Here is a 115343-nt window from a genome sequence, read left to right as displayed (position 1 = left end):
GTGCTCTTTCTTCTGGTGCTAAATCGGCTAGATCTTCTCCGTCAAGAAAAACTTCTCCTTGTGTTACTTCGTAGTTTTCATTTCCTGCAATTACTGCAGAAAGTGTACTTTTTCCAGAACCGTTTGGTCCCATGATGGCATGTACTTCACCAGCTTTAACTTCTATGTTTATTCCTTTAAGAATTTCTTTGTCGCCAATTGAGGCATGAAGGTTTTTTATACTTAACATGTTATTTTTGTTTAAAGTTTAAAGTTCAAGTTCTTTAGTTTTATTAAGGAACGGTTGCTTTAAATTTTTTCTTGTTTAAACTATTTATTTTCAATTTAGGTTTTTGTGAAAAGTTTCTTTTTAAGTTTAAAGTGTGTTTTGCAAACTTTAGACCTGAAACTTTAAACGTATTAACCCACAGAACCTTCCAAAGAAATTTCTAATAATTTTTGTGCTTCTACAGCAAACTCCATTGGCAATTTATTTAAAACGTCTTTGCTAAAACCATTTACGATTAATGCAATTGCTTTTTCAGTTGGAATACCACGTTGATTACAATAGAATACTTGGTCTTCACCAATTTTACTTGTTGTTGCTTCGTGTTCTATTTTTGCAGAAGGATTTTTGCTCTCGATATATGGAAAAGTATGTGCGCCACAATTGTTACCCATTAAAAGAGAGTCACATTGCGAAAAGTTTCTTGCATTATCTGCTCGAGCACTTATTTGCACTAATCCACGGTAGCTATTTTGTGATTTTCCAGCTGAGATACCTTTAGAGATGATTGTTGATTTAGTGTTTTTACCTAAATGAATCATTTTTGTTCCAGTATCTGCTTGTTGGAAATTATTGGTAACGGCAATTGAATAAAATTCACCTACCGAATTGTCTCCTTTTAAAACGCAAGATGGGTATTTCCATGTTACAGCTGAACCAGTTTCTACCTGTGTCCATGAGATTTTTGCATTCGTTTCGCATAAACCTCTTTTGGTTACGAAATTAAATACACCACCTTTTCCTTCTTTGTTTCCTGGATACCAGTTTTGAACGGTTGAGTATTTGATTTCTGCATCATCTAGAGCAATTAGCTCTACTACAGCAGCATGCAGTTGGTTTTCGTCACGACTTGGTGCTGTACATCCTTCTAGGTACGATACATAGCTTCCTTCGTCGGCAATAACCAATGTTCTTTCAAATTGCCCTGTTCCTGCTTGATTGATTCGGAAATAAGTAGAAAGTTCCATTGGACAACGAACGCCTTTTGGAATATAACAGAATGAACCATCTGAGAAAACAGCTGAATTTAATGCTGCATAAAAATTGTCTTTTTGTGGTACAACTGTTCCTAGGTATTTACGAACTAATTCAGGATGCTCTTTTATCGCTTCAGAAATAGGACAGAAAATAATCCCTTTTTCTCCCAATGTTTTTTTGAAAGTTGTAGCAACAGAAACAGAATCGACTACAATATCCATAGCGACATTGTTCATCATTTTTTGTTCGTCGACAGAGATTCCTAACTTTTTGTACATTTCTAAAAGTTCCGGATCTACATCGTCTAATGTTTTATTAGGATCTACTTGTTTAGGAGCAGAGTAATATGAGATTGCTTGGAAATCGGGTTTTTGATAATGCACATTTGCCCATTCTGGCTCGATCATTTCTTGCCATGCACGAAAAGCTTCAATGCGCCAATCGGTCATCCATTGTGGTTCTTCTTTTTTTAGAGAAATGGCACGAACAATATCTTCGTTTAGCCCAATAGGAAACGTTTCTGATTCTATATTGGTATAAAATCCGTATTCGTATTCTTTAGTTTCGAGTTCGATTTTTAAATCGTCTTCAGTGTATTTGCTCATTGTTTCAATATGGTCTTATAAGTTTGAATGTCTTAAGATCCGAAGTATGTGTAGCTCCGTTTGATTTTATGACTTTCGACGTTGGCTAAAGTGAAAAACTTTCGCCACAACCACAAGTTCTACTTGCGTTTGGATTATTAAATACAAATCCTTTTCCGTTTAATCCACCTGAAAATTCTAATATTGTTCCAGCTAAATATAGAAATGATTTTTTTTCGACAGCAATAGTTATATCGTTGTCTATGAATATTTTATCGTCGTCTCCTTTGGTTTTGTCAAATTTTAAATCATATGATAAACCGGAGCACCCACCACTTTTCACCCCTACTCTTACGTAGTCATGTGCGGCATCAAAACCATCGTCTTTCATCAAGTCGATAATTTTCTTTTTGGCAGAATCAGAAACCTTTATCATTGTTATGTAGATTATTGTCTAAATTATTTGCAAAGATACTATATAAAAATCTTTTTCCACAACGGTTCACATTATTATAACAAATGTTAAAATAGATAAAGTCTATTTGATTTCCTTTAAAGCAAAAGGATTTTATTAAATTGCATGATTAATCAAACAAAAGATCATTGAATCTTAATTTTTGTAACATTTGAATTTTTAAATAATTAAATAATGAAGCTTTACCCAATAGAATCAGGAAATTTTAAATTAGACGGTGGTGCCATGTTTGGTGTTGTGCCTAAAACAATTTGGAATAAAACCAATCCTGCCGATGAAAACAATTTGATAGATATTGCCGCTAGATGCTTGCTTATTGAAGATGGTAGCCGACTTATTTTGATCGATACTGGAATGGGGAACAAACAATCGGATAAGTTTTTTGGATATTATTCGCTTTGGGGAAATCATTCGATAGATAAATCGTTGGCAAAATATGGTTTTCATAGAGATGATATCACGGATGTTTTTATGACGCATCTGCATTTTGATCATTGTGGTGGAAGTGTGCAATGGAATGCTGGCAAAACGGGTTATGAACCAGCTTTTAAAAATGCTAAATATTGGAGTAATGAAAATCATTGGGAATGGGCTACCAAACCTAATGCTCGAGAAAAGGCTTCTTTTTTGTCTGAAAATATTCTGCCAATGCAAGAAAGTGGGCAATTAAATTTTATTAAGCGTCCAGAATCTGATTTTGGTTTTTCAGAAGAAATAAATTTTGGAATTTATTATGTCGATGGCCATACCGAAAAACAAATGATTCCACATATTCAGTATCAGGATAAAACGATTGTTTTTTGTGCAGATCTATTGGCTACAGCTGGACATATTCCGTTGCCATACGTTATGGGATATGATACAAGACCATTATTGACAATGCCTGAGAAGTCAAAGTTTCTTAGTGCGGCTGCAGATAATAATTACTATTTGTTTCTGGAGCATGATGCACATAATCAAATTATAACGGTTGAACATACAGAAAAAGGAGTAAGGCTTAAAGATGTTTTTACTTGTGAAGAGATTCTTTAACTGTAATTAAAATTTAAAAAAAATCCCGTTTTCATAGTTTTGAAAACGGGATTTTTTAGTTTAGCTAATTGATGTTTTAGTTGGTTTTGAATTTCCAAACTTGACCAGCGGTTTCTCCTCCTTTGTTGTCTTTCACAATAACTCTCCAGAAATATTCTTTTGCAGGTTCTAAAGTTACATCAAGTGCATTTGTAGCTTTGTTCTCGCTTATTTTTTTGTTAGGTGGGTTAGTAGTTCCAAAATAGACATCATAAGTTAGAACATCTGTAGCATCAACATCTGTTGCTTTCCATTTTAAAGTTGCAGTTGTGGTGCTTAATGTCGTATTTATATCAGGTTGTACTAATTCTGGAGAAAAAGGCAAATGATTCACCACAGCTTCGCCAGTAGTATAAAGTTTGTAAGTAGAGGAATAAGCACTAGATAGACCTTTACTATCTGTAGCTTTTACTCTCCAGTAATACGCTGTGTTTTTATCTAAATTTATCAATGAATTATCAGAGTTAACTTCATTTGTTTTTATAACTTGAGCAAATGTATTATCTTTTGCTACCTGAATTTGATAAGTGATAACGTCTTTGTTGCTATCTGTAGAAGGTTTCCATTGAAAAGAAACAGTATTATCTACACATAGTTTATTGTCTGCCGGAGAAACCAATTCCGGTACTGTTGGTGCTACATTAGCTTCGGAAGTTGGATCTGAATCATCGCTACCGCCACCGCAAGCTGTAAATAATAAACTAATGATTAATAGGTATATAGAGTTCTTCATCTTTATTTTTTTATAATTTTAATGTATTCTGGAGTATCTAAATAGATTTTAGTGATATAAATTCCTGAAGCTTGGTTTTCAAGATTTAATTGTGCTTTTCCACTTTCGATAGGATATGTTTTAGCTGAAACTAATTGACCTCCTAAATTGTAAATTTCTATTTTGATTTCTTTTTTGTTTGAAGTGATTTCGATTTCAAAACTTCCTGAAGTTGGGTTAGGATAAGAAGATAAACTACTGGATTCAAAATCTGAAACAGAAACCTTTTTAGCGAAAATGCCTTCACAAGCTTTTGCAGTGGCTACTTCTACTAAAGCATTTCTAGTAACATCTACAGAAAAAGCACTATCATTGGTTTGAAACTGCTCTGTCCCGTCAACAAAAACGGTATAAGGAGCTGTTCCTTCTGTAATTTCAACATCAACTTTTCTAGCTGTTATATTAGATTTTCCAGAAATGGTTGCTCCTTTAGCGATAGTAACATTAAAGTTTTGTTCAAAAATTTGTCCAGGGATTGTGATTTTAATTTTGTAAACGCCTGGAGTTAAATTAGCCACTTTTAGAATGTTGTTAGTAAAAGAATACGATTTGCTATTAATAGTTGCAGTATAAGCAAATGATGTTTTTGCTACTATATTAATTTCTCCATTGTTTTCTCCTAAACAAGATTCAGCTTTAGTTTCTACAGCAAAATTGTTTGCTGGCAAAATCAATTCTCCAGTACATTCGGTATTATAAGTTGCAATAGCATCTTTGTTATACGGCCAATTTGTGTTGGCATAGGTTACATCATCAACAAGAATACAGTATAATTTTGGGTTTGACGTAAACGAGACATAGTTATTATTCAGTAAAGTGTTTTTGCCATTTTTAAGATTTAAACTCGTCAATTGATTTGAATTTACCGTCAAGGTAGTCAATAAAGGATTTTGAGAGACATCTATTGTCTCAATTTTATTTTCAGAAACTTCCAATCCGTATAAAGCTTTGTTTTTAGAAACATCAATAGCTGTTAATTGACAATTTTTAACATTTAAGTAAGTCAACGCTTTATTTTGAGAAACATCTACATCTTTTAGTTCCGTTAAAAAAGCTGTTAAAGCGATTAAATCTGGATTTTTAGAGGTATTCACTGCTTTTATTTTATTTCCATAGATACTGAGTTTCTTTAATGCTAGATTGGTAGTTACATCAATAGTTATAAGCTGATTTGAACCGACCTCTAAATCCTCTAATGTAGGGTTTTGAGAAACATCTACATTTGTAATTTGATTGTTATTGATATGAAGTGATTTTAAAGCCTTATTGTTTGATACATTTAATTCTGTTAAATTGTTAAAACCACAATTTACTGTTTCTAAAGCAGTGTTTTTAGATAAATCTAAAATACTAACTTTATTATTGTTTATATCTAAAAGTTTTAATTTTTGATTTTTAGAGAGGTTAAGTTTTATAATTGCCTGTTTATAGCAGTAAAGTGACTCTAAAGAAACAAAATCTTCAATACCAGTTAAATCGGTAATTTTATCTGGACTTCCAAAAGCAGATAAAGATGTTATATTTTTTACATTTGAGGTTAAAACCTTTCCATCAACTGTACCAGAATCAATACCTAGGGAGATTAAGTGTTTTTCAAAGTTGGGATCAGGAATTAAAGTATATTGTATGTTTTCTGCACAAGCTTCAGAAGAGTAGCTTGCGGTTGCATCTTTTGCAATCCAGTTTTGATTTGAGAATGCAGCATCATCAACTAGAATACAAAGTAGATTTGGATTTTGAGTAAAATTACCAAAAATAACCCTTTGCATGTTTACATTGTTTCCGTTTTTTAAATTCAGGTTGAACAAATTATTTCCAGCACAATCAATTTCTTTTAGTTTCGTGTTTTTTGAAACATTCAAATTTTCCAATTGATTAAAACTAGCACTTAATGTAACAAGTTCAGTGTTTTTTGACAACTCTAGCTCAAGGATAGTGTTTGTGCTACAGTTTAAATTGTTTAATGAAATATTATTAGCAATAGATAATTCACTCAATTGATTGTTAGAACAATTTAAAGATGTGAGGGAAACAAAATCTTCAATTCCTTTTAGATTTTTGATTTCAGAATTTGAAACGTTCAGTGATTTTATGGTAACAATACTCGCAGTTGCTACTTTTCCGTTTTTTCCATCTTTGTCTATTCCTAGAGCGATTAATTTATCTTCAAAATTAGAATCTGGAATTAAAGTGTAAGCAGAGCAATCTGTATTAAAACTTGCTTTTACGTCTTTCCTATCTCCCCAATTTGTATTTGAATAATTTTCATCATCTACTTGAATGCACTTTAATAAAGGGTTTTGTGTAAAGTCAAGGGTTAAGTAGTTGTTTGTGATGGATTTATTGTTTCCATTCTTTAAGTTTAAAGTAGAAAGATTATTATTTTCACAGTTTATTTCGCTCAGCCCAGTGTTTTGAGAAAGGTCCAGATTTGTTAATTGATTTGAAGAACAGCTTAATTTACTTAGTTTTTTATTGTTTGAAACATTGAGAGCCGTTAATTGATTTGAACCGCAAAATAAGTATGTCAGATTAATATTCTTTGAGATATTAATGCTTGTTAGTTTGTTACTACTGATGTTTAGTTCTGTTAAAGCAAGATTATTCGAAGTATCAAGAGTAGTAAGTTTATTAGTATTAGCATGTAACTCAGTCAAGGCGATGTTTTTAGAAATGTCGATTGCAGTCACTTGATTATTCTGAAAGTTTAATTGTGTCAATGCCGTAAAATCCTGGATTCCCGTTAAATCAGAAATAGAACTTCCATTTAAATTTAGATAAGTTATAAAATTGATTTTCGATGTTGCAATTTTGCCGTCCGGAATTCCAGAATCAATTTTTAAGGCAATTAATTTATTCTCAAAATTAATATCAGGAATTAAAGTGTACAGTATGTCACAATTTTCATAAAAAGATACATATGCATCTTTTAAATTTGACCAATTTGCATTTGAATAATTTTCATCATCTACGCTAATACAAGTTAGAGTATTGTTTGTGAAATTAGAATCAGTCAGATCAAAATTTTTGTTATTCCCATTTTTCAAATTTAAATACCGCAAATTATTATATTGACAATCAAATTTATTTAAAATAACATTTTTAGTTACATCTAAAAAAGCTAGTTTATTATTATTACAAATAAAAGTCGCTAAGGCCAAATTTTTAGTCACCTCTAAATTTTCTAGTTTATTATTATTGCAAATAAAAGTCACCAAGGCCGAGTTTTTATCAACATTTAGAGTTCTCAGTATATTGTTACTACAGTTAAAAGTGGTTAAAGCTAGATTTCTAGTTATGTCTAAAGTCGTCAATTTATTGTAGGAACAATTTAAATTTGTTAAGGCATTATTATAAAATAGATTTAGGTTAGAAAGAGAATTATTACTTACATTTAAATAAGTTAGGGCTGTAAGGTAATATACATTGAGTCCTTTTAATCGATTTGTGTTGCAATCTAAATAAGTCAAGAATGTATTTTTGTAAAGATTCAAACCTTCCAGATCATTTTTGGGACAAAACAAAGTAGTTAAAACAGTATTTTGCGTTAAATCAAGATTGGAGATTTTATTTGAACCGCAATCTAAGTAAGTTAAAGATGTAAAATCTTCAATTCCTGTTAAATTTGTAATATTGCTGGAAGACACATCTAATGATTTTAGTGAAGCTATATTGGTTGTAATTACTTTTCCATTTTTACCATCAGTATCAACTCCTATATCTATCAATTTTTGCTCAAAAGCGGGATCAGGGATAAGAGTATAAGGAATATTTTCACCACTGCAGTTTGAGTTGTAAAAAGCTTTTGGATCTTTACTAGGACCCCAACTCGAAGTGCTATAAGAGTCAACATTAATGCATGTCAAGTTTGGATTGTCGATAAAACTACGTTTACTCAATTTAAGGTTATTGCCATTTTTTACATTTAGGTTAAACAGATTGTTAGAGTTGCAATAAAAAGTAATTAGAGAACCATTATTTGAAACATCAAGATTCGTTAACTTATTATTGGAGCAATCAAAGTAAGTCAAATTAGTATTCTTCGAAACATCTATCTGTGCCAATCGATTATTAGAACAATCAAGATAATTAAAATCAGGATTATGAGGAATTTCTAAATTAGTCAAAGCATTATAACTACAGTTTAGAAGAGTCAGCTTTAAATTATTTTTTAGGTTTAAATCTCTTATTTTTAGGCTATGGCAACTTAGGATTTTTAAATTAATATTCTTAGAAACATCAAGAAAATCTATTGTATAATTATATGAACAATTTAATGTCGTTAAAGCAATATTTTTTGAAATATCTATTGAAGATAACTTGTTTTTACTACAATCTAAGGAAGTTAATTCAGTAAAATCCTCAATTCCTGTAAGATCTGTGATGTTTTTAGAAGATAAATCAAGAGTTTTCAGGGAAGAAATGTTTGCTGTTAGCACTTTTCCAGAAAAATTACCTGAATCTAGTCCGAGATTTATTAGTTCTAGATGAAATCTTGGATCAGGAATAGCGGTGTACCGCCCATCACAAGCTAAGGCATAAGTAGCCCCAGATTCTTTGTTTCCCGTCCAATTTTTATTTGAATAGACTATGTCATCTACAGTGATACATTTCAAATCTTTATTTCCAGAAAAACTTAAATGATAAATAGAATTCCAGTAAAAAGCTTTATTGTTTCCATTTTTTACATTTACATTTGTTAGGGGGTTGTCTGTACAATATAAAGATGTCAAAGCTATGTTTTTTGAAGCATCCAGACTTGTTAGTAAATTCGTTGAACAATCTAAAGTGACTAAAGCGATGAGTTTTGAAATATCCAGACTTGTTAGTGAGTTCTTGTCGCAAAGTAGCGTGATTAAGGCAGTATTTTTTAAAACATCCAGACTTATTAATTTATTAGATGTACATTGTAAATTGGTCAAGGCTAATTTTTCAGAAACATCAAGATTTGTTAGTTTATTATTATTGCAAATAATAGTAGTTAAAGAGGAGTTTTTAGAAATATTCAAGTTTGTCAGTAAGTTGTTTTGGCAATTTAAAGTAGCTAAAGCAGTATTTTTAGTCAGATCTAAAGTTGTCAATTGTTGGCCTTCACAATTTAGTAATGTTAATGCTGTGAAATCTTGGATTCCCGTCAAATCTTTAACTAAACCAACCCCATTACTATTAGCAGTAATGTTTAAAGAAGTTAATGTAGAAATATTAGCTGTTAGCACTTTTCCATCTGTTGGGCCAGAGTCGTGACCAAGAGCAATCAATTTTTTTTCAAAATTCAAATCTGGAATAAGGGTATATTGTTCGGTTCCTTTAGCATAAATCTGAACATAATCAATATTTGCGTTAAATCCGATGTTATCAAGAGTATTTAGAGAAATATTTAAATCATAGGATAAATTTTGATCTGGTGTAAAAGTAGTTTCAACTGTTGCCCAGTTATTATCTGTAGCAAAAAAACTCTTAGAAAGTGTTGTCGAACTTCCGTTTTTACTAATGTTTAATACAATTGGATGAGAGCTGTTATAATTGCTGCTTAAATATTTGTATTTAAACTTAACTACATAAGTAACTCCTGCATTTAAAGGAACTTGCGTTGTAATTTTTGGAATCAAAGTACTGCTTGCAAAAGATAACTTTATGCTGTTGAATCCTTCCCAATACTCTGCAGTATTTTGCGCAACATTGTTTAGAGTTGTCCAACTAGGGAGTGTTGTGTTATCTGTCCAGTTTTCGAATCCTCCATTAGGGACTAAGTTCGTCTGAGCATAAATAGAGAAATTTGTTAGTAAGAGTAATAAAAGTAATTTTGTTTTCATAAATAGGTTTTGAAATTAAATTAGGTAGTGCAATAATACAAATTAGAAACGATTTATTGTTAAGTTTTTTTGTATTAAAACAGCTAAGTTTTTGATTTAACAATATTAATTTTAGAGTTTTAAAAATAGAGTTAAATCAAAAAATCCCGTTTTCATAGTTTTGAAAGCGGGATTTTTTAGTAGAATGAGAGTATTTATTCTATTATGACTTTCTTAGCAGAAGCGCTATCTTGATTGATTAAATACACATAATAAATTCCTTTTGGCAGGCCAGATAAGTTTATTGCATTGTTAATATCGTTTGAATTAAGTGTAAATGTTTTTACTAATTGTCCTAAAGAATTATAAACGGTTGCTTTATCGAGAAATACATTATTAATGTGTAATTCTCCTTTTGTTGGGTTTGGATAAACAGTAGCTTTATCAAATACTGCTTCTTCAAGACCTAAAGTGTTGCAGGTTGTTGAGTATGTAGCTGTCACATCTTTCTTGGTTGACCAGTTTGTATTGGAGTAAGTAATATCATCTACTTGTATACAACTAAGATTAGGGTTATTGATAAAGTTAGAATAGGGAAGCTCTAGAATAACATTGTTACCATTTTTTAAATTCAAATAAGTTAGTTGATTGTTTTCACAAGCTAATTCTGTTATTTTAGGGTTTTTAGATATGTCAATACTTGTAATCTGATTGTTTAAACAATCGAACATCTCTAATTCGGGGTTATTTGAAACGTCAATGGCAGTAAGATTATTAAAATGACACATTAACTGTACAAGGAGTTTGTTATTAGAAACATTTAAACTTGTTATTTGGTTGGTATTACAGGCCAAAACAGTTAAAAGTGTATTGGTTGATATATTTAGGCTAGTTAATAGATTGTTTCCACAGTTTATTTCTGTTAATAAAGTATTGTTATTGATGTTTAAGGAGGTTAATTTATTAGAAGAACTTGTGAGGGCATCTAAAACTAAATTGTTTGTTAAGTCGAGTGAACTTAATTGGTTAACCATAACATTTAAATCTGTCAATTTAGTGTTTTCAGAAACATTTAAATCTGTTAGCATGTTTCTTTGGCAATCTAATTTAGTAAGTAAAGTGTTTGTTTTAATGTCTAAATCTGTTAATTTATTTTCGGAAACATTTAAGTCGGTTAGTTTAGTATTTTTTGATAAATTAATGCTAGTTAATTTATTTTTTCGAGCATTTAAGTTGGTTAAAGAGGTAAAATCCTCAATGCCTGTTAAGTCTGAAATAGAAGAGTTGTATAAGTTTAAATGAGCAATTCCGGTGATGCTTGAAGTTAATACTTTCCCATCTGACACTCCTGAATCTATATTCAAGGCGATTAATTTATTTTCGAAATTAATATCAGGAATTGGGGTGTATTGTTGTGCATAAATAGAAAAAGTTGCTAATAAAAGCAATAAGAGTAATTTTGTTTTCATAGATTTTGTTTACGATTAGAATTTACAATGATACAAATTACAAGTAATTTTTATATTATAATTCTTGTTTTTGTATTTAGATATATATAGCAGATCTTAAGTGTTTTAATGTAAAAACCCATTTTCATTCTCTTGAAAATGGGTTTTTAGGTTATTTTATATATGTTTTTAATTGGATTTAAATTTCCATATCTGACCAACAGTTTCTCCTCCTTTGTTGTCTTTCACAACAACTCTCCAGAAATATTCTTTTGCAGGTTCTAAAGTTACATCAAGTGCATTTGTAGCTTTGTTCTCGCTTATTTTTTTGTTAGGAGGGTTAGTAGTTCCAAAATAGACATCATAAGTTAGAACATCTGTAGTATCAACATCTGTTGCTTCCCATTTTAGAGAGGCAGTTACTGTGCTTAATGTACTGTTTAGAATTGGATGCAGTAAACTTGGTGCAAAAGGTAGATGATTTACAAGAGCATCTCCCGCAGTGTAAAATTTGTAAACGATAGAATAAGCACTTGCTAACCCTTTATTATCTGTTGCCTTTATCCTCCAATAATAGGCCATGTTTTTGTCTAATACAAGAGAGGTATTATTATCAGCTCCTTCAAAATTTTTATCAATTTGAGTAAAGGTATTGTCTTTTGAAATTTGAATTTGATAAGTTATAGCGTCATTGTTAGTGTCTGTAGCTTTGTCCCATTTAAAAGAAACGGTATTGTCTACGCATAATTTATTATCAGCAGGACTAACTAATATCGGTACTGTAGGTGCTACGTTTGGAACTCCTGGAGTTACAGGATCGTCGCCACCGCCACCGCAAGAAATAAACAAAATACTGATTATTGATAGGTATAAAAAATTCTTCATTTTTATTTTTTTATGATTTTAATGTATTCTGGAGTGTCTAAATAGATTTTAACAGCATAAATACCAGAAGCTTGGTTTTCGATATTTAAATATGCTTTCCCATCTTCTACGTTATAATTTTTAGTAGAAACTAATTGACCTCCGAAGTTGTAAACTTCTATTTTGATTTCCTTTTTGTTAGATGGTATGTCGATTTCAAAATTTCCCGATGTTGGGTTAGGATGAGCTACTAAACTTTTTATAACATCTAATGAAGGTATTTTTTTAGAAAAAATACCTTCGCAAGCTTTAGCAGTTGCTACTTCTAATAAACCGCCCTTGTTTAAATCTAAAGAAAAATTAGAATCGGTTGTTTGAAACTGCGCTTGGCCATCAACAAAAACGGTATAAGGAGCTGTTCCTTCTGTAATTTCAACATCAACTTTTCTAGCTGTTATATTAGATTTTCCAGAAATGGTTGCTCCCTTAGCAATAGTGATATTAAATTTTTGTTCAAAAATTTGTCCAGGGATTGTAATCGAAATAGGATAATTTCCAGGAGTTAAGCCAATAACTTTTAGTAAATTATTGGTAAAAACGGTTGTTTTTCCATTTATAGTAGCTGTGTATGCAAATGTTTGTTTAGCAGAAATACTTATCTCCCCATTGTTTTCACCAAGACAAGATTCTCCTTTTGTTTCAACTATAAAGTTGTTTGTTGGTAAAGCCAGTTCTTCATTACATTCTGTGTTGTAAGTTGCACTTTTATCTTTAATTTTTGACCAGTTTGCATTTGAATAAGCAACATCATCTACTTTTATGCAGCTAAGTTTTGTGTTGTTTAAAAAACTAGTTAATACTTCAACTTCAGTATTTTTTTTAGAGGTGTTAGGTACTTTAAAGTTTTTGTTATTGCCATTTTGTATATTTAATGACGTTAGAGGGTTAAATTCAATAAAGACAACTTTTAAAAGAGGATTATTGGATAGGTCTAAAGTTGTTAATTGATTATTGCTAACATTTAGATGTGTTAAAAGAGGGTTTTTACTAACATTTAATGTTGTTAAGTTTGCATTGTTAAAATATAACATTTCCAATTTTGGATTTGCAGTGACATCAATCTCTGAAATGTTGGTATAAGTACAATTTAGATTTATTAGATTTGGTAGATTTGAAACATTTAGTGTTGTAAGATTAACATTACCACAATATAATGATTCTATTTCAGGATTTGCAGAAAGATCAATAGTATTTAACTTATTTCTATCTGCCGCTAGAGAATGAATTTCTGTATTCTGAGATAAATCAATTGTTGAAATCTGATTCATGCTAAATGTTAAGTTATATAATTCTTTGTTTGCAGAAACATCTAATTTGGTTAGTTTGTTGTCATGTAATGATAACTTGGTTAGTAATTTGTTTTGACTAACATCAATAGATTGAAGATTGTTGGAATTGCAATCTAAATAGGTTAAGGCTGTGAAATTTTGAATTCCAGCCAGACTAGTTATGTTGCTATTCGAAAGGTCTAGGTAAGTGATGGTGTTGAGTTTTGAATTGGAAATTTTTCCGTTTAGACCATCTGTATCAATTCCTAAATCTATTAATTTTTGCTCAAAATTTTGATCTGGAATCAGGGCAAAATCAGATGTACAATTAGTATTATAACTTGCTATTGCATCTTTTTGAGTTGCCCAATTTGCATTAGAATAAGCTACATCGTCTACTTGAATACAGACTAGATTTGGGTTGTCTGTGAAATTTAAATTAGGAATGTAAAATTTAGTGTTATTTCCATTTTTGATATTCAATGTCACAAGGTTGTTCATAGAAGTGTCTAAGGAATCTAAAAGAGTATTCTTAGATAAATCCAAATCTACTAATTGATTGTTTGATGACTTTAGGCCTCTAAGTGAAATAAAACCACTTATTCCGGTTAAATCTTTTATAGCACTAGAGTTAACATTTAAATAAGTTATTTGCGAAATACTGCTATCTAGTACCATTCCATTCTTTCCATCTTTATCAATTCCTAAATCTATTAATTTTTGTTCGAAGTTTTGATCTGGAATCTGAACAAAATTTAATATACAATTACTGCTATAACTTGCCGTTGTATCTTTTTGAGTTGTCCAATTTGTATTAGAATAAGCCTCATCATCAACTTGTATGCAGGTTAAATATGGATTGCCAGTGAAATTTAAATTTGGGATGTACAATTTAGTGTTATTTCCATTTTTGATATTCAATGTTACAAGATTGTTCATAGAAGTATCTAAAGAGTCCAAAAGAGTATTCTTAGATAAATCCAAGTTTATTAATTGATTGTTTGATGACTTTAGACCTCTAAGTGAAATAAAACCACTTATTCCAGTTAAATCTTTTATAGCGCTAGAATTAACATCTAAATGAGTTATTTGTGAAATGCTACTATCTAGTACCATTCCATTCTTTCCATCTGTATCAATTCCTAAATCTATTAATTTTTGCTCAAAATTTTGATCTGGAATCTGGACAAAATTTGATGTGCAGTTAGTATCATAGCTTGCTGATACATCTTTTTGAGTTGACCAATTTGCATTAGAATTAGCTATATCATCAACTTGTATGCATGTTAAATTTGGATTTTGTGTAAAATCCACATCGGTAAGTAGTGAATTTGATCCATTTTTAATGTTTAAGTAAATTAGTTGGTTATTCTGGCAGTATAAATGGGTTAGTGCCTTATTTTTGGAAACATTTAAATTTGTGAGTTGTCCATTTCCACAATATAATTCTTCAAGAGCTGTGTTTTTAGAGAGATCAAGAGTTGGAACATTGATGTTTTCACATAGTAAAGATTTTAGTTTGATATTTTTAGAAACGTCTAGGTTGCTCAATTGATTTGAGGAACAAGCTAAATCCGTTAACTCAGTAAGCATAGAAACATCTAATGAAGTGAGTTTATTGTAATAACAATTTAAATAAGATAAATCTTTGTTACTAGTAATATCTAGTGATGACAGTTGATTAAATCCGCAGTCTAAAAAACGCAAATTTTTGTTTTTTGAAACATTCAAAGTTGTTAGTTTATTGCCATTACAACCAAACCAGTTCAAAACTAAATTATTAGTCACATCTAAATGGGTAATTTGATTAGAATTACACAATAATGATTCAAGATGCTCCGCTTTGGATACGTCAAGGTTAGTAATCTGATTATAAATACAATCTAATGAAGTTAAATTTATATTTGCTGATAATTCTAAAGCGGTTAAATTATTATATCTGCAATTTAATTCTTTCAGGAGTTTGTTATTTGAAATGTCAAGGGTCAAAAGTTTGTTGTTTTCACAATTCAATATATTTAATGAAGTGAAATCTTGAATTCCTGTTAAATCTGAAATTAAACTTGATGAAACATCTAATGAAGTAAGTGATGAGACATTTGAAGTTAGTACTTTTCCATCTGGAGTACCAGAATCAATTCCTAAATCTATTAATTTTTTTTCAAAGTTTTCATCAGGGATTAATGTGTAAGAATTGGCTGTGTTTTCAGACTCATACAAAGCGATGATTTCTGTTTGAGTTAAGACACGATTCCAAATTCCAATATCGTCTATTTTTCCTTTAAAGCTTTCATCGGTAGTGTCTCCAGAGATTCTTTGGCCTATTTTTAAAGTGTTTCCTGTAGTGTTTAGGCTTATGATATTTTCGGATACAAATTCACCATTAATAAATATTGAAGCTTTACTTCCATCATAGGTAAGGGTATAGAAATACCAGTCATTGTTTGAATAATCAAAGTTGTTTATATAGAATGAGTTATCAGAAAAAACAGGGCCATTTACTACATTGAAATATCCCTTTGAGTAAACAGAAAGAGAAAGTCTTTGTGTTTTTTCTAAAATACCATAGTTAAAAATACAAATTTCATATTTGTTTGGAGATGCAAACGCATCGTCTGTCTTGAACCACCCCGAGATTGTTCTAGGAGAATTGTATTTAGGAATATTATATATTAGAGCTTCAATATTACTACTTGTTCCATTAAAAGAGTAAGCGGTATTGGGCACTCCCAATCTATCAGATGTTAGAGTGATGTCAGTTGGAGTTCCATTAGATGCATTGCCACTTTGATCATTTGCATTTCCGTTAAAAGGATAATAGGCTATCAAACCATCTGTAGGAACGTAGCTAGGGACATTTGGTGTCTGGGAGTAACTTAAAAAGTTTGCTAGTAATAGCAATAAGAGTAGTTTTTTATTCATAGTTTTTGTTGGGTTTGATTAGGACCTACAATGATACAAAATAGAATGATTTCTTGTTAAACTTTTATTTGTCAGATAGTAAATAAATTCCTTTTTAATGATTTCTAAAGAATGATTATATTTGAACCGTTTCTAGTTTGATGAAAAAAGATTGAGTAAGATTCCTAACAGTGTGTTAATCTGTCTTTTTTTTGTAACAAAAAACCATAAATTAGACCCATATTTTAACTTTTATTAAATTTATTATAAATGAATAGTATCAAGCCTATTTACATATCTGCTTTTGCGTTAATGGTTTTAGCAGGTTGTGGCGCTACAAAACAAGCATCAATTACAACTCTTCCAGTTGTTGAAATTGCTCCTGCAATTATTAAAAAAAATGCTCCCGTTACAGAAAATGATTTAAAGAGATGGAGTCATCTGGATTTAGTAAAAGATACTATTCCTGGTATGAGTGTTGACAAGGCATATGCCGAATTACTGAAGAATAAAAAAGGAGTAAAGGTTATTGTGGGAATTGTTGATTCTGGTGTTGATATCGAACATGAGGATTTACAAGGGAAAATTTGGACCAATACAAAAGAGATTGCTGGTAACGGAATCGATGATGATAATAATGGTTTTATAGATGACGTTCATGGTTGGAATTTTCTTGGTGATGCTGTAAATGAGAATTTAGAACTGACTCGTATTGTAAAGAAAGGTGATGATGGATCTGCTCAATACAAAAATGCATTGGCTATGTACAATGAAAAGTACGAAAAGGCATTAGAAGATAAGCAACAAGTAGATTTTTTACTTGAAGTTCATTCGACTGTAAAAAAAGAATTGAATAAAGACAATTACAAGCTTGAAGATTTAAATGCTATTACTTCTACAGATCCAAAAGTAGCTAGAAGTAAAATGATCATGACTCAAATTTTCACTAATGCTGGGGATACTTTTAATCCTGAAGTAGATTTTGAAGAGTATAGAGAGCAAGTTTACGATCAATTAAATTTTAATTTGAATAAAGAATTTGATGGTCGAAAAATTGTAGGAGATAATCCAGAAGATATTAAAGATACTCGTTATGGTAATAATAACGTTATTGGACCAGTTAAAGATAAAGCATTACACGGAACTCACGTAGCGGGTATTGTTGCACAGTTGCGTCACAATAATTTAGGTGGAGATGGTGTTGCTAACAACGTTGAAATTATGGCAGTGAGAGCTGTTCCAGATGGAGATGAGTATGATAAGGATATTGCATTGGCAATACGTTATGCTGTAGACAATGGAGCAAAAGTAATTAATGGAAGTTTTGGAAAGAGCTTTTCTCCTCATAAACAATGGGTTTATGATGCTATAAAATATGCCGCTAAAAAAGATGTGTTAATCGTACATGCTGCTGGGAATGATGGATACAATATTGATATTGAAAAGAATATTAATTATCCAAATGACTCAGAAGATAACATCAAAGAATTTGCAGACAACTTAATTACAATTGGTGCGATCAATAAAGTATATGGAGAAAAGGTTGTAGCTGGTTTTTCTAATTTTGGAAAAATAAACGTTGATGTTTTTGCTCCAGGAGAAGAGATATATGCTACAGTTCCAAATAATAAATACAAATATTTGCAAGGAACTTCAATGGCTGCACCAAATGCAGCTGGAGTTGCAGCACTAATTCGTTCATATTATCCTAAGCTAACTGCTCCACAGGTAAAACATATTTTAATGAATTCTGGTGTTTTACTTCCAGCAATGGTGATTTTGGGTGAGAATCCAAATCCAGAGGAAAAACCAGTAGCTGTTTCATCGACTGAATCATCAAAAACAGGGAGAATGGTGAATGCTTATAATGCGTTATTGATGGCAGAAAAAATGTCAAAAAAATAAATTGTAAAGAATATTAATCCGATGGGAGGGTGGCAACCCTTCCATTTTTTATTATATAGCCCATGCGAAAAATTATATTACTTTCTTTTTTGAGCCTTAGTTTTGGTTCTCTGGTTGCTCAAAATGCTCCTTATTGGCAACAACATGTTGATTATAAAATGGATGTATCCATGGATGTGAAAAACTATTTGTACAAAGGAAAGCAAGAATTGGTTTATACCAATAATTCACCAGATACTTTACGAAAAGTATTTTATCATTTGTTTTTTAATGCGTTTCAACCAGGAAGTGAGATGGACGCTAGAGTCCAAACTATTAAAGATCCTGATGGAAGAATGATAAACAAGATTAAAGTTGACGGTAAAGATGTTAAGGAAAGCCGTATGAAAACTTTAAAACCTAATGAAATAGGTTTTCTTAATATCACCAATTTTAAGCAAGATGGGGTAACAGCAGTAACTAGAACTTCGGGGACAATTATGGAGGTTACTTTGGCTAAACCAATTTTACCAAACTCAAAAACTACTTTTACATTAGAGTTTGACGGACAGGTTCCTGTACAAATTCGTCGTGCAGGAAGAAATAGTACAGAAGGTGTTGCTCTGTCAATGTCTCAATGGTATCCTAAATTGGCCGAATTTGATTTCGAAGGTTGGCATGCAGATCCATACATCGCAAGAGAGTTTCATGGTGTTTGGGGTAATTTTGATGTGAAGATTACAATTGATAAGGATTATACAATAGGAGGTTCTGGTTATTTACAGAACAAAAATGAAATAGGTCACGGATACCAAGATGCAGGTGTTACTGTTGTTTATCCTAAAAAAACAAAAACACTTACATGGCATTTTGTAGCGCCTATGGTACATGATTTTACTTGGGCAGCAGATAATGAATATATTCATGATGTGGTAAAAGGGCCAAATGATGTTGATTTGCATTTCTTTTACAAAAACAATCCGAAAATCATTGAAAACTGGAAAAATCTACAGCCATTAATGGTTAAGGTAATGGATTTTTATAATAATAAAATAGGTCCATACCCATACAAACAATATTCATTTATTCAAGGTGGAGATGGTGGAATGGAGTACGCAATGTGTACTTTGATGTTGGGTAATGGAACTTTACAAGGAATGTTAGGTACAGCAACACATGAGTTAGGACATGCTTGGTTTCAACATGTTTTAGCATCAAATGAGTCTAAGCACCCATGGATGGATGAAGGTTTTACTACTTACGTTGAAGATATGGCTTTGAATGAATTAGCTGGGGATAAAAAGGAAGCAAACCCATTTAAAGGGAATTATACAGCTTATTATAATTTAGTTGCTTCTGGTAAAGAGCAACCACAATCTACGCATGGTGATCGTTATGATGAGAACAGACCTTATAGTATTTCATCTTATGTAAAAGGAAGTATCTTTCTTTCGCAGTTAGCTTATGTAATTGGTCAGGATAATCTTGATGCTACATTAAAGAGATATTATAATGATTTTAAATTTAAACACCCATCACCAAATGATATCAAAAGAACTGCTGAACGCGTTTCTGGAGCTGAATTGGATTGGTATTTAATAGATTGGACGCAAACTACCAATACAATTGATTATGGTATCAAAGAAGTGAGTGATAGTGGTAATAAAACAGTTGTAACTCTTGAAAGAATTGGAAGAATGCCAATGCCTATTGATTTAATTGTAGAATATACTGATGGAACTAAAGAGAGTTTTTATATTCCGTTACGAATGATGAACTTTATAAAAGAGAATCCTAATCCTTCGGTAAAAAGGACAGTTTTAAATGATTGGGCTTGGGCAATGCCAACTTATAACTTTACAATTGATAAAAGCAAAAGCGCTATCAAGAAAATCACCATCGATCCAAGCGGATTAATGGCTGATGTAAAAGCTACAAATAATATATATGAAGTAAAATAAACTTCCTTTTTTATAATGAAAAAGCCCTTAAAGACAACTGTTTTTAAGGGCTTTTTATATGATTATTTTTAATGATAAATTGTTACTTGGCTATTTGTGTATTGGTTTCTATCGGAATATTATTTTCTGTTGGTTTTTTAAAAGGGAACAACTCTCTATAGCTAGCAGATCTCCAAAGCCATTCTATTGGACCGTAATTGTATTTTGAAAGCCACCACTTGCTGATAAATAATTGAATAATAAAAACAAAAACAGCTAATGAAAAGTAAAACCAATAAGGCATTGTGTTTCCTATTCCTAAACCAATCCCGGAGAAAATAAAGGCGCCTAATATATTCTGAAAGATATAATTAGTTAATGTCATTTTGCCACAGGCACTAAAATAGGTAAAAATTGTTTTTAGTTTTCCGTTAATATATAGTAGGCAAATTCCAGTTGCAATAGGGAGCATTGTGCTTATAATAAACCAAAAATAGGGATGGAAGAATTTAATAAATCCGATTTTATTATTGACAGCGAAGTAAAAGCTGAGACCTAGAAGGACAAGAAAAGGAATGCTGAATATAAGTACATATTTTAAATTTTTTTTCATTTCGTTTAAACGATTGAAAAAATCTATTTTTTGAAGAAGAACGCCGAAAAGCATGCAAGCCAGCATTACAATATGTGCGGTAATGGCGTAACCAGGAACAATAATTTGCTCATAAAAAGAAGCTGTTAGATTAAATTTAAAAAAATCAAGCCAGTTTCCAGAATGATATAATTTTAAATATTCTGGATTTGTGAGAACTGATATTTTTTCGGGACTAAATCCTTTGACATAAACCATTATGAAGGGAACAGCAAGAATAAGGATAGCAGAAATATAACCTAATGTTTTTGCTGAACTTCTTGAAAAGAATAACAATATCAGTCCTAGAAAGGCATAGTCTCTTAAGATGTCACCAAACCAAAATAAGGAATTAATAAAGGCAAAGACAAAAAGCAGTAACATTCGCCAACTAAAAAAAAGAACAGGGTTTCTGCCTTTTGATTTAACATTATTAATTAAAATCGCAAAACCATAGCCAAATAGAATGGTTAATAGAGTCCATGATTTTCCAGCTAAAAAAAATTGATCAAAATTATGTAGTACCTCAGATAAAATACTATTCTTGGTTTTGTTAGGTATTCCAATGTGTTGAAATCCTGAATAATTGCCTACTGCTACCCCAAAAAGGGCCCAGCCTCTTAGTATGTCAATTATTGCTGTTCTTTTTGATTGATTGATTGGTTGATGATGATTTGTCATATAATTAACTTAATTTTTTGGTTTTTAGTTTTTTTGGTTTTTTGTATTTGTTAAAAACGCACTAAAAGTAATAAAATTATGTAGTAATTAATTATTAAAAGACAAATAATAAAAGCGAATAAATAGGTTTATTATGTAAATGATAAAAGTCCGTTTTTTTTAAAGGTATTGCTTTAAAAAAAACGGACTTTTAGAATGTAAACAGATTGCTTATTTTTTGTCACCCAAATGTTCCAACATATCTTTCGTCATTGTCTCAAGATCAAAAGTATGTTTCCAATCCCAATCTTCTCTCGCAGAACTATCGTCGATACTTGCAGGCCAGCTATCAGCGATTTTCTGACGGAAATCTGGATTGTAAGTAATCTCAAATTCAGGAATATGTTTTTTAATTTCGTTTGCAATTTCTGTTGGTGTGAAACTCATTGCAGCTAAATTGTATGAAGAATGAATTTTTATTTGCTCAACAGGTGCTTTCATAATATTAATGGTTGCATCGATTGCATCATCCATATACATCATTGGCATTTTGGTTTCAGATGATAAAAAGCATTCGTATTTTTTATCAGCAATAGCCTTGTAGAAAATATCAACAGCATAATCAGTTGTTCCACCACCAGGAGGAGTTGACCAACTAATTAGACCTGGATAACGTATGCTTCGAACATCTACGCCATAAATATTATGGTAGTATTCGCACCATCTTTCACCAGCTTGTTTACTAATTCCATAAACAGTTGAAGGTTCCATTACAGTATATTGTGGTGTGTTTTCTTTTGGAGTAGTTGGTCCAAAAACAGCAATACTTGATGGCCAGAAAATCTTTTTTATTTTTTTTGCTTTCGCTAAGTTCAAAACGTGAAACAATGAGTTCATGTTCAGATCCCAGGCAAATGCAGGGTTTTTTTCAGCTGTAGCAGATAGTAAAGCTGCCATTAAATAAATATCAGTTATTTTATGAACTTCTACAAGGTGTTCGATTTGATTGAAATCTAAGGCATTCACAACTTCAAAAGGACCAGAATTAACAACATCTGTATTTAATTTACGAATGTCTGAAGCGATTACATTTTCAGTTCCGTATAACTTGCGTAGTTTTTGCGTAAGCTCCGTTCCAATTTGGCCGCATGCACCAATGATTAATATTTTAGGATTCATGTTAAGTTTGTTTAGTCTAGCAAAGGTAACGATTTCGCAATTATATTTTAATTGACTATCGATTATTTAAAGACTTCTCAAAAAGAGTGTTTGTTTCTCACGATAGTTTACGAATGGCTATTTTAGTAAATGGATTAAAAACAGAACAATAAAATCATAACTTCTTCTTAAATGGGAATTCATAATTGTAAATTTACTTTGTAACTTTGTAGCCTAACGTTTGAACCAATGAAATATAGAATATCTCTTTTCCTTCTTTTAGTTTTTCTTTTAAATTCTTGTCAAAATCAGGATGAAAAGCGACTTGCCGAAAATAAAAAAGAAGCTAAAAAGAAAGAACTAATTTTTAATAATATTAATAAAGGCTGGGTTTTTTATGATACTCCAATCAATACAGTTTCAGAAGAAAGTATAAAAAGCTGGAACGAATGGCGCCAGTTTCTTGAGGAATTAAAAGGTAAACCTAAAAAAACAATTGGTGCTTTTCAAAAAAAATCGAGTGCTATTGCCCAAAAAGCAATCGCATTAAATAATAATATCCCAGAACAATTTAATAAGCAACAAATAAAAAGTAGGATTTCTGTCTTAATTACTAAGATAAAAATGATGGATTTGTATATTCATCTAGATAAAATTCCTGATGAAAAAGTTGTTTTCTTGATAGGAGATATTAATAAGGAGTTGGTTTCTTTAGAAAGACAAATGGATAAAATAGTCGAAAAGAATAAAATTCCATTAGAAGAAGGAGAATCAGAATTAATGAAAATGATAAAGGATACTGCGAGAGCAATTCCCAGTACGCCTATAGATCCAAATATTCCAAGAGTTGAGTAAAAGTGCTTTATATACTACGTATGATAATTTGCCTAAAATACAGCAAGTTGCCAATCAATTATTAGAAAATAATGAAGTAAAACTGCATCTAAACGGTTTGTTAGGATCTGCAGTTTCATTCGTAATTCGTTCTTTGTTTAAAAAAGCAGAATTACCTTTTCTTATTATTTTGGATAATAAGGAAGAAGCTGCTTATTATCTGAATGATTTAGAACAAATGATTGGTGAGCAAGATGTGTTGTTTTATCCAGGATCATACCGCAGGCCGTATCAGATTGAGGATACAGACAATGCCAATGTTTTACTTCGGGCAGAAGTTCTAAACCGAATTAATTCGCGTAAAAAACCTGCAATAATTGTTACCTATCCCGAAGCATTATTTGAAAAAGTAGTGACTCGAAAAGAGTTGGATAAGAATACTTTAAAAGTTTCCGTTGGAGATAAAATTTCAATTGATTTTATTAATGAAGTGTTATTCGAATACGAATTCAAAAGAGTTGATTTTATTACTGAGCCAGGAGAGTTCTCTGTTCGTGGAGGAATCGTGGATGTGTTTTCTTTTTCGAATGATAATCCGTATCGAATTGAGTTTTTTGGAAATGAAGTTGATAGTATTCGAAGCTTTGATGTTGGGACACAATTATCTGTAGAAACACATAAAAAAATTACGATAATCCCAAATGTTGAGAACAAAGTTTTTCAGGAAAATAGAGAAAGCTTTTTGGATTATATTTCTGAAAAAACGGTACTTTTTATTCAAAACACAGATGGTTTTTTAAGTCAGCTAGATAAGCAATTTGCAAGAGCCGAAGAAGCTTACGAGAAATTATCGAAAGAAATTAAAAGAGCAAGCCCTGATCAGTTATTCTTAAATCAGAAGTCGTTTATAAAAAAGGCATTGGATTTTTCGATTGTAGAATTAGCTAGTAAGCCAATTTTTAAAACGATAAAGAAATACGATTTTCACATTCAGCCACAACCATCATTCAATAAACAATTTGACTTATTGCTGAATAATTTAAGTGATAATCATTTTAATGGATATAAGAATTATCTATTCTGCTCAAATGATGCTCAGGCAAAACGATTTCATGATATTTTTGAAACGTTGGACGAAGCCAATTCTGAGAATATCCGTAAGCAATACCATACTGTAGTCTTACCATTATATCAAGGTTTTATTGATGACGAAAATCAGATTACATGTTATACTGACCATCAGATTTTTGAGCGATATCATAAATTTAATATTAAAAATGGATATTCTAAAAAACAGAATATCACGCTTAAGGAACTTACCACTTTATCAGTTGGGGATTATGTTACGCATATCGATCATGGAATCGGGCGATTTGGAGGTTTGCAAAAAATTCAAGTTGAAGGAAAAACGCAAGAAGCCATCAAATTGGTTTATGCCGATAATGATATAGTGTATGTGAGTATCCACTCGCTTCATAAAATCTCAAAATACAACGGGAAAGACGGAACGCCTCCTAAAATTTATAAGTTAGGCTCTAACGCTTGGAAGATTTTAAAGCAAAAAACTAAAGCGCGTGTCAAGCATATTGCTTTCAATCTGATTCAGTTATATGCAAAAAGAAGATTAGAAAAAGGATTTCAGTTTGCTCCAGATAGCTATCTGCAAAACGAGTTAGAAAGTTCGTTTATATATGAAGATACTCCAGATCAAATTAAATCGACACAGGAAGTAAAAGCTGATATGGAAAGCGACCGACCAATGGATCGTTTGGTTTGTGGTGATGTTGGATTTGGAAAAACAGAGGTTGCAATTCGTGCCGCTTTTAAAGCAGTAGATAATAGTAAGCAAGTTGCAGTTTTAGTACCAACTACAATTCTTGCCTACCAACATTATCGTACTTTTTCGGAACGATTAAAAGAAATGCCAGTTACTGTTGGGTATTTAAACCGATTTAGAACAGCAAAACAAAAAGCACAAACTTTAAAAGATCTAGCCGAAGGAAAGCTGGATATTGTAATTGGAACCCATCAATTGGTAAATAAAAATGTAGTTTTTAAAGATTTAGGATTATTAATTGTCGACGAAGAACAAAAGTTTGGAGTTAACGTAAAAGATAAATTGAAGACCATCGCTGCCAATGTTGATACGTTGACATTAACAGCAACGCCAATTCCGAGAACATTACAATTCTCTTTAATGGCTGCACGAGATTTATCTGTAATTACAACGCCACCACCCAATCGTTATCCTATAGAGACCAATGTGGTTGGCTTTAATGAAGAATTGATTCGTGATGCAATTTCATATGAAATTCAGCGTAACGGACAGGTTTTCTTTATCAATAACCGAATAGAAAATATAAAAGAAGTTGCCGGAATGATTCAGCGGTTGGTTCCAAATGCTAGGGTAGGAATCGGACACGGACAAATGGAAGGTGCCAAACTTGAAGAGTTAATGTTGGCCTTTATGAATGGTGATTTTGATGTTCTAGTAGCTACGACGATTATCGAGAGCGGTCTGGATGTTCCAAATGCCAATACTATCTTCATCAATAATGCTAATAATTTCGGATTGTCGGATTTACATCAAATGCGTGGTCGAGTAGGACGAAGTAACAAGAAAGCATTCTGTTATTTTATCTGTCCACCATATTCTTCTATGACTGAAGATGCCCGTAAACGAATTCAGGCTTTGGAACAATTCAGCGAATTAGGAAGTGGTTTTAATATCGCGATGAAAGATCTTGAAATTCGTGGAGCAGGAGATTTATTAGGAGGTGAACAAAGTGGTTTTATCAATGAAATTGGTTTTGACACTTACCAAAAAATCATGAATGAAGCCATCGAAGAATTAAAAGAAAATGAGTTCAAGGATTTATATCCAGAAGAAAATAATATCGATACTAAGGAGTACGTTAAAGACCTGCAAATCGATACTGATTTTGAGCTGTTATTCCCAGATGAATATATCAACAACGTTTCAGAACGATTGGTTTTGTATAATGAACTTGGTGCTGTAAAAGACGAAGCTGGATTGAAAGAATTTGAGAGAAAGCTAATTGACCGTTTTGGGCCATTACCTAGACAAGCTATTTCGTTGCTTAACAGTATTCGAATAAAATGGATTGCTACAAATGTTGGTATCGAAAGACTGATAATGAAACAAGGTAAAATGATTGGATATTTCGTGTCTGATCAACAATCGGATTATTATCAATCTTCAAAGTTTAGAAAGGTTTTGCAATTTGTGCAAAAACACAGTACGCTTTGCAAAATGAAAGAAAAACAAACCGTTAACGGCTTACGTCTATTATTGACTTTTGACAACGTAAAATCGATTAAAAAAGCGTTAGAGCTTATGGAATTGTTTGAGGAGTAGATACTGAAAAATAAAAACTTAAAATGGCGTATGATATTTTCATACGCCATTTTTTTATCTCTAAGATTTGAAGATAAAATATTTCTTTATTGAATGTGAATCTCTTTTAAAGCCTCTTCAAGAAACTGAACCATTTCATCTGCATTTTGTTTGTTGAATGGCATTGGTGGTTTTATTTTTAAAACATTATGCAAAGGGCCATCTGTACTTAATAGGTATCCTTTTTCTTTCATTTTTTCTACTACAATATCAATTTCTGGAATTGCAGGTTCCATGGTGGTTCTGTCTTTTACCATTTCGGCACCAATGAATAAACCATGTCCGCGAACATCACTAATAATTGGGAATTTAGCCATTAATCCTTTGAGTAAATCCATAAGGTAATTACCTACTTCTAGAGCATGTTGTTGCATTTTCTCATCTTGAATTACTTCTAGAACAGCCAGTCCAGCCGACATTGATACTGGATTACCTCCAAAAGTATTGAAGTATTCCATTCCGTTGTTAAAAGCATCGGCTATTTCATTTGTTACAATCACGGCCGCCAGCGGATGTCCGTTACCAATAGGTTTTCCTAGTACAACAATATCAGGGACGACATCTTGTAATTCGAATCCCCAGAATTTATCACCAACTCTTCCAAATCCTACCTGAACTTCATCGGCAATACAAACCCCTCCCGAAGCTCTTACGTAATCATATACAGTTTTTAAATAATTTTCTGGTAGTGGGATTTGACCTCCAACACCCAATAGAGTTTCACAAATAAATACTGCGGGAGATTTATCTTCTTTCTTTAAATCTTTGATAATTCGTTGTACATCGGCAGCATATTTTTCGCCCGCCTTTGTATCGCCATATTTATATGGACCTCGGTATAAATCGGGATTAATTGCCTTGTGAATCCAAGGCATTTGGCCAAAACCTCCTTTGCTATCAAATTTATACGGACTCATTTCCATTGCTACAGTTGAGGTTCCGTGATAAGCATGGTCCAATACGATGATGTCTTTTTGTTTGGTGAAATGACGGCTCATTCGAATGGCTAAATCATTAGCTTCACTTCCTGAGTTTACAAAATAGCAAACGCTTAAAGAAGGAGGTAATGTTGCTGTAAGTTTTTCGGCATATTCTAATATGGTATCGTTAAGGTATCTTGTATTGGTATTTAGGGTAGCAATTTGTTTTTGCATTTTCTTTACTACGACAGGGTGGCAATGTCCAACATGTGAAGGATTATTAACACAATCAACAAAGGTTCTTCCTTTGTCATCGTATAAATATTGTAACGCTCCTTTTACAATTTTTAATTTGTCATTATATCCTATACTTAGATTTCGACCTACATTTTTTTGACGCGCTTGTAATAAATCTGAATAGTCGGAATCGTTTATTACTCCATCAAATCCACATACTTTTCTAAAAGTATCTTGAGCTTTTATAGGGTTAATTTTGATGAGTTTATGTAGTAATTCCCAAGCTGGTTTTTCAGTAATAAAATGGTGTATATTATCACTGTTTAACGATGTATTGTATGCGGATTGTGTTACGCTAATGCAAAGTCTTCCTGCAATTAAGTAATATAATAAATCGAGTTCTTCTGTTTTAAGCGGATATGCTTCGTGATATCCTTTTACAATAAATGAAGCTGCTGTTAATGGATCATCATATTCCAGAATTGCATAGGTACAAGTTATTGCGAGGTTATTGATTAAAGCAGAATAAACCATATCGCCAAAATCAATTAATCCCGTTGTTTGTTCTTCTCGAGCCATTACATTACAATCATTGGCGTCATTATGAATGTATGCATGCCGTAACGGCTGTATTTGTGGAAGCACTTCGGTATCAAACTGCAAAAGGAAATAACCTGCAATTCGTCTGCGCTCGTGATTAGTGATGTATTTCAGTTTTTCATTGGCATCACTCGCTCTGCTAATATCCCAAGTATAATTTCTATGCATTGCAGGATGCGAAAAATCCTGAAGTGCTTTGTCCATATTCCCCATAAATGCTCCTAAATTATAAAGGGCAGTATCTGATTTTTTTGGCTGTTCGTACCAAAAAGAACCTTCTAGAAAACTTAGAATTCGTATGTAATACGTTTTGTTGTCTTTGATAATTTGGGTTAATGCTTCTCCATTTTTATTGATTGAAAATTGTTGAAAGCTATCGGCTAAAGGACTCTTTCTTAAATGCTGAATAATTTTCACTTGTGCTTCCAAAAAAGGATACGGCTGATTTTCATCAGAAAGCTTTAATATATACTTCTGATTTTTTTCATCAGTTAAGATAAAGTTCAATTCATCATAACCGTCTAATGCTTTTACGGTAGCGGATAATCCATAATGTTCTATCGCTAATTGCTGAATGTCTGTCTCTGAAAAAATCATTGGTATTGTTTATTAAGTTGTTTTTTATCTGTTAAGGCCATTGGTGTTAAATGGAGCTATAAATTAAAAGTATATTTCTCCTATTTCCAAATAATAGCCTGGGCTGGTTGTAAAGGGTTTTGTCCCACAAGGATTTTGCTTCCTTGAGGTATAGATAAGTTTATAGGCTCATTTGTATAGTTTACACCTACATAAAAACCATCTCTCCATTCTATAAAAACTCCTTTTGGCAAATCTTCGATAGCTACTTTTGCACGCTCGTAAATAGTACGAACTACTTGTCTTTCTAAATTTCCATCTTTACTTTCTGCACCAATATAAGTAACAGTTCCTTTGCCTAGTTTTCTTGTAATAACCGCTGCTTTACCTTTGTAAAATTGATCTGCATAGGTTGCTAAAACTTCTGTTCCTTGTTTCGGACTCAAGACATCAGCCCAAGTATTCCATTTATGAGTATTATTACCAGCAGTTATTGTTCCGTTTACATTAGCAACAAGCATATCAAAAAAATCTACATCGGCACCAATTAATGGTACGATTGGCGCACTCCAATTGGCTTCAAAAAAATGTCCATTTCTATCTTTCTGACCAGTACGACAAGAAAGTATTAAGTTTCCTCCGTTTTCAACATATTTAGTCCATTTGTCTACTAATTTTTGATCTATTAGTTGATAAGCAGGAGCAACGATAAATGGATAAGCAGAGAAATCATCATTTTCTGTAATAAAATCTACTGGAGCACCAGTCGATTTTATAGCTGTTGTATAGATATTTCGATGTCTCCAAGTGCTCCAGAATTCGGTTTGTTTTTGATTTTCTAAATCCCAAAGGTTCTCATGACTCCATAAAAAACCTGTTTTTCTTTTTGCAATTTCTTGAGGGATTACTGCTTTCGGATTGTATTCTTTACGAAGCAATTTTATGTCCTCGATAGATTGTACAAATTCTTTTCCACCAGTAGTAAGTGTTACGCCATCGGTTCCTACGATTCCATCATGGTACATTTCGCTACTTCCTAGCGGGTGTCTGTATCTATACGTACAAGTAAAGGAACAACCACCACCAAAAGCTTGAGATATCCACATATGAACCGTTCCTGGCTGTAATTGTGGGTTAATCCCTGCCCAGTTTACTTGTCCAGGTTGTAATTCCATAATACCAGTAACACCGCTTATTGATCTGTAGTAATCATTGGCTTCAGATATTTTGTTAGGAGATCCCATTCTAAAGCTATCTCCTCCCAAAGGATTTTGTCCACTTACAGGATACATCGTATAGGTAATGAAGTCCATTTTATTAGCACTCCTTGGGTCGGCATCATAAATTACATTGGTAAAGTTGGTTGTTATCCATTGTTTTGGATCAACATATTTACGAAGTATTTCGGCTTGTCTATTCAAATATTCCCCCTGTGCATCAGAAGTAAATCTTTTAAAATCTAAAACGGCATGCGGACTTAATTTGTCTTCAAAATAAATTTCAGCATTAGGTAAAACTATTTGTTCAAAGTTATTATAACGGGTACTCCAAAAATTCCCAACCCATTCGGTATTTAGTTTTTCGATTGTTCCGTATTTGGCTTTAAGCCAAATTTGAAATGCTTTGCGAGCTGAAGGACTGAAATCGGCAGTACCTAAAGGTTCATTGTCGATTTGCCAACCCATGATGTTTTTATTTTTACCGTATCTTTTTCCAAGTTCGGCAACTATTTGATCTGTAAATTCTCGGTATTTTTCATTTGTTATAGATACATTAGCTCTATTACCGTGTTCTCTGCGACGTCCGCTTGCATCTACCAAATAAATTTCAGGATATTTATCTCCCATCCATGCTGGTGGGGTTGGGGTAGGAGTACAAAGAATTACTTTTAAACCGTTTTTTTCGGCTATAGCAAGTGCGTCATCAAGCCATTTAAAATCATATTTACCTTCTTCGGGTTCCATATAAGTCCAAGCAAATTCAGCAAAATGCGTAAACTCAAATCCTAGTTTTTTTATGTTTTTTAAATCACGTTCCCATTGTTCTTTTGGCCATTGCTCAGGATAATAGTAAACACCAATTTGCATTAAATCAGGTTTTGAAAAAAAGCGTTGTGGGTCTTTTTTCTCCGTTGCTGTGTTTTTTTTAGTTTGAGAAAAAATAGGATTCGAATTACAATTTGCGATAAGCAATAGTGTAAATAAAATTTTGATTAATGATATATTTTGCTTGAACATTCTTGGTTGTATTGAGTTAATCGAATTTGTGGTATTCTTTAAATTATTTATCTTCTAAAAGTAGCATTAAATAATGTGAGGCCGACCAGCTAAAGTTAAAAGCTTCCATTCCTTTTCCTGTAAGCGGTTGGTAGTTTTCTCTTATAGATGTGCCTTTGTCCAGAACTCCTTCTGCATTATGAATGAGTTTATGTGCCAATTGGTTTGCTTCGGTTGTATAACCGTATTTTTCCAATCCATTTATACCAAAATAACTTTGGTCAAGCCAAATAGGTCCTCTCCAATAGCCACGTTCTGGTTTAAATTTTGGGTGGTTTGCGGCCAATGTTGGTAAAGGAACATATGTGTTGAAAATAGTAGGATTCATCATGTTTTCTTTCATGGCTTTGGTTTGTTCGGCTGTAGCAACCTCAGCCCAAATTGGTAAATATCCTTCACATCCCATCGCTTTTATCAATGTTTTTCCGTCGATTGTGGTATCATAATACCAACCTGTTGTTGGATCCCAAAATTGAGTTTGAATTTTAGCTTTTAATGTTGCACTTTCGTCTTGCCATTTTTTAGCTTCTTCATTCAATTTTAAAACTTGAGCCATTTTATTTAAAAAGTTCTTTTCGGCGTATAAAAATGAATTTAAGTCAACGCTTTCCTGGTCTAATGAATAGGCTTTATCACCGTTCTTTAAGATTTTACTATCATCAAAACGTACTGCATTATCCATTCCGCTTTCCCATTTGGCAGCAACCAATGTTCCATCTGTAGAGCCAAATTCGCATATACCATCCTGATCATGGTCACGTTCTTTGTACCACCAGTTATGATATGATTTTAGTTTTGGATAAAACTCTTTTATAAAATTGGCATCTTTAGTTTTTTCATAAATTTTCCAGATTGCCCATGCTGCAAGTGGCGATTTTGTATTTCGGTAATTGTTTTCTTCGAGGAGGTTGTTTCTGTAGATGCAATCTGGAATAAATCCGTTTGGTTCTTGATAATCAAATAGGGCACGCATTTGGTTTTTTGCCAATTCGGAGTCATAATTGGCAACCGCAACCGCATGTTTCCAGCTGTCCCATGCCCAAAAACCATGAAACCACTTGTAATTGTAACTAGGAAAAAGTCCACCGTGTTTTAATCCTTCGGCAGCAATTCTGGTATTATTTTGTAATGTCAATACTAGTTTAGCAACCAAATCAGAGTAAGTAGCATCTTTGTAAATTGATTTCTTTCTGGCAATTAATTGTTCTAATTGACTCTCTTTTTCTTTTTGGGTGTTTTTAAGGAGTGTATTGAAAGTTGTTTTTGCGATGATTTCATTTTCATTTTTCCATGAATATTGTGGAAAAATAAAGGTTTGAGAAACAATTAGGTCTTTGGTTTCGTTTGGTTTTAATACTAGTTTTTCAGTTTGAACTTTATATCCTTGTTTGAAAATTTCAACTTCGGGTGTTGCATTAAGAAACTGAATGTGTCCAATAGCAGTACTTTTTGTAGAAACAATTTTTAATGTTTTATTTTCTTTAGATAATTGGATGTTGTCTATGAAAATATTGGAATCATAAGAAGGGTAAAGGGTGATGACTTTTCCAGTTTTATTGGTAATACTTGTTTTTTGTAGTGCTGAATGACCAGATAAAAAAACAAGTTGCTGTTTTACGTCTAATTTTTCATTTTGAAATAGTTGTACTAAATGGCTATTGTAACTATTTTGACTTACCAAGCTACTTTTCCAGTTGATGGCTTCGTGTTTGTTTTCGTCATTAAGTTGTAATGAAACCAACGAAGGGCTTAGCCAAACTCCATTTTCTTCGGTCATTAAAAAAGGACCAGAAAAGCCAGCTTTAACTTCACTTGGTTCAAGGAACCCAAATGCGAACCACGCACCTTTATCAGAGAAAGCTAATGATTTTCTATCTGTAGCTTCTGTTGGATTTCCTTTATAATTTATACTGTTTTTTGAAGATTCTAAAATAGGGAAGTCTTTTTGTGCCCAATTGAACTGTATTATAAAAAAGAATAAAAGAATATAAAGTATTTGCCTTTTGCCCATGTTGTTTCGTTTTTTATTGAATGTTTTTGGTTTGTGATACATTTCTCGATTCTTAAATAGTGATTAATAGAGAAATACGAAATCAGTAGATAAAAAGAATAGCCCAAGAAATATAGGGCTATTCTTTTAAAAATTAAAATAATTCAATGGATTAATTTGCTTGTAACTCTGTTAATGGAATTGGATAAAAATTGTTTTTTGATGCATTAAAACCAGTACGGCCTACAGCATCAAGTGCTGATTTTGTTTTGCCCCAACGACGTAAGTCATAAAAGCGATAGTTTTCTAGAGGAAATTCTAATATTCTTTCATGTTCGATTTGAGCTTTTACCTCATCACCAGTTGTACCAGTCATTGCAGGCATATCGGCTCTATCACGAACTTTGTTAATGTATGGAATAGCTTCTGGCGTACGGCCTAGCTCGTTCAGTGCTTCTGCTTGCATCAATAATACATTTGAATATCGCATAAGCGGAATGTTGATTGCTGTATATTCCTGATCCATTTTTTCTTGGGTATTTGGTATGTATTTACGGAATACGGGTTTGTCAGTATCACCAAATTTATCATCGTAAGTAGTTCCTAATACTCTTGGATTGTTTGAATCATTAAAATAAGGATCTTTAAAGAAAAGCGTGCTATAAAGACGAGTGTCGTAATTTCCTGTGGTAGCTATTTTCCCTTCTTTTTTAAATTCGTTTACAAGCATTGTACTCGGAAGAATTTCATCCCATCCGCCTAGTTCTCCTGCAGCCATCCAAAAGTGGAGTGCATTACGGTAAAATGCACCATTGGCAGTAGTTTCTGTGAATTGTAGTTCGAATATAGATTCTTTAGAATTTTTGGTAGTACCATCAAACATGGATACATAATCTTTAACCAAATCATATCCTTGTACTTTGTTTAATGCAGCAAGAGATTCATTTAGGAATGTTTGTTTTTGGGCTGTTTCTTCGTATGCTCTTGTTAAATAAGCAAATCCTAGGTAGCTATTGGCCGCTCCACTAGTTGCACGACCGGTTTTGTCTTGTGTTTGTTTAAGTGGTAATATTTCGGCTACGGCTTTAAGTTCACTTGTAATGAAGTTCCAAGTTTCAACACGTGTTGATAATGGAACACTTAAATCACTTTCTTTAGTTATATATTTGTTTCTGATATAAATTTGTTCCCAGTTAAGAAGCAATTTCATGTGGTAATAAGCACGTAAAAAACGAGCTTCGGCTTCTATTTGTTTGCGATCAGCATCATTTAATGTTGCAGTTGGAACTTGTGGTAACTTATCAATTACTTGATTTGCATTACTAATTCCTCTGTAATTTAGTGTCCAATATCTAGTAAATTGACTATTACCATTGGTATAGGTGAATGTCGAAAGTTCTACCCAGCTTTGGTAATTTAATGCATCACTTCCTAGTTCGCAAATATCTTCTCTATAGGCTTCTACGGGCCATTTTACTTCGGCAAAAGCCCATTGATCGACAGCACCTTCGAGTTGCGAATATGTTGCTGCCAAAGCGGATTCGGCATCGGCTTTATTTCTCCAGAAATTATTTGAAGTAAGTTGATCGGGAGATTGTTGGTCTAAATAGTCACTACAACTAGCGACAGTTAATAGGCCTATAATGGATAGTATAAAAAATGTCTTCTTCATGATTGTGTCTTTTAGGAATAGAATTAAAATATGTATTGAACACCTGTTACAAACGTTCTTGTAAATGGATACACGAAACGGTCAATTCCTGTATTCAGAACAGAAGAACGCGAGAATTCTGGATCTATACCTGAGTAGTTTGTGATGGTGAATAAATTCTCCGCACTTACATAAATCCTTAGCTTGTCTAATTTTGCTCCGCCTAACATTTTATTAGGGATTGTATATCCGATTTGTAATTGACGCATTCTTATAAAATCGCCACTTTCGAGAAAACGATCTGATTCACGGCTGTTTCCATTTGGATCTTGCAAAACGGCACGAGGAGTGTTACTGTGGTTTTCTGGTGTCCATGAATTAAGTGTTGAAGCTAGCATGTTAGTTCCAGAATTCATAGATTCATAGAAATATCTATTTCCGTTATATAATTTGTTGCCCCAGCCACTTCCTATTAAAGCTGAGAAATCGAACCCTTTATAGCTCGCACCTAAACTAATGTTAGCTTCAAGTTTTGGTAATCCAGTTCCAGCATATGCTTTGTCGTTTTCATCTATAACACCATCTCCATTCAAATCTTTAAATCGGATATCTCCCGGTTGCGCATTTGGTTGTAATAAAACACCATTTTTACTATGAGCATTTACTTCGTCAGTAGATTGGAAAATACCATCTGTTTTGTATAAATAAAAGCCACTAATCGGATTTCCTACGCGTGCTTGAGTAGGGAAATGCTCATCTCCATATTTTAATCCCTCACCATAAATAGTCTGACCTTCGTTTGCAAGTGAGATTACTTTGTTTTTAAGGGTAGACATGTTAAAACCTACATTGTATTTAAACTCATTAATCTGGTCGCGGTAATTAACTTCAAGTTCAAATCCGCTATTACTAATTTTGCCTACGTTTAAAATAGGATCATCGATTCCAGCAGATGGAGCTAGTTTTTTTGTAATCAATAAATTGTCAGTTACATTATGGTAGTAGTTCATAGAACCACTAATTTTTCCGTTTTTAAGGGTAAAATCAACACCAATATTTTTAGAATCTGTTGTTTCCCATTGTAAGTTTCTATTCTCTAACGTTTTTGCAATACTTCCAGGCCAAGGATTACTTCCGTTACCTTGTACAGAGCCAGAACCTAAACCGTTTCCTGTACTAATTAATGTATTTGCTGAGTAATACCCTAGAGCGGCTTCGTTTCCTAATTGTCCCCAACTAGCACGCAATTTTAAAGTTGATATGATAAAGTCTTTAGGGAAAAAGTCTTCTTGTTCTATTTTCCATCCTAATGCAATAGATGGAAAAGTTCCCCAACGACTGTCTTCTCCAAATTTAGATGAACCATCTTTTCTAATCGTCATTTGAAGTAAGTAGCGATCGTTGAAAGAATAATTTAGTCGGCTAAAAAAAGAAAGACGGTTGTATTGAAATTTAGAGCCATCTGCTGAGTATGTTCCTCCTTTACCTGCTCCAATAGTTTCAAAATTTGGATCTAAAAATCCAGAGGGACGATCAATTGATACTAATTGTCCGTTCTCTACAGAATAGTCAGTTGTTTTTCCTTCTACGCTTACCTCATTCCAATTTGAAGAGACTCCATTTATAGTATTTCCAAGCATCAAGCCAAAGGTATGTTTGCCAAAAGTTTTGTCAATTGTTATAATGTTGTCTAATATTTGCTCATCCCAATATGATCTTAATTCGGTTTGCAATGGGTACAAATGTGCTTCTTTTGGATTAGCAATATAAGGTGGGAAATGCGCTGTTTGTTGCTCATTTTTTGCACGATAAGAATAGGCTATTTTGTATTTTAACCAAGAGCTAATGTTTGCAGTTATAGCAATATTTGCAGTTATATCCTGACCTTTTATCATGCTGTTTTTAAAATGTTCTTCGGCAACAGGATTAGTATTAGTAGGTAAACCATTTTTGTTTGTTAAGCCATAACCGTAAGGTTCATTTGCATCGTAAACAGGGACTAAAGGCGATATTGCATATACTTCTCTAAGTTGAAAATTAGGTAATGCATTTTGTGTTCCAATGTATGCCATTTTTCCATCTACATCAAAGATTGATTTTTTAAAGCTAACTCTTGCGCTAGCGGTTTGTTGGCCAAAAGTATTATCGATAACAATTCCTTTTTCTTTTACATAATTACCATATAAGGCAAATTTAAGATCACCTTGTCTTCCTTGTACGCCCATGCCATAATTTTGAGTAAGCCCAGGACGGAAAACTTCGTCTTGCCAATCGGTATTGGTAGTTGATGGATTAGTGATATAAGCTGGAAGAGCTTTAGGAGAAGTTGCATATTTATTATACTCATCATACATTCTTTTGTGTACCGTACGATAGCCATCAGCATCTAATAAATCCAATGTTTTTGCTGTGTTTTTATAAGCCAAAAATGAACTAAAATCTACTTTCACTCCTTCTTTTTGACCGTTTTTTGTAGTTACAATTATTACTCCATTAGCTGCGACAGATCCGTAAATTGCTGCTGCCGCACCATCTTTAAGAACCTCCATAGATTCTATATTTGTTGGATTTACAGTATTAATGTTTCCTTGGAACCCATCAATAATGTAAAGAGGTTCTGTTGCTCCAAAAGTATTTACTCCACGTATTTTTACGCTTACAGCTGCTCCAGCAACACCACCACTTTTTTGAACATTTACTCCGGCAACCAAGCCTTGTAGTGCTTCGGCTGGATTTGTTGTAGCTCGTGTTTCGATGCTTTCCTTCTTAACAGATGAAATGGCTCCTGTAACATTGCTTTTCTTTTGAGATCCGTAACCAATAACAATTACCTCATTAAGTTTATTGGTTTCTTCTTGCATCGATGCATTAATTTCACTGCGATTATTGATAGCTTCCGTTTTTTCTATAAATCCTAAGTAAGAAAAAAGAATAGTCTGATTCGTACCATTTGGTATATAGGTTAAAGTATAATTTCCATCAAAATCGGTTGCGGCATTATACTTAGTGTCTTTTATAGAAATACTAACTCCAGGCAAGGAGTTGTTTTTGTCATCAGTAACTTTTCCAGATATGGTCTTTTTTGTCTGACTCTCCTGCGCGAGTAGGATATTTGGTAGCCAAAAAAGGAGAATGATCGGCATTAGAAAAGGCTTCCTAAGTAAGTTTTTTAATTGTTTCATTTTAGTTAGTTTTTGGTTTCTGGTTTTGGTTAAGCTTTTTATTCTATTTGAGGTATTATTTGTTTATGATATTAAATTTTTATCATTATTTATTCATTTTCCTTTTAAAATAATGATATTATTTTTTTGAATATAATTTTATAAGAATAATGAAATTCAAATTTAGAGGATTGCATATATATAATACACCAGTACCTACCAGTTTGTTTTTTAGCTTTGAGCCAAGAATCTTTTTAAGAAATTATTTTGCATGAAAATAAAACAGATAAATTGAAGGTGATTTTAAGCTAATATTAACTACTACTTGATTAGATTATTAAGTTGTTCATGAGGGTTTTTCTATTGATACGAACAATTAAAATTCAACAAAAAGTAAGTTTTGTCTTTGTAATATTAAGTAAAATTGAGAAAAATGAAATATTTTCAAGTAATCTCATAATGGGGATTTTAAGTCTTTAATTGTTATTTTTTTTTAAATCGAGATGCGCTCAAAAAATAAATAAAGCATAAAAAGGAAAAATAAAGAGGGAGATGAATTCTACTTTTTTAACACTAAAAGTAGTTGTTTATGAAGTATGTATTCTATTTTAATTCCTTATAAAAGAACCCTACCAGTAGAAATTTGTCTCTTTTTTAATTAAAATTATTGCGGAAGGATTTGTTCATATCTATTTTTGATAGTACAAAAACGGTAGAAGAATAAAAAAAATCCCTTTTTAGTTTTAAACTAAAAAAGGGATTTTTATTTTTTTATTAAGGAATCTAGTTTTTTAAGTCTTTGATCACTTTAAAAGCAATATCTACTTGATCTTCACTTACTAATATTGTAAATTCATTTGATGTAGAGATAACTTCATTTATTATAATTCCTTCCCATGCTAAACGTTGGAAAATAAAGTAATATATACCAGGAACTACAATGTTTTCTTTTGGTAATTTTACAGTAATTGAAGCCAAATTGCTTAATTTCTGAATTAATTTTTCGCGAGCAAAGTGTTTTTCAACTAGTTGATTTATACTGCTACTAACTACAATATTGGTTTCGTTAACACCACGAGATGAGGTATAGAATATATCTGATAATGTATTAATGTCAGATATTAAATCAGCTTGTTTGTTCAAAACAGTTTCAGATGCTGCAAAAGTATAATCTGTAAGTTCTGATCGTACTGTAATCTCGCCAATATTCTTAATTACTTTGTTTATCTTATGATTTAATTTAAAATCTAATTCTTCCGTTAGTCGTTTTAACGACATTACTACAGCACCTTGTTTTACTTCTTTGCCAAATTCGCTTTCTAATTCAGTCATTATATTTCTAGATAATGAGGTTAGATTAATAATGCCGAGTGATAATGCATTTAATAAAAAAGGCTTCGTTTTGATGTAATTTTCTACGATGGAGGAAACAGTTTTCATAATTTTCTGGTTTTTGTAGTAACTTAGTGTGGTTGGTTTAGTTAATTGTGTGTTATATTTTTTTGCAAATATAAATTAAAAAACAATTTGTTACAAATATAACAATAGAAAATTATGTTAAAAGTGATAAAAAGCATCTATAAGATGTTCTATAACAAACGATTCCTTTTTTTTGTGAATTGCAACGATATCAAAACGAATTTCAAAATCCATTTCCCTATCGTTTATGTAGGCATTTACAGCTTTTACAAGTAGCTGAATTTTTTTTGGATTAACAAAATCTTGTGGTAAGCCAAAGTCAAGACTCGATCTTGTTTTTACTTCTACAATAGCCATTGTGTTTTCTTTGGTGGCTATAATATCAATTTCAGCTTTTTGAAAACTCCAATTCCGATCTAGAATTTTATAGCCATTTTGTTGAAGATATTCCACAGCAAGATCTTCTCCTTTTTTTCCGAGCTCATTGTGTTCAGCCATGTTTTGCTTTTTGAGAGGTTAGTATTCAGTTTTTAGTCTCCATTTTTTTTACGCTAATAGTTTTCACGCAAAGACGCAGCGTTGCAAAGTTTGAATTGGGTTTCTTTGCAAGGCCGCGTCTTTGGGAGATTGTACTTAATTATATAAGTACTTAGACTAGGTAATCGTTTATATTATTTATTAAAAACAAGCGTGCTTCCTGCCGCATTAACTTCGATTGTAACAGTACTTCCCATTACCAATGCTCTATTGTCTTGGATGTGTCCTGCAGGAAAATTAAATATTACAGGGATGTCGTATTTTTTGGTAACATCATCAATAATTTCTAATGCATTTTTCCCCCATGGGATATCATTATCTTTCATTTTGGTCATAGCACCAATTACAATTCCTTTTAGGTTTTCGATACATCCATTTCGCTTTAGGTTCATCATCATACGATCAATATGATAAAGATATTCGTCTAAATCTTCTATAAAAAGTATTTTGTCTCGGCAGTCAATTGCTGATTTTGATCCTAATAGACTATATAGTATGGATAAATTACCTCCAACTAATTCACCTGTTGCTTTGCCAAATCGATTCATTGGGTCTGGCGAAACTGAATAGGAGATTGGGTTGCCAAACAAAGCCATTTTCATAGTTGCAATCGCATCAGGTGTTGCACGAGGAATACTTACTGGCATCACACCGTGAATGGATTTGTAGCCCATTGTATTAAGATGATTGTGTAAGACTGTGACATCGCTAAAACCTATGACCCATTTAGGATGTTGCTTAAATTTAGTGAAGTCAAGTAAGTCAATCATTCGAACAGTACCATATCCACCACGCACGCACCAAATTGCTTTAATGTTTGGATTGTCCATTTGATGTTGAAAATCGATTGCACGTTGCTCATCAGTTCCAGCTAGCTGATTAGTATCTAATCCTATTGTACTTCCTATTACGGTTTCTATTCCCCAACTTTTAAGTAAGTCGATTGTTGGTTTTAAATTGTCATCGATATTTTTTCTTGCTGTTGCTACTAGGGCAACTGTATCGCCTTTTTGTAAATAAGGAGGTGTTATCATGTTTTGTTGAGATTGACAGGTGAATGATTGTAAAGCAAAAATAAGAAATGTGAATTTACAAAAAGCAAAATGTTTCTTTAGGTATCGTAATTGGGTCGTATTCATTTTTCTAATTTTAGTTTACAACAACATTATCTAGTGGTGTTGCAGTTATATCTGTTAATTTTCCTTTTTTGCTGGTACTGTTTCCAGTCCAATTGTATGTTTTTCCATTAGTTGTTATTGTGATCCCAATAGAATTTTGGTTGTCATATATGGTGTAAACAACATCTTTATTCTTAAATGTTAGGGTGTTATTTTTCATTTCAAAATTAAAATCTGGATTTTGATATTCAGTATTTATAGGGTAAGAAAATTCTACTTCATCATTTTTGTCGATTAAAACATAGTTAAGTGTCCTGTCATTATGATTAAAAAGAACTACTCTTTTTTGATTTTTATCAATGTTAAATGATAGTATAGTTTTAATACCTTCATTTTCATCAAGGGTAATCATTCTTTTTGTTTTTACTACCATTTTCTTGCCATCCCAATTTTGTTCGCTGTAATTATTATAAGGAAAATTCATTTGGTCGTCCTCGACTATTTTAATTACTTTGGGTTTGTTATTTTCGACAATAAATTCTGAAAATTGATGCCAGCAGCAACCGCTTTTAGTCATTGTACTTAATTTCTTTTGCTTATAATCTACCTGAAACATTCCGCAATAGTCTTGAGCCAGTGCTGTAAATTCGGGGCTAAATTTAAAATCGTTTTTAGTTCCTAAATATATTCTAAAAGAAGGGCCATGGTAGCAACTATTCTGTCCGTCATTGATGGCGAAATCTTTGATACCATCAAAATTATAGTCTTCATACATAATCAGACTCTGTTCTCCATAAGGCAATTGTTTTATGTTTGCCAAAGCTTTTCCGTTATGTAAGCTCAAAGCTAATTCTTCTGATTCAACCTTAATGATTTGTTTATTAGTTTTTTTATCATAAATAGCGACCCAACCTTTTGAAAATACTTGAGAAGTGTTGGCTATAAATATTTTTCCATAATGAGCTTTTGAGAAATTATTTACCTTAAAAGTTGTTTGAGCAAAAGTAAAGTTGAATAAAAAGAGTAGCAGAGTTGTGGTTAAATATTTCATTTTTTGGCAATGTTAGCAATGTGAATCCTCTATTTATAGCTTAAATAAGATTATCTAAAAACAAAGATAACCATTATGAGAAGTATTTTGAAACTTCTTATTTAAATGAATTAGTTTTATATTTGAAAGAAATTTCTTTAAAATTAGTATTTATAAATGAGAGTAGCAATGAGAACAATTACTTTTTCGGCTTTAATTTTTTTTAATTTATTGCTACTACAGCTACAAGCACAAACGAAAAAGTATGTTATTCATACTGTGGCTTTTTATAATGTCGAAAATCTTTTTGATACCATAAACAATCCAACTATTCGCGATGATGAATGGACGCCAAAAGGTTCTAGACATTGGACATCTCAAAGATATTTTAAAAAATTAGAGAACCTCGCCAGAGTCATGTCTGAAATTGGAATGCCCGAAAATCCTAATCCGCCAACATTTATTGGGTGTGCCGAAATAGAAAATAGGGGAGTTCTGGAGGATTTAATAAAACAACCCAAGTTAATAGATAAAGAATTTGGAATTATTCATTTTGACTCGCCAGATCATCGGGGTATCGACGTAGCCCTGTTATATCAGAAGAAATATTTTAAACCAGTTACTTATTCGAATATTCCGCTTATTATTTATAAAAAACCGATAGTGAGTGCTACTGATACAATTGAGAATAAGGAGAGACGGGTGTTTACTCGAGATCAATTACTTGTAACGGGATTTCTTGATGGAGAGGAAATTAATATAATTGTTAATCACTGGCCGTCGCGTTCTGGTGGAGAACAAAAATCGAGTCCGTTTCGTGAAGCAGCGGGTGCATTGAATCGAAAAATAATTGATTCCCTGCAACGGATAAATCCTAACGCTAAAGTTATTACAATGGGAGATTTTAATGATGGCCCTTATAATAAAAGTGTAAAAGTTGCACTAGGAGCTAAAGCGGACAAGAATTATGTTAGCGAGTATGGAATGTATAATCCATTTGAGGATATGGCAAAGAGAGGAATGGGAACTATTGCCTATCGAGATTGGTGGGATGTTTTTGACCAGATTTTAGTTAGCCAATCTTTAATTAAATCAGACTTCAATTCTTTTCAATTCTGGAAAGCTGGAATTTTTAATAAATCGTATTTAATACAAAATTCAGGTAAATACAAAGGATATCCGTTACGACATGCAGGAACCGAAGTAGGATTTAGTGATCATTTTCCAGTTTATATCTATCTTATTAAAGAAAAAATGTAATGCTTTGTAGAGATGCACCGCAGTGCGTCTAACGTATAGTTGCGAAAAGAATTATAAAATAAAATCATATCTAAGATGCACTGCGGTGCGCCTCTACATGATACTTTTTATTAACTTAGCACCTCAAAACTTAGCATCTCATAATTATGGCTATTGCAAAACCATTCAATCTTACTAAATGGATTGATGAAAACCGTCACTTACTTAAACCCCCAGTAGGTAATAAAAATTTATATGTTGAATCGGATGACTATATTGTAATGGTTGTTGCGGGACCAAATGCCCGAAAAGACTACCATTATAACGAAACCGAAGAGTTGTTTTACCAGCTTGAGGGAAGTATAAAAGTTATTATTCAGGAAGATGGAGAGCGTAAAGAAATGGATTTACATGCAGGAGATATGTATCTTCATCCTGCTCGTGTACCTCATTCTCCAGTGCGTTCAGAAGGTTCTATAGGCTTAGTAATCGAAAGAAAACGAGCAGGAAAAGGACATAAAGATGGATTGCTTTGGCATTGTGATAATTGCAATCATAAATTGTACGAAGTGTTTTTTGAACTTCATAATATCGAGAAAGATTTCTTGCCACACTTTGAACATTTCTATAATTCTAAGGATTTGAGAACTTGTACTAAATGTGGTACTGTGATGGAATCTGACCCCAGATTTGTGGCAAAAAAATAATTCTGAGTTTTTTATATAAAAGGCATACTTTTGCAAAAAAAAATAAATTATCCATATGGACGATTATTATTCGAGGAAGAAGATAGATAAACAGGAGTAGCTGTGGCATCTTGCATGCGCTATTCCTAAAATAACGTTTTGCATTATGATTACCTTTTACAAAAACAACAACGGATTATTTCCAACAGAAAACCGTGAGAACAACAAATGGATTAATGTAGTTTGTCCGACACAGGAAGAAACTAAATTTTTACTCCACGAATTACAAATCCCTGAAGCTTTTTATAACGACATTGAAGATATTGATGAACGGCCACGTATTGAAATCGAAAACGGCTGGTTTCTTATTATATTGCGGATTCCTTTTAAAAGTAATGATGCAAAATTACCATTCAATACAGCCCCTTTGGGCTTAATGTTTAAAGATGATGTCTTTGTATCGCTAAGTTTTCATCAAGCAGAAATTTTATCAGATTTTGTTTTATATACCCAACGAAAAAAATCGGATGTAAAGAACCATTTTGATTTGGTTTTAAGGTTGCTTTTGTCTTCTAGTATTTGGTTCTTAAAATATTTAAAGCAAATAAATCAGCGAATTCGATTGGCTGAAGACAACCTTGAAAAATCAATTAAAAACGAAGAATTACAAGCATTACTTCAAATAGAGAAATGTTTGGTATTTTTTATCACTTCATTAAAAGGCAACGATATGTTGTTTCATAGAATAAAAAATCTGAAAAACCATAAAGAAGATTTTGATCCTGTTTTACTCGAGGATGTTGAAATCGAGTTGAGACAAGCAGAAGAAACTACAAACATTTATAGTAATATCTTGACAGGAATGATGGATGCCTATGCGTCGGTAATCTCGAATAACTTGAATGTTATCATGAAAAGATTAACTTCTATTTCTATAATTTTGATGATTCCAACTTTGGTAGCAAGCTTATATGGAATGAATGTTCCTAATAATCTTCAGGAAAACAGCTATGGTTTTGTTGTTATTTTATTGATTTCATTGTTAATATCAATATGTGGGGTTTTCTTATTTAAGAAAAAAAACATGTTTTAGTTTAGTTTTTAAGAGGAATAAAGACCATCTTGATGACTTTAAATTCTTAATCGTTAACTTTATATGGTTTTGAATCAATCCTAATTAAAAACTAAATAGTATAATGGCAAAAAATATCTCCGAAAAATCATTTGAATCGTTTAATTGGCTCGACATAAAAGGACCAACAGAAGCACAATTAGAAGATATTGCCCAAAAGTTTGATTTGGAGGTTTTTCCAGTCAAAGATTCGGTGGAACACGGACATTTACCTAAAGTAGAAAAGATTAAGAATTTTAATTTTATCATTCTAAGAGCTTATACTGCAAATGAATATGATAACAATTCTACTGTAGAAGAGTTGTCAAATAAGGTTGCTTTTTTTTATAATGAAAAACAATTAATAACGATTCATAGAACTCCTTTTTCTTTTTTGGAGGATATTTTTAAATCTGATTTAAAGTGCACTTCTGTTTATGAATTGCTAATACGCATTTTTAAAGAAATTATTCTTACCTATAGTGCCCCTTCGCAATGGCAAACGGATCAGATAGATGAAGTTGAAAAAACTATTTTCTTAAAACAGCAAAATAAAATCTCTTTGGAAGATTTGTATTTTCAAAAAGCTGAAACCAGAATTACCAAAAAACTTTTAGTGCTTACGCAAAATGTTATTAATAAGGTTCATGTTCCAGAAGAAAATGCTTCTGCACTTGAAGATGTAAAAGACAATCTTATTAAGCTTATACTTGCTTATGAAGAGGCTATGGAAGATGCGATTAACTTAATGAATACTTTCTTATCTGTTACGGCTCAAAAAAATAATGATGTCGTTAAATTATTAACAGTTTTTTCTGCTTTCTTCTTGCCTCTTACCTTTTTGGTTGGGGTTTATGGAATGAATTTTAAATTTATGCCAGAATTAGAATGGAAATTTGGGTATTTGTACGCAATTATTTTTATGTTTGTCATGTGTGTTTTTATCTATATATGGTTTAAACGAAAAAACATTATGTAACCACACGTAATAAAATTTTAATAGATAGATAAATTCAAATATATTTACATAAAAAAATATAACAATTTCTAACCAAAAAGTTACAATGATAACAATAGCAGAGCAATTCGGAATGAAAGACGCATTGGCGCAATTGGGTATAAAAGCCATAAACGAAGGAACATCAACTGGACTAAATAACTTTTCTTCAGGTGATATTCTTGAAAGCTTTTCGCCAGTAGACGGAAAATTAATAGCATCGGTAAAAACATCAACAGCTGCCGATTACGAAAAAGTAATGCAAACAGCGACAGAGGCATTTAAAGTTTTCAGACTTATGCCAGCGCCACAACGTGGAGAAATCGTACGTCAGTTTGGAGAAAAATTACGTCAGAATAAAGAAGCTTTAGGTAAATTGGTTTCTTACGAAATGGGGAAATCATTACAAGAAGGATATGGAGAAGTTCAAGAGATGATTGATATTTGCGATTTCGCAGTAGGATTGTCACGTCAGCTTCACGGACTAACAATGCATTCGGAGCGACCTGGACACCGTATGTATGAGCAATACCACCCAATGGGAGTTGTCGGAATTATTTCGGCATTTAATTTCCCAGTAGCAGTTTGGTCTTGGAATACAGCTTTGGCTTGGATTTGTGGTGATGTTTGTGTTTGGAAACCATCAGAGAAAACACCTCTTTGTGGTATCGCTTGCCAGAATATAATTGCACAGGTAATTAAAGAGAACAATCTTCCAGAAGGTATTTCTTGCTTGATTAATGGAGATTATAAAGTAGGAGAGTTAATGACTGCAGATAAACGTATTCCTTTAGTTTCAGCTACAGGTTCTACTCGAATGGGTAAAATTGTTGCTCAAACAGTTGCAGGACGTTTAGGCAAATCGTTATTAGAGTTAGGAGGAAACAACGCTATTATTGTTACTCCAGATGCAGATATAAAAATGACTGTGATTGGTGCTGTTTTTGGAGCGGTAGGAACTGCAGGACAACGTTGTACATCTACACGTCGTTTAATCATTCACGAAAGTATTTATGATAAAGTAAAAGATGCTATTGTTTCAGCTTACAAACAATTGCGTATCGGAAATCCTTTGGACGAAAACAACCATGTTGGTCCGCTAATTGACACGCATGCTGTAGAGATGTATGCTAATGCCTTAACCAAAGTTGTTGCTGAAGGTGGTAAAATCCTTGTAGAAGGTGGCGTACTTTCTGGAGAAGGTTACGAAAGTGGATGTTATGTAAAACCAGCTATTGCTGAAGCAGAAAACTCATTTGAAATCGTACAACACGAAACATTTGCTCCCGTTTTATATTTGATAAAATATAGCGGAACTGTAGAAAATGCAGTTGACATTCAAAACGGAGTTGCTCAAGGTTTGTCTTCGGCAATTATGACTAATAATTTGCGTGAAGCAGAATATTTCTTATCTGTTGTAGGTTCTGATTGTGGAATTGCAAACGTAAACATAGGAACTTCGGGTGCTGAAATCGGTGGAGCTTTTGGTGGTGAAAAAGAAACTGGTGGAGGTCGTGAATCAGGTTCTGATGCTTGGAAAATATACATGCGTCGCCAAACTAATACTATCAATTATACTACAAGTTTGCCATTGGCACAAGGAATAAAATTTGATTTGTAAGATTAGAATCATTGATGTAAAAACCGCTTTTTTCCATATTATTTGGGAGAAGCGGTTTTTTTTATTGCTTAATTCATAGTGTTTTATTTAAATTAGCATTTTAGTATGAAATGTTTTGTTATTTCTGATGTTGTTTTGTGTAAATAGAAGCTGAAATGATAATTAAGTAACCAAATAATATTTTGAAAAATTATTAAAATGAGTTTGATTTTTTTAGCAGGACTTACTCCTTTCGGATATGGTTTCTTAGGAGTGATGGCGCTTTCTGTTCTAATTGCTTATATGTGGCTTAAGTCATCGGGCAAAAAAGAAAAAATGGGATGTTTCTCTATTGGATTTACTGCTTTTATTATTTGGTTTGCTTTAATGTTTCCTGTTGCTATATCTTTCTCAATCATAGAGAATGGCACGAAGATTATCCAAATAGCTGTTGCTGTGTTTTGGTTTCTTGTTATTGTTTTTGCAACATACGTTATATTTAGTAAAAATAGAACGGGAGTTAAAAAAGTGCTCTTTGTAATTTTTAAAAATATTTTGTTTTTAATAGTGCTGGGATTATTTTTAACCATGCTTGGAGGATTGGCTTATTTCGTTTATTTAAGGCTTTTTACTCATGAAAAAGATGATTCTCCTATTTGGGTTGCTTTTCTATGTATCTTTTTCTTAACATCACTTATTTTGGCTGCCGCAGGTCTTTTAATACAAAGGAAAGAAGGGATGAAAAAAGAAAAGTCAACCTTTTATAAATTAGAAGAAGCAAAGTTAAAACCCGAAATGGTAGTAGAGTTAAATTTATCTAATACTAAATTAGATACTTTTCCGGTAGCAATTTTACAATTTAAGAATATTAAGTTTCTGATTTTAAGTCATAATAATATTACTGAAATTCCTAACGAAGTCAATAAATTACAACAATTAATAGGTTTAGATTTAAGTAACAATCCTATTTCAGATTCAGAACGAAATAAGATTCGAAGGTTACTTTCTAGTCAAGTCGAAATTGTGTTTTAATGATTTCCAATATTGAATAATCCTTATTTTTAATAATGAACGAATTTTTTGCATTTTTTGATCAAAACAAAGTAGATGGCGGTATGGTCATTTTCTTAATGTTTTTCAGTCTTGGGATCGCCTTGTTTCAAACTATAATGCTTTCGGGCTTATATAACTTAAAATTCCCAACATGGTTATTTTTTGTTTTATGCCCATCGTTTATTGGTTTGAGTTTTCTGGTTGATTCCAAATATACACTTATGGTTTTCTTCTTTTTATTTGCATCTGTTTTCATACTTGGTATTATCGGTATGTTTTACTCAGGAATTAGAAGTAGTAAAACGGATAAAGAAGAAAGAGAAAAATTCAATAGAAAACATAAAATTAAAGAAACTACCTTAGGCAAGAAACTCCTTGGTTTGCTTATGATGATTGGAGTTATTGGGGGATTTTATGGATTGGTTTATATAGAGAAATTACATTTTCTTTTCTTTATTATTCCAGGACTTATTTTCATAAAATTTATTTTCTTTCCTAGTAATAAAAGCAAGTTTCTTAAGCTTCAGGCAGTTTTACCCACTTCTAAGATGAATGCAATTGCTATGGGATTGGTAGAAGTAGAGGGAGATTTAGAAGAAATTGAACCTATTATTTCGCCTTATTTCAGCAAGCCCTGCATAGGATATTATTATACCATCGAAGAAGAAGGACCTGCGGATGATGATGGGAAAAGATCGTATAGAACTATATTTACAGAGCTAAAAGTAGGAGATTTTAAAATAAAAGACGAAACCGGAAGTGTTGCTGTAAATGGAGAAGGGTTAGAATTCTATTTTGACAGAATCGATAAGCAAGAAGGAGGAAAAAAGAGATATTCCGAAACCTATTTAAAACACAATGATTATATTTTGCTCATTGGTTATGCCGATTCAGATCAAGGTAATACTGTTCTAAGAAAAGGAGATTCTAATGGAGTTTTTGGTGTTGCAATACCTCAAAGTATCTCATTTAGGAACAAATATCAACCATTGTTAGTTTCATTTTTAACAACATTATTTTTTATCACATTTATACTTATCTATATCATTTTAAACTAAATACATTATGTCAGCACAAAATATTGCTTTAATCGTGGGGTTAATTCTAGTAATTATACTAGTTAACTTTTTTATCGGTACGTATAATAAGCTGGTTATGCTCAAAAACAACTTCGAAAAAGCTTTTAGGAACATTGATGTTATATTGATGCAAAGAGCCGAAGAAGTACCTGAACTGGTTAAAGTTGCGTCTAAATTTATGGAACACGAAACTGCGATGCTAACTAATTTGACTAAGCTTCGTACAGATTTCTTAAATTCTAAAACAGTCGATGAGAAAATAGAAAATGCCAATGAGTTTTCTAAATCTCTGAAAACATTGTTTGCTGTTTCAGAAAATTATCCAACACTAGCATCTAATTCTAATTTTCTGGAATTACAAAAGCGAGTTTCACAAATGGAAGATAAAATCGCTGATAGAAGAGAGTTTTTTAACGATAGTGTAAATCTTTATAATATCGGTATTCAGGAATTTCCTAATCTTATTTTGGCAAAAATGTTAGGGTATCATACACAAACGTTATTTGAAGTTTCAACACAAGAAAAAGCATATAATGGAATTCAATTTTAATAGATTTTTCGGTTATGAAACCGAAATCAATAAAGCAACAGATTCGGTCTTAATCTACGGATTTGCGGTTTTAATCTTTGGTATTGTAGGATTGACACTTATTGCAGCTATATTTAGGAAGATAGGCTTTACTTCTATTATTAGTTATTTCATATCACCTCTAATATTGTGTTTAGGACTTACTTTGATACTTTCCATATTGCCAACTATTGTTTTTAGTGTAGTGGCTTCAGATATTTCAGGTGTAAAGCTTATTTATAGTTGGATAACAATCTTTTTGGGGATGTTGTTCTTTGTAATGGTTAATCTCAGTACAATTAAAAAGTTTGTAAGAGAGTTTGGTAAGCTAACGGAGCAACAGGAGTTTAGAAACAGAAATAGATAATGCAACTTAGTTGCTTTTATACGTAAGTGATTTAATTAGTGCATGTTGTGTGTATTTTTTTGTTGATTTTGCTTTTTAAGATATATTTTGCAATATAGTTGCAATAACATAAAAGGCTTCCAACAACGGAAGCCTTTTATGTTGATTAATAATTTGATAGCGGTTACTTTTTAATTATTATTTGGTTTAAAGTGCCTTCTGTTGTTTGTACTTTTACTAAGTAATTCCCAGAAGTCAAATGACTCATATCAATTGTTTCAATATCTTTCCCAGTGGTTTTTACCAATGAACCATTCATATTGTAAATCATTACTTTCTCTATATTTTGATTTGAGTTTGATAAGTGTAAATAATCAGTCACTGGATTAGGATATAAGATTATTTTTTTTGCTTCAACAGTTTTATCCACACCTAATGTAGTTTTGTACTCGGTGCTTATATAGTATAAATTTGCTGTATCTCCCTTTGTTATGGTATTATTTCCTGCCGGTACTGTGATAGAAACAATTCCTGCACTTGCAGTGTAGTTTATACCGTTAATTTTTACTTTTCCTGAAAAAGCATTGTCAAATACCAAGGTTAATGTTGACTCATTAGTTGTAGTATATGTTATAGTTGTGCTTGTTTCTATCTTTAGGCGTGCAGTTAATGCTAAACCAGAATAGTTTACAGATCCTGCCGAGGAATTCATGTTACCAGTGATGTTGTAGAATGAGCTTTCTTTGATAGATGCTGTAAAGTTGTGTATTTGAGTTCCAGATGCACTTCCTGTTGGTATAACTTTAACTGTCCCTGACAACGTTGCTGGAGTTCCTAATGATCCAATTGTAGTCACTGAATAGGATAGAGTAGTAGTAGGAGTTCCTGTGATTGTAATTGTTTTTGCAGAAGTATTTTTTACTGCGCTAACTCCTGATTCAGGAAGCCCAGATATAATTGCATCTGTAGCATCACCTCCCCAAGTTAAAACAATAGGCTCTATAGCTGTGTTTTCTGCTACCTCTTGGCTAACATTATTCGTTGTTGCAATTAGCGTTTGACTACTGCTAGGTATAGTTTGTTCGCCTTGAATTGCTTTCAAAGTAGTTTTGTAGCTTATTAATGCATTTTTTAAAGGGGTGTTCACTGCATACGAAGCGTCATCTACAGCATTGTTAAAACTAAATTTAAAATCACCACCACTCATACGACCAGCGTATTGCATAACTTTTGTTTTTGCATCTTCTGGACTATCGGGAGTATATGGATACATTATTGCCAAATTGGTGTCGAAGTTGTTATAGGTATTTCCTCCTGCACTTGATTTAACGGTTGCTGGTACTTGTTCATTTCTTGTGAGAGCTACATAGGCGTCGAAGTCTATTGTAGAATTAATTTTACCAGTAATATTATATAAAGGATTCGTGTCGGCATAGGCTACAAAGCGCATTGAGTTGGTAGCAATAGACGTGTCTAATATATTATTAAATGCTTTTATTGATCCACCTGCTTCACCTGAAAAGGTCCCTTGGTTCCCAGGGTCATTTGCTTGTTTTGTGCTGTTCCATATGTCAGTACCTTGCATAGAGATTAGCATTGGGTTTTTAGCATTGCGAAAATAGTTTGCTTCCATAAATAGAGAAGAACCCAAAGTAGCTCCTGAACCGTATTTAGAATTTCCATCATAATAGTTGTTGTATATATGGGCTGAATAATAACGCACACGTGGATGGCGTGAGTCAGAGTGATCATACCAATTATGATGATAGGTGATATATCCAGGATTAACTCCTTCGCTTAAGCCTAAAAGATTTGATTTGCCACTATCCCAAAAGTGATTGTATGAGAATGTAACGTAATTTGATTTTTTGCTATCTAATGCACCATCCCCTTTTATTTGATCGGCATCGCTGCCTGCATTTCCATAAAAGAAATCGCAATTATGCACCCAAACATATTCATTGTTTTGTTGAAGACCAATATTATCACCTTCGCCACTGTTGCAGTTCATAGTACCAATATTACGTATCTCGATATTAGATGCATTCTTGATTCGTATTCCCCATCCATCGGCTACAGCATCATCCCCAATTCCTTCTAGAGTGATGTAAGATGCTGTTGCATTATTATTTTCGATTACGATATCACCCGCTAACATATAATCAAGATCTGTTATCTGTCCAATCATACGTATAATTAGTGGGCGTAAATCTTTGCCTTTTTTATATCCATCCAATATCGATTGTAAGCCTACTGATGGACTTGGTGTTGCTCCAGTTACAGCCAATGAAACTGTGTTTTTAGTAGTTTCTGTTATATAAATTATTACTGCTCCATTCTTAGGAGTGCCATCTAAATTGTACGCTCCGGGTACGCGACCGTTAGTAAAGGCAAATCCAGCACGGTCATGTGATTTTACTGTAATTGCTGTTGTTGTTGAGCCAGTTCCTTCTGAGCCTGCTATCACCGGTTTTATTTTTATAGTGTATGTGCCAGCTTTTATCCCTGGTATGTCTGCACGATAGTAGCTTCCGTAGCTGCGTATAAGTTGATTGTCTATTTTTTGATCTGTTATTCCCATTCCTGTATAGTACACATTGTAGCTTTGAGCGTTAGCAACAGGTTGCCATTTTACATATGCAGATTCTAGCCATCCAGTAGCTTCGTTAATGGATACTTGTTGTGCCCATATTTGGATAGAAGCAAGTGAAATTGTCAAAAAAAGTAATAGTTTCTTCATAATTTTGGTTTTTTGTTAATGTTTGGTTTTGAATAGATTACTGTTAACGGTTGTTTTATTATTAAAATGTAATCGATTACACGAATGTAAATAAAAATTATATATTATTATTTATTTTAGATAAAAAGTACAGATAATAAAAAAAATATCTGTTTTAAATATTAATTGTGTAATGATGTTGTTTTGATGTTGTGTATTAGATAATGGCTGAAAAATGTTGACTTCGCGCGATATCGGTTCTTTTCTTTTTTGAGAATTTATGATATAAAAAAAAGCAACCCGTATGAGTTGCTTTTTTGAGACTATGTAAGTAAATACTACATTCTGTTTTACAGTTGTTTATTTTTTGGGTTTTATTATTCTTAATGAATACAATAATTTGCCTTTTCTATAAGATGGCTTTTCATCAGACTTAGTTAGAAGTACAAGGTCATATAATTCTATTTTATCTTTTTGAAATTCAATACCTAATTTTTTATCAGATCCATCAACAGTGGTAAAGCGTATTGCTGTTATGCCTCGAGTATCTGCTGAATCGCCATTGATGCTAATATAATAGTCTTTAAAATTTGAAAGACCACTTACTTTCCCGTCTTCAGTAAACTTAATTTCAGTTTTTGAAGATTTGATTGAATAGGTGTTCTCTGAGAGTGTTTTATTTATTAAAAGACGAAGTACAGTTACGTTTGTCTCTTTTGCTTTTTTGACCAATGAGCTATCTGCTTTGACATATTCTTGTGAATGATAACGTTCATCAAGTGGTAGTAGTATTAAATTCCCGTCTTGAATTACTGCTTTTTGAGTTTTGGTTTCATACAAATGGTTGACTAAAGTGTCGTTCTTAAAAGAAGCCAAATGTTTGCTTTTTTCGAGATCTTCATTAATAAAAGTAATACTGTCTTTTAAATTTTCTGGTACTATTATCTCTGTAACACCATTGTTAATGGTTTTGATTCCATTATCAATAATTATATCGTCTATAAAGTTTTTTGCAATCCAAGTACCTGCGAAGCTATTAGGCTGTTCTTTTTCAGTTTCCTTTTTGGAATCTTTACATGACGTAGCTGTAAGTATTAAAAATGCTATTGATGTACAGTAAAAAGTATTTTCGATAAATTTTTTCATAATTGCAGTGTAAATAATTTAATACAAATGTATTTAATAAATAATTGATTGCTAGTAAGTTTGTAGTAAAAAAAAAGACCATTTGAATTTTCAAATGGTCTTTTGGATATGATTAAGCTATTTAGCTGAAATTAGATGTCTTTTTTCTATAAACTAAAAGAAGCACCTAAGCTAAAAGTAAATTGATTGTTTAAATGATCAAATATTTTGTCGTTGTTACCATATTTAGCAATTGGAAAACCAAGTTCAGTGAATACTCCAAATCCATCTGTAAAGAAATAACGTCCACCAACATGACCACCAAAATTTCTTAATCCAAGGCTTAAACCTGGGTAAACATCTAGTTTTTCATCAACATTTATCACGCTACCTAAGTTTGCGTTCATTCTAACCTTTGCGTCAAAACGATCTTTAAAAGCTGGCTTTAAAGTTCCGTCAAATACATTATATTCTTTTACATCTAATAAATAGCTACTTACAATTCCAACAGAAAAATTTTCTCCTAGACCAAAATCTATAGAACCTTGAATTCCAGTACCACCATCTTGAATGTTTGCACCAATGTTAACTTTAGTGTCTCCTTTTCCGCTAAATGCTTGCTGTGCTTGAGTTAAACCAAATACGAATAAAAACGCAAGTGTAATAATCTTTTTCATAAAATATAGGGATTTATTTTTTGCAAAAATAAGGCTTTATATATCAATTCCTACCCTTTTCGTCAAAATACAATTCGTTCAAAGGGTCGCTTTGCCAGTATTCTTTACTGTCAATATCCATAATTGTCAGCCTTCCTGTAAATGCAGCACCAGTATCAACATTCCAAACATTGGCTTTTTGTATAGGAACAGTTTCGTGAATTCTTGTAACTGGGGTGTGTCCAATAAAAATTTCTTTATAAAGTTTTAATCTTTTTGGATAGAGTAGTGAATCTGTTTCCATATTTGGATCTAATGCCATAGCAGTTTCCCACAGCGTTCTATCCCAAAAAAAAGATTCAAATGAATATTCATAAGTTACACCTCTTAAGTTAGTAAAACCTGCATGAATAAATAATCTATTTTCTGAATCTAGATAATAACCTTGTAATGACTCAAGAAAAGCAACGTGTATCTGTTTGTGTGTGTCACTAATCGATTCGTAAGCGAGAACAGTTGATTCACCACCATGATGATGCCATAATTCATTGTCTCTGCCGTCTCTCATCCATTGTTGAAGTAAATCATCATGATTACCTCGGATGCAAATACAATTTTGGTTTTGTTTTAATTCAATTAAAAAATCAATCACTTGAGGAGATTGACTCCAACCATCAACATAATCACCCAAGAAAATTAAGGTGTCTTTGTTTGTTACAGAGGCCCTTTCGAGTACTTGTTTCAAAGCAATTAAGCCACCGTGTATGTCTCCAATAACGAATGTTCTCATTTTAATGTTTTGTAATGTACTTACAAAAATAGGAGAAAATCATTTGGTTTTTGCTTATTCACTTGTTAATGTTTGTTATTATCTTCAAAATCTATTACTGCCTGTTTTGCATGAAAAATTTAACTTATGAGTAAAAATATTTATGCCTTTTTTATTCTCTATTGTTGGTTTCCTATCTAAATTTGTACTATGTCTGATGTACCTACATATCGAAAAATTATCCATATTGATATGGATGCATTTTATGCCTCGGTAGAGCAAATGGATAATCCAGATTTGCGTGGGAAACCTATTGCTGTGGGCGGTTCTGAGAATCGTGGTGTTGTGGCGGCAGCAAGTTATGAGGCTCGTAAATTTGGTGTTCGAAGTGCAATAAGTGGTATGCAGGCTAAGCGTAATTGTCCACAGCTTATCTTTGTTCGTCCACGATTTGATCGATATAAAGAGATATCAAATAAAATTCATAAAATTTTTCATGAATATACCGATTTAGTTGAGCCACTTTCGCTTGACGAAGCTTATCTTGATGTTACAATTAACAAAAAAGGAAATCCAAGTGCGAGTTTATTGGCTGAAGAAATTAGATTGCGAATTTTTAATGAAGTTGGATTAACAGCTTCAGCAGGAATTTCGGTAAATAAATTTGTAGCTAAAATTGCCAGTGATTACAACAAGCCCAATGGTCAAAAAACGGTAAATCCAGATGAGGTGATTGCTTTTTTGGAAGAATTACCAATTAGAAAGTTTTATGGAGTGGGGAAGGTAACTACCGAAAAAATGTACCAACTTGGTGTTTTTACAGGGACTGATTTAAAGAGTAAAACCTTAGAATTTTTAGAAAAACATTTCGGAAAATCGGGGACTTTTTATTATCATGTTGTGCGTGGAGTTCATAATAGTGAGGTGAAATCTAATAGAATAACAAAGTCGGTGGCAGCAGAACATACTTTTGATGTTAACCTTTCTTCGGAAATATTCATGTTGGAGCAACTCGAACGAATCGCAATTTCTTTAGAGCGACGTTTACAGAAGCATAAGATTTCTGGTAAAACGGTTACTCTTAAAATAAAGTACAGCGACTTTACACAACAAACTCGAAGTAAAACACTCCCTTATTTCATAGCCGATAAAAACTTGATTCTTGAAACTGTAAAAGAGTTGTTGTATCAGGAACGAATGAAAGATTCAGTTCGTTTATTAGGGATTTCATTAAGCAATCTTAATACCGAAGTAAAAAAAGCGATTGTTGTACAGCTTAAGTTTGAGTTTTAAATGATTTAAAAAGAGGTGTTAAATGCTCAATACGGTTATGATTACTTGGCTTTTAGATTTATCTTCGAGTTGAAGCAATTGCTTAAATTTGGGATGGTTGTGATATTGTTTTTGTTATTTAAAAAAACATAAAAAATCACTTTTTTAATTTAAAAGTAAATTATGAATACTGAATATTTATTTGAGAAGTTACGGAGTGCCCCTGTAGGGTTTGGCGTTGATGAAACAGAAGTTTGGCTTAGCGACATTCCTGAAATTCAGAGTCTCAGTGAAATTGAAGATGTTTTCTTAAGTGAAAACTTATCCATCAATGAGATAGATTCACTTGGATTGATAATTAAAAGAAAATATATTGAGAGCTCTGGTGAAAATATTTTTTCTGGAGGGTGTTTTGAGAATCAAATAAAGAGAGCCGGAATAAGCGACATTTACAGTGGACTTTCTATTTCCCAGGATAGCAGTAGTGTTTTGGATTTCTCAGCGCTAAACAAAAAACTAATAAAACTAGAAATATGCATCGCAAGAAAAGCTCAGAAAATTATCTTGCCAAACAACTCGTCTTTTGAAGCGCTAGATATAAGCCATACACCTAAGCTAGAGTGCATAGAGAATGTTGAATTACTCAAAAAAATCAAAATTCTATCTCTGCGTAACTGTACAAATCATATCAACCTTCAATTTATTGAAAAATTGAGTGAGCTACGCATACTCTCCCTTTCTGACAATAAAAATCTACCTGAGCTGGATTTTTTTAATGAAAGCAACCCTATTATAATATTGAATCTGGCACTAACAAACGCCATAAAACTCAAGAGAACAATAGCAAACCTATCAAAACTCAAAAAACTTAAGCATTTAAACATCAAAGCCAACCAGAAAGAGTTAAGACAGCTCAGAGAGCATTTACCAAAGTGTATTGTTAATGGGTTTTCGTTTGATCAAGCTTTGAAAGCAGGATTATAATCTGCTCTGTTATTAGGGATTTTATTAAACAGTCTTAATATTGAAGTTAAGTAAGCTATCGTTGTTTAGCTTAAGTTTAGCTTTTAAATTGCTTAAACATGCGTTAAATGAGTAATAAGTAACATGATTAGTGCTGTTTTCAATTTATCTTTGAATAAAATTTTAATTTATGTATGATTTAGATGCTTACGATGCCGCAATTGCAAAATATCATCAAGAGATGAATTGCAATGTTGTCCCAGTGATTTCATGGGATTTTCATCATGTGTCTTTAAATGATTTAAAAAGTAATTATTCAGATTGGCAAAAGGTACTTTATATTGCAAATAGATTTCACTGGGATGATTCCGAATTTAATGTTTTAGAAAGATTGAAAGAGGAAGTTGTAGTAGTTACAGATTTGAAGTTGAAGATTGTTTTTGCTTCCAATCGTATTTTTAATATGACAGGTTATAGAGAAGATGAAGTTGTGGGTAAATCGCCAAAAATGTTCCAAGGACCTGAAACTTCTTCCGTTGTTAGAGAGGAAATTAGATTAGCTATAAAATCTCATGAAGCTTTCGAAAAGACTATTCTGAATTATAAGAAAAATGGCGAAACCTATTTTTGTAAAATAAATGCTTTTCCTGTTTTTAATTTAAAAGGGAAGTTGACACATTTTATTGCTTTTGAAAAAGCAGCCTAATAAAAAAGCCTTTTTGAAAATCAAAAAGGCTTTTTGTATATAATTATTTGAAACGATTAGTCTCTACTATTTAGTTTAGATAGCAATCTTAAGAATTCAATATACAGCCAAACAAGAGTAATCATTAATCCCATTGCACCGTACCATTCCATAAACTTTGGCATTTTTTCTTTAACACCTTCTTCTATTCTATCAAAATCCAAGAATAGGTTTAAAGCAGCAATAACGATTACAAAAACACTAATACCAATACTCATCATAGAGCTACCATGATGAACAGGAGTAAAGCTTGTAAACATTGAAACTAACCAAGAGATTAGGTAATAAGTTGCAATTGCCAAAGTAGCTGCCATAACAACCGATTTGAATTGCTCAGTTACTTTTACAATTTTGTATTTATACAAACCTAAACAAACCATGAAGGTAACAAATGTTGCACCAACGGCTTGTATTACTATTCCTGGATACATTGCTTCAAAGATTGCAGATATTCCACCAATAAATAAACCTTCAAACAAAGCATAGCCTGGAGCTAAGTAAGGAGAAAGTTGCGGTTTGAATGCAGCAACAACAACTAAAATTAATCCAATGATTGCTCCACCAATTGTAGGAAGCATAGGGTTGATTCCGTTAAAAGACATCCACCAAGTTATCATTGCAGTAGCTGTAAGCAATAAAAATAAAATAAGAGTTTTATTGATAGTACCAGATAGTGTCATCTCATTACCATAATCGATAATTGTTGCCTGATGAGGATTCTCACTTTTTGCTGCAACCGAAGTTGGAGAAAAACGTTTATTACTTAAAAACGGATTGTTTGAGTTGAAAGCCATAATAGATTTAAATTTTAAAACGTACCAAATATAACGCATATTTTCATAATTGCTCCAATCCCTATATATATTTTAACAATTGAATTATCCCGCTTTTATACCAAGAGGCTTCTGAAATGGTTGAGGGTTTTAAATAAAATGTAGTTTTATAAAGTTGCAAGGCATAATAGTTTGGAAGATTATTAATATTTCAAAATGGAAGGTTTTAATTTTCAATTGATTTCAATCAAATCAAAATGTTGTTAAGTTAGGAAAGCCCCCTTTAATACTATACTGAATGTTTGTCACGCCAAGTAACAAAGCCACTAAGCAATTTAGATATAAACTTTGCGCCTTGGCCTCTTTGCGAGAAAATTTACTGAATACATTTTATTTATGTGTTGCCTCCAGCTTTAGCTGGAGGAATATTAGGTAAGTCTAGTATTGGCTTTAGCCAAATCTCAGTATTCTTTTGGCTAAAGCCAGATTTATTATCAATTCATTTAACCTCCAGCTAAAGCAGGAGGCAATTCATTCTGTATAGTCTTAAAAAAAACTATGCTATTAAAGTTGACTATAAAATATGAAATCATTTAAGTTCATTTAAGAAAAGTAGTAAAAACTCATATTCTCTTAAATGACTTATATAGTTTAAACAAAAAAGCCACCAAGTTTAGAACTTGATGGCTTGTGTTTTTATGTAGTTATATTTAGTTCAAAAGATCTAAAACTAAAGAAGGGAATAAACCGATCACGATGTTTAATAGTATAGAAACTACTGCAACAGCATAAATAAGGAAAGGTCTTCCTGTACGAGTTTCGTTAGGCTCTTTAGTGTACATTGCTAATATCAGTTTAAAATAATAACCAACACTTATGATAGAGTTAATTACTGCAACAATTACTAATGCTAGGTATCCAGCTTGTAATACTTGATTGAATAAGAATAACTTAGCAAAGAATCCTGCAAAAATTGGAATACCAGCCATAGATAAAAGTGAGGCGGTAAGAATAGCTGCTAATAATGGATTTGTTTTTCCTAAACCATGAAAATTAGTAATGTCTTCGTTGTCTCTGTTTTTGCAAACATATAATATAACGCTAAACGCTGCAATACCAGCTAATGCATAAGCAGTAGTATAATATAAAAGAGTTCCTGCGGAAGTTGCTAAAGTTAATAAAGTCATCAACATGAAACCTGCATGCGAAATACCTGAATAGGCAAGCATACGTTTTACGTTTACTTGACGTAATGCCATGATATTACCAACAGTCATAGATAACATAGAAACAATCACGATTACGATTACATAGCTTTCAGAAAGCTCAGCATTTAATATCGTTAATAATTTGTATAAAGTAGCAATAGCAACAACTTTAGCCAAAGTACTCATTAAAGCAGTTGTTAATGCAGGAGAACCTTCGTAAACGTCTGGAGCCCAAAAGTGAAATGGAACAGCAGCAACTTTAAACAACATACCAACAGTTAGTAAAACAATACCAATTGGAAACCAAATAGGCAATTCAGCAGATTGAGATAATTCACTAATTTCAATTACATCAAAACTTCCCATAGCTCCGTAAATCAAACAGATTCCGAATAAGATAATTCCAGATGCAAATGAACCCATTAAGAAATATTTCATTCCAGCTTCATTACTTTTTATTTTCATTCTGTCACTTGCTGCTAAAACGTATAGTGCAATAGATAATACTTCGATTCCTAAAAAGAACATAGCTAAGTTTCCAAAAGAAACCATTGCTACAGCTCCTGCCAATAAGAATATTTTGATAGATACAAAATCAGATATCTTCGTTTGGTGATCTTCGTAGAAGTTATGACTTAAAGCCACTAAGAAAATCGTTAAAACAATAAACAAAGATGAAAACGACGTAGAGTATTTACTCACCGAAATCATGTTATTGTAGTAACTTTCAGTTAAACCAAATTCTGAATAGTTTATTGCCAAAACGCCTAATAAACCAATTATAGTTACTGGTATAATGGCTTTTCTTAAATTAAGAATTTCAAACAGTAGGCAAAAAACACCCAATCCTATGATAGCTATTAATGTATTCATTTTTGTTTTTTTGATATAGGAAATCTAAAACTAATGATGCCCTAATTTATTTATTTAAAAATATGTTATTTATTCTTTAGCAGTGTAAGTTTTTAAGAATCAGATAAACTGAAATCAAAAATAATTACACTTTATTCTAAAAACTTAATTTCTATGTATAACTTTTAAAATTATATCTAAACTTGGAGTAATCAAATCTGTAATTGGTTTTGGATATAATCCAAAAAAGAATAATACAGCTATAATTGCTACAAGTGAAATTCCTTCAGAGACAGATACATCAGCAAAAGGTTTCGTATTTGTTTCGCCTAACATTGCATGTTGGAACATTTTAAGCATATAGTAAGCTCCTAATATAATTGTTGTTCCACCTAAAACGGCAAACCAAATATTAATTTGAGAAAGGCTATATAATACTGTGAATTCTCCAACGAAGTTAAATGTAGATGGTAGTGCTACCGATGCCAATACCAAAATTAAGAACATCGAAGTGAACTTAGGCGATTGGTAACGAATTCCACCCATTTCAGAAATAACTCTAGTTTCGTATCTTCTAAAAATGATTTCGGCAGCTAAGAATAAACCAACTACTACAAAACCGTGAGCAATCATTTGTAAAACAGATCCGCTTAAACCGTCTGCAGTTAATGTATAAGTACCTGCTGCAATTAATCCAACGTGTGCTAATGAAGAGTAAGCTAGTAATTTTTTTAGATCTTTTTGTCTTAAAGCTACAATCGATCCATAAATTACTCCAGCAATACCTAATCCGATGAATATAGACATGTATTCTTTTGCAGGAAGTGGAGCAATTGGCAATTGCCAACGAATGATGCTGTATAGTCCCATTTTAAGCATAATACCTGATAAAAGCATGGTTCCTGCAGTAGGTGCTTTTTGGTACACACTTGCTTGCCAAGTATGAAATGGAATAAGAGGAATCTTAATAGCATATGCTAAGAAGAAAGCCAAGAAAATCCAAAGTTGCTCAGTTGCAGTTAAATCAAGTTCATATAAATCAGTCAATAAGAAACTACCTGCTTTTGTATATAAGTAAACAAATGCTACAAGCATAAATAATGAACCAGCAAGAGTGTAGATAAAGAATTTAACTACTGCTTTTCTGCGTTCTTCGGTGTCACCATTACCCCAAATTAAAGCGATAAAGTAAATAGGGATTAATGATAATTCCCAAAAGATATAATATAACAAACCATCTGCTGCAAGGAAAGTACCTACCATTGCAAATGCCATGAATAAGATTAATGCATAGAATCCTTTTGCGTTTGGATATGAATTACCAAAAGAAGAGAGTATGATTATTGGTGTTAAAGCAGTTGTTAATAATAACATTGCAATAGCCAATCCATCTGCATTTAATACAAATGAAATTTTAGGCTGAGTAATCCATTGACTAATATAATCAATGCTTTCGCCAAGATTATAATGATTTAATAATACAATCGAACAACCTAAAGCGGCCAAACTAAAGAACAGGGCTACTTTTGAAGCTAGTTTATCACCCACAAAATAAGTGACAAATGCACCAATTAAAAGTATAATTAATATAAGAGAAACGTTCATAGTTATTAAATTATTAAGCTAAAAATATATAAGAAACAATGGCACACATACCCAAAACAAAAGCGAATAAATACAATCCGATACTTCCATTTTGTAATCTTCTACCTTGATAACTTACCTCATTGGTTACTTTTCCTAATCCGAAAACAAGTGCTGATAAACTTGTTTCAACATAATCTCTAAAGAATTTAGATAATCCATTAATAGAGCGTACAAATAGAAAGTCATAAAGTTCATCAACATAGTATTTGTTGTATAATACTTTTGTAACTCCAGTTATAGACTCATCTTCACCAGGAACATTATTTTGTTTGATGTATTTTAAGTAGGCAATAAAAATTCCAACTAAACCACCAAGAACTGCAACACCCATTAAAGTGTATTCAGTAGTTCCTAAATGATGAGCTTCGCCAGCTACTTTTGTAAAAAGAGGTGCTAAATAAGTATTCAACCAGCTATTTCCAGGCAAGCTTATCAATCCACCAAAAGTAGCTAAGATTGCTAAAATGATTAGTGGAAAAGTAATTAAAGCAGGACTTTCATGTAAATGACTTTTTTGGTGTTCTGTTCCTCTAAAATCTTTAAAGAAAGTTAAGAACATTAATCTAAACATATAAAAAGCAGTCATGATAGATGCAACCGATGCCACAACATAAAGTGGAATGTTATGATGAAAGGCTGTCAATAATATTTCATCTTTTGAGAAGAATCCAGAGAATAATGGAACTCCTGATATTGCCAATGATGAAACAAGCATTGTGATGAAAGTAATTGGCATTGCTTTACGCAATCCACCCATTTTACGCATATCTTGTTCACCGTGTAAAGCGTGAATTACAGAACCAGAACCCAAGAATAAACAAGCTTTAAAGAAAGCGTGTGTTATAACGTGAAAAACGGCTACTTCGTAAGCACCTAATCCTAATGCTAAAAACATTAATCCTAATTGCGAAACAGTAGAGTAAGCCAATACTTTTTTAATATCATTTTGAACCAAACCGATTGTAGCAGCAACAAGAGAAGTTATTGCTCCAATAACAGCAATTATGCTTTGAACATCTGGAGTTAAATCGAATACAAAATTTAATCTCGTAATCATAAAAATACCAGCTGTAACCATTGTAGCCGCGTGAATTAATGCAGAAACTGGAGTTGGTCCAGCCATTGCATCAGGCAACCATGTATATAATGGGATTTGAGCTGATTTTCCACAAGCACCAATAAACAAACAGAATGCTGCTGCAGAAAGCATATAGATGTTTAAATCTGTAGCACTAGCGATTGCAGTTTTTAAAGTTGCATAATCTAAAGTAGAGAACATAGAACCGATGATAAAAATACCAACTAGTAATCCTAAATCTCCAATTCTGTTCATGATGAAAGCCTTTTTTGCAGCATCATTATAGTCTTGGTTTTTATACCAGAAACCGATTAGTAAGTAAGAACAAAGTCCTACACCTTCCCAACCAATAAATAATACTAATAAGTTACTTCCAACAACAAGCGTAATCATGAAAAATACAAACAGGTTTAAGTAAGCAAAAAACTGGTGCATTTTCTCATCATCATGCATATAGCTGATAGAGTATAGGTGAATCAAAGAACCAATACCAGTTACAAAAAGTAACCAAAGCAATGATAGTTGATCTAATAAGAAACCTAAATCAACTTTAAAATTACTTATCTGAATCCATTCAAATAAAGAAATGCTGATAGGTTGTTGAGTTTGATTTATTTGAAGGAAAAAATAAATAGACACAGCAAATGAAACAACTACAGAAAGAGTTCCTATAGCCCCAGAAACTGTCTTTCCTAAACTTTTTCCAAAGAAAACATTGATTAAAAATCCTAAAAAAGGAGCTAATACTAAAACTAAAGCTAAATTGGTATCCATTGCCATTTATCCTTTTAAATTTTTTAAATTATCGATACTGATTGAATGTATGTTTCTAAATATCGATACTAAAATTGCCAATCCAACTGCTACTTCAGCTGCAGCAACTGCCATCGAGAAAAATACGAATACTTGTCCTTGTGCATCTTGGTGATACGTAGAGAAAGCAACAAATAATAAGTTTACTGCATTAAGCATGATTTCAATAGACATGAAAACGATAATCGCATTACGTCTGTATAAAACACCAAATATACCTACACAAAAAAGGACTACACTTAAAAATATGTAGTTTTCGATACCTATTTGATTTAAAATATTATTCATTATTTTTCGATTTTTCTTTTTTAGACAATAACACAGCTCCAATCATAGCAACTAAAAGTAAAATAGAAGCAAATTCAAAAGGAACCATATATTCGTTCAATAGTATTTTACCCAATACTTTAATCGATTGGAAATCTTCTCCTGTCGAGTCGTATTCTCCAACAATTGGTTTTGAATTAATAAATATTGCAATTAATACAACACAAATTAAACAGAAAGAAACAATTGCTCCCAAACGTGTAATTCGAGGTTTATGTACTTCGTTTTTCTCGTTCAGGTTCATCAACATTATCGTAAACAGGAATAAGATCATTATGGCTCCAGAATAGACTATAATGTGAACTATTGCTAGAAACTGAGCATTTAATAGTAAGTAATGACCAGCAATCGAGAAAAAGCAAATCACTAAATAAATAGCGCTATGAATAGGTGTACGACTAAAAATCGTTAAGAATGCGGTAATCACAGTTATGAAAGCTAAAATACAAAAAGTAATTTGTATTGCATTTGCATTAGCAAAATCAGGTATATGTATCATTAATTAGCGTTTTTAAGTTGTGCGTTTTTCATAGCCATGTCTAATGGCATCACTAATTTGTCTTTTCCAAAAATAAAATCTTCTCTATTATAGCTAGAAGGAACTAATACTTTTGAAGTCGTTAGGTAAATTGCATCTTTAGGACAAGCCTCTTCACACAATCCACAAAAAATACAACGCAACATATTAATCTCATATATCGAAGCATATTTTTCTTCTCTATACAAATGTTTTTCATCTGGTTTGCGCTCTTCAGCTTTCATAGTGATAGCCTCAGCAGGGCAAGATAAAGCACATAATCCACAAGCAGTACAGTTCTCGCGACCTTGCTCATCACGTTTTAGCATATGCTGTCCGCGGTAAACATCACTACGCTCACGAACTTGTTCAGGGTAATGAATTGTAGGTTTACGTTTGAACATATGTTTGATTGTAATGAACAATCCTTTAGCAATCGCTACAAGATACAATCGCTCAAGAAAAGTCATCTCTTTATTTGAGACTACCTTTTTTCTACCCGATAATGATATAGTTTCTATTGACATTTTAATTTATCATTTACGATTTTGATTCCAAAACCAAATTCAAAAATTTATTTCTTTTATTTTTTATCTGAAGCTAATCCTGCTATCCGTTGCAATCTTTACTGTTTTGGTAGCAAAACACCAAAGGATTTTCACTTCTATCAGGGCTAGGCGTTTTCGTTTATTAAAACCCTAAATAAGCTGCAATTTCACCTCTTAACATTACAACACCTGTAATCATAATATTGATGATAGAAAGCGGAATTAATATCTTCCATCCTAAATGCATCAATTGGTCATATCTGAATCTTGGAACAGTCCAACGAACCCACATATAGAAAAATATGAAAAAGCATATTTTAGCAAATAAAACAACCATTCCTAAAACGTTTGCTGGATTAACTCCTGCATTCTCTACCATCCATTCCATTCCAGGATAGTTATATCCTCCAAAGAACAATACAGAGATAATAGTAGCAGAGATAAACATATTCGCATATTCAGCAAATAAATAGAATCCCATTTTCATCGACGAATATTCCATATGGTATCCACCAATTAATTCATTTTCACACTCCGCTAAATCAAAAGGAGTTCTATTCGTTTCAGCAAAAGAACAGATAAGGAAGATCAAGAAAGATAAAGGTTGGTAAAATACGTTCCAGTTCATTCCCGCTTGTTGCATAGAGATTTCTCTCAAACTTAAGGTTCCAGTCATCATTAACAATGCGATCATAGATAATCCCATTGCAACTTCATATGAAACCATTTGCGAAGCAGCACGAACAGCTCCCATCAAAGAGAATTTACTGTTAGATGCCCATCCACCAATCATGATACCATAAACTCCAACAGAAACAACACCAAAGAAGTATAATAAACCAATGTTAATATCAGTAGCTTGTAATAAAATATCTCTTCCAAACAAGTGTAATTTGTCTCCCCAAGGAATAACAGCACTTGTCATTAAAGCAGTACTCATTGCGATTGCTGGACCTACAACAAATAAAAATTTATTTGGAGTATTCGGGAAAAATTCTTCTTTAGAGAATAATTTCATACCATCAGCAAGTGGTTGTAATAATCCGCCCCAACCAGCACGGTTAGGACCAACACGATCTTGTAAATAAGCAGCAACTTTACGTTCAGCCCAAGTAGAATACATTGCCATAAGCATGGTTACAGCAAATACCACAAGAATTACAACACTTTTTTCTAAAATAAATGTACTATCCATTTTTAAGATATTTTGTCGTTATTGGTTAATGGAATTTGTGTCATACTAATTTTTTTACGGTCTTTTTCTCTACCCAAAAGAATAATCTCTTCAGTAGCGATTTCAACTTTCTCTAATTTACGAGTGTAGTTGTTTTGATTGATTACAGAATCTTTTTCAAATTCTCTAGGTCCTTCAATAGTCCAATCTGCAACATTTTTGTGGTCAAAACGACAACTGTTACAAATAAACTCTTCAACTTCATGATAGATGTCTTTACGGCCAGTAACACGTTGTATTTCGCCTCCAAACATCCAAACAGTAGTTTTTCCACAACATCCTGGAGTTGTACACTCTCTGTGTGCGTTATAAGGCTTGTTAAACCAAACTCTTGATTTAAAACGGAAAGTTTTATCAGTCAAAGCTCCAACAGGGCATACATCAATCATATTTCCAGAGAACTCATTATCGATTGCTTTAGAGATACCAGTCGAAATATTAGCGTGATCTCCACGATCTAATACCCCGTGAACTCTATTGTCTGTCAATTGATCTGCAACTTGTACACATCTCTGGCATAAGATACAACGGTTCATGTGCAATTGAATATGCGGACCTATATCTTCTGGCTCAAAAGTTCTTTTTTCTTCAATGAAACGTGATTTCGGATTTCCGTGCTCAAAACTTAAATTTTGAAGATCACATTCACCAGCCTGATCACAAACAGGACAATCCAATGGGTGGTTAATCAATAAAAATTCTGTTACAGATTTACGTGCTTCAGTTACTCTATCAGAAGATTTACTGTTTACTTCCATACCATCCATACATCCTGTTACACAAGATGCCATTAATTTTGGCATTGGTCTTGGATCAGCTTCACTACCTTTCGATACTTCAACTAAACAACAACGGCATTTTCCTCCGCTACCTTTTAATTTTGAGTAATAGCACATGGCTGGCGGAACTAAATCTCCACCAATCATACGTGCAGCCTGTAGGATTGTTGTTCCTGGCTCTACGTCTATACTTTGACCGTCTATGGTTACTTTCATAATCAAATTTTGTTTCAGGTTTAAAGTTTCAAGTTGTTTGAATACTTTAATCTTAATGTTTTGTTTTCTGTAATTTGAAAACTGTATTTATACGATTACTTTACCGCCTACTAAATGTTTCACTTGTGAAAAAGGCTCAGCAACAAAATGCTCTCTATTTTTATTTTTTCTGGAAAACGAACGTGATATTCAAACTCATCTCTAAAATGACGAATTGCTGCTGCTACTGGCCAAGATGCAGCATCTCCAAGTGGGCAAATCGTGTTTCCTTCGATTTTACTCTGAATGCTCCATAATAATTCGATATCTTCTTCACGACCTTGACCGTTTTCGATTCTCCACAATATTTTTTCTAACCATCCTGTACCTTCGCGACAAGGAGTACATTGTCCACAAGATTCGTGGTGGTAAAAACGAGCAAAGTTCCATGTATTTCTTACAATACAAGCAGTGTCGTTGTATACGATAAATCCTCCAGAACCTAGCATCGATCCAGTAGCAAAACCACCATCACTTAAAGATTCGTAAGTCATTAAACGATCTTCACCATTTGCAGTTTTAAAAATTAATTCGGCTGGTAAAATTGGCACAGAAGAACCTCCTGGTACAAACGCTTTCAAAGGTCTGCTAGAAGACATTCCGCCTAGGTACTCATCAGAATTCATGAATTCATCAACACTTAAACCCAATTCAATTTCATAAACTCCAGGATTTTTAACGTGTCCAGAAGCTGAGATTAATTTAGTTCCAGTAGAACGACCTACACCAATTTTGGCATAATCGTCTCCAGAGTTGTTGATAATCCATGGCACAGTGGCAATAGTTTCAACATTGTTTACTACGGTAGGATTAGCCCAAAGTCCAGAAACAGCAGGGAATGGCGGTTTAATACGCGGATTTCCTCTTTTTCCTTCTAGTGACTCAATAAGTGCAGTTTCTTCTCCACAAATATAAGCACCAGCTCCACAGTGAACGTGTAGTTCTAGATCATATCCTGATCCTAATATGTTTTTTCCCAAAAATCCAGCAGCTTTGGCTTCGGCAATGGCTCTTTCTAATATTTTGAAAACCCACATATATTCTCCACGAATATAGATATATGACAGGTTAGCGCCTAAGGCAAAACTTGAAGTAATCATTCCTTCAATCAATAAGTGTGGAATGTATTCCATCAAATAACGATCCTTGAATGTACCTGGCTCAGATTCGTCGGCGTTGCAAACTAAATGTCTTGGTTTTCCTGATTTTTTATCAATAAAACTCCACTTCATTCCTGCTGGGAAACCTGCACCACCACGACCACGAAGACCTGATTTTTTTACTTCTTCTACAACTTCGTCTGGTGTAAGCGTTTTTAAAGCTTTTTCTACAGAAGCATAACCACCATTTTTGCGGTATACTTCGTAGGTTTTAATACCAGGAATATTGATTTTATCTAATAATATTTTTTGTGACATAATTATTTATCGTGTAATATTATTTTATTGTCCTTGCAATCAGCGATTAACTGATCAATTTTTTCTTCGGTAAGTTTTTCTTTGTAGAAATCACCTAACTGCATCATTGGAGCGTATCCACAAGCACCTAGACATTCTACACCAGCAATGCTGAACATACCATCAGGAGTAGTTTCTCCCATTTTGATACCCAATTTTTCAGATGTATAATCCATTAAATTTTCAGCACCACTTAAACAACAACAAGAAGTTTGGCAAAATTCAAACATGTATTTACCCATTGGCTTTTGGTTGTACATGGTGTAAAAAGTTACTACCTCATAAACCTCAATTGGTTTTATATGTAAGATTTCGGCAACCTTGTCCTGAAGTTCAATGCTCAGCCAATTTTCATGGGCATCTTGTACTTCGTGTAAAACAGGCAATAAAGCCGATTTTCTTTTGTCTTCAGGATAATGACTGATTAGTTCATTGATGCGGTTCATCAATGCTTCGGTCATGTTTATTTCTTGTTTGTAATGTGTTCTTTCCATTTTATTTTAAATCTGAAATCAAAAATCGTTATTCTACAATCTGAAATCTTTTAAGCATCTAACTCTCCAGCGATAACATTTAAACTTGATAATATTACAATGGCATCTGATAGCATTGCTCCTTTAATCATTTCAGGAAACGCTTGGTAATATATAAAACAAGGTCTTCTGAAGTGTAATCTGTATGGAGTTCTACTTCCGTCGGTAACTAGATAAAAACCTAATTCACCATTTCCACCTTCAACGGGATGGTATATTTCTGCAACTGGTACAGGAACTTCTCCCATAACAATTTTAAAGTGATATATTAGAGATTCCATGTTGGTGTATACATCTTCTTTTGGAGGAAGGTAGTAATCTGGGACTTCGGCATGGTATACATTTCCTTCTGGCATTTTTTCTAATGCTTGACGGATGATGCTTAAACTTTCCCAAACTTCAGCATTACGAACGCAGAAACGATCGTATGTATCTCCTGATTTTCCAACTGGAACTATAAAATCAAAATCTTCATAAGATGAATATGGTTGTGCTACACGCACATCATAATCAACACCTGTAGCACGTAAATTTGGACCTGTGAAACCGTAAGCCATTGCTTGTTCAGCAGATATAGCTCCAACATTTACAGTTCTGTCGATAAAAATTCTGTTTCTTTCGAATAAGTTTTCGAATTCTTTCCAAGCAACTGGAAATTCTTCTAAGAAGACATCTAGTTTTCTGAAAGCTTCTGGAGACCAATCTCTTTCAAAACCACCAATTCTTCCCATATTTGTGGTTAAACGGGCACCACAAATTTCTTCGTATATTTCATATACCTTTTCTCTAAATTGAAATACATAAAGGAAACCTGTATAGGCACCTGTATCTACACCAAGAATTGAATTACAGATAATATGATCCGTAATTCTAGCCAATTCCATAACGATTACTCTTAAGTATTGAACACGTTTAGGTACTTCAATATCTAAAAGCTTTTCTAGAGTCATCCACCATCCCATATTGTTGATAGGAGAGGAGCAATAGTTCATTCGGTCTGTAAGAGGTGTAATTTGATAAAATGGACGATTTTCGGCAATTTTTTCGAAAGCTCTGTGGATGTAACCAATAGTTGGCTCAGCATCGATAATTTTTTCACCGTCCATTAACAAGACATTTTGAAAAATACCGTGTGTAGCTGGGTGTGTTGGTCCAAGATTCAGAACAGAAAGTTCACTACCATCGTCGTTTAGTTTCTGTTCAATTATTTTAGCATAGCGATGCTCTGGTGATAATAATAGTTCTGACATTTATTTAATGTGAAAAATTATATGATTTTGTCTTAGCAATTTGTGATTGTTCTTCCAAAGAACCTATCGTCTTTATCTGTTCTTCCGCTGTCTTCCATAGGGAATTCTTTACGCATCGGAAATGATATCATCTCATCCATATTTAAAATACGTTTCAATTGTGGATGTCCAATGAAGTTTACACCGTAAAAATCATAGGTTTCTCTTTCCATCCAGTTTGAACTTAAGAAGATATTAGATATTGTTTTTATCTCTGGTTTTTCGCCATTGATAAAAGCTTTTATTTTAATTCTTTTGTTTTCATACCAGTTGTGCAAGTGGTATACTATTGCAAATTGGCGGTCAACTTCATTATCTGGGTAGTGTACACCACATAAATCAGTTAAAAATTGAAAACGCAATGTTGGGTCGTTTTTCAAAAAAAGGATTACAGCCGTTATTTTATCAGAAGCAACTTCTAATGAAAAAATGTCTCTATCTTGATTGAAATTGAATACATCTTCTCCAAATGTTTCAATTAATTTATCTTGAATTTCTATTGTCTCTAAAGCCATTTTATTTATTGAATGTTATATGAAGCCAATAATTCTTGGTATTCAGGAGAGCTACGTCTTCTTACAGACTCGCTCTTTACTAATTCTTGTAGTTTTAATACGCCATCAAGGATCTGTTCTGGTCTAGGTGGGCAACCAGGAACGTAAACATCTACTGGTATTATTTTGTCAATTCCTTGAAGAACTGAATACGTGTCAAAAATACCCCCTGAAGATGCACAAGCACCTACAGCAATAACCCAACGTGGTTCAGCCATTTGTTCGTAAACTTCACGTAAAATAGGTCCCATCTTTTTAGAAATTGTTCCCATTACTAATAACATATCAGCTTGGCGAGGAGAAAAACTCACACGCTCAGAACCAAATCGTGCTATGTCATAATGTGAAGCCATTGTAGCCATGAACTCGATACCACAACAAGAAGTTGCAAATGGTAAAGGCCATAATGAATTGGCTCTTGCTAAACCTACAACATCGTTAAGTTTTGTAGCAAAAAAACCTTCTCCTGTGACTCCTTCTGGCGGGGTTGCCATGTTTATCTTTGAATCGCTCATTTTTTATTATAGATTTCTGATTTCTGTTTTTAGATTTTTGAAATCGTAAAAATTGAAATCAATTTTTTTAAATCAATTGTATTAATTTGAGGCGTTTAAATCTTAATTGTAAAATTTAAAGTCTCTTTTTATTCCCACTCTAGTGCTTTCTTCTTGATGATGTAGAAAAAACCTACCAAAAGAAGCGACATGAACACTAGCATTTTCAGCATTCCCTCAATACCTAGTTCTTTAAAGTTTGCTGCCCATGGGTAAAGAAAAATTACCTCAACGTCGAACAATACAAACAAAATAGCAACTAAAAAATATTTTACAGAAAATGGAATACGAGCATTACCAATAGATTCAACACCACATTCGAAGTTTTTGTCTTTAATTGCGGAATTTCTTTTTGGACCTAATTTTCCAGAAATAATGATGGTTCCTACAACAAAACCAACAGCCAAAATAAGCTGCATTAAAATTGGAATATAATTTACTTGATCTGAATGCATAATTTAAGGGTTTTTTTGCTTAAAAATAAGTCACAAAGATAGCTTTCAAGTATGTAAATCACAAGTTAAAAAATGATTTAAGTAGGTTTTGAAATGTAGTAATAGTGTAATTTTTATTGATTATAAATAAGATTTCAAATTTTATGATTTTTTTAAGAAATAGAGGTAAAAAAAAAGCGTTTCGAAATTAATCGAAACGCTTTTAAGCATTCGGTGGCAAAAAAAATAAATTGCTATATTTTTATGCTTAGATTACTGCAACTTTAGCAGCAACTTTACCTTTTCTTCCTTCTTCTTCTTCGTAGCTAACTCTGTCACCTTCGCGTAATTCTTCCGCGTTGATTCCTGATGCATGAACGAAAATGTCTTTTCCTGTTTCTTCGTCTGTAATGAACCCGTAACCTTTAGACTCATTGAAAAATTTAACTGTACCTGTACGCATTGTAATAGTAATAATAATTTATAATGAGGCAAATGTAAGATATAAAATAATACAAAAGGCAACAAACTGTTAATTTTTTATAAAAAATATTGATTTACAGTGTATTCGCTCGTTATATTGCGTCAATTTTGATGTGTAATTCCTTTAATTGTAAAGCATCTATTGCAGCAGGAGCATCAATCATTACATCACGACCCGAATTGTTTTTAGGGAATGCGATAAAATCTCTAATTGTCTCTTGTCCACCTAGTATGGCTACTAATCTGTCTAATCCGAAAGCCAATCCTCCGTGTGGTGGAGCCCCAAATTGGAATGCATCCATCAAAAATCCGAATTGTGCTTTTGCCTCATCTTCAGTAAATCCAAGGTATTTGAACATTAATTGTTGTGTTGCTTTATCGTGAATACGAATAGACCCTCCACCAATTTCATTACCGTTTAGGACCATATCGTAAGCATTAGCACGAACTTTTCCAGGTTCAGTTTCTAATAACTGCATGTCTTCTGGTTTAGGCGATGTAAATGGGTGGTGCATTGCATGGTAACGACCCGTTTCTTCGTCTAATTCTAATAAAGGAAAATCAACTACCCATAGCGGTGCAAATTCTTCTGGTTTACGCAATCCTAAACGAGTTGCTAATTCCATACGTAAAGCACTTAATTGACCACGTGTTTTATTAGCTGGTCCCGAAAGTACAAAAATCATATCGCCAGGTTTAGCTCCTGTAGCTTTTGCCCAATTAGTTAAGTCTTCTTGGTCATAGAATTTATCTACAGATGATTTGTAAGTTCCGTCGTCATTGCATTTAGCATACACCATTCCTGATGCTCCTACTTGTGGACGCTTTACCCAGTCAATTAATCCGTCAATTTCTTTACGAGTATAATTTCCTGCTCCAGGAACTGCAATACCAACCACTAATTCGGCAGCATTAAATACTGGGAACTCTTTATGTTGTGCAAATTCGTTTAATTCTCCAAACTCCATTCCGAAACGAATGTCCGGTTTGTCATTTCCGTATGTTTTCATAGCATAGTCGTAAGTAATTCTTGGGAATTTATCTACTTCAATGCCTTTTATTTCTTTAAGTAAATGTCTTGTCAATCCTTCAAAAACATTTAAAATGTCTTCTTGTTCTACGAATGCCATTTCGCAATCGATTTGTGTAAACTCTGGCTGACGGTCTGCACGTAAATCTTCGTCACGGAAACATTTTACAATCTGGAAGTATTTATCCATTCCACCCACCATCAATAATTGCTTAAAAGTTTGTGGTGATTGTGGTAAAGCATAGAATTGTCCTTCATTCATACGGCTTGGTACAACGAAATCTCTTGCTCCTTCTGGAGTTGATTTTATTAGGTATGGAGTCTCAACTTCGCAAAAATCCAAATCAGATAAATATTTACGAACTTCCATTGCCACTTTATGACGGAAAAGCAAACTGTTTTTTACTGGATTACGACGAATATCAAGGTAACGATATTTCATTCTGATATCTTCTCCACCATCAGTTTCATCTTCTATTGTAAAAGGAGGCGTTAATGCAGCGTTTAAGATCGTTAATTCGGTAACAAGAATTTCTATGTCACCTGTAATCATATTTTTGTTTTTGTTCTTGTCCTCACGTTCAATAACAATCCCTTTAACTTGAATAACAAATTCTCTTCCCAGTGTTTTTGCTGCTTCAAAAACGGTTTTATCAGTACGACTTTCGTCAAAAATAAGTTGTGTGATTCCATAACGGTCGCGTAAATCAACCCAATTCATAAATCCCTTATCACGCGATTTCTGAACCCAGCCCGCTAGTGTAACTTCTGTATTAATGTGTGAGGCGTTTAATTCGCCACAATTATGACTTCTATACATGATCCAAATTTTAGATTGCAAAAGTAAACACAAAAATTAAATAAGTCTAGTTTTCTAATGTTTAATGCTGTTCTTCTTAATTATTTTTTATTTTGGTTTATTTAAATGTTTATTTTTACTTCAACTAAACAAATTATATATATGAAAAAATTAACCTTTTTGCTGTTGTTTTCAGTTGGTGTAACTTTTGCACAGGGCAACGCAAGCAAAATTAAATTCACTGCTAAAATCAATAATAGAAATAGCGATACTCTTGTAATTAGAGGCGCTAATAATTTCAAGCAAGTGATTCCAATTGATAAAAAAGAAACTTTTGTTGCAACATTTGATGCGCCAAAAGGATTTTACCAATTTACAGATGGGACTGAGGCATCTAGTCTTTACTTAAAACCAGGATCTGACATTAACTTAACAATGGATGCTAAGCAGTTTGATGAGACAATTGTTTACAAAGGAAAAGGTAGTAATGAAAGTAATTTTTTAGCTCAGATGGCATTAAGAGATGAAAAATTTGAAGAAGAAGCTTTTGCTAAAGAAGCTGTTGAGTTTGCGAACCTTTTGGGAGCAAAGATAAAAACCGATGCAGAAAATATTGAAAAAGGTGATTTTGATCCTGAATTTAAAGAGTCAGTAAAAAAATCATTGGAAAAGTCTAAATTTTATGCTGAAAAAACATATGAGAGTACGGCTAAAATGAAAAAATTAAATGGTACTGCTTCTCCAAATTTTGATTTTGAAAACTATAAAGGAGGTAAAACCAAGCTTTCTGACTTAATAGGGAAATATGTTTATATCGACCTTTGGGCAACTTGGTGCGCACCTTGTAGAGCCGAAATTCCTTTCTTGCAAAAAACAGAAGAAAAGTATCATGGTAAAAATATCGAATTTGTAAGTGTATCAATTGATAAACTTAAAGATTACGAAAAATGGAAAAAGTTTGTAAGTGATAAAAACTTAGGAGGAGTTCAACTATTCGCTGACAAGGATTGGGAATCTGATTTTGTAGTTAGTTATGGGGTAACAGGAATTCCTAGATTTATCCTGATTGATCCAGCAGGAAATATTGTTAGTGCCGATGCTCCGAGACCTTCGTCGCCAGATTTACATGTTACTCTTGATAAATTATTGAATTAAAAATCGTATTAATTTGTAATGTATTGATACATTGAATGGTATTGATTTTAGACACACTTTCAATTTCCAATGTTAAGCTTTTCTTCAATGTTACCAAATTGTTAAGTAAAAGTTTTTTTAATGTAAAGTATTAGTTATATTTGTTTATAGATTTTAAAACATTAATAACTAAAGATATGAAAAAGTGTGTGATTTTAGTTGCAATATTGTTCTCTGGAATTTTAGTTGCACAAGAAACTAAACCAGTTTTAGAAGCTGTTGGACATAAAGTAAAAGCTACTTACTATTATGACAATGGTAAAGTTCAACAAGAAGGTTTTTTTAAAGACGGTAAATTAGATGGTGTCTGGGTTGCATTTGATGAAAATGGAAATAAAAAATCTACAGGGTTATATGCGAATGGAGAAAAAACAGGTAAATGGTTTTTCTGGAATGGATCGAATCTTAGTGAGGTAGATTATTCTGACAGTCGTGTGGCTTCTGTGAAAAACTGGAAACAAGATGCACTTGCAAACAGAAACTAAGACTAATTATAAAACCAAAAAAGGTTGTTCACATGTGAGCAACCTTTTTTTTGTGCTTATTTTTTTGAAGATTTACCTTTTTTATTTCTTCCATACCAAATCATAAATCCTGTTACAGGTAAGCTTGCGGCTATTAGACTAGCTATAAAAGCAATTATCTTTCCTGGCAAATCTAGAATTTGTCCCGTATGAATTCCATAATTCATTTCAACAACTTGTAAGCCTAAACTCTTTTCTTCAAAAGGATCGCTCTGAATTAATTCGCCATCATAGGGATGAAAGTAATAATTGCTTTGATGGTCGTATCGTAACGAATGAGGGTATGCACCTGTATTTATAGCATCTCCTTTTTGTTGTGGAGTTGTTACATAAAACATTTCGGATTTAGGGTTTTTTATCATGGTCTGTACCAAAGCACGATCTATTGCTGCAGTTGTATTGTAATCAAACTTTGTGGGGTCTACTATTGGAGCTTTTGTTTCTAGAGCCTTATCACCGCCAAAGTTGAAGGTTTTGTATATTCCATCGCCAACCCATTCGTAAGTAAAGGTTAAACCAGTTATGGCAATTATTGCAATGATTATTGAGATGTAAAACCCAGAAGTTTTATGCCAGTCATAATTCACACGACGCCATTTGGCCGACCATTTTACACTTAAGCTGCGTTTAATGTCGCTTTTGCGCTTAGGCCACCATTGTATGATTCCTGTGATTAAAAGAAGTATAAAAATAATAGTTGCACCACCGATGATATGCTTACCTATATAATCGGGTAGAAGCAAATACAAATGGATGTGTTCGACAATGAGAAAAAAGTCAGTTTCGGGATTTTCTGTTTTTAGATATTCTCCGGTATAGGGATTAAAATAAAGATATAAGTTATCAGTGTCGGAATAAGTATAGACAATAGCAGAACGGTTTTTTCCGTAAAAGGAAATCATACTCGATTTATTGTTCGGAAGAATTTCTTTAGCTTTTTGTTGTAAAACAGAAGGTAGTATGAATGGTTTGTCTTGAGGTTCTACTAAGCGCCATTCTTTGCGGGTAATATCTTTTATCTCATCGTGGAAACAAAAAATGCAACCTGTAATGCTTATTATAAACACAATAAGCCCGGAAGTTAACCCGAGCCATTTGTGTATAAATCGTATTTGTTTTTTTAAACCCATATGTTAATTTGCAGTATGATAGCGTTCTATCTTTATTTAGAATTGTTGCAAGAGGCAAAATTAGATTCTAAATGTCTAACCCACAAATTATGTCCATTTATTTTAGATGGATTTATGATATTGCTTGTTTCTCTTTTTTGTTTAAATGAAATGAGATATATAATGTAATTGAAGCAAGAATGATCCAAAATACATCAATAAAGAATATCTGGATTTGATTTTGCGTAAATGTTTTCCAGAACCAATTGCCTGTGCAAATTCCGTTAGCAACAGGAATAAGAAACCCTAAAATACTTCCGGAAAGCAGACTGAATTTATTTGTAAATGCATTGTCTTTTTTTAGGATAAAAAACACTGTCAATACTAACCAACCTATAAAGTAGACACTATAGATGTTTGATTGTCCTAAAGGATGAAATACCTTGGTAGCTATAAATGCCAATGCGGTTATAGGGTACATGCTTAAACAAATTGCTAGATAGATGCGTACAACAGTTTCGTTAAAACGACGCTTTTTTTCGGGCATATTTTTCTTATCTCTGGCTACTAGCCAAATCATAACTCCTGATATTATTACAAAACAAGTAATTATGCCAAGTACAAAACTTACTATTTTGAGAGCATATCCTCCATAATCTCCAAAATGTATTCGGTACAAAACATTTTTTACTCCATCGAGATAAGTGGTTTCTGTAATTGGGTCTTTTTTTGCAACGATGCTACCATTGGCAACTTTATAAATTACTTTACCGATTCCAGTGAATTTTTTGTCATACTTCATTTCGCCTTCTACCAAAACATGCATATTGGTATCACCGTAATTTTGAATATAAACACGAGTAATCTCAAAATCATTCCAATTGCTTTTTGTTTTAGCTACTAATTTGTCAATGCTAAATGGATTGGCTAATTTTTTATTATCAAACTTATATTCGGGATCATTATATTCTAGATCCTTGTACAATTTATCCTGATCACCTTTATAAAGTGCCATCACACTTGGTGCAACAATCAACAGTTTAATCATGAAGAATGCTCCTGTAACGGCATATACAAACTGAAAAGGCAGGCCAATCATTCCTAATGAGGTATGAGCATCAGTCCACAATGTTTTTAGTTTTTCTTTTGGTCTAAAAATATAAAAGTTGGAAACTATTTTATTCCAATGTAATAGAATACCTGTTACGATTGCAAATAGAAAAAACAATGCTACAAATCCTGAAAGATAATATCCTATAGGATAACGAACTTGGGCTAGGAAATGGAGTCTGTATAAAAACTCACCTAAGGAATAGGAGTTTTCATAGGTGTGGGTTTTGAAGTTTTTAGTGTCTAAATAAAAAAAAGAGCCTTCTTTTAATTTGGCTACTGCCAAAGAATCTTTGGTTCCCTCAAGGTAAATATTTACTCTTCTTTCTGCACTTGTTTTAGATATAGAAATATTTCTACCGTGTAAAGTATATTCCTTATCTAAATTGTTTAGTGCTTTATCGTAATCTAGTTGAATATTCTTTGTTATTGCTACAGATTCACTTCGTTCCCAATTGATGATTTCATCTCTAAAAAACGAAAAAGATCCAGCAAAGAAAATGACAAATAACACAACACTTATTACGATACCACTTACGGTATGTGTATGAAAATAGATATTATAGTTCCTGTTATTCATAAATTATCCAGTAATAGGGTTATAGATTTGGCCAAGATATATAATGCTACAAAAAATCAAGGTCAGTAATAAATAAATACCCCAGATTTTCCATCCACTTTTTGCCAAGAAAGCAACAATCATCAAAACAACCCAAAGTATGAATCCGCTAAAAGCCATTGTTATGATCACGTTGACATGGCTAATCCATGAAGCTAACGCAAGATGAAAACTTACTGATACTAAATAACCACCAAGTATAGCGGCTGTTATTTTGGCAATACGCTGCCATATGGATTGGGTTAAATATTTTGGGTTTGCAGGCATGTTTTTTGGATTAACAAAAAGTTGGTTTAGTAATAGTAAAATTCTAATAGTCCAGATAGTGCAAATAGAATAATTACGCCTTTGAGATTAATGACTTTTAATGGAGTCAATAGGATAACCAAGCTACTAATTGTCATTAACTGAATAAAAAAGAATAAAGTTGCTGAGCCCAAAGAGGCGGTAAGCAACCATAATAAATAGGCAAAAAGAAGTAAACATAGGCCTGTGATTTTTGTTTGTCTTGGATTTCTTTGCATCCATTTTTGAAAACTAAAATCATAAGATAGTACTGCTCTTTTAGATGTGTAGTATAAAGTATAAAATGAAATAAAAACAAAAAGGCTGGCTATGGTTATCATAATTATATAATTAAAAAGAGCATCTCTCTAATGTAATATTAGAAAGATGCCTTGTTTTTTATTAGAATCTATATGAGAAACTTGCTGCAAAAGTTCTAGGATCTTTTGGATGAATGGTTGACCAACCATCGTAAATTTCTTCGTTTGTAATGTTATTTAATTTTAGTGTTACGGTAAATTTCTCCGCAGTATAAAATATAGATGAGTTGATTACTGTGTATTCAGGAATTGTGAATGTTCCTGCTGTAGCTCTGTTCATGATTTTATTATCTCCAACATAATTACCTCCAAAACCAACTCCAAGACCTCTTAAGAATCCTTGAGAAAATTTATAAGTAGCCCAAAGGTTTGCTAAGTTTTGTGGCCCAGCACTTTCTGGTCTAAAGCCTACGAAATCAGGATCACCTGCAGTTAAAACAGCATCATTGTAGCTATAGCCTAAAAGGATGTTTAAACCTCTAATTGGGTTTGCAATAAGTTCTGCTTCAAAACCTTTATTACGTTGCCCGCCGTCTTGATGTGAAACTTGATTATTAGGAAGTACAGCACTTGGGTCAGTTGGGTCCACATATGGCGTTTCTATTACATAAACTTTATCTGTAACTTTTATGTCATAGTAGCTTAAAGTAGCATATAGCTTATCTTTAAAAAGATTCAATTTAGTTCCTACTTCAAATTGATTAGCATGTTCTGGATTAAATGTTAAAGGAGTAACAATACCTGCATTACGATTTTGTCCTGGCGCTACATTAGAAAATCCATCCATATAATTAGCAAAAACAGAAACCTTGTCTATAATTGGCTGGTAAACGATACCGAATTTAGGTGAAAATGAAGTTTGATTGTAGTTGTCGTCTTTAGTAGTAACATCACCACCATTTACAAAACGGTCAGCTCGTAAACTTACCATAGCTGATAGAGCAGGAGTGAAGTTAATGACGTCAGAGAAATAAGCACTGTAAACTTCTTGTCTTGTTTTGTTATTATTTCTTGGAGTATTTGCTATAATTGCATCAGATCCTGCTTTTGTTAAGTCACCAGTGTCTCCATTTGTAGGGCGACCAATAACGTTATTGAAAGATTGTAAGTCATCTCCAATATATACTGAACCATTGCCGAACCAACCTGAGTTATGATCTGTTGCAGTTCTATTGAAATAATCAAAACCTACTACAAGTCTGTTTCTTAATTTTCCAATTTTAAAATCACCAATAAAATTCTGTTGAATGTCAGTAGAGATATCTCTGGCATCTTGATCCGTAAAAGATCTATCAAGAACAATTCCTTCTTTAATTGTTTCATAAGCTTTTCTGCTTGTTGATTCATACAAATAAGTATAGTTTCCTATTGATTTTGCAGAACTCGTTGAAAAAATTGTCTGTGATGTCCATTGATCAGAAATCTTATAATTCATTTGCCCTTGTAAGTTATACGAAGGCGTTTTCATTGTAAGTTCGTTACTTGTATATGAACGTTTGTTATCATATTTTAATTCAGCAATGTTGTGAACTCTTAATGGACTTGTTCTATCTAAGAATAACATGGTCGGATTAGTACTTTCGCTGGTCATAAACTCAGTGTTTACTAAAAACGATAATCTATCATTTACCTCATATGATAATGAAGGTGCAATAAAAAAGGATTCTCTAAAACCAGCATCTTGAAAACTATTTTGTTTGTTATAAGCTGAATTGATTCTAAAGTTTAATGTTTTTTTGTCATTTAATGGCGTGTTAAGATCTACTGTAGTACGATTAAGACCATAGCTGCCAACAGTATAATTTACTTCACCACCAAAAGTTCTGTAAGGTTTCTTAGTAGTTGTGTTGATTAGTCCTCCATATGAAATTAAACTGCTTCCGAATAATGTTCCTGAAGGCCCTTTAATTATTTCTATTCTATCAATATTTGACGGTTCCAAACTTCCGTTTGTTAAACCAGGTAATCCGTTAACCATTGTTGGTTGAACTGCAAATCCTCTCAAAGAATAATAACCAGCACCATCCCCAGCACGGCCTGTTGATGCCCATAATTGTGTGATTCCAGAAGCATTTTTTAGTGCGTCATCAAAAGTAGTTACAACTTGTTCTTTTAAAACTTCTCCGGTAATAGTTGTATACACTTGCGGATTTTCAAGATTTTTAAGTGGCAATCTTGATACTTGTTGGTTTTCTTTACGAGCATAATGATTTTTTTTACCACTATTGATAACTACTTCGCTTAGCTCTTCTGAACTTGAACTAATGGTGAAGTTTTCCATTAATTCGTCACCACTGTTAATTGTTATTTTCTTTTCTTTTGTAGTTTGTCCGATTACCGATACTTTTATGATATAGGTTCCAGGTTTAATGTTCTTTAGGATATATTTCCCTTCAGCATCTGTTACTGTTCCTACTCTGGTTCCTTTTAGAACTACCGAAACATTGTCGGCACTACTATTGTCAGTTAAAATAACCTGCCCTTTAATAGTTGCTTTTTGCTGTGCCCAAGTCGTAGTACTTAGTAACATAACAAAACAGAAACTCAAAAAAGATATTGAAAGTTTGGATTTCATAATTATTTAGAATTGTTTTTAATAATGCAAATTTAGTTGTTGAATAAAAACCAACCAAATTATTTTTATCTATTCTAAATAAAATTTAAAACAAGGATTCAATTTATTTCATTGTTAGTTTTTTAACATAAAATAGTTTTATTTGTTAAAAAGGAATAAAAAAACCTGTTCAGCTAGCTGAACAGGTTTTTTAGATTTAAAATTATTTTGTAAGTTAAAGAGTATGCTTTGGATTGAATCCGTCTTCACTTAGTTCTGTATGTACATAATCAGCAACCATTTCTGCCTCATAATCAATCTTTTCGTCTTTAGAGAATCTATGAATAATTTTTTCCATGATCTCGTAGATAACAGGAACAATAATTAAAGTTAGGAATAATGAAGAAATTAATCCTCCTATAATTACCCATGCCAAACCATTTTTCCATTCAGCTCCAGCTCCAGATGCCAATGCAATTGGGAACATTCCAAATACCATCGCAATTGTTGTCATTAAGATCGGACGCAAACGAGCGTGATTTGCCTGAATTAATGCTGTTCTGATTGATTCCCCAGCAGCTCTTCGCTGATTGGTGTAGTCAACAAGCATAATTGCGTTCTTACACACCAGACCAATTAACATAATAATCCCCAGAATCGTAAAGATATTTAATGAGTTATTAGTTAAGGCCAAAGCCAGCATTGCACCAATAAACGAAAGCGGAACGGCAAACAATACCACAAACGGGTGAACGAAACTATCATAAAGTCCAACCATTACAAGGTAAACTAAAATAATAGCGGCTAATAAAGCAATTCCTAATGTTCCAAAACCTTCACTTTGGTTTTCCTGATCACCTCCCCAAATGTAATTTACTCCAGCAGGTTTTTTCAGTTTATCAAGCTTTGCTTGCCATTGTGTTACAATGGTTCCAGATGCCACCCCAACGTTTTGTCCTTTTACAGTTACCGAAGCTGACTTATCTCTTCGTTCTAATTGGCTAGGTCCCGAACCTTCAGTAATTGTAGCAAACTGTGATAGTTTTATTTGTTGGCCAGCGGCATTAATGAAAATTAGGTTACTAACATCAGTGATACTTTTTCTATCGAATTCATTGTATCGGATGTTGATATCGTACTCGTATTCACCAGCTCTATATTTACCATCTGTGTTTCCGCTAAAAGCAGTTTGCATGGTTAAACCAACTGTTTGAAGAGTCAATCCTAATGCAGCCATTTTATCACGATCAACTTTAACGTTAATTTCAGGGTTCCCATCCTCAACTGTTAATTTAATCTCAGTTGTTCCAGGAATTGTACGTAATTCTGCTTCGGCTAATTTTGCAAAAGCCATGGCGCTTTCTGTAGAAGGTCCTGTTACAATTAATCCTAAAGTAGCATCTTCGGCAGTTCCCAAAATACCTACTGGAACTGTTTTTACTTTGGCTCCAACTAATACTTTTTCAAGTTTACGTTTGATTTTTGCTGCATAAACTGAGGCGTCATCAGTACGATCTTTTTGATCAATCATTTTTACGTTAATCTCTGCTTTGTAAGCCGTAGCTTGAGATGCTCCAAAACCTTCACTAGTTTGTCCTACTGTTGTAATCTGACTGTGAACATATTTCTCATTTTTTAAGTAAGCTTCTGCCTTTTGGGTCATAAAGTTAGTTTGCTCCAATGAAGCATCTTTTGGCATTTCGATTTGCACTAAAAACTCACCACTATCTGATGCTGCGAAAAATTCGGTACCAATAAAACCACCCTTGCCTAATCCTACAGTCGACGCAAAAAATAATATTAAAACTATTGTAATGGTTTTAATATAATGGTCCAAACACCAGTTTAACAAATTAGATATCCAGTTTGTAAAACGAGTTAAATAACTTTCAAAGCCTAAAATAACTCTTCCAAATAAATTCTTTCCTTCAATATGTTCTAGTTTTCCATAACGAGATGATAACCAAGGTATAATTGTGAAAGAAGCTAAAAGTGAGAATAAGGTTGAAATAATTACAGTAACACAAAATTGTGTAATGATATTAGAAACCAAACCAGAACTCATTGCAATAGGCAAGAATACCACCACAATTACTAATGTAATCGAAGTTACTGTTCCACCAATTTCTGCTGTTCCATCATAAGATGCACGGATTCGGCTTTTACCCATTTCCATATGTCGATAAATGTTCTCTAGAACCACAATCGCATCATCGACAAGAATACCTACAACAAGAGATAATCCTAATAAACTCATTAAGTTTAGTGTGTATCCCATAAAGTAAATACCAATAAACGTAGAAATTAAAGATGCAGGAATTGCAACCATTACAATCAATGAGTTTCTGATACTGTGCAAGAAGAACAACATTACTAATGCAACCAGAACTACTGCAATTAATAAATCATGAACTACAGAGTCAGCAGCTTCAAGTGTAAAAACAGTACTGTCTTTTGCAACTTCTAGTTTTAGCTGATTTTCTTTATAGTCATTTTCAAGAACAGTAATTGTTTTTAATAATTGCTCACTTACAGCAACTGCATTTGCATCTGATTGTTTGATAATTTGTAAAATAATCGCACTTTTTTGATCAACGCGAGATATTTTTTCTGCAACTTTTTGAGTATCCTGAACATCAGCAATATCACTTAAACGAACTTGAATTCCGTTTTGAGATGATACCACTAAGTTTCTTAATTCATCAACACTTTTATATTTACCCGCTAAACGAATTAATATTTTTTGTTCACGAGTTTGAATGTTTCCTGTCGGGAAATCTAAATTCGAAGTCAGAATGTTTTGTTGCACCTGAGGAATCGAAAGTCCGTAACCTTGCATTTTTAATGCATCAAGATTTACTTGAATTTCACGCTCTGATCCACCAATAATATTTACCTGAGCAACACCTTGTACACGAGATAATATAGGAGCAATTTTTTTATCAATTAAGTCATAAAATGCTGCTTCGTCCATTTTTCCGTTGGCACCAAGAGTCATAATTGGTAAATCACTCAACGAGAATTTTGTTAGCGCGGGTGTTTTAACGTCATCAGGTAAATCACTAATGATTGCATTGATTTTTCGTTGCGCATCATTCAGAGAAAAGTCAACTTTTGCGTTTGATGTCAGTGTGATTGAAACAATAGACAAACTTTCATACGACTTTGAGTCGATTTTTTTAACATTCTCTAAGGATGCAATCGCATCTTCAATTTTCTTTGTTACGGTATTTTCTACCTCACTAGGAGATGCTCCAGGGTAAACAGTAGAAATGGTAATAACGTTTTGTTCAAATTTTGGGATCAGCTCATAACCTAATTGGCTATAGCTGAATAATCCACCAAGTATCAAAATTGTAAACATTACAATTATCAACGACGGACGTTTTATGGATATTTCGGCTAATTTCATATGTTTTTTTTTATGCCTTAGGCTGTAAGTTGTAGACTTTATGCTTTTAAAATTGCGCTTAAAGTCTATTGCTTACGGCTTATAGCCTACAATTATTTAATAATTTCTACAGTATTTCCGTCTTGTAAGTTAATTTGACCTGTAGTAATTACGATTTCTCCATCAGTTAGTCCGTTTATAATTTCTACTTTATCACCTAAAATTCTTCCAGCTGTTACTTTTTTCAATTTTGCAATACCATTTTCAACTACAAATATTTGGTTACTGCTCACACTTCCTACAAATGCATTTCTAGGTACAACCATCAAGTTTTGGTTTTGTTGGTTTGATGCAAAATTTGCAGTTCCGTACATACCTGCTTTAAGGTCGTTATTTATATTATTTGTGATTTCGATTTCTACCGGGAAGTTTAAACTTTCATCAGCCTTTGCTGCAATAAAAGTGATTTTTCCAGAAAAGACTTTGTCAGGATACACACTAGCAGTTACTTTTATAGGATTTCCTAATTTTATACTTGTAACCTGATTTTCATTTACAGTTACAACTAGTTTTAATTTTGAAACATTTACGATGTCAAATAATGCAGTTGCAGGCATACCAGCTAGAATAGATCCTGGCTCAATATATTTTTTATTAATGAAACCGTTAATAGGGGCTTTTACTTTGGTATCTCCAACATTGATATTTGCTTGTTTTAGGTTTGCTTCAGCATTTGTTAATGCTAATTTTGCCTGATCTAATTGTTGTCTCGTAACTCCATCAGTTTTAAAAGCATTTTCATATCTCATGTAATCTGCTTTTGCATTTTGGTATGCAGCCTGTGCAGCTTGTGCATTTACATTAATTACATCACCTCTAACGGTTAATAACGTCTGACCTACTTTTACATAATCACCTTCTTTTGCTAAAACAGTAATTACTTTTCCTGATTTTTCAGCAGAGAAAGTTAGTTCTTGAATAGGTTGAAAGTTTCCGTTTGCAACAAAATCTAATGAAACTTCTTCTGTTTTTACAGTAGAAACTTTAACTGAAACGGCAGCATTCTTTTCAGCAACAATATCAGTTTTAGCTTTGTTCTCTTCTTTGTTCTTCGTTAAAATGAAGCCTATTAATGCTAATGCCCCGATTATGACTACTATTGTTATTATTATTGTTTTTTTCATTTGTTTAGTTATTTATAAGTGATTTTAGTTGGCCTTTTGATTTGATTACTTGAATTTCTGCTATTTTATATCCTAGCACTGCCGATGAATAATTATTTTCTGCTTCGATATAGGCATTTTCTACATCTAATAAATCATTTAATGAGGCCAATCCTTGTAGGTAATTGTTTTTTGTGTTTTGTAAAACTTGCTGTGCAAGCTCTCTGTTTTCTTTTTGATTATTAATAGTTATAAGGCTATTTTCCATCTGAATCATGGCATTGCTGTATGCAATGTCAAGCGAAAGCTTGGTGTCTTTTAGGTCTTCTTGTAAAGAACGAATAGCAACATCTGCCTGACGAACTTTGGCACGTGTACCAAAACCTGTAAAGATTGGTACTCTCAGATTTAATCCGATAGCCGAAAAATCAGACCAGTATACCCCAGATGATGGTTTTGCAAACCAAGGCATTTCTGGACCCTGGCCAATATAGTTGTATCCTGCACTTAGAGAAAGTGTTGGGTAATATTCGGCCTGTACTGCTTTTTTCTGAAAAACTAAAAGCTCTTCTTGTTTTTTCAGAAGCAAATATTGAGTTAGATTTTCAACATTTGGAGTTTCTGATAAAGCTTGAGGAGTAATTTCAAATTCGGAATTCGGAATTACAATTTGAGTTTCTACAGGCATTCCCATATAGAATTTCAAAGCATTTTCCTGTAATGCAACTTTGTTGATTACTTGTTGACGTTGTGTACTAATGTTAGAGAGTTTTACAATAATTCTATTTAGGTCAATTTTTTTTGCTAAACCATTATCATACTGTCCTTGAAGAATATTTTTTACTCGGGTAGTATTTACGTAATTAGTGTCTAATACAGTTAAGTTTAAACGTTGTACATATACATCGTAATAACTATTTGCTACTCTTTCGATTACATCTTCTTCAGTAAGTTGCTCGTTAATTTGATAAAACTCACGAGTACTTTTTGCGGCTCTTAAACCAGTAAATACAGCCTGATCAAATATGTTCTGAGTTAATGTGACTCCTGCAGTAGAGGTCCATTTTTGACCAAAAGCGGCTTGAATCGTAGTTCCTGGAGCTCCAAATCCCGCACCATCAATAACGGTAGTTTGTATTACTGGATTGTAAGTTAAATTTCCGTTTGCAGAAATTTGAGGCAATGCTCTTGAACGTACTTCCTGTATTTTATACTCACTATTTTCTACTTGCATTTTGGCTTTCTTAGAGTCCGATTTGTTTTGCAGAGCATAGTTGATAGCGTCTTTTAAGGTCAAAGTCTGTACACCTTGCTTGCTCAGATTGCTATTGTTTGTGTCTTGTGCATTTGCAGTTATTGCAAAGGTCAAGAGAAATAGAAACAGTATTCTTTTCATGGATTATGGATTGCTGATTGATTAATTGCTGATTTTTTGTATTTGCTTTTCGAGTTCTAGTATTCCTGCTGGAGTTGCCATGGCTCTAGTATGGTATTCTAAGGCTTCGAGTTCTGCCAGTTGCGCTTCTTTTTCAGAGCTTGTGTTTTCATTTATATGAAATATCAGTGTGTAATAAAATTTTACATATATATCGACATTGATGTCTGCACGATATAATTTTTGTGATATTCCATTAGCGATATTATCTCTAAAATATTGACTACATTGATCTATTTCATGTCGCATCAAATTAGTGTAAATTTCAGGATAGTGTTTTTTCAATTGGTATATTGGCGATGTATCAATTGAAGATTGAAATAAATTTTTAAAAGTTTGTCTAATCTCAAAATTTTCTTCAATTGCATTAAGTTTTTTAATAACTATTGAGTCAATTAATTCGTGAACTTGTTTATGAACAGCCGAAGTACTTTCTTGAATTAGAACCTCTTTATTGCAGAAATACTTATAAATAGTTTTTTTTGAGATGCACATTTCACCTGCAATATCATCCATAGTAACACTTTTAAAACCCAATCTTAAAAATAAGTCACTCGCTTTTGATATAATTTTTTCTTTCATTTCGTTTTTCTTAATCTATTTTTAAAACTTTAATTTAATGTAAATTTTAGATCGAAAATTCTAAATTAGCCACTAGTTTAATGTCTTGTCCAGTTGATAAACCACTGTTGTGATTAAATGAATTATAAGCTAACCCAAAATCTTTACGGTTGATGTCACCTGTAAGCTCAAAGGAAACTTTTTTGTTGCCATTATAGTAATCAGTTTCTACCAATTCTACATCGAGTTCAACAGTTTTTGTAACATCTTTTATCGTTAAATCTCCTTTTAAGAAGTTGATGTTTTTGTTTACTTTTTGAAAAGATGTCGACTTAAATCTTATCGTAGGGTATTTGTTTACATCAAAGAAATCATTTAGTTTCAGGTAAGTATTTATTTGTTCTAGTTTGGATTCTCTATTGTTTACATCCAATGAAAATTCTATTGTAGCATCCTCTATTTCATTGTTTTGTAAATCTACATGACCATTAAATGTATTAATAGACCCGTCTAAATAAGCAAGGATAGAATGTCTCATTTTAATTAAAACATCAGATTGAGCAGAATCAATTGTCCAGTGTGTTTTCATAAGTATTATTATTTATTAATAAATGTGATTTAACAAGTTTATTTGGAAATTGATCAGAGCCTCTACATGTTAAATTTCGGTGCAAATGTATATCGGAAACTCTAAACACCAAAATAGTTTCCAAAGTATTTTTGATTATTTAACATTTCATTAAGAAACGGAGTTTGCATTGCAGGCTTAATGCCGTAAATTAGCCGAAAATTAGTTTTATGCATGCCATTTATCAATACCAGGAATTTTTTGTTGATTATCTAGAAAAACAAACCATAAGTAAAGAGCCTAAAAATCTTTATGAACCAATTGAATATATTGTAAGTCTTGGCGGAAAAAGAATGCGTCCAGTATTAACATTAATGACTGCAGAAGTTTTTGATGTTGCATACAATCAAGCGCTTCCGGCAGCTATGGCAGTCGAAGTTTTTCATAACTTTTCATTAGTGCATGATGATATAATGGATGATGCTCCTTTGCGAAGAGGACAAAAAACAGTTCATGAAAAATGGGATCTTAATACAGGAATACTTTCTGGTGATGCAATGCTTATTTTGGCATATCAATATTTTGAGCAATATGAACCAAATACTTTTAGAGAATTAGCTAAGCTTTTTAGTAAAACAGCTTTAGAAGTTTGTGAAGGGCAACAGTTGGATGTTGATTTTGAACAAAGAAATGATGTTACAATTCCTGAATATCTAAAAATGATTGAGTATAAAACGGCAGTTTTGGTTGCGGCAGCTATGAAAATGGGTGCTATTGTGGCTAAAACATCTGAAGACAATGCCAATTTAATATATGATTTTGGATTAAAATTAGGTTTGGCTTTCCAGTTACAAGATGATTATTTAGATGCGTTTGGAGATCCAGAAACTTTTGGAAAACAAGTAGGTGGAGATATCATTGAAAATAAAAAAACATATTTGTATCTAAAAGCATTAGCACATTCTAATGAAGAGACCGCAAAGCAATTAAAAGAATTGTTTACAACACAACCTGAGGATAATTCGAAAAAAATAGAGATAGCAAAAAATATTTTTAATGCATCGGGTGCTTCAAAAGAAACGCAAGAGGCAATAGAAATGTACACACTTGAGGCTTTTAAAACATTAGATAAAATGGATATTAGCGATGAAAAGAAATTGTCATTGCGAACATTTGGTGAAAACTTAATGGGGAGAAAGGTTTAGTATTCAGTTTCCAGTTGCAGCGTTCAGTTTCCAGTTTCAGTTTTTAGTAATCAGGTTTTTATTTTAATTGAGATTCAGATTTTTAAATCTTTCAATCATTAAATCTTTCAATTTTTTAATCAAATGTTTGTAGCTCCACAAAATACAGATCTATTACTTCAGGAAGCTGAGAAAGAAGCTTTGTATCTTAAATTAATCGAACAAATTAATAAGGATTTTAATTTGGCTAATGAAGGAATTGATTTTCCGATGAGTATTTCTCCAGAAGAACTTAAGATCCAGATGCACGAAAAAGTATACCGAATGATTCAGTATAAGTTTGCCGAGTATTTAAATCTGCTTTATATTATAGATGTTTCTGAAGCCGAAATAAAAAAGCTAGACGGATCTGATTTAGTAATCCTAGCTGAACAAGTTTCTTTTTTGATCTTAAAAAGAGAATGGCAGAAGGTTTGGTTTAGGAATTTTTATAGCAGATAGAGGCGAAGACGCTAAGATTCTAAGTGGCTAAGATTTTTTACCTGGACGAATAATGTTTTTTAATCTATCTAATTCGGACCATAGCCCAAATCCATTAGAATCTATTTTGCTTCCTGTAATCTGGAAACGGCCACATTTAAAACAGATTTTTGCTATCCCTACAGTTTTTTCTTTCTTCTTAAAAATAAAAATATCCCGATATTCTGCAATGCAGGCATAACCGCTATTTTGCAGTGAATCTTTCTCACTAAATACGTTTTGAATTTCTTTTTCTTGCTTGGTTGACAAGATTGATTTTTTGTATTTGTACTTTAAGAGAAGTTTTTCAAAACTCTTCTTTGGAATACTGTCTGGATAATTCCCGTAAAAAAAATGGGAGAATTCCTTTTTCTTTTCAATTTCCTGTGCATTTTCGCCAACTAAATGCTCAAATCCTCTTTTGGAAAATTCTAAATAATAATGATCAATTTTATCTGAATCAAAAAAAGGGCTTAATTCTTTTTTTACAACTTTTAGATTTTCGACTTCAGCTTTCTTAGAATTGTTGCAACTCGAAATTAAAACAACCATTAATATAAAAAAAAATCTCTTCATTTTTGTATTTAAAAACTTAGTAACTCAGCGACTTAGAACCTTAGGAACTTCAAGTTAGAAATATACCCTCACAAACGGCATAAAAGCTTCTCCATAAATGCTTTTATTATTGTCATGTAGTACATTATAACGTACTCCCATAGTTACATTTCCTGTTCGATAACCTGCACCTAGATATAAAGATGTATTCCAGAAATTGTCACTAAAACGAGGCTCTCCAAAATATTTATAATCAGTATTAACATTGATTTGTTCTAATTCTGCCGAAAGCTGAATTTCAGGAATAGGACTTACTAATCCGATAAGACTTCCTCCGTAAAGAAAAGAAGAGTATTGGTTTTTAGAAGATACATATCCTATTTGCAGACCTACACCAACGGCAACAATTGGATTAATGTTGTAAATAGCACTCGGTAATAATGAAATATCGGTATATCCAGATCCGAAACTTAAACCGACTCCACCACCAAATTGTACATTGCTCCAGAAATCATTTTGCTTTTGTGGAATGTAATATTTTTGTTGTGCAACTGCACCAGATGAAAATAATAGACCCAAAATGATAAAAATTGATTTGAAAACGATTGAAAAATGATTTTTCTTCATAGTTAAGCGGATTTTAACAAATTTTTACGTAAAAGTACGTAAAAAAAAGATTTAAATAAACTCGATTATCGTACTTTTGCCATTCTATTTAACAAAAAGTATATTCACTAATATTATGGATAGGTTTTCATTTTTAAATGCAGCGCATACAGAGTTTTTCGCACAATTGTACGATCAATATACACAAAACCCAGATAGTGTAGAGCCAAGCTGGAGAAGTTTTTTCCAAGGTTTTGATTTTGGAATGACAACTTACAACGACGAAGCACCAGTTCAGCAAATTGTTGAATTCGCAGCTAACAACACCGATTGTAGTTTGGTATCTGAAAAATTGCAAAAAGAATTCAACGTATTAAAATTGATTGATGGATATCGTTCTCGCGGTCACTTGTTTACCAAAACAAACCCGGTAAGAGATCGTAGAACATCATCACCAACTTTAGACATCGAAAATTTTGGACTTACATCGGCAGATCTTTCGACTGTTTTCGATGCAGCCAAAGTAATTGGTGTTCCACCTTGCTCATTGCAAGATATTGTGAGACGACTTCAGGCAATTTATTGTCAGCATATCGGGGTAGAGTATATGTATATTCGTAATCCTAATGTTGTAAAATGGATTCAGGACAAACTTGGAGTAAATGACAATCAGCCGAATTTCTCTACAGATGAGAAAAAGGTTATCTTAAATAAATTAAATCAAGCAGTTTCTTTCGAGAACTTCTTGCATACCAAATATGTTGGGCAAAAACGATTCTCGCTAGAAGGAGGAGAATCAATTATTCCAGCTTTAGATGCTCTAATCGAAAAAGCAGCTGAAAAAGGAGTAGAGCAATTTGTAATGGGTATGGCTCACCGTGGACGTCTTAACGTATTGGCCAATATCTTTGGTAAATCAACGCAAGACATCTTCGGAGAATTTGATGGTAAAGATTACGATCAAGAATATTTTGATGGTGACGTAAAATACCACTTAGGACTTACTGCCGACAGAAAAACAAGAGCTGGTAAAAATATCAATATTAACCTAGCGCCAAATCCATCTCACTTAGAGACAGTTGGAGCTGTTATTGAAGGGATTACCAGAGCTAAACAAGATAAATATTACGCAGATGATTTCTCAAAAGTATTACCTATTGCCGTTCACGGTGATGCTGCGATAGCAGGACAAGGTATCTTGTACGAGATCATACAAATGGCACAATTAGACGGATATAAAACTGGAGGAACAATTCACATTGTAATTAACAACCAAGTTGGTTTTACAACGAATTACCTTGATGCACGTTCATCTACTTATTGTACAGATGTTGCCAAAGTAACACTTTCGCCAGTATTACACGTTAATGCAGATGATGCAGAAGCTGTAGTTCATGCCGTTTCATTTGCATTAGATTACAGAATGACATTTGGTCGTGATGTATTTATTGATTTATTAGGATACAGAAAATACGGTCATAACGAAGGTGACGAACCTCGTTTTACACAACCGGTTTTATATAAAATCATTGCTAAGCATCAAAATCCAAGAGATATTTATGCGCAAAAATTATTGTCAGAAGGTATTATCGATGCAACTTATGTAAATGCATTAGAGAAAGAATACAAATCGACAATGGAGGTAAACCTTGAAGCATCTCGTAAAAAAGACTTGACAATCATTACACCATTTATGCAAAATGAATGGAAAGGATTTGAGCAGGTTTCAGATGTTGTGATGTTGAAGAAATTTGATACTACTTTTGCTAAAGAAGGATTGGATTCAATCATAAAAACAATCTCAAGTTTACCATCAGACAAAAAATTCATTAACAAAATAACCAAAATTGTTACTGATAGAAAAACAGGTTATGACAACAATACTATCGATTGGGGAACTGCAGAAGCATTAGCTTACGGTTCACTATTAACAGAAGGATTTGATGTTCGTATTTCTGGTCAAGATGTAGAGCGTGGTACATTCTCACACCGTCATGCAGTGGTAAAAGTAGAAGATTCAGAAGAAGAAGTAATTCTATTGAATGCTATTGAGAACAAAAAAGGGAAATTCGGGGTATTCAACTCATTATTATCAGAGTACGGAGTTTTAGGATTTGACTACGGATATGCTTTGGCTAATCCTAATGCATTGACAATTTGGGAAGCACAATTTGGGGATTTCTCAAATGGAGCACAAATCATGATCGACCAATATATTTCATGTGGAGAAGACAAATGGAACAACCAAAATGGGATTGTTTTATTGTTACCACACGGATACGAAGGACAAGGAGCAGAGCACTCTTCAGCAAGAATGGAGCGTTACCTACAACTTTGTGCAAGACAAAACATGTATGTTGCCGATTGTACAACGCCAGCTAACTTCTTCCACTTATTGAGAAGACAAATGAAAACAACATTCCGTAAACCTTTGGTAGTTTTCTCTCCAAAAAGTTTATTGCGTGATCCAAGATGTGTATCTACAGTAGAGGAATTAGCAACTGGAAGTTTTCAAGAAACAATAGATGATAATACGGTTAACAAAAAAGACGTGAAAACATTAGTTTTTGTTACAGGTAAATTCTACTATGATATAGTTGCTGAAAGAGAAAATAATGGACGTAATGATGTTGCTGTTGTTCGTATCGAGCAATTATTCCCATTCCCAGTTGAGCAATTAAAAGCAATTATTGCACAGTACCCTAATGCAGATGATTATGTTTGGGCACAAGAAGAGCCTAAAAACATGGGAGCTTATAGTTTTATGTTAATGAACTTTGACCTTGTAAAATGGAGATTAGCATCATTAAAAGCATACGCTGCGCCAGCATCAGGAAGTTATACACGTGCAAAACGCCGTCATGCAGATGCTATCAGAATGGTTTTTGATAAAAATCTGTTCAGATAATAAGGAGCTATCGTGACCTACTGTCATCAGGGCTAAAAGAATAAAAATCAATTAACGAAAGTTGTTTTCAAAACAATTTAAAAATATAAATTCATAATTTAAAATAATAAGACATGATTTTAGAAATGAAAGTCCCATCACCAGGGGAATCAATAAAAGAAGTTGAAATTGCAACTTGGTTAGTAAAAGACGGAGATTATGTAGAAAAAGACCAGGCTATTGCTGAGGTTGATTCTGATAAAGCAACTCTTGAATTACCGGCTGAAGCTAGTGGGACAATCACATTAAAAGCTGAAGAAGGAGATGCAGTAGCAGTAGGAGCAGTAGTATGCTTAATCGATACTAGTGCAGCAAAACCATCTGGATCTGCTCCAGCAGCAGAAGCTCCAAAGGCAGAAGCGCCTAAAGCTGAAGTTAAGGCAGAAGCTCCAAAAGCGGCTCCAGCACCAGCTGCAACATATGCATCTGGGACGCCATCGCCAGCAGCAAGAAAAATTTTAGACGAAAAAAATATAACAGCTTCAACTGTTTCAGGAACAGGTAAAGATGGAAGAATCACTAAAGAAGATGCTTTAAATGCAGTACCTTCTATGGGAACTCCAACAGGAGGAAACCGTGGTTCAGAGCGTACAAAACTTTCTATGTTACGTCGTAAAGTAGCAGAAAGATTAGTAGCAGCTAAAAACGAAACAGCTATGTTAACTACATTCAATGAAGTTAACATGACACCAATAAACAACTTGCGTAACGAATACAAAGACGCTTTCAAAGCTAAACACGGAGGTGTAGGTTTAGGATTCATGTCATTCTTTACAAAAGCTGTAACAAGAGCTTTAGCATTATATCCAGACGTAAACTCTATGATGGATGGTGACTATAAAGTAGCTTATGATTTCTGTGATATCTCAATCGCAGTATCTGGACCAAAAGGATTAATGGTTCCTGTAGTTCGTAACGCAGAGAATTTGACTTTCCGTGGTGTAGAAGCAGAAATCAAAAGATTGGCTATTAAAGCGCGTGACGGACAGATTACAGTTGATGATATGACAGGTGGTACATTTACAATTACAAACGGAGGAGTTTTCGGAAGTATGTTAAGTACACCAATCATCAATCCACCACAATCAGGAATCTTAGGAATGCACAATATTATTGAGCGTCCGATTGCTGTAAATGGTAAAGTAGAAATTCACCCAATGATGTATGTGGCACTTTCTTATGACCACAGAATTATCGATGGTCGTGAGTCAGTAGGATTCTTAGTTGCTATTAAAGAAGCATTAGAAAACCCAGTTGAATTATTGATGGATAACAATCCTAAGAAAGCATTAGAGTTATAGTTTATAATAATTTTCAATTGAAAAGCCGTCATTTTTTATTAAATGACGGCTTTTTTTATGCTGATTGATATTTTTATTCTTTTACAATCTTTATCGTTTTTTCGCGACCTTCAGATTTTACTTTAAGGAAATAAATTCCTATTGCTACATGTGATAAATCAAGATCTGAATGCAGACTATTTATTTTTTTATCGAGAATGACCTTTCCAGCAACAGAGAATAGAGTTACTTCGTCAATTACCGATGAGTTTTCGATACTTAATATGTTTTTTACAGGATTAGGATGATATTTAAAACTACCAAATTCAAAATCAGGATTCGATAACGTATTAAGCTTTACAGTTACCGCTAGTCTTTCTTTACTTTCAATATCATTAATAGTTTGAGAAGCATAATAAGTAGTGTTGTCTACTAATACAGTTGATAATGGTAAAAAAGTTTCGTTTAACTTTTTAGTCTTTCCAGATGGCGAAGTAGCATTACTATACCATTTAATACCGGTACCAGAAACATTAATATCTGCAAGAGTTTGTCCCGCAGTAAGATTTAAAGTAATTGCTTTTTTGCCCTCAAATAGAGGTGAAGGTGGATTTACAATATTTTGAGTAATTAATACTATGCATCCATTTTCATCTATAACATAAGCATCATATATTCCTGGAGATATATTTGTGAAAACATTACCAGACTGATAAGGCATGTGATTTATAGAATAACTGTATTTGCCAGTTCCGCCAGTTGCATTAACCGTTATTGTTTGGTCTGTAATTACAACAGTAGCTGTAAGTGCTTTAGGTTCCTGAACTTCTATAGGGTTCATTACAGCACATCCCATGGCGTCTTTAATAACTACCCTGTACATGCCAGCAGGTATATTACGAATGGTGTAGCTATTTTCATATACACTCACAAAAGCATCCATTTTCTCTTCAATATAACAACTATAAGGCGGAGTTCCTCCAGATACAAATGACGTTATTTCTGCGTTGGAATCACCATTACATCTAACCATAGTATTTAATGTTATCGCTTCTAAAGGGGGAATCGTTATATCTTGTACAACTATAATTATTGAATTTGTGCAGCCATTTGAGTCTTTGGTATATACTGTATAAGCCCCTGGGATCATATTATAAAAATAGTTCTCGATTTGATAGGTAACTCCGTCTTTTGAATACTGATATGGAAAGGTGCCACCTGAAGCATTTAAGGTTATTAATGATTTGTAACATCCGGAATGTTTAATGGTAGCATTTAAGATAAGAGGAGAACGGCTAACGTTTAAAAGGAAAGATTTTACAGTAACATTTCCTTTGTTATTAATTCGGGCATAAACACTAGTTGATGAACCTGTACTTTCAAACGAAGTTGGGATTGGAATTGCATAAGCGCCCCTACTGGCATCATAGCTATTAAGGTGATAACTAATTGTAGTTTCGGCGGGTTTTAAATCTCCAATTATTTCTGGTTCTCGACTGGTTAAATCAAATAAAGTATTTCCATCGCAATGCACAATAGGACTGATTTGTGCATAAAAGCTAAAGGATGTAAGTAAAAAGAATAGATAGAGTAAAGTTTTTTTCATACGTATCGGTTTGTTAAATTCTGAAACAAATATACTTAAAAAACTGAATTTTAATTACATATGTATCTGTAGTTATGTGGTTTTTGAAAATAAATGAGTTTCTGTTATCAAAGGCGATGTTTTGGTATGATTTCTTTGCGCTTTTGCGACTTGGCGAGAGATTCATTCGGTAAAGTATTGTGACTTTCCTGTTAGTTTAATTAGTTTGCGAAATTATTTCGACGAACGAATTAGTGATAATTAGTGAAATTCGTGTTAGTTTATGTATTTAAACTAGCCTCTTTTTATTGCAGATATACATAATGATTATAATAGTCGATAATCGCTTTGCCCTGAAGTAAAACATCTGCTCCTATAATTCCATGAACAGGTCTGGCTTTGTATTGTCGTAAAGCTTCGTTTACGTGCGAAAGGTCAAAAATTACTAAGGCAAAATCTAAATCTTTCCAAGAACCAATTTGCAATATATTGTTAGATGCTGTTTGAGTAAGCATTCCTGTAGCACCAGCACCAGCGGCTTTAGTTTTAGAAGCTTCAGCACCCAATGCAAAACGCTCAATACTCTCAAAGCCTACACAAGTATTAGATGCACCAGTATCTAGAATGAAATTACCAGAAACACCATTGATTTTTGCTTTTATTAAAAGGTGTTGTGTTTTGGTAACTTTTAATTTTATTTTTTTGTATTTCTCTTTTTGAGAACATCGTGAAGGTTTTCCATTTTTGGTACTGATTGAATATCAAAAATAAAGCAATTACAGCCAAAAAACTAATGATGTATAGCATATAATTTGAAGATTTCTCTTCGGGAGAAATCGAACCATAATAAACAAAAGAACTCCAATAATAAGGAGATTTCTTGGCATTAGGAATCGATTTGTTGTTTAAAAAATCAAGCTTTGCATTGGCATTGGCTTCAAAATACGGAACATTGTTTTTTATGTTTTTATAAAAATCAGCCATAAAAATGGATGTTGTATAATCATTTACTTTCCATAACGAAAATAACAGGTTTTGAGCTCCGGCAAACTGAAAACCTCTTGCGATGCTCATAGCACCTTCGCCTTTATATAATTTTCCGATTCCTGTTTCGCAAGCACTTAAAACCACTAAATCGGGATTGAGTGTAAGATTGTACAATTCTGAATACAGGATTTCTTGATCGTAAAATTTAATACTTGCCGGAGTTTCGACATCGCCTGAAGAAGCATGTGTACTCAAATGTAAAATCGAATATTGGTTTGCATTATTTTTAAAGTTAGAAAAAATGGCATCTGAGTTTTCTAGATATTTCCCTTTAAAATTGCTCTGAATTGATTCCAGTTCTTTCTTCGAATAAGTCAATTCATAAGCAGTTTTTTCGAAAACAGGGAAAATCCCTAAAACAGTTTTTTCTGATTTTGAAACTGATTTTGAATTCAGATAATTACTAGCTGAAGTGTTATAGGCAATTTTAAAATTATGGAGTAAATAATGCATTTTGGCAAAATTTGTTGTGCTGGATTCCTGAGTAATCAAAGCTTCAAATGGTAAGAAATTAAGGATTCCATCGGGAATAATAATGAGGTTTTTGTAAACAGCATTTTTGGGTAATTTCAGCATATCAAAAACTTTTTTTCCGATTCTGTTATATCCAGAAATGTCATCATTAATATTGTTTGAATTACCGAAATATTCGATGAATCCCATAATTTGAGGCATTGCTGTATCGGTGATGTTAAAATGGTTCAATGCAATTTTTTTATCTTGTAATGTGAAATAATAGATTTTTTCCAAGCCCACAAAATAGTAAACCATTACGGCTTTATCTTTTTCCAGTTTTGATAAAAGCGCTTTCGTATCACAATTCTCAGGAATATAATTGAGGTTTTTGGTTTGGATTTTCTTCAGCGAAAGCATTAATTCGTTTTGTTTTTTTATTGCCGAATTAATGTTAGAAATAGTAGCTAAATCTCCTTTTTGCTGTTCTTTTAAAATGGTATTGTTTAAGTTTTGAAGCTGTTGTAATAAAGATTTCTCTTCTGCAGTAGCGGTTTTAATATTCGATCTATATCCTTTTAAAATACCCGATTTGCTTCTTTCTGATAATTGAAAAGCTTTTTCCAGATATTGAATTTTGTTTTCTTTTTTAAACAGTTCATCATAAATCGAAATGCATTTTTCGGTACGATTTCGTGTTCGTATTTGTGTAATGATTTTAGAGTTTTCATAAACCAAAACATTCATTAGTAAATCTTCAATATCAAAAGAAAGACTAAATGCTTCGAGTGCTTTTTTGGATTGATTTTGTTTAGAAAAGATTTCTGCTTGCAAATCCAGAACATCAATCAAGACCGTTTCGGCATACAATTGATTTTGATTTGGTAAACTGTTTTTTGATATTTTGTAATTCGGAATCAGGATTTTAAAAATAGCCTGAACTTGTTTTGCACTTTCATCATATTTTCCTTCATCAAAAAGTAACAATGCCTTTTCATAATACAACTTGGCTAGTTTACGAGGTTGTTGGTTTGGTGTTTCTAAAAATAATTTTTCTGCTTTTTCTAAATATGAATTTGCAATTTCAAATCGTTGCCATTGTCTGTTTAAAGCTGCTAAGTTTCGGTAAGAATTGGATAAAGTTTCCGATTGACCTTTTTCGTTTTTTAAATATTTTATAGAAGATTCAAATGCTTTTTCTGTATTAGAATAGGCATTCGATTTAACGATAAATCCATTAGTACTCAATAAATAACCATTCCCCAGATTATTCCATAAAATCCCTTTTTGATCATTTGATAGTTTTTCGGTTTTTAAGGTACTTTCTAGTAATTCAATAGCCAAAGAAATTTTACCAGAATTCTGATAAACATTTGATAAATTCAGAATTGCAGCAAATTTTTGTTTCTGAGCTTCGGGATAATTCTTAGATGTGTTTACAATATAAAAATATTGTTTTATGGTGTTTTCGGCACTATCGTAATCACCCAGAACGGTATATAAATTGCCCAAAGGTTTCAGGCAATATTCGATAATATCGTAATCTTTTAGTTTGTTTTTTTCGTATATCTGCCAAGCTTTTTCGTAACTCGCAATTGCTTTTTCTGTTTGTCCAAACTGATTTTCATAATAGGCTTTGTTGCAGTTTAAAACGACGACTGCCAGTAATTCATCTTTGGTTTTTGAATTTTGGTTTTTCCAAAACGAGGTTTCTGTATTTGTTAGATTTTGTAATGCTTTGGGAGATGGATGTGCTATAAAAGAATCGATTGCAAGATATATTTTGTCCTCCTGACGTTGCCCGAATAGAATTATCGTTGAGAAGAATAAGATATAACAATATCGTTTTTTCATAAAATGTTGTTTCGCAAAGGTTCGCAAAGCTTTTTCGCAAAGAAAATAAAAGTTTGATATTTAGAAACTTAGCGTATCTTCTTTTTCTTTGTGCAGCTTAGTGTAATAACTAAAACTTCCAAATCCCATAAAACTGAAAATAATTAAAATTCTGCTCAAAGTTTATCACATAACGGGCGCCTAAACTAGGACCAATTCGGGTAAAACCTGCCGTTAAATCAAATAAGATGCCTGTTTTAAATCCTGTGAATGAGTTTTTTATTGTGTTTGATTCCGTTTTGGCGTCCATTAAGAACTGATCGGTTCCTCCTTCAAAACTTTCTGTTTTTATGGTTTGATTCTGTTCTTCGGAAACATTGATGTTGGCTTGTAAACCTGCTCCAACTCCTATGTAATTATTAATGTTATACCGAATAAGTATAGGAACTTCCCAATTGATATTTTTGTTTTCGGTACTATTTGTTATGCGTTGAAATTGTTTCATTCCATTCGGATTTATCCCAATTCCTTCTCGTATTGTGGTGCCGCTTTCGTATTTGTTTATCGCGTTGAGCCATTCGACTTGCCAATAAAATCGATAGGATTTAAAAGGTGAAATAGTTGCGCCTACAAAGTAACTCGTTGATTTGTCTAAATCAGGATATAAATTATAACCAGCTTTAGCACCAATAGATATTCCGGGCAGGAATCGGGTAGTGGCATAATTGGTAATAATAGGCTCATTCTTGTCGAATATTATGGCGGTTCGGCTTCGGGTTTTTACTTTATGAAAGTCATCACCAAACTTCATAGAGTATTTTACAAAACCTTTGGTACTGTCTTTTTCTTTTACATTTTTTTGTTCGCTTCCGGGTAAATAAATATTTTTGAAAGTAAAGAATATCTGGTTTTTCTTTATGATTGTATCTAAACAACTTGTGGTAGGAATTTCATCTTTGGGGCAAATAGGACATTTTGGATACATATCTTCTATCTGAAATGTTTTTTTGTCGAACATATCAGGAATGTCCGTTTCGAGTCGAATCATTCTTGCTGGGCCTTCGCCATTGTTTTGGAAGCGTGTTTTAAAATTGACTCTTTTAAAACGTACTAATCTGTAATTCATAAAACTTCCGTTGGAGCCCATTTTGTTTGGGTCGTGAGAAGTCACAATTTCCATTTCTAGGTTTTTTATTTTATGATTTTTATAGCTTCGATTTGGTACAAATATTCCTCGCATGGTTACAGTTGCGCTGGTATCTTTAATCATTTCGGGAGTGGTCTTAAAAGTGTAAAATACATTTCGGGTTTCACTCGGGTTGGCATCGTCAAATTCTAAAACAGAAACATTATGATAGGTTTTATTTGCGTCTAGTAATGATGCGTCAAGATCTTCTTCGGTGGTTGTGTTTCGGTATTTTTTGGTTTTAATATTATTTTCGACTGAAGCCAAATAAGTGCTGGTATTATCAAGATCATTAACTGAAGCGATTGTATTTTCTTTTGTTTCGCGTTCGCCAGCATAGGTTCGAAAATCGACCAATTGGAAATTATTGTCTTTGAATTGTTTTTCGTTGTAAAAAAGATAGAGTTTTCCGCTAGAAACATAGTTTTCCAGATTTTGGTAGCTTACTACAACTACCATTTCCTGATCTGGAATTGGGTCACAATTTTTTAGGATTGCAAATCCATTTTGATCAGCTATCGAAGCAATATCTTTGTAGCTGTTATCGGTAATATCATTAATGGCAACTTTTTTAGGTCGTGTTGCGGGAGGTTTTCCGTTATCATAATTGTTAGTTACGGCAAGTCTTGTGGTATATGTTCCTTTGTTTTTATAAACATGTTTGGGCTCAGCTTGTTTGCTGTAATGACCATCGCCAAGTTCCCATAAATAAGAATAGCTTGGTTTTGGTGCTCCAGCAATAGGGATTAATGGCGGAGTTTCGGGTTTGAAACTTACTAGATTTCCGTTTTGATTGTAACCAATGATGGCTCTTCGGGTTATAGTATCTTTTACTTTGGTTTGTCCTATTGAGAGAATAGAAAATAGAATAAAGAAAATAGATGTTAGTGGTTTCATAACTATTGTTTTTTAGCCCTGATAGCAGTGGAAATCCTTTTTCTGACTTCTTTAGGAAGGAAAAGATTATACGTCCCGATAGTTATCGGGAAGCAGGATTAGCTTCTTGAAATTATCAGAATAAGTTTTAAACTGGATTAAATGTAAAAAAAAGTGATGAGCAAATCACCACTTTTTCTTGAAAAATATTTTGTAAGTTACTGAATAGCATTGATTGCCGCTATCAGTTGGGCTTCGGTGCCGACTGTTGTTTGGCTAAGAGTAAAAGTATAAACATCATTGGCAGCAACTGTGACTGCTTTGATAGCGTAATGCCATTGGCCATTATCTTCGGTAACAAAAATTACGTGACAGGCAAGTCCGATAGGTATTTGTCCGTAGTGTTCGCTGAATAATCCTGCAGGCGTATAAGTGTCTAGTTTTGCAAGTGCATTTGTTCCTTCACCATCGTAAGATAAATAAACTGCACTATTTATGTTGGTGTATCCTTCTGGAGCTTTTACTAATAGTGTAGTTTTAGGTCTTGGGTCACTGTAAAAACGGTCTACGTTTGTCCAGCCAAAGCTTCCGAAATGTACATAATAATTACCTCCTTCTGCCTGAACTCCATCTTTACCCCCCATTTCCAGTAGCATCTGGTTTAGGCTGTTCCCATGCTAATTCTCCTTTATCATCGATTGCGCCTTTCCAAAAAGTCATTAAATTATCGACTCCGCCAGTTAAGCTTGTAGGAACAACTAAATCCATATAACAAGTTGTTTTAAGCTCAACGCCACTTTGTGTAGCTTTAATAAAGAATTCTCCGCCTGAGATTAATAAATTTTTCTTTCCGTCGGGCATAACTCCCATAGTAGGTTTGTTGGAGATAAGCATATTGCCTTTGTCAAAAAGTTCTACGTATTCGATATCAACTACTCCAGTTACAGGATTTCCATTTTTGGTAAGGCAATCTCCGTTAATGCTTAGTTTTACTCCTTTGGCAGAAGTAAGTGTTACAACTCCTGTTCCTGCTGTGATGGTAAAGTTTTGTGTGTTTTTTTTAAGTCCTTTTTCGCTGATGCTTTTAAATGCAGCTCCAGATGGAGGAATAACAATATTGCTGTCGTTGTTGTCGCTATTGTCGCAACTTGCAAAAGTGATTATTGCTAAGAATAAAAGTCCGATTGTTTTAAAATTTGTGTTCATGATTTCTAGTTTTAATGGTTGTTATAGTAATAGATGTTTTGGGGTAATAATTTGTTACCCTAGTTTTTGGTTTTATTTTAAAAGACATTTTTCTTCAAAGAGATTGCCATCTTCATCTAAGGCAACCAGAATGTTTTTTTTCTTAGAAAGTGTAATGATTTGATACAACCAAATGATCGACCAAAAGCCGAGTGTGGTGCAAGTAAGAAAGAGTTGTAAAGAATGATTGATTTCTTTTTTCTTTTTGGATAAAACGACATATGGTAACTTTTCGTTATGCTCAATAATGACAAAACCATTTTGGATTTTGGTAGAAAGCATCTTATGAAATTGCTCTAAATTCTTATTGTTTATAAATTGATAACTTTCCATTTCTCTTAATTTTTTAATTGTTTTAAAAGACTCTTGTTTTTGTATATCAACTTGATTTTGCAATTGTTACCCATTTATGTGGAATTTGTTTTTAGATTTTTTTTACATTAGCTAATTAAAAAGTCATTTTATGAGCCAATCTAAAATTCATGTAGATCAAATATATATTGAAGGGCTTGCTGCAAATGATTCGGCAGTTATAGAATCCATCTATAAGAAGTTTGTTCCTAAAGTGGTTTCATATGTAATGAATAATTCTGGTGATAGAGATCAGGCGCAAGATGTAGTTCAGGAAATAATGATTTTGCTTTTTAATCAGGCTAAAGCCAATGTCTTACAATTGACTTGCCCATTTGATGCTTACTTTTTTTTGTTGTGTAAAAGAAAGTGGTTGAATGAACTAAAAAAAACATCGAATAAAGGGGTAACAATTAACGAAGATGCAGCATCTATAAATGAATCTGCACACGAATTGGTTGATCAAGCCGAAGAATTTGAAGAAAAACAGCAATTGTTCGACACTATGTTTCAGAAATTAGGAGACAAATGTCAAGAGTTGCTAAAGTTAAGCTTTACGATAAAATCGATGGAAGAAGTGGCCGAGAAACTAAATGTTACTTACGGCTATGTTCGCAAAAAAAATCGCTTTGTATTGGTCAGTTAACCGAGTGGATTCAGGAAAGTAAAAACTTTAAATCTCTAAAAAACAAGTAGCCATGAACGAAGAACGCTATATATTATTCGATCAATATCTTCAGGGAGAGATGACTGTTGAAGAAAAAAATAGTTTTGAAAAACAATTAGCTGAAAATCCAGAATTTGCTTCGGCATTTGAGACTTTTAAAACGGTAAATCTTCATTTGGAAACCAAATTTGGTTATAAAAAAGAAAGAGAAGAGTTTAAAGAAAATCTAACTCAGATTTCGAATTCTCATTTTAATAAAAAGAAGAAAAAATCCAAAGCAGTATCCTTAAAGCCTTGGTATTATGCAGTAGCTGCTTCTGTGGCCGTTTTAATTGGTTTGTTCTTTTTCAATTATGATTCGAACCCTACTTTTGAAGATTTTAATCATCCTGAGCAAGCTTCTTTTACCGAAAGAGGGGATTTAAATATTACTTTAAAACAAGCTGAAATCGCATTTAATGCAAGAAAGTATAAAGAAGCAATTCCTCTTTTTGAGGAAACTCTAAAAGGAATAAAAACACCTGAAGTTCAATATTTTTATGGTGTTGCATTACTACAAGAAAATGAGTTTCAGAAAGCCGAAACGGTCTTTAACGAATTAAAAATGGGAACATCTGTATATAAAGACAAAGCACTATGGAATCTTGCTTTGAGCAAATTAAAACAGAAAGATTACCAATCGTGTAAAGAAATTTTGGAGACAATTTCTCAAGATTATGAAGGCTATGATGATGTACAAGAACTCTTGAACGAATTGGATTAAGAAGTTTTTTACTAAATAGAAAAAGAGTTTACACAAGGATTCGCAAAGAGTTAAGATACTTTGCGAATTTTTTTGTAGCGTTACTTGCGGAACTTCGGCTTCGCTCAGTTTGACAATATTGGGACGAGACAAGATTACGAATAGAAAATCCGTTTAATCTGCGTATCATTTGCCATAATATTTTCGAGATACTCAGTCTGACAAGGGGTGTGTAAAACAATGATAAATAGAAAAAAAGCAACATTCTTTGTTGCTTTTTTTTATGATTATAATCAAGTTAGGATTTTAATTTCTAAATTCGATTTTGCAAATACACTAACCTCAAACTATTTATAATTTAAATCTTTTTACTGAATGCAAAAAATTACCCTATTTCTTCTTCTTGTTTTCTCACATACCATTTTTAGTCAAACCAAAATTACCGAAACCGAAAAATTAGCTGCCACTTGTAAAGTATGGGGCTTTTTAAAATATTACCACCCAAAAGTAGCCAATGGTGATTTTAATTGGGACAATCAACTTCTTGAAGTCTTACCAAAAATTGACAAAGCACAAACAAAAGAAGAATTTTCGTTAGTAATAGAAAACTGGATTGATTCATTAGGCGAAGTACCATCGATTGCGCCAATTACTCCTGCAACAGCTGTTGAGTATTTTGATAAAAATTTTGATTTATCATGGATTAACACCAATAAACTGTTTTCGAAAAAACTTTCAAAAAAGTTGCAATTTATTGAGGTAAATAGATTCCAAGGAGTTCAGTTTTATATTGATGGAGCAGAACATGTAGGGAATGTTACCTTGAAAAATGAAAGTTATCTGAATCCAGATTTCAATGATACAAATTCAAAGCTCCGAATGTTGTTTATGTATTGGAATCTAATTGAATACTTTTTTCCTTATAAATATCAAATGGGTGAGAAATGGGAAACAGTTTTAGAAAAAGCAGTACCTAATGTCATCATTGCAAAAGATGCAAGTAGTTTTTTTACTGCAATGAGAAAAGTAGTGAGTAAACTGGATGATAGTCATGTTGAATTTGTTACCTATCAATCTTCGTCAAATTCTAATATTAAAACTTATTTTCCAGCTGATGGGAAGATAATTGATGAAAAAATAGTTGTTACAGAAATTTTAGGAGATAGTTTAGCACAAGCGGATGATATAAAAATTGGGGATGTAATTACCAAAGTAAATGATAAAAGTATTAAAGAGTATATAGCAGAGAATAGGGATTTAATTTGTGCGTCAAATGAAGCGTCGTATCTAGATAAATTGGTAAAGGTAATCTTGATGAATAATTTGGATACTGTTAAAGTTGAGTTTTTAAAAGATGGTAAGTACGCAATTAAAATAATGACTTGGTTTGATTATCATGATTCTCATAGGAATGAATTTAAAAAAGGGGCTCAAAAAAAGAAAGATAAATTCAAAGTTTTAGAGAATAATATTGGTTATGTCGATATGGGGATTATAAAAACTAGACATATTCCAGATATGATTGAAATGCTCAAACCTACTAAAGCTATTATTTTTGATATGAGAAATTATCCTAATGGTACTTATGAGGAAATTTCAAAATTTTTGAATCCTCAGGAAAAGCAATTTGCAATATATACTCGTCCAGATTTGAGTTATCCTGGTAGGTATAGATGGAGCGGGGGATCTTCTAGTGGTTTTGAAAATAAAGATAATTATAAGGGAAAAGTAATTGTATTGCTTAACGAAAAATCTGTGAGTCAGTCCGAATGGACAGCAATGTGTTTTCAAACAGCAGGTAATACGACTATTATTGGAAGTCAAACTGCTGGTGCCGATGGGAATGTAAGTCATTTTGACTACAAGGGATTTCATACGCTATTTTCAGGAATTGGGGTTTATTATCCCGATAAACGTCAGACACAAAGAATAGGAATTGTTCCAGATATAGAAGTTAAACCTACGATTTTAGGGATTCAGCAAGGAAAAGATGAGGTTCTTGATCGTGCTTTGTTGTTTGTTGAAACGGGAAAATAGACTTAGTTTTTCCGTTATCAGAAAAGCAATATTTTATCTAAAGCAATGATAAGTAAATAGTAAAGTGATAATTTCTGTCTCTTTTTTAGTAATTGTAATCAAATTGGGAAAGTTTTTATTATTGTCGTAATTTTGGGCTTTTAAAATTATAAAATTGAATCCAAATACAATTATTACTGATACACATACCCATTTATACTCAGAAGAATTTGATCAAGACCGCGATCAGATGATTCAAAGAGCAATCGATGCAGGTGTTTCTCGTTTTTTTATTCCTGCAATTGATGCTGCTTCTACACAACCAATGTATGATTTGGAGCAGAAATATCCAGATAATGTGTTCTTAATGATGGGTTTGCATCCCACTTACGTGAAAGATAATTATCTTGATGAGCTAAAGCATGTAGAAACGGAATTAGCAAAACGAAAATTCTATGCAGTTGGAGAAATCGGAATCGATTTGTATTGGGATAAAACACATCTTAAGGAACAACAAATTGCTTTTAGAACCCAGATTCAATGGGCAAAACAATATAAATTACCAATTGTGATTCATTGCCGTGATGCTTTTGATGAAATTTTTGAAATTTTAGAAGAAGAAAAATCAGCTGATTTATTTGGAATCTTTCATTGCTTTACAGGAACTCATGAGCAAGCTTTACAAGCGATATCCTATAATATGAAGCTCGGAATCGGCGGTGTAGTAACATTTAAAAATGGAAAAATCGATCAATTTTTGAATCAGATCGATTTAAAACATATAGTGTTAGAAACTGATTCGCCTTATTTAGCACCAATTCCTTTTCGCGGCAAGCGAAACGAAAGTAGTTATCTGGTGAACGTTGTGTCGAAATTAGCCGATATATATGATGTTTCCGATGAAGAAATAGCAACAATAACAACCCAAAACTCAAAAGACGTTTTTGGGATTTAACTTAGAACATATGATACTTTAATTTTTTTTTTGTTCATTTGTCCACTTAAATATAGATATTAATAATGCAGAAATTTGATGCGATTCGACCGTTTTATGATTCAGAAGTAAATGAAGCCCTTCATGGTGTGGCAAATCATCCAATGATGAAAGCCATGATGAACTTTTCATTTCCAGAGTTAGAAGACGAAGTTTGGAAGGAACAATTGAAGAGAACTCACTCTATTCGTGATTTTCAATGCAATTTTATTTATCAGACAATTCAGAAAGTTTTAGAAAGAAGCTCAGAAGGATTAACCACTTCGGGGTTTGAGAAACTTGAAAAAAACACTTCTTATTTATTTGTTTCTAATCATAGAGACATTCTTTTAGATACAACATTATTAAATGTTTGCTTATTCGAGCATGGATTGGTAATGACAGCTTCGGCAATTGGAGACAATTTAGTTAAGAAAAGTTTCTTAAATATATTAGCAAAATTAAACCGTAATTTCTTGGTTCTTCGTGGACTTTCTCCTAGAGAAATGTTACAAAGTTCAAAGTTATTGTCGGAGTATATCGGACATTTATTGTTCCGCGAAAACCGTTCTGTTTGGATTGCACAGCGTGAAGGAAGAACTAAAGACGGAAATGACGCTACAAATCCAGGTGTTTTAAAAATGCTAGGAATGGGATCGGATGAAGCAAACTTGATGGATTATTTCAAGAAAATGAAAATAGTTCCAGTATCTATTTCATACGAATATGACCCGACGGATGCGTTAAAAATGCCACAGTTAATGGCAGAAGCTAATAACGAGATTTACATTAAAGAAAAAAATGAAGATTTCATGACCATTTTAAGTGGTATCATGGGAACTAAAAAAAGAATACATATTTCTGTTGGGGATGTTTTAGATAAAGAAATAGACCAGATCGCCGCAGAAAATGACAATGCGAACAAACAAATTCAGGCGTTGGCACAGGCTATAGATGATTCTATATTGAAGAACTATAAATTATGGCCGACTAATTATATCGCTTACGATATTTTAAATAAAACAGATAAGTTCTCTCATTTGTATAAAGAAAACGAGAAATCATTATTTGAAAGACGTTTAGAAATGCGTATTGGTAGCGATAATCCAATTGCAGTACAAGGGATTTTGGCAATGTATGCCAATCCAGTTGTCAATAAATTAAAATACGAAGATGCCATCTAAAGCCAAAATACTTTTAATTTATACCGGAGGAACTATCGGTATGAGTAAAGATTTTGAGACTGGAGCGCTCAAAGCCTTCAACTTTAATAAATTATTGCAAAAAATTCCTGAGCTAAAACAATTGGATTGTGAAATCGAAACGGTTTCATATGACAATCCTATTGATTCATCGAATATGAATCCGGATAAGTGGACAGAAATTGCCCTGATTATCGAGGATAATTACAATTCTTTTGATGGATTTGTAGTTTTGCACGGTTCGGATACCATGTCATACTCAGCATCAGCATTGAGCTTTATGCTCGAAAATTTAGCAAAACCAGTTATTTTTACTGGATCGCAATTGCCAATTGGAGATTTGCGCACCGATGCTAAAGAAAATCTTATTACGGCGATTCAGATTGCTTCACTTCAGGAAAATGGGAAGCCTGTAATTAATGAAGTTTGCTTGTATTTTGAATACAAATTGTATCGTGGTAACAGAACTTCTAAAGTAAATGCAGAGCATTTTAAAGCTTTTACAGCTCCAAATTATCCTGAATTAGTAGAATCTGGAGTTCACTTAAAATTAAACAGACATTTGTTTCTTCCTATAAAAACAGATGCTAAACTGATTGTTCACAAAAAGCTAGACAATCATGTTGCTATCATAAAAATGTTTCCGGGAATGAGCGAAATTGTTTTTGCAGGAATACTAACAATCCCGGGTTTAAAAGGAATTGTTCTTGAAACCTATGGATCTGGTAATGCACCAACAGAAGACTGGTTTCTGAATGCCATTAAAAAAGCAATTCAATCAGGTATACATATCGTAAACGTAACGCAATGTTCAGGCGGAAGTGTGAATATGGGACAATATGAAACAAGTACTGAGCTTAAACAACTTGGTATTATCTCAGGAAAAGATATTACAACCGAAGCTGCAATTACAAAACTAATGTATTTGTTAGGACATGAAATTGAAGCCGAAAACTTTAAAACTGTTTTTGAAACGGCATTACGCGGTGAGATTTCTCTTTAAATTCATTAAACATATTAGGTAGGTGATCTAAGTCCATTTTCGTGAAGTTCTTCCCCAATATTGTCATTTCGACGAAAGGAGAAATCTTCATGAGAAATTCCGTTATCATAATCGCCAATCTTTGTCGAGTTACTTGCTAAGATTTCTCCTTTCGTCGAAATGACAAGTTTGTCGATAATTAGGATTTCGGCTCAGGTTATTTATGCCAGACTTATATTTTCTTATATCACTTATCTGGTTTAAGCTGTGCTTTCTTTTGGGCTTTAAAAAACAGGAATTTATTAATTCTTATAACGAACCTCGCAAGTTTCAAACTCTTCTTGAGAACTAACTTTTTTGTAATACACATAAACAATTACTGAGATAATACATACTATTCCTTGTATTGCAACTGTGTGGCGTACTCCTAATGTGTGTGACACATACCCAATTATTAAACTTCCCACAGGAATCATTCCTTGATAGGCCATAAGATAATAACTAATGCTTCTCGAACGCATATTAACGGTGCTTTGTGTTTGGATGTATATGTTTATCGATGAGGTTTGTGCCATCATTCCAACGCCACTTAATCCCATGCAAATAAGAGCTATTGTTAAACTGTTTGAATAGGCCAAAATAATAATACTAAAGCCCATTAAAAGACTGGCAGCAATCATTATTTTATTCATGTTTTTTGCTGTTTTTAAATTAGCCAGATAGATAGCCGATATAATAGAGCCAATACCAGCAGCACTTTCAAACCAACTAAAAGTTTCAGCATTACCACTAAAGATATCTTTTGCAAAAACAGGCATTAGCGTATTGAAAGAGATAACAAACAAACTACTGCACATTAGCATTAAAAGCATTCTTGCCATTTCTTTTTCTTTTTTTACATAATCCCAGCCTTCAATAAAATCTTCAAGCATTTTAAGTTTATCAGTTGCTTTAATGTGAGGGGTAATTTTCATCATTAATAAAGAAATAATAACTGGAATATAACTCAGGAAGTTTCCAATAAAACAGATGTCTTCTCCATATTGATGCAAAATAATTCCCGCTAAGGCAGGACCAGCAATTCGAGCAAAATTATTAAGAGTAGAATTTAAAGCAACTGCATTGGGTAAGTCCTCTTTATTGTCAACGATATCAATCATCATTGTTTGCCTGCAGGTCATATCAAATGCATTTATGATTCCCTGAAAAAGACTCAATGCTAAAATGAAGTTGATGTTATATATTTTGAGATAAATAAGTAGAGCCAATGCACCAGCTTGAAACATTGCTAAAGATTGCAAGATAATCATACTGCGGTGTCTGTCGTAACGGCCAATGATGCTTCCGGCCAAAGGAGCAAGAAACAAAGAAGGGATCATACTTAAAAAAGTAGCCAACCCCAATAGAAAAACAGAACCTGTAATGCTATAAACCATCCAACTTACGGCAGTTTTTTGCAACCATGTACCAATTACAGATACTGATTGTCCGTAAAAGAATAGTTTGAAGTTTTTTGATTTTAATGCCTTAAACATGATGCTGAATATTTTTTTACAAAGTTCGGGATTATGATTTCATTAGAAAAATTAATAATTTTACTGATACTAAGTAGTAAAACTTATCAATATGGAAATCTATCAATTGCACTATT

At 32.9% G+C, this 115343-nt stretch carries 87 protein-coding genes and 3 pseudogenes (2 of these 90 cut by a window edge); 30 read left to right on the top strand and 60 right to left on the bottom strand.

What is annotated here, in order from left to right; genetic code table 11:
• The 3 genes from sufC to EAG11_RS16870 all read right to left on the bottom strand — a co-directional run.
• Window positions 1–229 carry the 5' portion of a Fe-S cluster assembly ATPase SufC gene (sufC, locus tag EAG11_RS16880; RefSeq protein ID WP_035618340.1) on the bottom strand. The gene continues 518 nt to the left of window position 1, outside the view, so 229 of the gene's 747 nt are visible here — the first part of the coding sequence; it begins with the start codon at window positions 227–229; its stop codon lies off the left edge, out of view.
• A 170-nt stretch (window positions 230–399) separates the two neighbouring features.
• Entirely contained in the window at window positions 400–1848 is a 1449-nt protein-coding gene (gene sufB / locus EAG11_RS16875; protein ID WP_129540186.1) for a Fe-S cluster assembly protein SufB, read from the bottom strand.
• Window positions 1849–1933: 85 nt separating this feature from the next.
• The gene (locus tag EAG11_RS16870; protein ID WP_129540185.1) at window positions 1934–2263 is read right to left on the bottom strand and encodes an iron-sulfur cluster assembly accessory protein; all 330 of its coding nucleotides are present in this window, start codon (window positions 2261–2263) and stop codon (window positions 1934–1936) included.
• Between the two features lie 213 nt (window positions 2264–2476).
• Here EAG11_RS16870 and EAG11_RS16865 point away from each other — a divergent pair, with 213 nt between their 5' ends.
• Window positions 2477–3334 (top strand): MBL fold metallo-hydrolase, encoded by an 858-nt coding sequence (locus EAG11_RS16865; protein ID WP_129540184.1) that lies wholly within the window; start codon window positions 2477–2479, stop codon window positions 3332–3334.
• 76 nt (window positions 3335–3410) lie between these two features.
• Here the strand turns inward: EAG11_RS16865 and EAG11_RS16860 are convergent, their stop codons facing one another.
• The 5 genes from EAG11_RS16860 to EAG11_RS16840 form a co-directional block, all read right to left on the bottom strand.
• Complete coding sequence (locus tag EAG11_RS16860; RefSeq protein ID WP_129540183.1) at window positions 3411–4106, bottom strand: fibronectin type III domain-containing protein; 696 nt, start codon at window positions 4104–4106, stop codon at window positions 3411–3413.
• Between the two features lie 2 nt (window positions 4107–4108).
• Window positions 4109–9958, bottom strand: coding sequence for a T9SS type A sorting domain-containing protein (locus tag EAG11_RS16855; RefSeq protein WP_129540182.1), 5850 nt, complete (start codon window positions 9956–9958; stop codon window positions 4109–4111).
• A 194-nt stretch (window positions 9959–10152) separates the two neighbouring features.
• Window positions 10153–11406 (bottom strand): T9SS type A sorting domain-containing protein, encoded by a 1254-nt coding sequence (locus tag EAG11_RS16850; protein WP_129540181.1) that lies wholly within the window; start codon window positions 11404–11406, stop codon window positions 10153–10155.
• Window positions 11407–11574: 168 nt separating this feature from the next.
• A complete protein-coding gene (locus EAG11_RS16845; protein WP_129540180.1) occupies window positions 11575–12270 on the bottom strand; it encodes a hypothetical protein in 696 nt (231 codons plus the stop codon).
• Between the two features lie 2 nt (window positions 12271–12272).
• Window positions 12273–16499 carry a LamG-like jellyroll fold domain-containing protein gene (locus EAG11_RS16840; protein WP_129540179.1) on the bottom strand — a complete coding sequence of 1409 codons (4227 nt, stop codon included), beginning with the start codon at window positions 16497–16499 and terminating at the stop codon, window positions 12273–12275.
• Window positions 16500–16748: 249 nt separating this feature from the next.
• Here EAG11_RS16840 and EAG11_RS16835 point away from each other — a divergent pair, with 249 nt between their 5' ends.
• Both EAG11_RS16835 and EAG11_RS16830 read left to right on the top strand, forming a co-directional pair.
• Window positions 16749–18383 (top strand): S8 family peptidase, encoded by a 1635-nt coding sequence (locus EAG11_RS16835; RefSeq protein ID WP_129540178.1) that lies wholly within the window; start codon window positions 16749–16751, stop codon window positions 18381–18383.
• Window positions 18384–18445: 62 nt separating this feature from the next.
• The gene (locus EAG11_RS16830) at window positions 18446–20323 is read left to right on the top strand and encodes a M1 family metallopeptidase (RefSeq protein ID WP_129540177.1); all 1878 of its coding nucleotides are present in this window, start codon (window positions 18446–18448) and stop codon (window positions 20321–20323) included.
• Window positions 20324–20405: 82 nt separating this feature from the next.
• Here the strand turns inward: EAG11_RS16830 and EAG11_RS16825 are convergent, their stop codons facing one another.
• Both EAG11_RS16825 and EAG11_RS16820 read right to left on the bottom strand, forming a co-directional pair.
• Window positions 20406–21614, bottom strand: a complete 1209-nt coding sequence (locus EAG11_RS16825; RefSeq protein ID WP_129540176.1) for a DUF418 domain-containing protein — start codon at window positions 21612–21614, stop codon at window positions 20406–20408.
• Window positions 21615–21824: 210 nt separating this feature from the next.
• On the bottom strand, window positions 21825–22772 hold the full coding sequence (locus EAG11_RS16820; RefSeq protein ID WP_129540175.1) for an L-threonine 3-dehydrogenase: 948 nt from the start codon (window positions 22770–22772) through the stop codon (window positions 21825–21827).
• Window positions 22773–23000: 228 nt separating this feature from the next.
• On the opposite strand from EAG11_RS16820, the gene EAG11_RS16815 reads away from it, so the two are divergent.
• Together EAG11_RS16815 and mfd are read left to right on the top strand one after the other, a co-directional pair.
• Entirely contained in the window at window positions 23001–23606 is a 606-nt protein-coding gene (locus EAG11_RS16815) for a hypothetical protein (protein WP_129540174.1), read from the top strand.
• Complete coding sequence (mfd, locus tag EAG11_RS16810; RefSeq protein WP_129540173.1) at window positions 23599–26964, top strand: transcription-repair coupling factor; 3366 nt, start codon at window positions 23599–23601, stop codon at window positions 26962–26964. The genes EAG11_RS16815 and mfd overlap by 8 nt, the downstream gene beginning before the upstream one ends.
• An 86-nt stretch (window positions 26965–27050) precedes the next feature.
• On the opposite strand, the gene EAG11_RS16805 is transcribed toward mfd, so the two are convergent.
• The 9 genes from EAG11_RS16805 to EAG11_RS16765 form a co-directional block, all read right to left on the bottom strand.
• Complete coding sequence (locus EAG11_RS16805) at window positions 27051–29357, bottom strand: aminotransferase class III-fold pyridoxal phosphate-dependent enzyme (protein ID WP_129540172.1); 2307 nt, start codon at window positions 29355–29357, stop codon at window positions 27051–27053.
• Window positions 29358–29437: 80 nt separating this feature from the next.
• Window positions 29438–31573, bottom strand: coding sequence for a beta-galactosidase (locus EAG11_RS16800; RefSeq protein ID WP_129540171.1), 2136 nt, complete (start codon window positions 31571–31573; stop codon window positions 29438–29440).
• A 43-nt stretch (window positions 31574–31616) separates the two neighbouring features.
• Window positions 31617–33623: a trehalase family glycosidase gene (locus EAG11_RS16795; RefSeq protein ID WP_129540170.1), complete on the bottom strand. Its 2007-nt coding sequence runs from the start codon at window positions 33621–33623 to the stop codon at window positions 31617–31619.
• 151 nt (window positions 33624–33774) lie between these two features.
• Window positions 33775–35274 carry a RagB/SusD family nutrient uptake outer membrane protein gene (locus EAG11_RS16790; RefSeq protein WP_129540169.1) on the bottom strand — a complete coding sequence of 500 codons (1500 nt, stop codon included), beginning with the start codon at window positions 35272–35274 and terminating at the stop codon, window positions 33775–33777.
• Between the two features lie 23 nt (window positions 35275–35297).
• Complete coding sequence (locus EAG11_RS16785; protein WP_242499188.1) at window positions 35298–38435, bottom strand: TonB-dependent receptor; 3138 nt, start codon at window positions 38433–38435, stop codon at window positions 35298–35300.
• A gap of 762 nt (window positions 38436–39197) precedes the next feature.
• The gene (locus EAG11_RS16780; RefSeq protein WP_035618292.1) at window positions 39198–39854 is read right to left on the bottom strand and encodes an aspartate kinase; all 657 of its coding nucleotides are present in this window, start codon (window positions 39852–39854) and stop codon (window positions 39198–39200) included.
• Window positions 39855–39971: 117 nt separating this feature from the next.
• Window positions 39972–40331 (bottom strand): YraN family protein, encoded by a 360-nt coding sequence (locus EAG11_RS16775; protein ID WP_129540168.1) that lies wholly within the window; start codon window positions 40329–40331, stop codon window positions 39972–39974.
• 173 nt (window positions 40332–40504) lie between these two features.
• Complete coding sequence (locus tag EAG11_RS16770) at window positions 40505–41404, bottom strand: LD-carboxypeptidase (protein WP_242499370.1); 900 nt, start codon at window positions 41402–41404, stop codon at window positions 40505–40507.
• Between the two features lie 115 nt (window positions 41405–41519).
• Window positions 41520–42539: a hypothetical protein gene (locus EAG11_RS16765; RefSeq protein ID WP_129540166.1), complete on the bottom strand. Its 1020-nt coding sequence runs from the start codon at window positions 42537–42539 to the stop codon at window positions 41520–41522.
• A 168-nt stretch (window positions 42540–42707) separates the two neighbouring features.
• Here EAG11_RS16765 and EAG11_RS16760 point away from each other — a divergent pair, with 168 nt between their 5' ends.
• The 9 genes from EAG11_RS16760 to EAG11_RS16720 all read left to right on the top strand — a co-directional run bounded on the left by EAG11_RS16760 (window position 42708) and on the right by EAG11_RS16720 (window position 51218).
• Window positions 42708–43778 carry an endonuclease/exonuclease/phosphatase family protein gene (locus tag EAG11_RS16760; RefSeq protein WP_129540165.1) on the top strand — a complete coding sequence of 357 codons (1071 nt, stop codon included), beginning with the start codon at window positions 42708–42710 and terminating at the stop codon, window positions 43776–43778.
• Between the two features lie 146 nt (window positions 43779–43924).
• Window positions 43925–44464 carry a 3-hydroxyanthranilate 3,4-dioxygenase gene (locus EAG11_RS16755; RefSeq protein ID WP_129540164.1) on the top strand — a complete coding sequence of 180 codons (540 nt, stop codon included), beginning with the start codon at window positions 43925–43927 and terminating at the stop codon, window positions 44462–44464.
• A 145-nt stretch (window positions 44465–44609) separates the two neighbouring features.
• Window positions 44610–45536 carry a magnesium transporter CorA family protein gene (locus EAG11_RS16750; RefSeq protein ID WP_129540163.1) on the top strand — a complete coding sequence of 309 codons (927 nt, stop codon included), beginning with the start codon at window positions 44610–44612 and terminating at the stop codon, window positions 45534–45536.
• A 103-nt stretch (window positions 45537–45639) separates the two neighbouring features.
• A complete protein-coding gene (locus EAG11_RS16745) occupies window positions 45640–46533 on the top strand; it encodes a CorA family divalent cation transporter (protein WP_129540162.1) in 894 nt (297 codons plus the stop codon).
• A gap of 85 nt (window positions 46534–46618) precedes the next feature.
• Complete coding sequence (locus EAG11_RS16740; protein ID WP_129540161.1) at window positions 46619–48172, top strand: aldehyde dehydrogenase family protein; 1554 nt, start codon at window positions 46619–46621, stop codon at window positions 48170–48172.
• A gap of 198 nt (window positions 48173–48370) precedes the next feature.
• Window positions 48371–49183, top strand: a complete 813-nt coding sequence (locus EAG11_RS16735; RefSeq protein ID WP_129540160.1) for a leucine-rich repeat domain-containing protein — start codon at window positions 48371–48373, stop codon at window positions 49181–49183.
• A gap of 35 nt (window positions 49184–49218) precedes the next feature.
• Window positions 49219–50262 (top strand): hypothetical protein, encoded by a 1044-nt coding sequence (locus EAG11_RS16730; RefSeq protein WP_129540159.1) that lies wholly within the window; start codon window positions 49219–49221, stop codon window positions 50260–50262.
• A gap of 7 nt (window positions 50263–50269) precedes the next feature.
• Window positions 50270–50833, top strand: coding sequence for a LemA family protein (locus EAG11_RS16725; RefSeq protein WP_129540158.1), 564 nt, complete (start codon window positions 50270–50272; stop codon window positions 50831–50833).
• Window positions 50817–51218: a hypothetical protein gene (locus EAG11_RS16720; RefSeq protein WP_129540157.1), complete on the top strand. Its 402-nt coding sequence runs from the start codon at window positions 50817–50819 to the stop codon at window positions 51216–51218. The genes EAG11_RS16725 and EAG11_RS16720 overlap by 17 nt, the downstream gene beginning before the upstream one ends.
• A gap of 163 nt (window positions 51219–51381) precedes the next feature.
• Here EAG11_RS16720 and EAG11_RS16715 read toward each other — a convergent pair whose 3' ends face one another.
• The 4 genes from EAG11_RS16715 to EAG11_RS16700 all read right to left on the bottom strand — a co-directional run bounded on the left by EAG11_RS16715 (window position 51382) and on the right by EAG11_RS16700 (window position 56487).
• Complete coding sequence (locus EAG11_RS16715; RefSeq protein ID WP_129540156.1) at window positions 51382–53937, bottom strand: T9SS type A sorting domain-containing protein; 2556 nt, start codon at window positions 53935–53937, stop codon at window positions 51382–51384.
• Between the two features lie 339 nt (window positions 53938–54276).
• The gene (locus EAG11_RS16710) at window positions 54277–55062 is read right to left on the bottom strand and encodes a hypothetical protein (protein ID WP_129540155.1); all 786 of its coding nucleotides are present in this window, start codon (window positions 55060–55062) and stop codon (window positions 54277–54279) included.
• A gap of 146 nt (window positions 55063–55208) precedes the next feature.
• A complete protein-coding gene (locus tag EAG11_RS16705) occupies window positions 55209–55718 on the bottom strand; it encodes a DUF6646 family protein (protein WP_129540154.1) in 510 nt (169 codons plus the stop codon).
• Window positions 55719–55761: 43 nt separating this feature from the next.
• Window positions 55762–56487 carry a metallophosphoesterase family protein gene (locus EAG11_RS16700; protein ID WP_129540153.1) on the bottom strand — a complete coding sequence of 242 codons (726 nt, stop codon included), beginning with the start codon at window positions 56485–56487 and terminating at the stop codon, window positions 55762–55764.
• 189 nt (window positions 56488–56676) lie between these two features.
• Here EAG11_RS16700 and dinB point away from each other — a divergent pair, with 189 nt between their 5' ends.
• The 3 genes from dinB (at window position 56677) to EAG11_RS16685 (ending at window position 59407) form a co-directional block, all read left to right on the top strand.
• On the top strand, window positions 56677–57759 hold the full coding sequence (dinB, locus tag EAG11_RS16695) for a DNA polymerase IV (protein ID WP_129540152.1): 1083 nt from the start codon (window positions 56677–56679) through the stop codon (window positions 57757–57759).
• A 162-nt stretch (window positions 57760–57921) separates the two neighbouring features.
• Window positions 57922–58722 carry a hypothetical protein gene (locus EAG11_RS16690; protein ID WP_129540151.1) on the top strand — a complete coding sequence of 267 codons (801 nt, stop codon included), beginning with the start codon at window positions 57922–57924 and terminating at the stop codon, window positions 58720–58722.
• A gap of 169 nt (window positions 58723–58891) precedes the next feature.
• Window positions 58892–59407, top strand: a complete 516-nt coding sequence (locus EAG11_RS16685) for a PAS domain-containing protein (protein WP_129540150.1) — start codon at window positions 58892–58894, stop codon at window positions 59405–59407.
• A gap of 56 nt (window positions 59408–59463) precedes the next feature.
• Here EAG11_RS16685 and EAG11_RS16680 read toward each other — a convergent pair whose 3' ends face one another.
• From EAG11_RS16680 to aspS, 17 genes and pseudogenes are all read right to left on the bottom strand, one after another.
• Complete coding sequence (locus EAG11_RS16680; protein WP_129540149.1) at window positions 59464–60240, bottom strand: Bax inhibitor-1/YccA family protein; 777 nt, start codon at window positions 60238–60240, stop codon at window positions 59464–59466.
• Window positions 60241–60929: 689 nt separating this feature from the next.
• Entirely contained in the window at window positions 60930–62300 is a 1371-nt protein-coding gene (locus EAG11_RS16675; protein ID WP_129540148.1) for an NADH-quinone oxidoreductase subunit N, read from the bottom strand.
• Between the two features lie 144 nt (window positions 62301–62444).
• Complete coding sequence (locus tag EAG11_RS16670) at window positions 62445–63884, bottom strand: NuoM family protein (protein WP_129540147.1); 1440 nt, start codon at window positions 63882–63884, stop codon at window positions 62445–62447.
• 13 nt (window positions 63885–63897) lie between these two features.
• Entirely contained in the window at window positions 63898–65778 is a 1881-nt protein-coding gene (gene nuoL, locus EAG11_RS16665) for an NADH-quinone oxidoreductase subunit L (protein ID WP_129540146.1), read from the bottom strand.
• Between the two features lie 6 nt (window positions 65779–65784).
• A complete protein-coding gene (gene nuoK, locus EAG11_RS16660; protein ID WP_035618229.1) occupies window positions 65785–66105 on the bottom strand; it encodes an NADH-quinone oxidoreductase subunit NuoK in 321 nt (106 codons plus the stop codon).
• Entirely contained in the window at window positions 66098–66643 is a 546-nt protein-coding gene (locus EAG11_RS16655) for an NADH-quinone oxidoreductase subunit J (protein WP_129540145.1), read from the bottom strand. Before EAG11_RS16655 ends, nuoK begins: the two co-directional genes overlap by 8 nt.
• A complete protein-coding gene (locus EAG11_RS16650; protein ID WP_164998724.1) occupies window positions 66643–67188 on the bottom strand; it encodes an NADH-quinone oxidoreductase subunit I in 546 nt (181 codons plus the stop codon). The genes EAG11_RS16655 and EAG11_RS16650 overlap by 1 nt, the downstream gene beginning before the upstream one ends.
• Before the next feature lie 163 nt (window positions 67189–67351).
• Window positions 67352–68404 carry an NADH-quinone oxidoreductase subunit NuoH gene (nuoH, locus tag EAG11_RS16645; protein ID WP_129540143.1) on the bottom strand — a complete coding sequence of 351 codons (1053 nt, stop codon included), beginning with the start codon at window positions 68402–68404 and terminating at the stop codon, window positions 67352–67354.
• A 2-nt stretch (window positions 68405–68406) separates the two neighbouring features.
• Complete coding sequence (locus EAG11_RS16640; protein ID WP_129540142.1) at window positions 68407–69438, bottom strand: 2Fe-2S iron-sulfur cluster-binding protein; 1032 nt, start codon at window positions 69436–69438, stop codon at window positions 68407–68409.
• Between the two features lie 87 nt (window positions 69439–69525).
• Window positions 69526–70895: pseudogene (nuoF, locus tag EAG11_RS16635) on the bottom strand (NADH-quinone oxidoreductase subunit NuoF).
• 2 nt (window positions 70896–70897) lie between these two features.
• On the bottom strand, window positions 70898–71428 hold the full coding sequence (locus EAG11_RS16630; protein WP_035618214.1) for an NAD(P)H-dependent oxidoreductase subunit E: 531 nt from the start codon (window positions 71426–71428) through the stop codon (window positions 70898–70900).
• A 50-nt stretch (window positions 71429–71478) separates the two neighbouring features.
• On the bottom strand, window positions 71479–72717 hold the full coding sequence (locus EAG11_RS16625) for an NADH-quinone oxidoreductase subunit D (protein WP_129540141.1): 1239 nt from the start codon (window positions 72715–72717) through the stop codon (window positions 71479–71481).
• A 32-nt stretch (window positions 72718–72749) separates the two neighbouring features.
• Window positions 72750–73271 (bottom strand): NADH-quinone oxidoreductase subunit C, encoded by a 522-nt coding sequence (locus EAG11_RS16620; RefSeq protein ID WP_129540140.1) that lies wholly within the window; start codon window positions 73269–73271, stop codon window positions 72750–72752.
• A gap of 5 nt (window positions 73272–73276) precedes the next feature.
• Entirely contained in the window at window positions 73277–73825 is a 549-nt protein-coding gene (locus tag EAG11_RS16615; protein ID WP_129540139.1) for an NADH-quinone oxidoreductase subunit B, read from the bottom strand.
• Between the two features lie 128 nt (window positions 73826–73953).
• Window positions 73954–74319: an NADH-quinone oxidoreductase subunit A gene (locus EAG11_RS16610; RefSeq protein ID WP_129540138.1), complete on the bottom strand. Its 366-nt coding sequence runs from the start codon at window positions 74317–74319 to the stop codon at window positions 73954–73956.
• A 247-nt stretch (window positions 74320–74566) separates the two neighbouring features.
• Window positions 74567–74761 carry a cold-shock protein gene (locus tag EAG11_RS16605; protein WP_007137066.1) on the bottom strand — a complete coding sequence of 65 codons (195 nt, stop codon included), beginning with the start codon at window positions 74759–74761 and terminating at the stop codon, window positions 74567–74569.
• Window positions 74762–74873: 112 nt separating this feature from the next.
• Window positions 74874–76631, bottom strand: a complete 1758-nt coding sequence (gene aspS / locus EAG11_RS16600; protein WP_129540137.1) for an aspartate--tRNA ligase — start codon at window positions 76629–76631, stop codon at window positions 74874–74876.
• A 141-nt stretch (window positions 76632–76772) separates the two neighbouring features.
• Between aspS and EAG11_RS16595 the strand changes: the two genes are divergently transcribed.
• Entirely contained in the window at window positions 76773–77765 is a 993-nt protein-coding gene (locus EAG11_RS16595; RefSeq protein ID WP_129540136.1) for a TlpA disulfide reductase family protein, read from the top strand.
• A 176-nt stretch (window positions 77766–77941) separates the two neighbouring features.
• Entirely contained in the window at window positions 77942–78289 is a 348-nt protein-coding gene (locus tag EAG11_RS16590) for a toxin-antitoxin system YwqK family antitoxin (RefSeq protein ID WP_129540135.1), read from the top strand.
• 56 nt (window positions 78290–78345) lie between these two features.
• Here EAG11_RS16590 and EAG11_RS16585 read toward each other — a convergent pair whose 3' ends face one another.
• From EAG11_RS16585 to EAG11_RS16540, 10 genes are all read right to left on the bottom strand, one after another.
• Window positions 78346–79458, bottom strand: a complete 1113-nt coding sequence (locus tag EAG11_RS16585) for a PepSY domain-containing protein (RefSeq protein ID WP_129540134.1) — start codon at window positions 79456–79458, stop codon at window positions 78346–78348.
• A 112-nt stretch (window positions 79459–79570) separates the two neighbouring features.
• Window positions 79571–81127: a PepSY domain-containing protein gene (locus EAG11_RS16580; RefSeq protein WP_129540133.1), complete on the bottom strand. Its 1557-nt coding sequence runs from the start codon at window positions 81125–81127 to the stop codon at window positions 79571–79573.
• A gap of 3 nt (window positions 81128–81130) precedes the next feature.
• Window positions 81131–81433 (bottom strand): hypothetical protein, encoded by a 303-nt coding sequence (locus EAG11_RS16575; RefSeq protein WP_129540132.1) that lies wholly within the window; start codon window positions 81431–81433, stop codon window positions 81131–81133.
• Window positions 81434–81459: 26 nt separating this feature from the next.
• On the bottom strand, window positions 81460–81792 hold the full coding sequence (locus EAG11_RS16570) for a hypothetical protein (RefSeq protein ID WP_129540131.1): 333 nt from the start codon (window positions 81790–81792) through the stop codon (window positions 81460–81462).
• 61 nt (window positions 81793–81853) lie between these two features.
• Entirely contained in the window at window positions 81854–84346 is a 2493-nt protein-coding gene (locus EAG11_RS16565; RefSeq protein WP_129540130.1) for a TonB-dependent receptor, read from the bottom strand.
• A 214-nt stretch (window positions 84347–84560) separates the two neighbouring features.
• Window positions 84561–87737, bottom strand: coding sequence for an efflux RND transporter permease subunit (locus EAG11_RS16560; RefSeq protein WP_129540129.1), 3177 nt, complete (start codon window positions 87735–87737; stop codon window positions 84561–84563).
• Window positions 87738–87829: 92 nt separating this feature from the next.
• On the bottom strand, window positions 87830–88900 hold the full coding sequence (locus EAG11_RS16555) for an efflux RND transporter periplasmic adaptor subunit (RefSeq protein ID WP_129540128.1): 1071 nt from the start codon (window positions 88898–88900) through the stop codon (window positions 87830–87832).
• A 4-nt stretch (window positions 88901–88904) separates the two neighbouring features.
• Window positions 88905–90275, bottom strand: coding sequence for a TolC family protein (locus EAG11_RS16550; RefSeq protein WP_129540127.1), 1371 nt, complete (start codon window positions 90273–90275; stop codon window positions 88905–88907).
• A 21-nt stretch (window positions 90276–90296) separates the two neighbouring features.
• Entirely contained in the window at window positions 90297–90896 is a 600-nt protein-coding gene (locus tag EAG11_RS16545; RefSeq protein WP_129540126.1) for a TetR/AcrR family transcriptional regulator, read from the bottom strand.
• 46 nt (window positions 90897–90942) lie between these two features.
• A complete protein-coding gene (locus EAG11_RS16540) occupies window positions 90943–91464 on the bottom strand; it encodes a YceI family protein (RefSeq protein ID WP_129540125.1) in 522 nt (173 codons plus the stop codon).
• 209 nt (window positions 91465–91673) lie between these two features.
• Between EAG11_RS16540 and EAG11_RS16535 the strand changes: the two genes are divergently transcribed.
• Both EAG11_RS16535 and EAG11_RS16530 read left to right on the top strand, forming a co-directional pair.
• Window positions 91674–92648, top strand: a complete 975-nt coding sequence (locus EAG11_RS16535) for a polyprenyl synthetase family protein (RefSeq protein WP_129540124.1) — start codon at window positions 91674–91676, stop codon at window positions 92646–92648.
• A gap of 123 nt (window positions 92649–92771) precedes the next feature.
• Entirely contained in the window at window positions 92772–93128 is a 357-nt protein-coding gene (locus EAG11_RS16530; RefSeq protein WP_129540123.1) for a hypothetical protein, read from the top strand.
• Between the two features lie 27 nt (window positions 93129–93155).
• Here EAG11_RS16530 and EAG11_RS16525 read toward each other — a convergent pair whose 3' ends face one another.
• Complete coding sequence (locus EAG11_RS16525; RefSeq protein ID WP_129540122.1) at window positions 93156–93722, bottom strand: hypothetical protein; 567 nt, start codon at window positions 93720–93722, stop codon at window positions 93156–93158.
• A 54-nt stretch (window positions 93723–93776) separates the two neighbouring features.
• The gene (locus tag EAG11_RS16520; RefSeq protein ID WP_129540121.1) at window positions 93777–94328 is read right to left on the bottom strand and encodes a hypothetical protein; all 552 of its coding nucleotides are present in this window, start codon (window positions 94326–94328) and stop codon (window positions 93777–93779) included.
• 115 nt (window positions 94329–94443) lie between these two features.
• Here EAG11_RS16520 and EAG11_RS16515 point away from each other — a divergent pair, with 115 nt between their 5' ends.
• Both EAG11_RS16515 and odhB read left to right on the top strand, forming a co-directional pair.
• Window positions 94444–97215, top strand: a complete 2772-nt coding sequence (locus tag EAG11_RS16515) for a 2-oxoglutarate dehydrogenase E1 component (RefSeq protein ID WP_129540120.1) — start codon at window positions 94444–94446, stop codon at window positions 97213–97215.
• A 113-nt stretch (window positions 97216–97328) separates the two neighbouring features.
• On the top strand, window positions 97329–98555 hold the full coding sequence (gene odhB / locus EAG11_RS16510) for a 2-oxoglutarate dehydrogenase complex dihydrolipoyllysine-residue succinyltransferase (protein WP_129540119.1): 1227 nt from the start codon (window positions 97329–97331) through the stop codon (window positions 98553–98555).
• 73 nt (window positions 98556–98628) lie between these two features.
• Here the strand turns inward: odhB and EAG11_RS16505 are convergent, their stop codons facing one another.
• From EAG11_RS16505 to EAG11_RS16480, 7 genes and pseudogenes are all read right to left on the bottom strand, one after another.
• Window positions 98629–100140 carry a T9SS type A sorting domain-containing protein gene (locus EAG11_RS16505; protein WP_129540118.1) on the bottom strand — a complete coding sequence of 504 codons (1512 nt, stop codon included), beginning with the start codon at window positions 100138–100140 and terminating at the stop codon, window positions 98629–98631.
• A 284-nt stretch (window positions 100141–100424) separates the two neighbouring features.
• Window positions 100425–100861 (bottom strand): annotated as a pseudogene (locus tag EAG11_RS16500) (retropepsin-like aspartic protease).
• 155 nt (window positions 100862–101016) lie between these two features.
• A pseudogene (locus EAG11_RS22915) lies at window positions 101017–101742 on the bottom strand (CHAT domain-containing protein); the annotation flags it as partial.
• Between the two features lie 1840 nt (window positions 101743–103582).
• Entirely contained in the window at window positions 103583–105535 is a 1953-nt protein-coding gene (locus tag EAG11_RS16490; RefSeq protein WP_129540116.1) for a PKD domain-containing protein, read from the bottom strand.
• A gap of 197 nt (window positions 105536–105732) precedes the next feature.
• A complete protein-coding gene (locus EAG11_RS22440) occupies window positions 105733–106158 on the bottom strand; it encodes a hypothetical protein (RefSeq protein WP_242499186.1) in 426 nt (141 codons plus the stop codon).
• Window positions 106148–106720, bottom strand: a complete 573-nt coding sequence (locus EAG11_RS22435; RefSeq protein WP_242499185.1) for a hypothetical protein — start codon at window positions 106718–106720, stop codon at window positions 106148–106150. Before EAG11_RS22435 ends, EAG11_RS22440 begins: the two co-directional genes overlap by 11 nt.
• 72 nt (window positions 106721–106792) lie before the next feature.
• Window positions 106793–107155 (bottom strand): hypothetical protein, encoded by a 363-nt coding sequence (locus tag EAG11_RS16480; protein ID WP_371414603.1) that lies wholly within the window; start codon window positions 107153–107155, stop codon window positions 106793–106795.
• A 67-nt stretch (window positions 107156–107222) separates the two neighbouring features.
• Between EAG11_RS16480 and EAG11_RS16475 the strand changes: the two genes are divergently transcribed.
• The 6 genes from EAG11_RS16475 to EAG11_RS16450 all read left to right on the top strand — a co-directional run bounded on the left by EAG11_RS16475 (window position 107223) and on the right by EAG11_RS16450 (window position 113713).
• Window positions 107223–107756: an RNA polymerase sigma factor gene (locus EAG11_RS16475; protein ID WP_371414602.1), complete on the top strand. Its 534-nt coding sequence runs from the start codon at window positions 107223–107225 to the stop codon at window positions 107754–107756.
• Between the two features lie 52 nt (window positions 107757–107808).
• Window positions 107809–108540, top strand: coding sequence for a tol-pal system YbgF family protein (locus EAG11_RS16470; RefSeq protein ID WP_129540115.1), 732 nt, complete (start codon window positions 107809–107811; stop codon window positions 108538–108540).
• A gap of 354 nt (window positions 108541–108894) precedes the next feature.
• On the top strand, window positions 108895–110556 hold the full coding sequence (locus tag EAG11_RS16465) for a S41 family peptidase (RefSeq protein ID WP_129540114.1): 1662 nt from the start codon (window positions 108895–108897) through the stop codon (window positions 110554–110556).
• A gap of 229 nt (window positions 110557–110785) precedes the next feature.
• Window positions 110786–111490, top strand: a complete 705-nt coding sequence (locus EAG11_RS16460) for a TatD family hydrolase (protein ID WP_371414645.1) — start codon at window positions 110786–110788, stop codon at window positions 111488–111490.
• A 65-nt stretch (window positions 111491–111555) separates the two neighbouring features.
• Complete coding sequence (locus EAG11_RS16455; RefSeq protein ID WP_129540112.1) at window positions 111556–112692, top strand: 1-acyl-sn-glycerol-3-phosphate acyltransferase; 1137 nt, start codon at window positions 111556–111558, stop codon at window positions 112690–112692.
• Window positions 112682–113713 (top strand): asparaginase, encoded by a 1032-nt coding sequence (locus EAG11_RS16450; RefSeq protein WP_129540111.1) that lies wholly within the window; start codon window positions 112682–112684, stop codon window positions 113711–113713. Before EAG11_RS16455 ends, EAG11_RS16450 begins: the two co-directional genes overlap by 11 nt.
• Window positions 113714–113994: 281 nt before the next feature.
• Here EAG11_RS16450 and EAG11_RS16445 read toward each other — a convergent pair whose 3' ends face one another.
• Window positions 113995–115227, bottom strand: a complete 1233-nt coding sequence (locus EAG11_RS16445; RefSeq protein WP_129540110.1) for an MFS transporter — start codon at window positions 115225–115227, stop codon at window positions 113995–113997.
• A gap of 91 nt (window positions 115228–115318) precedes the next feature.
• Here EAG11_RS16445 and EAG11_RS16440 point away from each other — a divergent pair, with 91 nt between their 5' ends.
• Window positions 115319–115343, top strand: partial view of a LysR substrate-binding domain-containing protein gene (locus tag EAG11_RS16440; protein ID WP_129540109.1) — the start only. It continues 848 nt past the right edge of the window; the window shows 25 of its 873 coding nt (coding positions 1–25); its start codon is at window positions 115319–115321; the stop codon falls past the right edge of the window.

Source organism: Flavobacterium sp. 140616W15 (genome assembly GCF_003668995.1).
Lineage (GTDB): Bacteria > Bacteroidota > Bacteroidia > Flavobacteriales > Flavobacteriaceae > Flavobacterium.
The sequence above is the reverse complement of the archived record's forward strand: the minus strand, read 5'-3'. Positions and strand labels throughout refer to the sequence as shown.

Excerpts from the sequence above, each read along its gene's own strand:
- sufB (WP_129540186.1), bottom strand. The coding sequence starts at position 1,848 with ATGAGCAAATACACTGAAGACGATTTAAAAATCGAACTCGAAACTAAA.
- EAG11_RS16870 (WP_129540185.1), bottom strand. The coding sequence starts at position 2,263 with ATGATAAAGGTTTCTGATTCTGCCAAAAAGAAAATTATCGACTTGATG.
- EAG11_RS16865 (WP_129540184.1), top strand. The coding sequence starts at position 2,477 with ATGAAGCTTTACCCAATAGAATCAGGAAATTTTAAATTAGACGGTGGT.
- EAG11_RS16860 (WP_129540183.1), bottom strand. The coding sequence starts at position 4,106 with ATGAAGAACTCTATATACCTATTAATCATTAGTTTATTATTTACAGCT.
- EAG11_RS16855 (WP_129540182.1), bottom strand. The coding sequence starts at position 9,958 with ATGAAAACAAAATTACTTTTATTACTCTTACTAACAAATTTCTCTATT.
- EAG11_RS16850 (WP_129540181.1), bottom strand. The coding sequence starts at position 11,406 with ATGAAAACAAAATTACTCTTATTGCTTTTATTAGCAACTTTTTCTATT.
- EAG11_RS16845 (WP_129540180.1), bottom strand. The coding sequence starts at position 12,270 with ATGAAGAATTTTTTATACCTATCAATAATCAGTATTTTGTTTATTTCT.
- EAG11_RS16840 (WP_129540179.1), bottom strand. The coding sequence starts at position 16,499 with ATGAATAAAAAACTACTCTTATTGCTATTACTAGCAAACTTTTTAAGT.
- EAG11_RS16835 (WP_129540178.1), top strand. The coding sequence starts at position 16,749 with ATGAATAGTATCAAGCCTATTTACATATCTGCTTTTGCGTTAATGGTT.
- EAG11_RS16830 (WP_129540177.1), top strand. The coding sequence starts at position 18,446 with ATGCGAAAAATTATATTACTTTCTTTTTTGAGCCTTAGTTTTGGTTCT.
- EAG11_RS16825 (WP_129540176.1), bottom strand. The coding sequence starts at position 21,614 with ATGACAAATCATCATCAACCAATCAATCAATCAAAAAGAACAGCAATA.
- EAG11_RS16820 (WP_129540175.1), bottom strand. The coding sequence starts at position 22,772 with ATGAATCCTAAAATATTAATCATTGGTGCATGCGGCCAAATTGGAACG.
- EAG11_RS16815 (WP_129540174.1), top strand. The coding sequence starts at position 23,001 with ATGAAATATAGAATATCTCTTTTCCTTCTTTTAGTTTTTCTTTTAAAT.
- EAG11_RS16805 (WP_129540172.1), bottom strand. The coding sequence starts at position 29,357 with ATGATTTTTTCAGAGACAGACATTCAGCAATTAGCGATAGAACATTAT.
- EAG11_RS16800 (WP_129540171.1), bottom strand. The coding sequence starts at position 31,573 with ATGTTCAAGCAAAATATATCATTAATCAAAATTTTATTTACACTATTG.
- EAG11_RS16795 (WP_129540170.1), bottom strand. The coding sequence starts at position 33,623 with ATGGGCAAAAGGCAAATACTTTATATTCTTTTATTCTTTTTTATAATA.
- EAG11_RS16790 (WP_129540169.1), bottom strand. The coding sequence starts at position 35,274 with ATGAAGAAGACATTTTTTATACTATCCATTATAGGCCTATTAACTGTC.
- EAG11_RS16785 (WP_242499188.1), bottom strand. The coding sequence starts at position 38,435 with ATGAAACAATTAAAAAACTTACTTAGGAAGCCTTTTCTAATGCCGATC.
- EAG11_RS16780 (WP_035618292.1), bottom strand. The coding sequence starts at position 39,854 with ATGAAAACTGTTTCCTCCATCGTAGAAAATTACATCAAAACGAAGCCT.
- EAG11_RS16775 (WP_129540168.1), bottom strand. The coding sequence starts at position 40,331 with ATGGCTGAACACAATGAGCTCGGAAAAAAAGGAGAAGATCTTGCTGTG.
- EAG11_RS16770 (WP_242499370.1), bottom strand. The coding sequence starts at position 41,404 with ATGATAACACCTCCTTATTTACAAAAAGGCGATACAGTTGCCCTAGTA.
- EAG11_RS16765 (WP_129540166.1), bottom strand. The coding sequence starts at position 42,539 with ATGAAATATTTAACCACAACTCTGCTACTCTTTTTATTCAACTTTACT.
- EAG11_RS16760 (WP_129540165.1), top strand. The coding sequence starts at position 42,708 with ATGAGAACAATTACTTTTTCGGCTTTAATTTTTTTTAATTTATTGCTA.
- EAG11_RS16755 (WP_129540164.1), top strand. The coding sequence starts at position 43,925 with ATGGCTATTGCAAAACCATTCAATCTTACTAAATGGATTGATGAAAAC.
- EAG11_RS16750 (WP_129540163.1), top strand. The coding sequence starts at position 44,610 with ATGATTACCTTTTACAAAAACAACAACGGATTATTTCCAACAGAAAAC.
- EAG11_RS16745 (WP_129540162.1), top strand. The coding sequence starts at position 45,640 with ATGGCAAAAAATATCTCCGAAAAATCATTTGAATCGTTTAATTGGCTC.
- EAG11_RS16740 (WP_129540161.1), top strand. The coding sequence starts at position 46,619 with ATGATAACAATAGCAGAGCAATTCGGAATGAAAGACGCATTGGCGCAA.
- EAG11_RS16735 (WP_129540160.1), top strand. The coding sequence starts at position 48,371 with ATGAGTTTGATTTTTTTAGCAGGACTTACTCCTTTCGGATATGGTTTC.
- EAG11_RS16730 (WP_129540159.1), top strand. The coding sequence starts at position 49,219 with ATGAACGAATTTTTTGCATTTTTTGATCAAAACAAAGTAGATGGCGGT.
- EAG11_RS16725 (WP_129540158.1), top strand. The coding sequence starts at position 50,270 with ATGTCAGCACAAAATATTGCTTTAATCGTGGGGTTAATTCTAGTAATT.
- EAG11_RS16720 (WP_129540157.1), top strand. The coding sequence starts at position 50,817 with ATGGAATTCAATTTTAATAGATTTTTCGGTTATGAAACCGAAATCAAT.
- EAG11_RS16715 (WP_129540156.1), bottom strand. The coding sequence starts at position 53,937 with ATGAAGAAACTATTACTTTTTTTGACAATTTCACTTGCTTCTATCCAA.
- EAG11_RS16710 (WP_129540155.1), bottom strand. The coding sequence starts at position 55,062 with ATGAAAAAATTTATCGAAAATACTTTTTACTGTACATCAATAGCATTT.
- EAG11_RS16705 (WP_129540154.1), bottom strand. The coding sequence starts at position 55,718 with ATGAAAAAGATTATTACACTTGCGTTTTTATTCGTATTTGGTTTAACT.
- EAG11_RS16700 (WP_129540153.1), bottom strand. The coding sequence starts at position 56,487 with ATGAGAACATTCGTTATTGGAGACATACACGGTGGCTTAATTGCTTTG.
- dinB (WP_129540152.1), top strand. The coding sequence starts at position 56,677 with ATGTCTGATGTACCTACATATCGAAAAATTATCCATATTGATATGGAT.
- EAG11_RS16690 (WP_129540151.1), top strand. The coding sequence starts at position 57,922 with ATGAATACTGAATATTTATTTGAGAAGTTACGGAGTGCCCCTGTAGGG.
- EAG11_RS16685 (WP_129540150.1), top strand. The coding sequence starts at position 58,892 with ATGTATGATTTAGATGCTTACGATGCCGCAATTGCAAAATATCATCAA.
- EAG11_RS16680 (WP_129540149.1), bottom strand. The coding sequence starts at position 60,240 with ATGGCTTTCAACTCAAACAATCCGTTTTTAAGTAATAAACGTTTTTCT.
- EAG11_RS16675 (WP_129540148.1), bottom strand. The coding sequence starts at position 62,300 with ATGAATACATTAATAGCTATCATAGGATTGGGTGTTTTTTGCCTACTG.
- EAG11_RS16670 (WP_129540147.1), bottom strand. The coding sequence starts at position 63,884 with ATGAACGTTTCTCTTATATTAATTATACTTTTAATTGGTGCATTTGTC.
- nuoL (WP_129540146.1), bottom strand. The coding sequence starts at position 65,778 with ATGGATACCAATTTAGCTTTAGTTTTAGTATTAGCTCCTTTTTTAGGA.
- nuoK (WP_035618229.1), bottom strand. The coding sequence starts at position 66,105 with ATGAATAATATTTTAAATCAAATAGGTATCGAAAACTACATATTTTTA.
- EAG11_RS16655 (WP_129540145.1), bottom strand. The coding sequence starts at position 66,643 with ATGATACATATACCTGATTTTGCTAATGCAAATGCAATACAAATTACT.
- EAG11_RS16650 (WP_164998724.1), bottom strand. The coding sequence starts at position 67,188 with ATGTCAATAGAAACTATATCATTATCGGGTAGAAAAAAGGTAGTCTCA.
- nuoH (WP_129540143.1), bottom strand. The coding sequence starts at position 68,404 with ATGGATAGTACATTTATTTTAGAAAAAAGTGTTGTAATTCTTGTGGTA.
- EAG11_RS16640 (WP_129540142.1), bottom strand. The coding sequence starts at position 69,438 with ATGAAAGTAACCATAGACGGTCAAAGTATAGACGTAGAGCCAGGAACA.
- EAG11_RS16630 (WP_035618214.1), bottom strand. The coding sequence starts at position 71,428 with ATGGAAAGAACACATTACAAACAAGAAATAAACATGACCGAAGCATTG.
- EAG11_RS16625 (WP_129540141.1), bottom strand. The coding sequence starts at position 72,717 with ATGTCAGAACTATTATTATCACCAGAGCATCGCTATGCTAAAATAATT.
- EAG11_RS16620 (WP_129540140.1), bottom strand. The coding sequence starts at position 73,271 with ATGGCTTTAGAGACAATAGAAATTCAAGATAAATTAATTGAAACATTT.
- EAG11_RS16615 (WP_129540139.1), bottom strand. The coding sequence starts at position 73,825 with ATGAGCGATTCAAAGATAAACATGGCAACCCCGCCAGAAGGAGTCACA.
- EAG11_RS16610 (WP_129540138.1), bottom strand. The coding sequence starts at position 74,319 with ATGCATTCAGATCAAGTAAATTATATTCCAATTTTAATGCAGCTTATT.
- EAG11_RS16605 (WP_007137066.1), bottom strand. The coding sequence starts at position 74,761 with ATGCGTACAGGTACAGTTAAATTTTTCAATGAGTCTAAAGGTTACGGG.
- aspS (WP_129540137.1), bottom strand. The coding sequence starts at position 76,631 with ATGTATAGAAGTCATAATTGTGGCGAATTAAACGCCTCACACATTAAT.
- EAG11_RS16595 (WP_129540136.1), top strand. The coding sequence starts at position 76,773 with ATGAAAAAATTAACCTTTTTGCTGTTGTTTTCAGTTGGTGTAACTTTT.
- EAG11_RS16590 (WP_129540135.1), top strand. The coding sequence starts at position 77,942 with ATGAAAAAGTGTGTGATTTTAGTTGCAATATTGTTCTCTGGAATTTTA.
- EAG11_RS16585 (WP_129540134.1), bottom strand. The coding sequence starts at position 79,458 with ATGGGTTTAAAAAAACAAATACGATTTATACACAAATGGCTCGGGTTA.
- EAG11_RS16580 (WP_129540133.1), bottom strand. The coding sequence starts at position 81,127 with ATGAATAACAGGAACTATAATATCTATTTTCATACACATACCGTAAGT.
- EAG11_RS16575 (WP_129540132.1), bottom strand. The coding sequence starts at position 81,433 with ATGCCTGCAAACCCAAAATATTTAACCCAATCCATATGGCAGCGTATT.
- EAG11_RS16570 (WP_129540131.1), bottom strand. The coding sequence starts at position 81,792 with ATGATAACCATAGCCAGCCTTTTTGTTTTTATTTCATTTTATACTTTA.
- EAG11_RS16565 (WP_129540130.1), bottom strand. The coding sequence starts at position 84,346 with ATGAAATCCAAACTTTCAATATCTTTTTTGAGTTTCTGTTTTGTTATG.
- EAG11_RS16560 (WP_129540129.1), bottom strand. The coding sequence starts at position 87,737 with ATGAAATTAGCCGAAATATCCATAAAACGTCCGTCGTTGATAATTGTA.
- EAG11_RS16555 (WP_129540128.1), bottom strand. The coding sequence starts at position 88,900 with ATGAAAAAAACAATAATAATAACAATAGTAGTCATAATCGGGGCATTA.
- EAG11_RS16550 (WP_129540127.1), bottom strand. The coding sequence starts at position 90,275 with ATGAAAAGAATACTGTTTCTATTTCTCTTGACCTTTGCAATAACTGCA.
- EAG11_RS16545 (WP_129540126.1), bottom strand. The coding sequence starts at position 90,896 with ATGAAAGAAAAAATTATATCAAAAGCGAGTGACTTATTTTTAAGATTG.
- EAG11_RS16540 (WP_129540125.1), bottom strand. The coding sequence starts at position 91,464 with ATGAAAACACACTGGACAATTGATTCTGCTCAATCTGATGTTTTAATT.
- EAG11_RS16535 (WP_129540124.1), top strand. The coding sequence starts at position 91,674 with ATGCATGCCATTTATCAATACCAGGAATTTTTTGTTGATTATCTAGAA.
- EAG11_RS16530 (WP_129540123.1), top strand. The coding sequence starts at position 92,772 with ATGTTTGTAGCTCCACAAAATACAGATCTATTACTTCAGGAAGCTGAG.
- EAG11_RS16525 (WP_129540122.1), bottom strand. The coding sequence starts at position 93,722 with ATGAAGAGATTTTTTTTTATATTAATGGTTGTTTTAATTTCGAGTTGC.
- EAG11_RS16520 (WP_129540121.1), bottom strand. The coding sequence starts at position 94,328 with ATGAAGAAAAATCATTTTTCAATCGTTTTCAAATCAATTTTTATCATT.
- EAG11_RS16515 (WP_129540120.1), top strand. The coding sequence starts at position 94,444 with ATGGATAGGTTTTCATTTTTAAATGCAGCGCATACAGAGTTTTTCGCA.
- odhB (WP_129540119.1), top strand. The coding sequence starts at position 97,329 with ATGATTTTAGAAATGAAAGTCCCATCACCAGGGGAATCAATAAAAGAA.
- EAG11_RS16505 (WP_129540118.1), bottom strand. The coding sequence starts at position 100,140 with ATGAAAAAAACTTTACTCTATCTATTCTTTTTACTTACATCCTTTAGC.
- EAG11_RS16490 (WP_129540116.1), bottom strand. The coding sequence starts at position 105,535 with ATGAAACCACTAACATCTATTTTCTTTATTCTATTTTCTATTCTCTCA.
- EAG11_RS22440 (WP_242499186.1), bottom strand. The coding sequence starts at position 106,158 with ATGGGGGGTAAAGATGGAGTTCAGGCAGAAGGAGGTAATTATTATGTA.
- EAG11_RS22435 (WP_242499185.1), bottom strand. The coding sequence starts at position 106,720 with ATGAACACAAATTTTAAAACAATCGGACTTTTATTCTTAGCAATAATC.
- EAG11_RS16475 (WP_371414602.1), top strand. The coding sequence starts at position 107,223 with ATGAGCCAATCTAAAATTCATGTAGATCAAATATATATTGAAGGGCTT.
- EAG11_RS16470 (WP_129540115.1), top strand. The coding sequence starts at position 107,809 with ATGAACGAAGAACGCTATATATTATTCGATCAATATCTTCAGGGAGAG.
- EAG11_RS16465 (WP_129540114.1), top strand. The coding sequence starts at position 108,895 with ATGCAAAAAATTACCCTATTTCTTCTTCTTGTTTTCTCACATACCATT.
- EAG11_RS16460 (WP_371414645.1), top strand. The coding sequence starts at position 110,786 with ATGATTCAAAGAGCAATCGATGCAGGTGTTTCTCGTTTTTTTATTCCT.
- EAG11_RS16455 (WP_129540112.1), top strand. The coding sequence starts at position 111,556 with ATGCAGAAATTTGATGCGATTCGACCGTTTTATGATTCAGAAGTAAAT.
- EAG11_RS16450 (WP_129540111.1), top strand. The coding sequence starts at position 112,682 with ATGCCATCTAAAGCCAAAATACTTTTAATTTATACCGGAGGAACTATC.
- EAG11_RS16445 (WP_129540110.1), bottom strand. The coding sequence starts at position 115,227 with ATGTTTAAGGCATTAAAATCAAAAAACTTCAAACTATTCTTTTACGGA.